This is a genomic window from Streptomyces sp. NPDC046977, from assembly GCF_040644455.1.
In the GTDB taxonomy this organism is placed as follows: Bacteria; Actinomycetota; Actinomycetes; order Streptomycetales; family Streptomycetaceae; genus Actinacidiphila.
In genome coordinates, this window is the sequence record NZ_JBEYWO010000007.1 from 57,672 (window position 1) to 173,014 (window position 115,343).

General features: G+C 68.7%; 83 protein-coding genes and 5 pseudogenes (1 of these 88 only partly in view). 51 read left to right on the top strand and 37 right to left on the bottom strand.

Translation table 11 applies throughout. The annotated features are described in order from the left end of the window. The 14 genes and pseudogenes from ABZ883_RS12910 to ABZ883_RS12975 form a co-directional block, all read left to right on the top strand. On the top strand, positions 1-825 hold the final stretch of the coding sequence (locus ABZ883_RS12910; protein WP_360905655.1) for a TraM recognition domain-containing protein. Its footprint begins 963 nt before the window's first position; only the last 825 of its 1,788 coding nucleotides appear in the window; its start codon lies off the left edge, out of view; the stop codon is at positions 823-825. 555 nt (positions 826-1,380) lie between these two features. Further along, positions 1,381-1,626, top strand: a complete 246-nt coding sequence (locus ABZ883_RS12915) for a hypothetical protein (RefSeq protein WP_360905656.1) — start codon at positions 1,381-1,383, stop codon at positions 1,624-1,626. Continuing rightward, positions 1,623-2,771 carry a DnaB-like helicase N-terminal domain-containing protein gene (locus ABZ883_RS12920; protein WP_360905657.1) on the top strand — a complete coding sequence of 383 codons (1,149 nt, stop codon included), beginning with the start codon at positions 1,623-1,625 and terminating at the stop codon, positions 2,769-2,771. Before ABZ883_RS12915 ends, ABZ883_RS12920 begins: the two co-directional genes overlap by 4 nt. A gap of 56 nt (positions 2,772-2,827) precedes the next feature. Further along, the gene (locus ABZ883_RS12925) at positions 2,828-3,406 is read left to right on the top strand and encodes a hypothetical protein (protein WP_360905658.1); all 579 of its coding nucleotides are present in this window, start codon (positions 2,828-2,830) and stop codon (positions 3,404-3,406) included. Between the two features lie 22 nt (positions 3,407-3,428). Beyond that, positions 3,429-3,587: pseudogene (locus tag ABZ883_RS12930) on the top strand (DNA methyltransferase); the annotation flags it as partial. A gap of 67 nt (positions 3,588-3,654) precedes the next feature. Next, positions 3,655-4,611, top strand: coding sequence for a DNA cytosine methyltransferase (locus ABZ883_RS12935; protein ID WP_360905659.1), 957 nt, complete (start codon positions 3,655-3,657; stop codon positions 4,609-4,611). Between the two features lie 152 nt (positions 4,612-4,763). Then, positions 4,764-5,354: a DUF4913 domain-containing protein gene (locus ABZ883_RS12940; RefSeq protein WP_360905660.1), complete on the top strand. Its 591-nt coding sequence runs from the start codon at positions 4,764-4,766 to the stop codon at positions 5,352-5,354. Then, complete coding sequence (locus ABZ883_RS12945; RefSeq protein WP_360905661.1) at positions 5,351-6,118, top strand: glycosyl hydrolase; 768 nt, start codon at positions 5,351-5,353, stop codon at positions 6,116-6,118. The genes ABZ883_RS12940 and ABZ883_RS12945 overlap by 4 nt, the downstream gene beginning before the upstream one ends. Further along, positions 6,115-6,600, top strand: coding sequence for a hypothetical protein (locus tag ABZ883_RS12950; RefSeq protein ID WP_360905662.1), 486 nt, complete (start codon positions 6,115-6,117; stop codon positions 6,598-6,600). Before ABZ883_RS12945 ends, ABZ883_RS12950 begins: the two co-directional genes overlap by 4 nt. Continuing rightward, positions 6,600-7,268 (top strand): hypothetical protein, encoded by a 669-nt coding sequence (locus tag ABZ883_RS12955; protein WP_360905663.1) that lies wholly within the window; start codon positions 6,600-6,602, stop codon positions 7,266-7,268. The genes ABZ883_RS12950 and ABZ883_RS12955 overlap by 1 nt, the downstream gene beginning before the upstream one ends. A gap of 168 nt (positions 7,269-7,436) precedes the next feature. Further along, positions 7,437-7,979: a hypothetical protein gene (locus ABZ883_RS12960; protein WP_360905664.1), complete on the top strand. Its 543-nt coding sequence runs from the start codon at positions 7,437-7,439 to the stop codon at positions 7,977-7,979. A gap of 48 nt (positions 7,980-8,027) precedes the next feature. After that, positions 8,028-8,864 carry a winged helix-turn-helix transcriptional regulator gene (locus ABZ883_RS12965; RefSeq protein WP_360905665.1) on the top strand — a complete coding sequence of 279 codons (837 nt, stop codon included), beginning with the start codon at positions 8,028-8,030 and terminating at the stop codon, positions 8,862-8,864. A gap of 174 nt (positions 8,865-9,038) precedes the next feature. After that, positions 9,039-9,929: a DUF317 domain-containing protein gene (locus ABZ883_RS12970; protein ID WP_360905854.1), complete on the top strand. Its 891-nt coding sequence runs from the start codon at positions 9,039-9,041 to the stop codon at positions 9,927-9,929. Between the two features lie 70 nt (positions 9,930-9,999). Further along, on the top strand, positions 10,000-10,488 hold the full coding sequence (locus tag ABZ883_RS12975) for a hypothetical protein (protein WP_360905666.1): 489 nt from the start codon (positions 10,000-10,002) through the stop codon (positions 10,486-10,488). Between the two features lie 4 nt (positions 10,489-10,492). Here ABZ883_RS12975 and ABZ883_RS12980 read toward each other — a convergent pair whose 3' ends face one another. Continuing rightward, positions 10,493-10,759 (bottom strand): hypothetical protein, encoded by a 267-nt coding sequence (locus ABZ883_RS12980; protein ID WP_360905667.1) that lies wholly within the window; start codon positions 10,757-10,759, stop codon positions 10,493-10,495. A 217-nt stretch (positions 10,760-10,976) separates the two neighbouring features. Between ABZ883_RS12980 and ABZ883_RS12985 the strand changes: the two genes are divergently transcribed. The 5 genes from ABZ883_RS12985 (at position 10,977) to ABZ883_RS13005 (ending at position 13,321) form a co-directional block, all read left to right on the top strand. Next, positions 10,977-11,333, top strand: a complete 357-nt coding sequence (locus tag ABZ883_RS12985; protein ID WP_360905668.1) for a DUF317 domain-containing protein — start codon at positions 10,977-10,979, stop codon at positions 11,331-11,333. Positions 11,334-11,681: 348 nt separating this feature from the next. Continuing rightward, positions 11,682-11,894, top strand: coding sequence for a hypothetical protein (locus ABZ883_RS12990; RefSeq protein ID WP_360905669.1), 213 nt, complete (start codon positions 11,682-11,684; stop codon positions 11,892-11,894). Positions 11,895-11,985: 91 nt separating this feature from the next. Then, complete coding sequence (locus tag ABZ883_RS12995) at positions 11,986-12,315, top strand: esterase (protein ID WP_360905670.1); 330 nt, start codon at positions 11,986-11,988, stop codon at positions 12,313-12,315. Between the two features lie 132 nt (positions 12,316-12,447). Continuing rightward, on the top strand, positions 12,448-12,666 hold the full coding sequence (locus ABZ883_RS13000) for a hypothetical protein (protein WP_360905671.1): 219 nt from the start codon (positions 12,448-12,450) through the stop codon (positions 12,664-12,666). Between the two features lie 244 nt (positions 12,667-12,910). Beyond that, positions 12,911-13,321 carry a hypothetical protein gene (locus ABZ883_RS13005; protein ID WP_360905672.1) on the top strand — a complete coding sequence of 137 codons (411 nt, stop codon included), beginning with the start codon at positions 12,911-12,913 and terminating at the stop codon, positions 13,319-13,321. A gap of 142 nt (positions 13,322-13,463) precedes the next feature. Here ABZ883_RS13005 and ABZ883_RS13010 read toward each other — a convergent pair whose 3' ends face one another. The 10 genes from ABZ883_RS13010 to ABZ883_RS13055 all read right to left on the bottom strand — a co-directional run bounded on the left by ABZ883_RS13010 (position 13,464) and on the right by ABZ883_RS13055 (position 22,412). Continuing rightward, the gene (locus tag ABZ883_RS13010; RefSeq protein WP_360905673.1) at positions 13,464-14,048 is read right to left on the bottom strand and encodes a DUF6082 family protein; all 585 of its coding nucleotides are present in this window, start codon (positions 14,046-14,048) and stop codon (positions 13,464-13,466) included. 359 nt (positions 14,049-14,407) lie between these two features. After that, entirely contained in the window at positions 14,408-15,649 is a 1,242-nt protein-coding gene (locus ABZ883_RS13015) for a DUF6236 family protein (protein ID WP_360905674.1), read from the bottom strand. A gap of 108 nt (positions 15,650-15,757) precedes the next feature. Beyond that, positions 15,758-16,153 (bottom strand): hypothetical protein, encoded by a 396-nt coding sequence (locus tag ABZ883_RS13020; RefSeq protein WP_360905675.1) that lies wholly within the window; start codon positions 16,151-16,153, stop codon positions 15,758-15,760. Between the two features lie 113 nt (positions 16,154-16,266). Then, positions 16,267-18,036: a mobilization protein gene (locus ABZ883_RS13025; RefSeq protein ID WP_360905676.1), complete on the bottom strand. Its 1,770-nt coding sequence runs from the start codon at positions 18,034-18,036 to the stop codon at positions 16,267-16,269. Next, complete coding sequence (mobC, locus tag ABZ883_RS13030; protein ID WP_360905677.1) at positions 18,036-18,494, bottom strand: plasmid mobilization relaxosome protein MobC; 459 nt, start codon at positions 18,492-18,494, stop codon at positions 18,036-18,038. The genes ABZ883_RS13025 and mobC overlap by 1 nt, the downstream gene beginning before the upstream one ends. Before the next feature lie 203 nt (positions 18,495-18,697). Beyond that, entirely contained in the window at positions 18,698-18,922 is a 225-nt protein-coding gene (locus tag ABZ883_RS13035; protein WP_360905678.1) for a hypothetical protein, read from the bottom strand. A 101-nt stretch (positions 18,923-19,023) separates the two neighbouring features. Then, positions 19,024-20,007 carry a DUF2637 domain-containing protein gene (locus ABZ883_RS13040; RefSeq protein WP_360905679.1) on the bottom strand — a complete coding sequence of 328 codons (984 nt, stop codon included), beginning with the start codon at positions 20,005-20,007 and terminating at the stop codon, positions 19,024-19,026. Beyond that, on the bottom strand, positions 20,004-20,570 hold the full coding sequence (locus ABZ883_RS13045) for a WhiB family transcriptional regulator (RefSeq protein ID WP_360905680.1): 567 nt from the start codon (positions 20,568-20,570) through the stop codon (positions 20,004-20,006). The genes ABZ883_RS13040 and ABZ883_RS13045 overlap by 4 nt, the downstream gene beginning before the upstream one ends. 118 nt (positions 20,571-20,688) lie before the next feature. Then, positions 20,689-21,393 carry an ATP-binding protein gene (locus ABZ883_RS13050; protein WP_360905681.1) on the bottom strand — a complete coding sequence of 235 codons (705 nt, stop codon included), beginning with the start codon at positions 21,391-21,393 and terminating at the stop codon, positions 20,689-20,691. Beyond that, positions 21,393-22,412 carry a hypothetical protein gene (locus tag ABZ883_RS13055; RefSeq protein ID WP_360905682.1) on the bottom strand — a complete coding sequence of 340 codons (1,020 nt, stop codon included), beginning with the start codon at positions 22,410-22,412 and terminating at the stop codon, positions 21,393-21,395. Before ABZ883_RS13055 ends, ABZ883_RS13050 begins: the two co-directional genes overlap by 1 nt. 1,069 nt (positions 22,413-23,481) lie before the next feature. Between ABZ883_RS13055 and ABZ883_RS13060 the strand changes: the two genes are divergently transcribed. Both ABZ883_RS13060 and ABZ883_RS13065 read left to right on the top strand, forming a co-directional pair. Beyond that, the gene (locus ABZ883_RS13060; RefSeq protein ID WP_360905683.1) at positions 23,482-24,372 is read left to right on the top strand and encodes a helix-turn-helix transcriptional regulator; all 891 of its coding nucleotides are present in this window, start codon (positions 23,482-23,484) and stop codon (positions 24,370-24,372) included. Between the two features lie 65 nt (positions 24,373-24,437). After that, entirely contained in the window at positions 24,438-24,845 is a 408-nt protein-coding gene (locus ABZ883_RS13065) for a thioesterase family protein (protein WP_360905684.1), read from the top strand. Positions 24,846-25,074: 229 nt separating this feature from the next. On the opposite strand, the gene ABZ883_RS13070 is transcribed toward ABZ883_RS13065, so the two are convergent. Then, positions 25,075-25,929: an aminoglycoside phosphotransferase family protein gene (locus ABZ883_RS13070; RefSeq protein WP_360905685.1), complete on the bottom strand. Its 855-nt coding sequence runs from the start codon at positions 25,927-25,929 to the stop codon at positions 25,075-25,077. 23 nt (positions 25,930-25,952) lie between these two features. Further along, positions 25,953-27,347: a helix-turn-helix transcriptional regulator gene (locus tag ABZ883_RS13075; RefSeq protein ID WP_360905686.1), complete on the bottom strand. Its 1,395-nt coding sequence runs from the start codon at positions 27,345-27,347 to the stop codon at positions 25,953-25,955. 212 nt (positions 27,348-27,559) lie between these two features. On the opposite strand from ABZ883_RS13075, the gene ABZ883_RS13080 reads away from it, so the two are divergent. The 20 genes from ABZ883_RS13080 (at position 27,560) to ABZ883_RS13175 (ending at position 48,774) form a co-directional block, all read left to right on the top strand. Continuing rightward, positions 27,560-27,973, top strand: a complete 414-nt coding sequence (locus ABZ883_RS13080; protein WP_360905687.1) for an ATP-binding protein — start codon at positions 27,560-27,562, stop codon at positions 27,971-27,973. Positions 27,974-28,995: 1,022 nt separating this feature from the next. Further along, the gene (locus tag ABZ883_RS13085; RefSeq protein WP_360905688.1) at positions 28,996-30,507 is read left to right on the top strand and encodes an ATP-binding protein; all 1,512 of its coding nucleotides are present in this window, start codon (positions 28,996-28,998) and stop codon (positions 30,505-30,507) included. A gap of 38 nt (positions 30,508-30,545) precedes the next feature. Next, positions 30,546-30,995: a roadblock/LC7 domain-containing protein gene (locus tag ABZ883_RS13090; protein WP_360905689.1), complete on the top strand. Its 450-nt coding sequence runs from the start codon at positions 30,546-30,548 to the stop codon at positions 30,993-30,995. Between the two features lies 1 nt (position 30,996). Further along, on the top strand, positions 30,997-31,368 hold the full coding sequence (locus ABZ883_RS13095; protein ID WP_360905690.1) for a DUF742 domain-containing protein: 372 nt from the start codon (positions 30,997-30,999) through the stop codon (positions 31,366-31,368). Between the two features lie 10 nt (positions 31,369-31,378). Next, entirely contained in the window at positions 31,379-31,957 is a 579-nt protein-coding gene (locus ABZ883_RS13100) for an ATP/GTP-binding protein (protein ID WP_360905691.1), read from the top strand. Continuing rightward, positions 31,954-32,493, top strand: coding sequence for a GAF domain-containing protein (locus tag ABZ883_RS13105; protein ID WP_360905692.1), 540 nt, complete (start codon positions 31,954-31,956; stop codon positions 32,491-32,493). Before ABZ883_RS13100 ends, ABZ883_RS13105 begins: the two co-directional genes overlap by 4 nt. A 161-nt stretch (positions 32,494-32,654) precedes the next feature. Further along, positions 32,655-33,866 (top strand): acyl-CoA dehydrogenase family protein, encoded by a 1,212-nt coding sequence (locus tag ABZ883_RS13110; protein ID WP_360905693.1) that lies wholly within the window; start codon positions 32,655-32,657, stop codon positions 33,864-33,866. Positions 33,867-34,141: 275 nt separating this feature from the next. Continuing rightward, on the top strand, positions 34,142-35,995 hold the full coding sequence (locus ABZ883_RS13115) for a hypothetical protein (RefSeq protein WP_360905694.1): 1,854 nt from the start codon (positions 34,142-34,144) through the stop codon (positions 35,993-35,995). Beyond that, positions 35,992-36,942: a thymidylate synthase gene (locus ABZ883_RS13120; protein WP_360905695.1), complete on the top strand. Its 951-nt coding sequence runs from the start codon at positions 35,992-35,994 to the stop codon at positions 36,940-36,942. The genes ABZ883_RS13115 and ABZ883_RS13120 overlap by 4 nt, the downstream gene beginning before the upstream one ends. A gap of 8 nt (positions 36,943-36,950) precedes the next feature. Next, positions 36,951-38,669 carry a carbamoyltransferase C-terminal domain-containing protein gene (locus tag ABZ883_RS13125; protein ID WP_360905696.1) on the top strand — a complete coding sequence of 573 codons (1,719 nt, stop codon included), beginning with the start codon at positions 36,951-36,953 and terminating at the stop codon, positions 38,667-38,669. Then, positions 38,666-39,718 (top strand): hypothetical protein, encoded by a 1,053-nt coding sequence (locus tag ABZ883_RS13130; protein WP_360905697.1) that lies wholly within the window; start codon positions 38,666-38,668, stop codon positions 39,716-39,718. The genes ABZ883_RS13125 and ABZ883_RS13130 overlap by 4 nt, the downstream gene beginning before the upstream one ends. A 96-nt stretch (positions 39,719-39,814) precedes the next feature. Next, on the top strand, positions 39,815-40,324 hold the full coding sequence (locus ABZ883_RS13135; RefSeq protein ID WP_360905698.1) for a topology modulation protein: 510 nt from the start codon (positions 39,815-39,817) through the stop codon (positions 40,322-40,324). A 31-nt stretch (positions 40,325-40,355) separates the two neighbouring features. After that, a complete protein-coding gene (locus ABZ883_RS13140) occupies positions 40,356-41,201 on the top strand; it encodes a class I SAM-dependent methyltransferase (protein ID WP_360905699.1) in 846 nt (281 codons plus the stop codon). Continuing rightward, positions 41,198-41,959 (top strand): phosphotransferase, encoded by a 762-nt coding sequence (locus ABZ883_RS13145; protein WP_360905700.1) that lies wholly within the window; start codon positions 41,198-41,200, stop codon positions 41,957-41,959. Before ABZ883_RS13140 ends, ABZ883_RS13145 begins: the two co-directional genes overlap by 4 nt. Beyond that, positions 41,956-42,609, top strand: a complete 654-nt coding sequence (locus ABZ883_RS13150; RefSeq protein ID WP_360905701.1) for a histidine phosphatase family protein — start codon at positions 41,956-41,958, stop codon at positions 42,607-42,609. Before ABZ883_RS13145 ends, ABZ883_RS13150 begins: the two co-directional genes overlap by 4 nt. After that, the gene (locus ABZ883_RS13155; protein ID WP_360905702.1) at positions 42,606-43,442 is read left to right on the top strand and encodes a phosphotransferase; all 837 of its coding nucleotides are present in this window, start codon (positions 42,606-42,608) and stop codon (positions 43,440-43,442) included. The genes ABZ883_RS13150 and ABZ883_RS13155 overlap by 4 nt, the downstream gene beginning before the upstream one ends. A gap of 36 nt (positions 43,443-43,478) precedes the next feature. Further along, on the top strand, positions 43,479-44,477 hold the full coding sequence (locus ABZ883_RS13160; protein WP_360905703.1) for an NAD-dependent epimerase/dehydratase family protein: 999 nt from the start codon (positions 43,479-43,481) through the stop codon (positions 44,475-44,477). Between the two features lie 33 nt (positions 44,478-44,510). After that, positions 44,511-45,632, top strand: coding sequence for an adenosylhomocysteinase (locus tag ABZ883_RS13165; RefSeq protein ID WP_360905704.1), 1,122 nt, complete (start codon positions 44,511-44,513; stop codon positions 45,630-45,632). A 6-nt stretch (positions 45,633-45,638) separates the two neighbouring features. Continuing rightward, complete coding sequence (locus tag ABZ883_RS13170; protein ID WP_360905705.1) at positions 45,639-46,124, top strand: NUDIX domain-containing protein; 486 nt, start codon at positions 45,639-45,641, stop codon at positions 46,122-46,124. Between the two features lie 148 nt (positions 46,125-46,272). Then, entirely contained in the window at positions 46,273-48,774 is a 2,502-nt protein-coding gene (locus tag ABZ883_RS13175) for an AAA family ATPase (protein ID WP_360905706.1), read from the top strand. Positions 48,775-48,876: 102 nt separating this feature from the next. Here ABZ883_RS13175 and ABZ883_RS13180 read toward each other — a convergent pair whose 3' ends face one another. The 3 genes from ABZ883_RS13180 to ABZ883_RS13190 form a co-directional block, all read right to left on the bottom strand. Further along, the gene (locus ABZ883_RS13180) at positions 48,877-49,941 is read right to left on the bottom strand and encodes a hypothetical protein (RefSeq protein WP_360905707.1); all 1,065 of its coding nucleotides are present in this window, start codon (positions 49,939-49,941) and stop codon (positions 48,877-48,879) included. Between the two features lie 1,235 nt (positions 49,942-51,176). Continuing rightward, positions 51,177-51,503 (bottom strand): helix-turn-helix transcriptional regulator, encoded by a 327-nt coding sequence (locus ABZ883_RS13185; RefSeq protein ID WP_360905708.1) that lies wholly within the window; start codon positions 51,501-51,503, stop codon positions 51,177-51,179. Continuing rightward, a complete protein-coding gene (locus ABZ883_RS13190) occupies positions 51,500-51,793 on the bottom strand; it encodes a tyrosine-type recombinase/integrase (RefSeq protein WP_360905709.1) in 294 nt (97 codons plus the stop codon). Before ABZ883_RS13190 ends, ABZ883_RS13185 begins: the two co-directional genes overlap by 4 nt. Positions 51,794-52,705: 912 nt before the next feature. On the opposite strand from ABZ883_RS13190, the gene ABZ883_RS13195 reads away from it, so the two are divergent. Together ABZ883_RS13195 and ABZ883_RS13200 are read left to right on the top strand one after the other, a co-directional pair. Next, complete coding sequence (locus tag ABZ883_RS13195; RefSeq protein WP_360905710.1) at positions 52,706-53,020, top strand: transposase; 315 nt, start codon at positions 52,706-52,708, stop codon at positions 53,018-53,020. Beyond that, on the top strand, positions 53,017-53,628 hold the full coding sequence (locus ABZ883_RS13200; RefSeq protein WP_360905711.1) for an XRE family transcriptional regulator: 612 nt from the start codon (positions 53,017-53,019) through the stop codon (positions 53,626-53,628). The genes ABZ883_RS13195 and ABZ883_RS13200 overlap by 4 nt, the downstream gene beginning before the upstream one ends. Positions 53,629-53,694: 66 nt before the next feature. Here the strand turns inward: ABZ883_RS13200 and ABZ883_RS13205 are convergent. Together ABZ883_RS13205 and ABZ883_RS13210 are read right to left on the bottom strand one after the other, a co-directional pair. Further along, positions 53,695-54,216 (bottom strand): annotated as a pseudogene (locus ABZ883_RS13205) (IS30 family transposase); the annotation flags it as partial. Continuing rightward, on the bottom strand, positions 54,173-54,451 hold the full coding sequence (locus ABZ883_RS13210; protein WP_360905712.1) for a hypothetical protein: 279 nt from the start codon (positions 54,449-54,451) through the stop codon (positions 54,173-54,175). The pseudogene ABZ883_RS13205 and the gene ABZ883_RS13210, both read right to left, overlap by 44 nt. Positions 54,452-55,315: 864 nt before the next feature. Between ABZ883_RS13210 and ABZ883_RS13215 the strand changes: the two genes are divergently transcribed. Continuing rightward, entirely contained in the window at positions 55,316-58,945 is a 3,630-nt protein-coding gene (locus ABZ883_RS13215; protein WP_360905713.1) for a S8 family serine peptidase, read from the top strand. Positions 58,946-59,456: 511 nt separating this feature from the next. Continuing rightward, entirely contained in the window at positions 59,457-63,176 is a 3,720-nt protein-coding gene (locus ABZ883_RS13220) for a S8 family serine peptidase (RefSeq protein WP_360905714.1), read from the top strand. A gap of 126 nt (positions 63,177-63,302) precedes the next feature. On the opposite strand, the pseudogene ABZ883_RS13225 reads toward ABZ883_RS13220, so the two are convergent. Continuing rightward, positions 63,303-63,647, bottom strand: a pseudogene (locus ABZ883_RS13225) (transposase); the annotation flags it as partial. 57 nt (positions 63,648-63,704) lie between these two features. On the opposite strand from ABZ883_RS13225, the pseudogene ABZ883_RS13230 reads away from it, so the two are divergent. After that, positions 63,705-65,404 (top strand): annotated as a pseudogene (locus ABZ883_RS13230) (ISAzo13 family transposase). A gap of 205 nt (positions 65,405-65,609) precedes the next feature. On the opposite strand, the pseudogene ABZ883_RS13235 reads toward ABZ883_RS13230, so the two are convergent. Next, positions 65,610-66,148 (bottom strand): annotated as a pseudogene (locus ABZ883_RS13235) (winged helix-turn-helix domain-containing protein). A 318-nt stretch (positions 66,149-66,466) separates the two neighbouring features. Here ABZ883_RS13235 and ABZ883_RS13240 point away from each other — a divergent pair. Further along, positions 66,467-67,729, top strand: coding sequence for an IS110 family transposase (locus ABZ883_RS13240; RefSeq protein WP_360905715.1), 1,263 nt, complete (start codon positions 66,467-66,469; stop codon positions 67,727-67,729). Between the two features lie 25 nt (positions 67,730-67,754). Here ABZ883_RS13240 and ABZ883_RS13245 read toward each other — a convergent pair whose 3' ends face one another. From ABZ883_RS13245 to ABZ883_RS13280, 8 genes are all read right to left on the bottom strand, one after another. After that, positions 67,755-68,024 (bottom strand): hypothetical protein, encoded by a 270-nt coding sequence (locus ABZ883_RS13245; RefSeq protein WP_360905716.1) that lies wholly within the window; start codon positions 68,022-68,024, stop codon positions 67,755-67,757. A 213-nt stretch (positions 68,025-68,237) separates the two neighbouring features. After that, positions 68,238-68,927, bottom strand: a complete 690-nt coding sequence (locus ABZ883_RS13250) for a response regulator transcription factor (protein WP_360905717.1) — start codon at positions 68,925-68,927, stop codon at positions 68,238-68,240. Next, complete coding sequence (locus ABZ883_RS13255; protein WP_360905718.1) at positions 68,924-69,610, bottom strand: histidine kinase; 687 nt, start codon at positions 69,608-69,610, stop codon at positions 68,924-68,926. Before ABZ883_RS13255 ends, ABZ883_RS13250 begins: the two co-directional genes overlap by 4 nt. 1,000 nt (positions 69,611-70,610) lie before the next feature. After that, positions 70,611-71,237, bottom strand: coding sequence for an SMI1/KNR4 family protein (locus tag ABZ883_RS13260; protein ID WP_360905719.1), 627 nt, complete (start codon positions 71,235-71,237; stop codon positions 70,611-70,613). A gap of 838 nt (positions 71,238-72,075) precedes the next feature. Next, a complete protein-coding gene (locus ABZ883_RS13265) occupies positions 72,076-72,411 on the bottom strand; it encodes a YbaB/EbfC family nucleoid-associated protein (RefSeq protein WP_360905720.1) in 336 nt (111 codons plus the stop codon). A 189-nt stretch (positions 72,412-72,600) separates the two neighbouring features. Continuing rightward, positions 72,601-73,605, bottom strand: coding sequence for a ricin-type beta-trefoil lectin domain protein (locus ABZ883_RS13270; protein WP_360905855.1), 1,005 nt, complete (start codon positions 73,603-73,605; stop codon positions 72,601-72,603). Positions 73,606-73,934: 329 nt separating this feature from the next. Next, entirely contained in the window at positions 73,935-74,063 is a 129-nt protein-coding gene (locus ABZ883_RS13275) for a hypothetical protein (RefSeq protein ID WP_360905721.1), read from the bottom strand. Positions 74,064-74,172: 109 nt separating this feature from the next. Continuing rightward, positions 74,173-74,601, bottom strand: a complete 429-nt coding sequence (locus tag ABZ883_RS13280) for a transposase (RefSeq protein WP_360905722.1) — start codon at positions 74,599-74,601, stop codon at positions 74,173-74,175. A gap of 80 nt (positions 74,602-74,681) precedes the next feature. Between ABZ883_RS13280 and ABZ883_RS13285 the strand changes: the two genes are divergently transcribed. Next, the gene (locus ABZ883_RS13285; RefSeq protein WP_360905723.1) at positions 74,682-75,017 is read left to right on the top strand and encodes a YbaB/EbfC family nucleoid-associated protein; all 336 of its coding nucleotides are present in this window, start codon (positions 74,682-74,684) and stop codon (positions 75,015-75,017) included. A gap of 211 nt (positions 75,018-75,228) precedes the next feature. On the opposite strand, the gene ABZ883_RS13290 is transcribed toward ABZ883_RS13285, so the two are convergent. The 4 genes from ABZ883_RS13290 to ABZ883_RS13305 form a co-directional block, all read right to left on the bottom strand. Then, positions 75,229-97,356, bottom strand: a complete 22,128-nt coding sequence (locus ABZ883_RS13290; protein WP_360905724.1) for a toxin glutamine deamidase domain-containing protein — start codon at positions 97,354-97,356, stop codon at positions 75,229-75,231. 116 nt (positions 97,357-97,472) lie between these two features. Next, complete coding sequence (eccCa, locus tag ABZ883_RS13295; RefSeq protein ID WP_360905725.1) at positions 97,473-101,534, bottom strand: type VII secretion protein EccCa; 4,062 nt, start codon at positions 101,532-101,534, stop codon at positions 97,473-97,475. Next, positions 101,535-101,966 (bottom strand): WXG100 family type VII secretion target, encoded by a 432-nt coding sequence (locus ABZ883_RS13300; protein ID WP_360905726.1) that lies wholly within the window; start codon positions 101,964-101,966, stop codon positions 101,535-101,537. It lies immediately after the preceding gene. A gap of 2 nt (positions 101,967-101,968) precedes the next feature. Then, positions 101,969-102,445, bottom strand: coding sequence for a WXG100 family type VII secretion target (locus tag ABZ883_RS13305; RefSeq protein ID WP_360905727.1), 477 nt, complete (start codon positions 102,443-102,445; stop codon positions 101,969-101,971). A gap of 181 nt (positions 102,446-102,626) precedes the next feature. On the opposite strand from ABZ883_RS13305, the gene ABZ883_RS13310 reads away from it, so the two are divergent. Further along, on the top strand, positions 102,627-103,268 hold the full coding sequence (locus ABZ883_RS13310) for a hypothetical protein (RefSeq protein WP_360905728.1): 642 nt from the start codon (positions 102,627-102,629) through the stop codon (positions 103,266-103,268). A 32-nt stretch (positions 103,269-103,300) separates the two neighbouring features. Here ABZ883_RS13310 and ABZ883_RS13315 read toward each other — a convergent pair whose 3' ends face one another. The 5 genes from ABZ883_RS13315 to ABZ883_RS13335 all read right to left on the bottom strand — a co-directional run bounded on the left by ABZ883_RS13315 (position 103,301) and on the right by ABZ883_RS13335 (position 110,311). Then, positions 103,301-106,009, bottom strand: coding sequence for a right-handed parallel beta-helix repeat-containing protein (locus ABZ883_RS13315; protein ID WP_360905729.1), 2,709 nt, complete (start codon positions 106,007-106,009; stop codon positions 103,301-103,303). After that, positions 106,006-108,057 carry a right-handed parallel beta-helix repeat-containing protein gene (locus ABZ883_RS13320; RefSeq protein ID WP_360905730.1) on the bottom strand — a complete coding sequence of 684 codons (2,052 nt, stop codon included), beginning with the start codon at positions 108,055-108,057 and terminating at the stop codon, positions 106,006-106,008. Before ABZ883_RS13320 ends, ABZ883_RS13315 begins: the two co-directional genes overlap by 4 nt. Before the next feature lie 28 nt (positions 108,058-108,085). Continuing rightward, entirely contained in the window at positions 108,086-109,435 is a 1,350-nt protein-coding gene (eccD, locus tag ABZ883_RS13325; protein ID WP_360905731.1) for a type VII secretion integral membrane protein EccD, read from the bottom strand. A 75-nt stretch (positions 109,436-109,510) separates the two neighbouring features. Continuing rightward, complete coding sequence (locus ABZ883_RS13330; protein ID WP_360905732.1) at positions 109,511-109,837, bottom strand: WXG100 family type VII secretion target; 327 nt, start codon at positions 109,835-109,837, stop codon at positions 109,511-109,513. Between the two features lie 84 nt (positions 109,838-109,921). Beyond that, a complete protein-coding gene (locus ABZ883_RS13335; RefSeq protein ID WP_360905733.1) occupies positions 109,922-110,311 on the bottom strand; it encodes a WXG100 family type VII secretion target in 390 nt (129 codons plus the stop codon). A 918-nt stretch (positions 110,312-111,229) separates the two neighbouring features. Here ABZ883_RS13335 and ABZ883_RS13340 point away from each other — a divergent pair. Then, positions 111,230-111,748, top strand: a complete 519-nt coding sequence (locus tag ABZ883_RS13340) for an RICIN domain-containing protein (protein ID WP_360905734.1) — start codon at positions 111,230-111,232, stop codon at positions 111,746-111,748. A gap of 473 nt (positions 111,749-112,221) precedes the next feature. Beyond that, positions 112,222-114,465 (top strand): hypothetical protein, encoded by a 2,244-nt coding sequence (locus ABZ883_RS13345; protein WP_360905735.1) that lies wholly within the window; start codon positions 112,222-112,224, stop codon positions 114,463-114,465. Positions 114,466-115,343: the final 878 nt, after the last annotated feature.

Genomic DNA, 115,343 nt, shown 5'->3' on the forward strand with positions numbered 1-115,343 from the left:
GCCCAACTCCATGGAACCGTCAGCGGGGCCACGGAAACGCGGGACGGCATCTATGAGACCGCGCGCCAGTACGCGAGCTGCCTGCTCGACCGGGACGTCGCCGCCTGGGTCACCCCCAGCGAGCATCTTGCCGAGTTCAAACCCTCCGCGTTCGCCACCTCCCGCGACACCTTGTACCTGCTCAGCAAGGACGGCGGTGGCTCCGCATCGGCGATCGTCGCAGCGGCGGCCGACGCGGTGATGCGCGCGGCCGTGGTCGTCGCCGAGCGCTCCGGCGGACGGCTCGACCCGCCCGCCCTGTGCGTCCTCGACGAAGCCGCCAACGTCTGCAAGATCTCCGATCTCCCCGACCTGTACAGCCACCTGGGCTCACGGGGCGTGATCCCGATGACGATCCTGCAGTCCTACCGACAGGGCCAGCGCTGCTGGGGTGAAGCAGGCATGGACGCCCTCTGGTCCGCCGCAACCATCAAGATCATCGGAAGCGGCATCGACGACGCCGACTTCGCCGACCGACTGAGCAGGCAAGTCGGTGACCACGACGTGCAGACCACATCGGTGTCGACCAGCGACAGCGGCAAGTCAACCTCAGTCAGCCTGCGCACCGAGCGGACCCTGCCCCCCGACGCGATCCGCGCCCTCCCCAAGGGGAATGCGCTGCTGCTCGCCACCGGCATCCGGGTGGCAATACTCGACCTGCGGCCCTGGTACAAGCAGCCCACCGCCAAGGTGATCGGTCCGGCCTCGGCCCGCGCGACGAAAGCCATCACGGAGCGGGCCATCGCCAAGTCCCCGGGGCACGAAGACTTCGGGCTGTCGGCATGAACGCCCCGACGCCCAACGTGCTCTCGCTCGGTGCCGGAGTCCAGTCGACGTGTCTGCTGCTCATGGCAGGCGCGGGCCATCTGCCCGGCCTGGACGTGGCGATCTTCGCGGACACAGGCTGGGAGCCCCGCGCCATCTACGACTGTCTCGACCGGATCGAGCGGATCGGGCGGGAGATCGCAAAGCCCGTCGGCATCCCGGTCCTGCGGGTGTCCTCCGGCAACATCCGATCCGGCGCGCTCGACCCCTCCAAGCACTTCGCGTCGATGCCCTTACACATCCTCAACTCCACTGGCAGCCAGGGGATGTCACGACGGCAGTGCAGGCGTATCTGCACCACAACCGCCAGCCTCTGGGTCAGGCACCGATCGACCGGGCCACCGCCCACGAGCGGTCCGGACGCCAGGGCGACATCTTCGACGCGCTCGCGAACGCCGAACTGGAGACCGGCGATCCGGACGGCTGCTCGCCCTGGTCCTGCCGCTCCGGCCCCCCGTCCAGGCCGACGTCGACCTCACGGCTTGCCCCTCCCTCTACCTGCTCAGGAGTCCCCTCGTGTCCTCGCGCACTCCGTCCTCCCCACCGGCGCGCTCCGAACGCCTCGCCCGGTCACCAGTCGTCCGGCACGCCGGCCAGTTGTGGCTGGCCATCGGTCCCGGCTCGATCCTCGCCACCGATCCGACGCTCACCGGCGAGTTGGATCGCTTCGCCGACGCGATGGCCGCCGCCGACCAAGCCGTCGCCGATCTCCGCTCGCAGCAGGCCGATCCGCCGGCCCCCCGCCCCAGGTGGCAGCGATGAACCCGCTGCTGAGTGCCGAGCAGGCGGTGCTCGGCTCGGTGCTGCTCGACCCCGGTCAGCTCGCGCACCTGGAGTGGCTCGCGCCGGATCACTTCTACCGGCCAGTTCACCAGGCACTGTTCGCCGCCTTGCGCAAGCTCCGGACCGAAGGCCACCCCGCCGTGGCGGCCATGGAACCGGTGCCGCTGTCCTGGGTGACCGAAGCGGTCAACGAGGCCAGTAACCACGTCCGGGGTCTGAGCGCCTCATACCCCCACATCCTGATTGCGGCCTGCCCGCGCCCCGCCCACGCCCCTGTGTACGGCCGGATGGTGCTGGAAGGAGCAATTCACCGCACCGTGACCGAGCACACGATCCGCCTCCACCAAGCGGCCCGCGCTGACGCCCTCCAAGGTGAGGTGAAAGGAGCGCTGCATCATGCGGACGTCCTGACCGGGGTACTCGGGGACCTCGCGCGCCGCTGGGGGTCCGAACCCCGCCCGGTCGCCCCGGCCACACCGCCCCCCACAACTCCCGTCGAGTCACCGCCGGAACGAGCGGATCAGGTCGCCGAGGACGAACAGTTCCTACTGGCGGTCCTGGTCGAGCGGCCGAAGGCGATGGACGAGGTCGTCGGCTGGCTGCGACCGGGCGACTTCGCCAGCCCCACCCACAGCCAGCTCTACCGCTGCCTGGGCACACTGCATCACCGCGGCGAACCCATCGACCGGATCACGGTGCTGTGGGAAGCCCAGCGGCGCGGTCTGCTCGCCGACGGCACCCTGACCAGCGAACAGCTCGCCGCCATCTCCGACGGCGTCGGCGCCGGAAGCGCCGAGTGGCTCGGCGAGCAGATCCTGCGCTCCTCCGTCGCCCGCACGGCCGCCGCTTCCGCCCGCGCCATCCGCGCCCTGTCCGAGAACGAGAGCCTGGCCCCCGGAAGGCTCATCAGCCACGCCCTGCACGCGCTCGGGCCGCTCGACGAAGTGAGCGCCCGCTGGCAGACCGCGAACGGCCACCCCGCTCCACCGACCGAGGGGCCCCCGACGGCAAGGATCCACGCCGCCCTCGCCCGCAGCACACCACCGGCCGCACGGCCCTCAGAGTGCCCCGCCCCAGCCTCCACGCCATCAACCGCACGACCGCCCTCGCGCACCCACGGCTGAACCGCCCTCACCCACCAACCCAGCCCATCCGACCGTCCCCCATTTTGGAGCGCCCCGTGGACAACACCCCGCTCACCGACGCCTTGGCCCTGCGCGCCACGGCCTCCGCCTTCGACGCCCAGCGCGGCAAACTGCCGGTGCCGGAGGATCCCCACCGTTCACCCGATGTCGTCGCCGTCGCACGCCAGATCTCCGAGCTCGGACAGCTGGTCACCGATCTGGGCAACGAGGTCCTCTTCCGCGCCGTCAACCAAGACCAAGCGCCCCATACCGCTCGTGTGATCACCAACTTCGCCTCCGCCGTAGCGCCCGCGGGCGAAGCGGCTTCCGCGCTGGGAGCGGTGGCCCACCAGCTCGCCTTCCTGAAGCAGACCGAGCATCTACGCGACCAGCCCGACGCCAGGAATGCCCGGGAGGCAGCCGTAGGGGTGATGGAAGAAGCACTCACCACCGCCGACGCAGCCCTGCACGACGTGGCCAACTCCCTACACTCCGCTTCGGCGATGGTCTCTCCCCCGTCGGCGCGGCTCCAGGCTGCCCGCAGCCGGTCCACGACACCCGCTCCGGGGACGCCGCCGCCCGGCGTCGCCACTGCGGTGGCGGCCCCCTCGGACCGAATCGCACGTAGCCGGTGACATGGATAACACCACAACGCGGATGCCGTTGATCGGCTCGCTCTGCTCGGGTTACGGCGGTCTGGACCTCGGGGTCCAGACCGCGCTCGGCGGCACCCTAGCCTGGCACGCCGAGATCAACCCCGACGCCGCGCGCATCCTGGCCCGGCACTGGCCCGGCGTGCCCAATCTGGGGGACATCACCGCCGTCGACTGGGCTGATGTGCCTCGGGTGTGCGTCCTGACGGCCGGTTTCCCCTGTCAAAGACGTGTCCGTCGCCGGTCGCCGGGCCGGACTCAACCCCCACACCCGCTCGGGGCTGTGGCTGCACGTCGCCCGTGCGGTCGAGGCCCTCCGTCCCTGCTTGGTGGTGATCGAGAATGTCCGGGGCCTCCTCACCTCGCCCGCCGGTTCCCCTGGCGACGTGGAACTCTGCCCGTGGTGTCTGGGAGACGACCCAACCCAGCCTCCTGTGCGGGCACTCGGTGCCGTACTCGGCTCCCTGGCCGACCTCCGGTACGACGCGAGGTGGCTCGTGCTTCGTGCCTCCGACGTCGGAGCCCCCCATCGTCGCGAGCGCACCTTCCTCGCCGCCTGGCCCGCCGAGCGCCCTGCTCAAGACCCCGACGAGCAACATCGGAAGGAACGGCGGCTCCCAGCACCCGTCGAAGAGGAAGAGCGGTGGCCACGGCCCGAACCTGGCCGACGAGGTGGAGTGGCTGCTGCCCACGCCGAAGGCGTCGGACGGGACCAAGGGCTCGCCGAACCAGCGTCATGGCAAGGGGGACATGACGCTGCCGAGTACGGCAGCGTCGCTGCTGCCCACCCGGAGGGCGAGCGACACCGGCACCGGCACCCCAGGCCGCCGTCCGGACAAGGGCCGGCGTCCGCCCCTGTCGGCGGTGGTCCTGCCGCTGTGGGCGCAGGCGGCCCCGCAAGCGGAGGTACCGACGGGCGATGGGGAGCGTACGCCTCCGCCATCACCCGATGGGAGAACCTCACCCGCCCCGCGCCAGCGCCCACGGATGCGGCCGGACGCCTGCGCGCCGACTTCGTGGAGTGGATGCAGGGCCTGGCTCCTGGCTGGGTGACCGCCACTCCGCGACTCGGCCGACCGGCTCAGCTCACCGCGCTCGGCAACGGCGTGGTCCCCCAACAGGCGGCCCGGGCCGTGCAGTTGTTGGCGCCGCCTTTCCCGCGCTGCCCCCGCTGCACCGCGCAGTAGCGCCCCATTAGCCGATTTCCCCGGCCGCGCCAAACCGCGGAATCTCCGCATCCTCCTGCTCATGCCGACCTGCGAGGCGAGCACCGCCGTGACCTCCAGAAGAGCGCGCCGCACTTCGCCCCCACCCTGCTCGCTCACTCCCTTGGACCGCCATGTCCGACCCCAGCAAAGCCACCCCCGAGCCGTTCCGCGTTCCCGACGGCGACCTCGACGATCTCGCCAGCACCCTCGCCAAGACCATCGCGGAGGTACGCCAGCACGGCGTCATCCTGGACCGCCTCGGCTCCGAGCCTCTCTCCACTCCCCAGCCCACCGCGGACACCTCCACCGCAGGTGCTGCCGGCGCCGAGAAGGCCGACGCCCCGGCCTCGGTGTTCATCCTCGCCCTGGGCGGCGAGGCGTACGCCGTCGAGCTGGCCGCGCTCCGCGACTGGGTGAACCACCTGTTCCTGCCCGTCTACGGACGGGAGATCAGCACCACCCGACCGTGGTGCGACCAGTGGCACGAGCACCCCGAGGCCGTTGCCCGGCTGCACGCTCTCTGGCTCGCGTGGCAGCAGCTCACCGCCGCCGAGGCCGGCCTCTCCAGTCCCTCGACGTGGCACCGCGACCACCTCGACCAGGCCCTGGTTCATCTCCGTGCCCCCGACGGCCCCTTCGCCGCGTGCACGACGAGCCCGACCCGGCCCAACCACCGCGTGCTCGCCACCCCGGCGCCCGACCTGACGGGAGCCACCCGGTGATCGCCGAACCCGACTTCCGCCTCGCCGACTTCGAGCCTGCCGACGCCGCCTCCGAACTCGCCGAGAGCAGCATCTGGGCTGGAGACCTGACCATACTGGCCGAGCACCACACCACCCCGGAGAGCACGCACAGCTACCTCGTCGCCCACGACAGGTCGAAGACCTGGGGCGTCCCCGGTGAACCACAGCTCGTTGCCATCAAGATCACGCGGGACTCGCACGGGCGCACGTTCACCTTCGAGACCGCGAACCACGCGAGTCTGGCCTTCGCCCAGAGCTGGCTGATCGAGCGTGGCTGCCCGCCCGAGCGGATCGCCCAGGGCAAGGGGGACTCCCTGAAGCCAGCCGACGATCTCACCCTCTGGATCGAGCAGCAGATCCGGGAGTCAGGATCTCGCTACAAGGTCCTCGACAGCTGGACCTCGGACTTCACCCCGTACGAAACCTGGACGTTGACCCGTGACGCCAACGCCACTCAGACACCGATTCGTCTCTTCATCGAAGCGGGAGACAACGAAGCCCACACGTACACGATGCGCGAGGGCACCTTCGCCGACGAGGCCGCCGCCTGCCGCTGGCTGGAAGACCGCGGCAGTCCGCTGCCGCAGCCGCCGGACTACCGCGGTGAGGCCGCCGCCCGGCTGACCCGCGCCGCCCTCACCCGATCATCGGGTGCCTCCGCGATCCCGAAAGCCGGCCTCGACACGGGCAACGCGACGCTGGCAGGAAAAGCCCAGCGCCCGAACCCCCGGCGCCCGATATGAGTCGCGCCCGCTTCGCATTCGCCGCCCACCCGGACGCCATCGCGGACCTGCGCCAACTACCCAACGAGATCCGCGACCTGGCGCTACTGGAACTGCAGAACCTGGTCCACGGCAGCGGCGACTGCCTGCCGCTGACCGGCCGCCTCGCGGGCTACCACAAGGTCTACGTCGACCCGGCCGTCTCCTACCGGATGGTCATCCAGTTCCGCCCGGCCCCACCCACCTCGACCCACAAACGCGAGATCTACCTCGTCGCGGCCGGTGCCCGGGAGGACTACGCGGTGTACCGCGCGGCCCAGCTCCGCACCAACCACACCGGCCCCAACCCGCCCGCAGACACCGACGCGGCGGCCGAGGCACGAGTCCAGGCGGCCCGGTCCCGGTCCCCCCACGCGATCGACCCGACCGTGTCCCTCCCGGCCACCGCACCGGCGGCAGCCAGGCCCGCCGCCCCGGCCGCCTCCCGAAAGGCCTCCATGTGATGACCGTCGACCGTGCGTCCCTCGACCGCACCGAACTGGCCGGGCTGCTCACCGACGCCGCGCGCAGCGTTTCGGAGGTCCTGACGACCGAGTACCCCACCTCCGCCGGCCGCTCCTACCTGCATCCCGTCCTCGGCGCGCTGTCCGCCGGCCCCCGGGTGGTCCGCGAACTGAACGACCGGCTCGAAGAGTTCGTCGTCGAGGAGCCGCTGCCTTCCGCCCCCTCCGGTCTGTTCACCCTGGCGTCCTACGCTTCCGCGCTCGGCTGGCTCACCGAGTCCCTCGCCGAGCTGACCGCCTCCGTGGACCAGATCTGCACGCGCGGCGGCATCCCGGCCGAGCCGCCGGACCCTGCCTTCGTCGCGCCCTCGCCCACGGACCAGGACGCCGAGTTCGACTTCGCGTTCAGCGCCCTGGAGTTGGCCGCCATCCGCACGGCCGCCGAGGCTGCCGACCTCAGCCCCGGCGACTACGTCGAGGTGCTCTCTCGATCCCTGCTCGCCGCTTCCCGGATCACCGACGCCTGCATGGAGATCTCCAGCGGCCTGCTCGAAGACGCCGCGTACGTCCTCGGCGAGGCAACCGATCACGTCCGAATCGGCGAGGGCCCCGACAGCCTGCCCACTCTGGTGCGCTCTCTGCTCGCCCGGATGGACGCTGCCGAATGAACCCCCACGACAGGGCGAAGTGACCCGGCGCGCACCTGGTCGCCGAGAAGTTCTGCGCCGAGGCCCCTGGCGCTGAGCGACGACCCTCCACCCGCGACCCGCGTTCCCCCGCCGGCCCGACCGCCAAGCCTTGCCGCTCCCGCTGAAATCCTCAGGAGAAATACCCCCATGTCCACCGTGATCTACACCCGCCACCTGGTCGAGCACCGGTACGGCCGCCCGCTGGAGGACCTCCAGTGCCACAGCGCGCAGGGCGGTTCGGGAGATCCCGTTCTGCCCATCGTGCTGCGGCGGCTCGACGGCCTGGCCTCGACGAACGCCCATGCCCGTGCCGCCCGTCGCAATCTCGACGCGGCCTGGAAGCGCTGCCGCTCCGGCGCACACGCCCTCGACGACCTCGTGCGGTACGCGGCCGAAGTCGTTGACCTCGAACGCCGGGAGCAGTCGGAAGCCGCGGCAGTCTGGGATCTGCTGGACGTCCGCCTCCTCCTGGACCAGCCCGCAGCCCTCCGGCCTTCGACCGCCCGGCGAACCCGCCCCGCACCGGGCGATGAGGACCTCATAGCCGTGGCCCGCCAGGTCGCCGCCCGGCTGCCCCGGCTCAATCGCGAAGCCCTGCGCCAAGGCCTGGGCGCCCGCGGCATCCACGTCAGCAACCGCCGCCTCGGCACGGTGCTCCAGCGTCTCCGCGCCGAGCGCGACCTTCACTGATCCGCACACCGCCGCCCGATTCCCCTTCGCCCTGACGGAGTTACCGCCATGTCCGCCCCCGCACAACCCGCAACCTCCCAGATCGGCTTCGTCGACGCCCAGCGCGTCGAGGAGGCACTGTCCCTGATAGTGCCGAAGTGGACCACCTGGTCGGCACAGACCCTGGCCCAGCAGGACGGCCAAATGCGTGTGCGTGATGTCGCCGCCCGCCTCCCCTTCGTCAGCGAGCAGTTCGTCGGCAAGCGGCTGGCCCAGATGCACGACGACGGGCTGGTGACCCGGGCCAGTGATCGCCACGGTGCCCCGTACCAGCTCAGTGGGTTCGGCGACGCACTGTCTTCGGTACACCGTGCGCTGTCCGACTGGTCCCACGCGCACCTGCCGCTCGGCAAGGTAGCCGGTGCCGAGCGCGTCGAGGACGCCGTGCGCCGGCTGCACCTTCGCCACTCGACCGCCGTGATCCAGGTCCTCGACGCGGGCGGGCCCATGCGGTTCGTCCACATCGCCGAACAGGCAGGACTGGACAACAGCTTCACCCGGCAGCGCCTGATCCGGCTTCAGATCGACGGCCTGGTCACCCGCACCGGGCCGCGCCACGGCGATCCGTACGTCCTGACCGCAGCCGGAGGGGCACTGGGCCCGGTCTACGCAGCCATCGAGCACTGGAGCAACCCCGTCGCCGCACCACGTCCCGTCCCTGTCCGGGTCGCGGCGGCCACGCACACCCACACGGGCATCCCGCCGGGGTCGGACGGCATCCGTACCTCAGCGGCCCTGCGGCGGAGCACCGCCGCGCCCAGCTCCCTGTTCAGCCACGCCCCGCAACCACAACCGCGCGTACCGGTGACCATGGCCGCTCAGTCGGCCTCCTCCCGAGGCCGGTGATCCGGGTGGCACTGAGAGCCAGCCGCTTCACGCCGTTGCCACGGCGCCCCCGTGCAGTCCAGCCGTTCGTTCCTCTGCGCACGCGGGCGCGTTCCCCTCCTACACCTCGGAGTCTCGACCGTGACCACCCAGCCCTACGACCAGCATCCCTATCAAGAGGTACTGGTCAGCCCCATGTACCTGGCCGGCTCCAACGGGACCGGGGACATTGGCTTCGCCCCTGTCAGTCACTGGCCGCACCACTACCCCGACGAGGGCCCCTGCCAGCTCCTCGTCACCTCGCCCGACCAGCGAATACGGATCGGCTGGTTCGGCGACGACGTCGAACTGTGGAAGATCACCGCCGCCGAGGACGCCGTCTCCGCACCCCGCTGGACGGCAACCTTCAACCACGTCACCCCCGCCGAGATCGTCGCCGGGCTCACCAGCGCTCTGGCCCGCGACTACGCCGAAGCCGAGGCCACCGAAGGCAACGCGCGCTTCTTGACGAGCCCGTCGTTGTACTGGGCTGGTGCCGTCCGGCCGCTGGCCAATGCCGGCTGGACCCGCGACGGCGCGGCCGAGCGCGGCACTGTCGAGATCGTCGCCCCCGACGGACAAGCGGGCGTTCTGATCGACAACCGCCTCTCTGGCTGGGATGACGAAACCGTCAGGCTGTGGGCCGGTCCTCCGGGTTGGGGCACGCGCGCGGAAGCGGTCTTCACAGCCCGCACCCCGACCCACCTCGTCGCGGCGACCGCAGCCGCCATGTCGGACTCAGCCCCGGCGATTCGTGAGCGGCACCAGATCAACCGCAGGGTGGAGCACCTGGTCACGCTGGCCCCGGTCGGCCAAGCCGCCGATCCTCAGATCTCTCGTGCTCCGACCCCACTCGACGTGCGCCGCACCGCTGTCGCCCAGGCCGTCCACCGCGCCGCACGCGCCTCGCAGACAGCAGCCGACCTCCGCGTGGTGGCCGCTCGCAGTCGCACCGCGACTTCGGCACAGAATCTGTCGGGCAACCTCGCACACGCAGCCGCGGCCAAGCCGCCGGCCAGCCCGTCGGCCCCACTGCACAGCCGCTGACGCCCGCCTCCGCCCCTCCGAGACGTCGCCTCTGGCCGAAGCAGCACCTCCGAATACCGGGAGTTCCGCCATGCCCGACGCCACCACACTCGACCAGGCCGACGCGATGATCGAGAAAGCCCGGGGCCGTCCCATCGACGCGCTGGAAACCCTCGCGGTTCGCCGCCCCGTCGAGGATCCGCTCCTGCGCTCGGCGATGCATATCCGTTCGGGTCTCGTCGTCTCGAACAACGCGGTCGCCGTCCACCAGGACCGCCTGCACGCCCTCACCCAGCCCGGTCATGTGTCGGCCTTCCACGACCTGGAGCGGATCACCAGCTCGGCGGTGGACCTGCGCGTCGCGCAGGCCGAGAGCCGCATAGCCCTGCAGGCGATCAGCCACGTGATCGAGGCCCGCGAAGCCGCCGTGGCCACGGACCGGACACCGTCGCTCAGCCTGGCCCAGGCCGCTGTCGCCCGCTCCGCGCACGCGCCGCGTGCCCCGGGCCAACCACCCGACCAGCCCGCCCCGTCGGCCGCTGTCCGCCCCACGGTGGCCACAACCGGGCCCGGAAGGTAACCGGTCAGCGGGAGTCTTCGTCGCCATGGGCCACGCCGAACCGGGAGTCCATCGCGCGGGCCAGCTCCACCAACGTCAGCTCGACACGCCGCCCGTCCTCGATCCGACGCTCCACCACGGCTTCCCCGCCACGCTGCCTCCGCGCCTGGATGCCCACGGCCCACTGCCCGTCGACCACCATGGCTATGTCGCCCACCGTCCACGGCCGCCCGGCGCCACGGATCTTGCGCTCCAGCCCGGCACCGTCCCAGTGTCTGCTCGACTCCTCCATGGCCTGCCCCTTCTGCTCCGTACGACCCCGCGCCGCAACCCGGTCACGACAACCGGTCGCGCCGATCCATTCCCCGGCCCGTCGGTCTTCTCCCCTCGGCGGCCAGTTCGCCCACGGCAGACCTCACCTTCCCGGAAAGGACTACGTACTTCGGCACGCCGCATGTCAACGTACGGACGTCGGGAAAACCCGCAGGTCAACGAAGGGACACCCACTCGTGAACGCCTCCAGCACCCTCCTGCCGGCTGTCGTCCGCCCCGCCGTGGAGGAACGCGCCTGGCTCTCCAGCGACCACTGCGCGAGCCCGGTACTCGAACTGCTCGGCGGGCTCGGCTGGGCGATCGTCGACACCCCGGAGGCCAACGTGCACTGCACCAGCCCGGACGGCCGGGTGTACGTCGGCTGGCTCCCCGAGGACTCCGCCGCCTGGAAGCGCGGCATCGTCTGGCAGGTCCGGGTCATCCCCGCCGACGCCGAGCCCTGGGTCCAGGAGTTCGGCCCCTACACCCCCTCCGAGGCCGTGGTTGGATTCCTCGCCGCGCTCATCGGCGCACTCCCCCGGACCTCTCAGTAACGACGGCCAGGCCGCCGCACTGCCGTCCGGCCCGACCTCACGAAGGAGTCATCGCGGCCCGGATGCTCGGCACTACCCGCCCCAACTCTCGCCGTACCTGCCGATACGCCCGGAAGGGCTGCACTTGCTACTCCACCCCTTCACCACCGGATCGAAGGCGAAGGTCCTGCGGCGCCGCGCGCAACGGCAAGCGGAGAAGCAACGACTCCGCACCTCCTGACCTCGTCAAGCAAGCCGCACCAGCGGAGGCCTGTTGCCATGTACACGGCGACCTGCTCCGCCTCGAAGCCTGGCGACCATCCATCAGCCGCGCCGATTCACCCTCCATCTCGCTCTCGGAGATCTCCCGTGCCCCAGTGCCTGACCGTAGGCCACCTGCTCCGTCAACTTCAGAACCTCGACCCCGACCTGCCGATCCGCCTGGCCGTCAACCCCGACTGGCCCTTCGCCCATTATCTCGGCACCGACGTCGTCGTGGGCGACGGCATGGCGTTCATCGCCGAAAACGGCCAGGAGGGCTACCTCCCGGCATCGGTCCGCAACGCCCTCGCCTGGGCCTGACCCTCCGTACGGACCTGTCCAGGAGGCCTCGATCTCACCGCGACCCCAACCTTCCACCGCCCACCCGCTGCACGCCCTCGCCGTGCGGCCCATGCCGCCGGAAGTGCGCGGCGCACAGGTCCAGCACGTCTCCGCCCTCCCGGAGGGACCGCTTGACACCTCCTGGTTCCCGGCGGGCACCCCTGAACTCCCGCTCGGTCATATCTGCCTGCACTGGGAGCCCGCCTCCCACGCGGGCTGGGACGTCACCGCCCACCTCGGCCTGGACACCACCGAGGTCCTCCTCGCCTCCTGGCCCGCCGCCCCCGACGACTGGCCGCGCCTGGTCCGCCCCACCATCCACGAGGTGACCGGCCTGTGCGCCGCCCTCGCGGTCGCCACCAGCGCCCCGGACCTCTCCAACCGCCTCGCCGGGGTATGACCGCAACCGCGCTGGAGGCCCGCCACCTGGCAGGGCTGGCAGCCGGTCGGCCGAGGGTCCCGCAGCGACGCGCCCGACCCGACGGCACCGCATCCGACTGACCGGCAGTCGGGCCACCCATAGGTTGCGGCCATGACGACCGACTCGCCGATGCCGCCCCCACTGTTCCCCTCGCCCGACAGCGCCGTACTCCGGCTGATTGTCGGCGACGCCATCGCGGCGGTCCGCAGCGGCGAAACCACGGTGGAGGAGGCGATCCTCCACGCAGCCGCCCACGGTTGGTACGAGGTCCACGTCCAGGGCGAGGACAAGTGCCCCGTCTGTGACTTCCGGGGCAAGCTACCCAGGTAGGGCAACCGCGGCTGAGCGTGGCCGGATCCGTCACTCCTGCTCTTCGTGCTCGACAACAAGAGGGGCGTTCCGTGGCGGGCCATGGGCCCTGGGAGCGTGGACGGCATAGCCCACAACCAGCGGGCACGCCCGTGTAGGCGCGCGTCCTTCCCCCAGCGCCGGTGGGCGTACGAGGATGACCAAGTGGGCGTCGGAGCCACGTGACCTGTGGCAAGCTCATCTCCTCGGGGGAGAGGAACATCTGATGACCAATTACCAATGCGGATCGTGCTCGTTTCAGAGCGACCATCTCGGCGAGACTGAACAGCACTCGCAGCAGACGGGCCACGTTTGCATCGGCAAGGACGGTGCCGGGCCGGCCGGAGGTAAGTTCGGCAAAGCCAAGGTCCTGGTCAAGGCTGGCGTCGGCGTTCTGGCCACCACCGCCATCGGGGTCCTCGCCTGGAAGTACAAGGGACTTCAGGACGAGCACGAAGGGCTTCAGGAAGAGCACGAGGAACTCCAGACGAAGCACGAGGGGCTCCTGTCCATGGCTGCCGGACTGGTCACGCAGTTGGCGGAGTCGACGGCGGAGAAGGAGAGTCTGAAGTCGGAAAACGACTACCTGAAGTCAGCCACCGGTGCCTCGAAGACGCTCAAGAGCTACGACTGCTGAGCGAGGGCTTACCGCGGGTGGTGCCACTGGGTGGACGGGTGCCCCAGTGCTCGATGCCGTTGAAAGGTCGAGAGGGTTGTGATCTCGTGGACCCCCGGTCGGGGAGGGACGGGGGCCACGAGATCACAACCCCGCACAGACCCTAGGAGGGCCTGTCTGTCCGTTCTTGGAACTCTGCGAGGGCGGATGCTGGCCCAGCCGCCACGGCGGCCTGGTAGCGCTCCTCCACCAGGTCGACGAACGTGCGGTCACGGCGATCACCCGCGCTCATGGTGCGGCGCCATCCAGGCCCTTCGCGCTCCCACTGTTCGCGCGCGATCTCGCCGCGGAAGTGGCTGTCGAGCTTCACGGCGAGCTTCAGAGCGGGTAAGTGACCGATGCGGAAGCGCTGCAGCAACTCGCCGAGAGCAAGGGACGTGATCAAGTGCTGCTGGTGCCTCTTCAAGGAGACCGGCGCGATGGGCGGTGACCACGCTTGGAGCAGATCCGGGTTGCTCAGCGCAAGCGTCGCGAGTTGGAGGTGGCTATCCCTGATGGCCTGTTCGTTGCTCGTACGGGTCTGGCGAACCTGGTAAAGGAGCGAGAGTGCCACGCCGGCAAGGGCTACGGCCGAGAACACGACAGAGACGGCCCCGTACGTCTGACTGACGTCACTGAGCTTTCCCCAGTCTGTGCCTGCCGGAGCCATCGCGGCCAGCAGGAACGGGGTGAACGCGATCAGTCCCATCACCCCGAGTCCGAGTAGGCCGTACGCCAGGCCCGTCGAAAGCCTCCGGGCGCGTTGAGTGCTGCCCCTGCCGGTCGTCACATGTCCCCCTGGATACCCGATTGGCGACGCTCGCCGACCAGGATGAAGCTGGCTCCGACCCGCGACAAGTAGGCCCGGCGAGCCAGCCAGGGAGCTGACGGTCGAGAACTCCGCTGTTTCTACGGTCTGTTGGTCCGTAGGGTGCGGGTGTTACGGAGGGGGTGAAGCGGGACCGTAGGCGCGCACGCGAACAACGAGATCAAGGAGTTGTTGATCGACCGCTCCCTGCCATGATCAAGCTCAGAAGCTGCGCAAGAGAGTCACCCGTGAAGTACGACCTAGATTCCGGTGCCCGCGACTCGGCCAAGCGCTCGCGCCACCCGCCGCACCAGTGTGGTCGGCTTCAGGTTCCGTTCCACCCTGAGCAGGTAGCTGACCGGAGAGCCAGCAAGCTGAGTGTCGCGTGCCTCCACGGTGGCCTGGCGCAGGGTCGCGGCGGCAATCGCGAGACTTCCTCCCGCGATCGGCACGTTGCCTGCCCAGCCGCTCGCCGCCGCGGCGAGGACGGGCACTTCGAACTTGTAGTTCAGTGCGCTGTAGAAGGTTTTGAGGTTGAGGCCACTCATGGCCTTGCGCAGGTCTTCAAGGGGCTGGGCGATGCTCTCGTCGAATGTCATCCGGAGGTGATGTTCGAAGGCTGCGCGGTCTTCGATGCCGCCCACCTGCTCCCGCAGGTCTGCCGCAGCCTTGTCAACTGCTTGCCTGAAGGCACGGAATTCTGCCTTGTAGTCGTTCCGCAGTTGGATGATCTTGGCCACCGGCACCGAGCGCAGGCCGTCCGGGAGGACGCACTGCACGGCCATCAGCCCGAGTCGTGTTGTCCCGTCGGAGTTCGCCGGTCGGGGCGGCTCGCCCAACATGGCAGCAGCGATCCGGTCGCTGTCCCATCCATCCGTGGCGCTGTGTGCCGCGACCTGGTCGGTGATCGGGGAGTAGAACGTACGGCGGCCCAGCTCCTCGGTGAGCACACACTTGTAGATCCAGGCCAGGCCCGGGTCCATGGCCAGCCACGTCACGCCTGCGGATATGGCGATGCGCGACCGCATGGCCGGCACGGCAAGACCGGCACCGCGTAGGGCGTCGGCAAGCCCTGGGTCCACCTCGTGCGGGTAGAGGCCGGCGAGAGGGCGTTCGTCGCGCGGAAGCGTTCGCAGGTCGTCAGGCGAGGTCGGCTCGGCGTTGATGATGCGCTGTCCCATCAACAGCGTCGGCTGGTTCCCCTCATGCGTGTGAAAGGGTCGCGTTTCGGCCGTTGCCAGAAAGCGCTGCCTCAGTTCGGTGCCGTGGTCCTCGACGGCCTTCAGGAAGGCTGGGGCGACAGCGGCTGCCGCTTCCCTGGGGTCCACGTCGGTGAGGAAGTTGTCCAGCCCGTCACGCAGGGCCTTGACCAGGTCCGGGTCGCTGACAGGAAATCCGCGCGGGACGACTCGGGCCAGGCCCGGCCAGTAGAGGGCGGCGGCCTTGATCCACTGTTCCTTACGAAAGTGCACATACGGGTAGTAAAGGCCGATTCGCTGCACTGCTGCCCCTTCACCGTGCTATGTCGGCCTCACCGGATGTGTCCGGGGCCGACAGCATGCTACGCAAGCGGTGTTCGCCGCTGGTGCAAAAAGCGGAACCGCGCTGCTCTACTCCAGGTAGGTGCCGGCGAAGGCGCCGTCGAAGCCGAGTGCGATCAGGCCCTGTTCGACGCTGGGGTAAGTCGTCCCGTCCGGGATGGCGATCAGGGCGTCGAAGTCGGCTCGGCTGAACTCGGGCTCAAGCCACTGGTTGCCGCAGCGGCAGCGGACCCAGACGTTGCGGCCGTGGTTGATGAGTAGCCAGTCGCGCCGGGCCTGGCAGGCCGGGCACAACACGGGGATGCCGCGCAGGGACAGCTCTGGCGGGTGGCTGAGGCATCGCGTCGCTCCGGGGCCGCTGGGCGGCTGTGTCTCGTGCTGGAGTTGCGGCAGCGGTTCGTTTCCGGCGGGGGCGGCGGGCAGGACGGGGGTTGTCTCTGCGTGGTGGTCGGTCGTTCTGAGCACGAGTGTCGTCTCCCCGTCGAGGGCCTTCTCTTCATCCGTAACAGCGGGTGGAATCGGCTGTCCAGGGGCTTCGCGCAGTCGGCAGGCCGGTGGCAGGCCTGCCGGACTGCTGGTCAGCGGCGCGGCGGGCGGCTGTGCGGATCCGGTGCCGCGGGCCTCGGCGGGGCCGGGGGTGCGGTCCGGACGCTGGCCGGGTTGGCGGGAGGCGTGGCGCGACTGGTGCCGGCCTGCGGGCGTCGAGTGCCTTCGCCCGGGTGGGCGGGGAGCTGGGCGAGGCGGCGCAGTCGCCAGACCAGGACGTCGTTGACGTCCTCGGCCGTGTCGAGTTCGCGCATGGCGATGGCCTTCTGCAGGAGGGCCTTGGGGTCGTGGCCTGCCTGCTCGGCTTGGTCCAGGGTGGCGACCAAGGCGTCGTTCTGCGTGCTCGTGCCGGGTCGGGTGCGGTTCTCGGGCAGGGCGGCACGGATGGTGGTCTCGTGGGCGCGACGCTGGGCGTCGGGCAAGGCTCGTCCCTGGTCGCGCAGGGCCTGCATGGGTGCGGCGGCGGCCTGGCGGTAGGCGGCGCGAAGGTGCTCGGCGGCCTGCTGGGAGGCTTCGGCCTGCTGGGCGTGGCCGCGTGCGGAGTGCCAGCGTGCGGCGGCCAGCGCCACCAGGACAAGGGTGGAGACGAGCATGGCGGTGGTGCCGCCGTCTTCTCCTCGGCGGAGCGCGCCTCCGGCCTGGATGATGCCACGGGCCGCCGAGCGGATCGCCCGGGTGTCGGCGCGTTCGGCTCGGACGTGGCTGCGGGTGGCACGTTCGAAGGAGCGGGCGGCGGCGGAGAGTTCGGCGCGCGTGGCGGCCGGGGAGGTCTGGGCGACGGCATCCAGGAGTTCACCGACTCCGACGAGTTGGGCTGCGGCTTCGTCGTCGTCGCTGTCCAGGAGGATCACGGCGCGCTCGGCGACCCCGGTCGCGGTGCGTCGCCCCCGTGCGGGAGGCGACCAGTTCGAGCGTCCGCTGTCGGCTTCCGGCAGCTGAGCCGCGTCGGGGGTTCCGTCGGCGAGGCGGCGCTGGATCTTCGGATAGGAAAGGTCGGGCGCCAGGGTCGAGCCGGCGAACCAGACCGGCTCGCGGTCACGGTTGCGGTCCCCGGGCAGCGCGACCGTGTAGCCGAGGAAGTCGCCGGATGGGGCGTGCCGGAGCTTGACTCGCAGGCCCGCATCGCGCAGGCGGTTGAAGAACTCGGCTTCGCTGGCGGCTCCGGCGACGGCCTGGCGGACGGCTTCGCGCAGCGTCTCGCGCGGTGTCTCGGGTCGGCCGACCCGCTCGGCTTTGAAGCGCTCGGCGCTGGTGGGCGTCTTGGCTCCGGTGCCGTCGCCGGGCTTGAGCCGGCGCAGACCCATCTCCTGTTCGATGCGGCGGCATTCGGCCTGGGCTTTCTTGAAGTCGTAGTTCATCCTTGGGCGGCGCAGGTCGCCTCGGACCATGGTGGCCAGGATGTGGATGTGGTCGTCCGCGTGGCGCACCGCGACCCAGCGACAGCCGTCAGGATCGCCTTCGGGGGCGAGGTTGACGGCGTGGACGAGGCGGCGGGCGACGGTGTTCCACTCGTCGTCGGTCAGGGTCCGGTCGCCGGGGTCGGTACGGACCGAGCAGTGCCAGACGTGTTGGGCCGGCGCCTTGTCGCCGGCCTGCTTGACCCGCAGGTCCAGGGCGGCGGCGAGCCGGGCCAGGGTGGTCTTGGGGTCGGGTTCGGGGCTGGTGTCGCGGCCAGGGTCGGGGGCGAAGCTGTCCCAACTGCCCACGAGGTGGGGGTCGGTGTGCTCGTCGCGCTTGCCGGGGCCGTAGAGGTAGACGAGCAGGCCGTGGGTGCGCGAGCCGCGTCGGATCTTGGGGACCATCAAAGACGCTTCTTCACCAGAGTGTCGGCCACATCGTCCACGCGAGCCAGGACGCGGTTCACGGTCGTCAGGGCGCGGTCGAGTTCGCCGGGGAGAGGCTGTCCTCCGGCGTTGTAGACGTAGGCGATCTGGTTGAGGTTGTTACCGACACGGGAGATGGCGGTGCGCAGAGCGACCAGCTCGTCGATGGCGGCGTCGAGTTGTTCGTTGGTGTGCACGGTGGTCGAACCGCGGGCGACGGCGAGGCCGGCGGCGGCGAGGAATCGGGCGACGGTGACGGCGCGCTGCTTGGCGGCGGCGTTGATCTCGGTCTTCTCGGTGTCGGACAGGCGGGTGGTCGTCTTGTGGGTGCGCTGGCTCGGGTTGCGGGTACGTCGGCGCGGCTTGCGGTCGGGGAACGCGGGTTGACTCGGGCTCTGCTGCTCGCGCGGGGCGCGTTCGTCTGCTTCTCCTCCCACGACCGGCGCCCCCGGGCGCCGGGAGTCCGGCTGGTCCCCGTGCGCCCTCGCTCGGGGACCAGCCGGACTTCCCCCGCCCCCCTGGGCGGGGGCAAGTGCGTACAACGGGCCGTAGGACCGTCGTACGCGACAACTTGCTCCGCCAGGAGCCGTCGTGGGGTCACGCTGCTGTCCGGCGGTGGTAACAACCGGTTCGTTGGCGGTCACCGGCTCGTCTCCGGGTTTTCCTCCCGTAGTTCGCGGACGAGTTCCTCGATCCAGTCCATGGCCAGGACCGGGTGGTGGAGGGTCCAGGCGCGACTCTCCCGGGTTCGTTGCACGGTCCAGGTCGTGTCGGGGCCGGATTGGGCCCGGTGCAGGTGGCCGCGCTGGTGCAGGACGGTCAGCCAGGTGTTGACCTCGGCGGGTGTGGCCGGGTGGGTACGCATGGGTTGCTCTCCGCTTCGCTTCGGAAGGATGTGGGGCGCGTGTCCGGGGGCGGGTGACCGGTCGTGGTGTCCGGCTCGGTCACCCGCCTTGTGCTGTCCTGTCAGTTCCCGCCGGAGGTGACCGGCTGTCCGTGCTGGGCGCGGAGTTGAGCCATCAGAGCGGTCAGAGTGTCGCTGGACAGCGGTATCTGCTGACCTCGGATCGCCTGAGCGACCACCTTGCGGGTCAGCTTGTCCTCGGCCCCGACCGCTGACCGGGCGATCTTCAGCAGCTCCTCGGTGTCGCGGTCACTCCGCTGGTCACTTGCTGTCCGGGTGTCCCGGTCAGTGACCTGCGGCGGAGTGACCGGCCGGTCGGTGTCCCGCGCGTGGCTGTCCTGGTGGCCGGTGACCGGCTCGGTGCCGATGGCGCGGTCAGTGACCGGCGGCGCGGTGTCCGGCTGTCCGGGCAGGTCAGCGGCCTCGTGCGGCTGTTCGCGGTCACCGGTTACCAGGCTGCTGTCCGCCGGGGCGGTGTCCCCGGTCAGTGCCCGAGGACTCGGGTCCTGCTTGTTCAGGGACGGTCGGGGCCGGTCGGCCAGGGCATTGACCGGCTGTCCGGTGCTGACCTGACCGGCCTGACCGAGGTCTTCCCGGTCGCTGCCCTTGACCGGGCCTCGGGCGATCAGGATGTAGAGGTGGACTGCTCCAGCCAGTGCGAGGGGGGCGATGGTGGACAACACGGCGACCACCGTGTCCCCGAGTCGCAGGCCGGTGCCGGCGACCGCTTCGTCGTTGAGCCGGACCGCGTGGAGGGCGTTGGCCCAGATGCTGGCGGCGGTGGCCGTGCCGAAGAGGGCCCAGACGTAGAGGCGGGCGCGCAGAGGCGCGTCGCGGAGGACCAGGAGTGCCCGGATGCCGTAGGCGATGAAGCCGTCGATCACCAGGGGGAAGAGGTAGGTCAGGAAACCGCGGACGTGGATGGCGACGGCCATCTGCTGGAGGGCGTCATACGACAGGGCGCACCCTGCGCTGCCGAGGGCGATGACCACCGCGCGGTCCCAGCCGGTGATGTGCGCCGTCCTCGGCGCGCTCACGGCGCTCATGCCGCCGTCCCGAAGTCATCGCGGGCTAGGCGCTCGCCGTCGGTCTCGGGGGGCGGGGTGGTCTTCGTGGTCTGCTCCAGGTCTCGGTTGCGCAGGGCGCGGCGGGTCTCGCGGTAGAGCTTCTGGGCGTGCTCCTCGGTGATCTTCAGGAGCCACGCCAGGCGCTGCTCGGTGAGCCCCTGGTGGACGGCGGCGTGGACGACAGCCCGGCGCTCTGCCTTGGTGAGGTGGATGTCGCGGCCCGCGATGACGGCGTTGACACGGCTGTAGTCGAGGCGCCTGGCGAGGTTCTCGTGGAGCGGTTCGCGTTCCTCCTCGGTCATTCCGCCCCGGATGCCGTGGGTGTCGCCGGCCTCCAGGGCGGCGTCGAGGCAGACGCGGCGGACGGGGCACTGGGCGCACAGCGATTTGGCCCCGGTGATCTTGTCGATCTCGTCGGGCTGGGGGAAGAAGATGTCGGGATCCACGGGGTTGTGCTCGGTACTCCGGCAGGCGGCGCGCTCCTGCCAGGTCTGGTCGCCGAGGAGGCGGTGGGGGGCAGCGTTGTTCGTCGTCGTGGTCATGCGGTGTGCTCCGTTCGCTCTCCGCGCGCGGGGGCGTCGGCGGAGGGAGGCGGTGGGTACGGGAGTGCGTCGGGCAGCGCGTCTGGGAGGCGCGGCCCGGGTGTCGGCACGCGGCGTGTCAGGTGAGGAGGTGGCGTCTGCGGTCCACCGGCTCGAACTGGACCCGGGTGGTCATCTGGGCGAGCCTGCTGGTGACGCGGTCGCCAAGGTGGGCGCGCAGGTCCTTAATGGCCAGGTTGGTGGTCACCAGGGTCGGGAGCATGTGGTTGTACCGGCGGTTGACCAGCCGGTACGTCACCTCCTCGACCCACTCACTGGCCTTGGCCGCGCCGAGGTCGTCAATGATCAGCAGTGGGCTGCGGCTTATCGCGGCCAGCTCCCGCTCGCTGTCAACGCCTTGGCGGGGCCGCAGTGACGCGTACAGGTCGGCGGCGGTGGTCGCTCGCCAGCGCACCCCGAGACCCATCCGGACGAGCAGCCGGATGGCGCCGTAGGCCTGATAGGTCTTGCCTGCGCCGACCACGCCGGCCATCAGCAGGCTGGGACCTGTCACAACCTGCCTGCGGGCGCCGGGGCTGGGGGCGACGGCCTGCTCGGCGACCTCTCGGGCCCAGGCCAGGACCTGCGGGTGGTCCGCGACGGCCTCCCTGTAGCGCGGGGGCATGCCGGCGGACAGGGCGTCCAGTGGCGAGGACCCTTCAGGCTCGTCGGCCGGGTCGGCGAGGGTGGCCTGGGTGATGTTGCGGGCTGCCATGATGCGGGCCATCCGGCCGAGGGCGCCTGCTGTGCCGAGGGGCTGGGGTTCGCGGGTGCGGGCGCCCATCACAGCTCCTCGGCGTAGGCGGCGGCAGCGTCGACCGGGTTGGTCCACGCCCGGTGAGCGGGCACGTTAGGGCCGGATCCCGGCCGCGCCAAACCGGCGGATCGGGAGTTCATCGCCTCGTTGACCATGCTTGTCAGCACGCTCGGGTGCTTGGGGTTGGCGGCGAACCTCGACAGCCCGGCCCGGATGTCCTGCGGGTCGATGCCCTCGGCCAGGAGTTTCTTCGTGATCCGTCCCAGGTGTCCGATCACGTCGCTGGGCGGGCGCTTGTCGCAGGCCCTGATGTACTCGCCGAGAAGATGGTCGGCCGAGACGTGGGCTGCGGGCGCTTCGCGCCCCGTAGGGAAGGAAGATCCAGGATCCAAGATCCTAGATCCAGTACCCGAGGCTTCTGCGAGGCCTCGGGGAGGGCTCGCGTAGCTGCCGACGAAGCCCGTCTGGCCTGCGACGTCGTCCCGTGTGGGGCCAGGGGCGGCGTCGGGATCGGCGGGGGTGGGCTGCTGCGCGTGCGATGCCCCGCCTCGCGGAGCGGCTGGTCCGGGGGAGGGTGGCGCGGGCCGGTCGAGGGGTCCAGGAGGATTCGTCGAGGCGTCGGCGAGCCCTCGCGCAGAGGTGGGCGACGCGTCGGTTGCCTCGGCACAGACGCCCTTGCAGGAACCGCACCGGTTCGCCGCGTGGTGCTGCGGACAGGACGGCAGCCTCGACTGGCTCGGCTTGTCGATCTTCTGGTGCTGGTGCCAGGTGACGACATGGAGGTAACGCCGTCCGTCGCAGCCCGTGTACCGGCAGATGAGGCCTGCGTTGGCGAGCTGCTGGAGGTCGTCCTCTACGTGGACGCTGGTGTGCTCGGCGCGCAGGGGCCACAGGAGCCCCGCGATGATGGCGGCGTTGTCACGGTGGCGGCCGTGGTCGTCGGCCTGGGTGAGGAGGCCGAAGAAGGTGCGCTCGGCCTCGACGGTCACCTCTCCGAGGGACTCCGAGGTGAAGGCCTCCGGCTTGATGGTTCGTATCCGGGCCATGTCAGCGGTCCCGACCGGCCGTGAGGATGACGGTGGTGGTCCGGCTCCAGACGCGGGGGGCGGACCGAACCCGAGACATCCTTGGGGTCACTGCGCCGGCTGTCGTCCTGTTCAGGTCGATCGTCGCCCCGGCCTTGTTCCTCGCGGTGGGGCGCGGATGCTGCCACGTCCGCCTGGGGCCGTTGTGGCTGACGCCGGTCGTGGTCGCTGCGCGGTTTGTATCGGCTCGCTGTGCTGCGGGGCGCTGCCGGCGGTTCGTATTCGGGCAGGACACGGTTTCGCTCGGTATGGCGAGCATGCAATACTCCGTTGCTCGTAGGAGCGCGGTGCGGCGTTCTCGTGTGTAGAAGCACGCCGCCCGCGAGATGTGAAGGGCACCCCCTCGGAGTGCCGTCCCGGCGCCCAGGAGCTGGTAACTCCCGGGCGCCGTTGGCATTTACGGCGTCGCCTGAGACAACTGGGCCTCCTTCCAGCGTGTTATCACCATCCCGGCCGTTGACCACCGCGCCAGGTCCCCCGCGAGGGACGACGAACATATGCGTCGGCCCGAGCAAGATCCAGTCCCGTGTCAAAGGTGACGACAGCGCCGCCGACCCGGTCACGTCGAGGTCCTTGCAGGGACACCCAACCGGCATGATTTTTTTAACCAACCGATCAGACAAGCGTCAAGACAAACGCTATGCGCGTAGATTCCGCTGCACCAGAAGTCCCCGGGCAGCCTCATCCAGCACCAACACATAGTTTCGGATGTCAATATGACGGATATTCAGCATCGAGACGGGTGGGTTAATCATGATCAAGTTGGGAAGGCAAAGGTGATTCGCGAAAACCGGCAATCTTTTGCCGATCCCGGAAACCGGCAAAAGATTGCCGGTTTCAATGCCGAGATTAGACCCACTTCGCCCCTTTGACCGTTATAAAGGAACACCACTCCGCAGGGCCGGGGCTTGCACATCGTCGAGAATTGATAAAAATGAATCCAGGGGGCGGCGACGCATGATCGCCTCCTATTACATGCGCCTATGCCGGTCGCCGCCACGACGAAGCGCAAGGGTGGGAAAGGATCTCAGTGGCCACGACGGCTAACGGCGTCGCGGGCGTCGGGGAGGAGTTCTCCTCAGGGCAGCTCGCCGGTCGCTACATGGGCTTCGGCCATCTACTGCGCCTGTGGCGCAAGAATGCCCGAGTCACGCAACCCGTGGCGGCCAGGGCGCTCGGCATGAGCGAGCGCACCTATCGGAAAGTCGAGCAGGGGGCAACGTTCCTCCGACTCACCCGCGAACAATGCGCCGCCCTGGCATCTGTCCTCGATCTCGACCGGGACGAGCGCCACGCGCTGCTGCTCTACAACCTCGGCACCTCGGTCGAGTACACCGAGGAGCCCCAATTGAGGAAAGCGCTGCAACTCCTGATCGACCGCCAGATGCCCAGCCCGTCCTACCTGACGGATCGCAACTGGAACATCGTGAGCTTCAACCGCGCCATGGCCGAGTGGTGGCCATGGGTGATGAAACCAGGAGCGAACCTCCTGCGCTGGGCACTCACCGAACCCGCGGCCCGCGACCAGTTCGAAGACTGGGACATGCACGCCGCAGCGTATGTGAAGATCATGAAATTCGCCCAAGCCACCAGAGACCTCCCGGACGCGGAGCTGGAGCAACTGATCGCGGAAGCGAAAAAGGACCCCTTCATCGAGCGCCTCTGGGAAGCCGGTGCCGATCTGGAGGAAAGCAGAGACGGCCATGTCTTCCGCATGCGGGTACCGGCTTTGGAGTGGGAGACCGTCGAAGTCGTCAGCCATGTCCTGCACCCGGCATCCGCGCCCGATTTCCGGTTCACGGTGCTCACCTGGGTCGAAAGCGCCCAAGCGGACGACAAGACCAACAGCCTTGGCGGGCAGCGCAACTCATGGGCGCAGGAAAACCAGCTCATGAGGACCGAGCTCGAGACACCGGTGTGAGCCTCCCCCGCCGCACGTCGACGACATCGCGAGACCAGCCTCGCCCTTCAGACAGAGAGAACCCTGTGGAGCAGTACACCTACCGCCTGCCGCTGCGCTGGGCGGACGCGGACGCATACGGACACGTCAACAACGTGCTGTTCCTTCGCTACGCGGAGGAAGCGCGGACCAGAATGTTCCAGGAGATCCTGCCGGCCGACGAGGCGAGCCGCCGCCAGTGCGCGTTCGTGGTCCGCCGATCCACGGTCGACTACCACGCTCCCTTGCTGTACCGGGAGGACCCTGTGCACGTACAAGTCCGGGTGATCCGCGGCCGCGGGGCGGTGCTCGAACTCGGTTGCGAGATCCGCGACGCCGACCAACTGTACGTCGAGGTCACGACCACCATGGCCGCCTACAACCTCGACACCGGCAGCCTCCGGCGCCTCTCCGAGATCGAGAGGCAATTCATCGCCCGCTACACCGAGTCCTGAGCACCAGGCTTCCGCAGTTGCGCGGCACATGCGCCCGTGGGGAACGGCTGCGTACTGAGGGACCGGTGATTCCCGGCCGGGTGGGTGTTCCCACGCGGCCGGGTCGGTCCTGCTCAGGCTGAATTTTGCAGTGTGATCCCCGGCGCAGGCATGATGCCGGAGTCACACAGCCGCCTTATCCGGTCGTTCATAAAGCCGGTCAGGTTCACCCCGCGACGGCCCTGTTGCTCTACATGATCCCCGTCCAGCGCCAAGGTCCCGGGACTCTGCCGCGCAGGCAGTCCACTCGGTACTGGGCCTCCCGGCGCCATGCCGGGTTGGTTGCGGCGTGCTGTGCGGCGTAGGCCGTCATGCGCATTTTCCGGACTTCGGCCATGGTCTCATAACCGGACCATGTGGTGACGTCGGTGCCGTACGAGCTGCAGAACTCCGTGTACTCGCCTCGCGTGACGCTACCGGTCGTGGTCAGCTTCACTGCTGTGGAGACAAGGTCCCACTCCGGCGGGCCGACCGTGCAGCGTTCCAGGTCCAGCAGAAAGACATCTCCGCGCTTGGTCCGCGCGACGTTACCTACCCACGCGTCGCCGTGGACGACACACTCCGCCAGCCCCGCCGGGAGTTGCGTCCAATCCTGTTGCAGGGCTGAAAGGTGATCACGCAGCCACGCGCGGTCGTCGGCCCCGAGCGTGCTCGCTGCCTCAATCCGCTCCGTGACTCGGACGAACGGCTGGAGTCGACCCAGGGAGAAGTCGGGAATCGACAGGCTGTGCAACTCCTTGAGGAGGTGCACCACATCCCTGACGGTCCCAGGCTCGTGCGGCGGCAACTCTTCCCAGAAGGTGACGGGTTGTTCCTGCACGAGGACCGGCTGTTCAACGGCCAGCAGGGGTCGCACCGCCGGAACGTCGTTGTCGGCCAGCCACTGGGCAACACGGACTTCGCGAACTGCGGCGGCCGACTGACCAGGTCTCGCAATTCGCGCGATCACTGCGCCCGGGAGGCGCCAGATCTCGTTCTCCGCGATGCGTATCGGCTCGGCGCCTGCGGTGGAGAGCCCTACGGCTGCGCACGCCTGGTCGAGCACGGACGAGGTTGTCCCAGGGGCCGTCATGCCTTGACCGTAGCGTTGACGCGCTGTTGGAGTTCGGCCACTACCGGCTCCCCGGGGTGGCGACCGGCCATGAGTCCCAACTCCCGCACGTCGTCAGCCGCCCGGCGAGAGTGCAGATGGCCTGCGTCATCCAGAGCCGCATGACCGATCGTTGCGGCTTCCGCGGGATCACCGGTCGTCATCAGCAGAGACGCCAATTTCGTCCCTGAGATGGCTCGACTCCGTACGTATTCGTCACCGTGTCCGGCAACCGCTGTACGCAGCCTCTCCTGAGCCCGCGCGGGATCGTGTCCCAACAAGGCCAGGTCGTAGAGCGCGTGGCCCGTGTCGCCGTGGTGCTGTGCGGCGTCGTAATAGGCCATCCACGGCGGGTCCTCGTGAGCCCGGGCATGGCCGAACGCGTCATCGGCCGCACCCACGGCGGACAGGGTCTGCTGCACCTCCCCCATCTTGGCGAAGGCACGGGCCCTGGCGGTGTGCAGCATGGCCTGTTCCGTAGCTGTGAGGCGATCGGCCCGCGCGAGGCCGAGCTCGGCGAACGTCAGGCCCCGGTCCGGATTACCCAGCCAGATCTGCTGCCGCGCCAGCCACGAGTAGATCTTGGCCCGCAGGTGCCACGCATCGGCTTCTTCTGCGCAGACGGCGGCGAACCTGAAGGCCCGCTGCCCGTCGTTGTGGGCGTACGCGTCGAAGGCGGCAGCACCGACGACCATGCCAAGGCGCGCGACAGCGGCGAAAAGGTCCGCTCTCAGGTCTTCACGGCAGTCGGCCTGGAGCAGTGCGCCCGCCCACTGGAGCTGAGCTGACGCCGCCTCACGGACCATTCCGTCGCCGCCGTAGTGGTTGTCCCATTTCGAGATCACCGTCGCCGCAGTGTGGATCTGCTCGATGTCACCGGGGCGGATCACGGCTGGCGGCGGCACCGGCTCACTTCGCGTGACCAATGTGGAGAGACCTGAGGTGGACAGGGCGGCTATGCCGGAGACAGCGAGAAAGGATCGGCGGTCCACAGGATCAGTTCCGTTCGGAGCAAGTGATGCGTGCCCTGTCAGGATGCGCTCTCCGTCGCCTTCGTGGAGTCGCGCGGAAGGGCTCGGTGACCGATTGTCGGCATCGGCACGCTGTCTGTCGGCGTCAGCGCATACCAGCTTCAGTATCCGGGACAGGGTGCCCTGAGTCCCCAGAACGGCGTCCAGAGCGTGCACCAGCTCCTCGTCGCAGGAACGCTTGGCCGTCTCGATGGCAAGGATGAGGTCGCCGCTGACGTGCACGGACTCACCCAGCTCACGGGCTGACATGCCGCGGACGTTCATGCGCCAGTGGCGCAGCTCCGTGCCCAGCAGTGCCCGCGACGAGCGGGCGGGGTCGAGCTCTTTCGGCGGTTGTGGCATCCCGTTCTCCCGATGCTGATGCCGACAGATGGCCGGGACTCCGGCTGTCGGCATCCGACGTCTACGCGATCGCTCCGGCGTGGTCCTCAATGGTTACCGAACTTGTTCTGCCCAGTACACGCCGCAACTGGAACCCGCACAGCGGGTTCTCAGGCGAAGGACGATCGATGCCTCCATCGCGCACTCTGTGCCGTGACCGAAGGAACACGACGGTGCCCGACGCTACCGACAGCTTCCCCCGCCGGCTGACGATGCGACTCGACGTGGAACCGGAGAAGCTGACGCAGATCCGCCAAGTCGTCAAGGCTCACCTTGACATGTGGCGGCTCACGGAGATCGCGGACCTCGTGACCCTCGCAGTGACCGAGCTTCTGACCAATGTGCACAAGCACACCCCCGGCAAGGCGGCCACGTTGCTGGTCCAACGCGTTCCGGGCGGGGCCTGCGTCGTCGTGAGCGACCCCGATCCCACCATCCCGAAGGTCAAGGAGCCGGACTGGATCGGTGAGAGCGGTCGGGGGCTGCACCTCTTGACGACCCTGGCTGACGACTGGGGCATCGCGCCCACCAACACCGGCAAGGACGTGTGGATCCGTGTGGCCGCCATCGCCGATACCCCCGAGTAGGTGAGCCCGCAGAGGACTGCGAAGTTCAGAGCGCGCGGTCGGCGTGCCCGGTTCCCGCGCAGCCACGTCCCTTGAACTCCCGGGCCCGCTCGTGCCGAGCCGCACAACGCAACACCATCTGCAGGCAGTTCCAGCACCGACCTGCGGATTCCCCCAAAACCGCTGCCCGCCCTACCGGGCAGCCAGGGCGCACCGCCGACGGCATCCGACATGTCCCGGTCCCGTTCCCCCTGACGGATCCGGTGCGTGGCACCACCCCCGGGCCGGCGCCGTGCACCCCACAGCCATGACGGCGCCGGCCCGAAACCCTATGCCCCACACCTCCAGCAAAATCCCGTACCAGTTCAGTTCAGGAGACGCCCGCCGTGTCCGGCAAGAACATCTCTCGGATCGCTGTGTTCGTGCTCGCCTTCGTCATGGTCTTCCTGGCCACATGGCTTCCGCACCGCTGACGGAGCTCCCCCGCCCACCCCGGACGGTGCTGTCCGTCCCAACCGGAGTATCCATGCCCCCCTCTTTCAGCACGACCCAGCCCTGGCACTTCACGCTGTCGGAGTCACCGCGTCCGGCAGGGCTGCCCACCAACCACGACATCGTCAGCACCAGTGTGGGCGTGGGTCTGCCCGCCGTGGAGGCACTACGCGAGCAGCACGACGCTGTCGGCCCGATCCTGTGCTGCCCACTGCACCAAGTCCTGCTCATCCCCGTGGCGGCGGGCACGGCGCACGTCTGGCATGCCCCGCATTCACGGTGCCGTCCTGGGGGGCGGTGGGACTGCGCCGAGCTTGCCGACCACGGCCCTGGACCGTGCCGCAGCCGATTTTGGATCTTCGATCACTCGCAAGCATCGATCACCAAAGCGGGCGACCTCTTCGACACCCTGAGCCTGACGCGGTCCCGCCTGCGTCGACCCGTCTCCTCCGCATGTCCTGGACACCGTGTTCGCGAGGTGGCCCATGTCTGACCACGTCTCAGGCACTACTGCGGTTCCCGACCGACGTCGCAGGGCACGCGGTGCGGACTTGGCTCGCGATCTGCGCGGCGCTCCTGCGGTGGGGACCGGCGTGCTGGCGAGCGTGGTGCTCGGCGGTGGCTGGCTGGTGGACCACTTCAGCGTCGCGCCGACGCAGGGCGCGGCAGTCGCTTCGGGCTCCGCAGTCGCGTTGGTCCTTGTCTGGGCAGGGCTGCGCGGCTCCGATGCACGCAGGAAAGCCACCGCGCTGGTCGGCAGGGTCAGCGATGAGCGGGATCGTCTACGTCGGGCGCTGGGGGACGTCTCCGCCGCAGTCGCGGTAGGCAGGGAGCAGATCGCCTGGGCGGCAGAGCAGGCCGCTCAGGGCCGGTTCCCGAGCCATACGGCTCCGCAGATGCCTCAGGCCACAGGCGACGTGCCCACGGACGCGGTCGCCGGCCTGCGGTTCGCCCTTGAGGAGGGATGGCACGTGGTCATGCTTGCTGCCAAGCAGCAGCACCGGGCCCTCACGCCAGAGGCCGAGCTGGCCGATCTCTCGCGATCGATCGCGCCGCGGCTACAGGCACTGGTCAACCGAGGTATCACGGTGATCGAACAGGTGGAGCGCAGTGTGGAGGATCCCGATCTCCTGCACAAGCTGTTCCAGGTTGATCACCTGCTCGCCCAGATGCGTCGAGCCGGGGAAAGCCTGGCGGTCCTGGGCGGCAGCATGCCGCCACGCGCCGCGGCCCCCGTGCTGGTAGCCACCGTGCTGCGCCAGGCGGTGGGCGAGATCGAGCACTACCCCAGGGTCCGCATCGCCCAGCCTCAACAGCAAAGCCAGCCGGTCGCGTTGCCCGGTTACGTGAGCCCAGGTGTCGTGCACCTGTTGGCAGAGATCATGGACAACGCGGCCCGCTACTCCACCGACAATGTGGAGGTCCACACCAGGAATGTGGCCGACGGGCTAGTCATCGAGGTCCTGGACCGCGGGCCCGGCATGTCGGACCTCAGACGCGACGCGCTCAATGACCTGCTGGCGGCCCCGGAATCGGCGGACCGGCGCACCCGGGTGCGGGACGGACAGATCGGACTGCTGGTCGCTGCCCTGCTGGCCAGGCGCCACAACATCGGGATCCATCTGCGACCGAACGTCGTCGGCGGCACCCACGCGATCGTCGTTCTCCCTGGCAGCCTGCTCCTCCAGCATGAGGCACGGCTCACCGATGCCGCCGAAGGCACCGCGGAACTCCGCAGGCCGGGCGACGCGGGCCACTCCCATCAGCCACTGCCTCCTCCCACACGGAACGAAGCAGGCACGACTGCCGGCGGACTTCCCTTACGAGTCCGCGGCGCGGCCTCGGCACCTGCCGGACAGAGTCCCTCTGAACCCTCCGGTCCGGAATCGCATGCCGGCGGCAGACCTCGGCTGATACGCCGTAGCTCCGCGCCGCACCTGCGTGTGCCGCCCAGCCCATCCCCGTCTGCGTCCGAACAGACACAAGGGACAGCCGCAGGTCCTACGGCCGACTTCATGGCCCGGTTCGCCTCCCGCCAGGACCCCGGGCCCACAAATAGTTGATCTTCCCCTTCTCCCCACGACACCGCAGGAGATTTTCCATGGAGACCAACCGCTTGATCGACGAGGATCGCACCGCACTCGGCGGGCTGCTGACTGACCTGAAGGGCAGGGTGACCGGCGCCGAGCACGTGTTGCTGGCCACCGGCGACGGCCTGAAGATCGCATGGAGCGAACAGGACACCGCGGAGGCCGAGAAGCTGGCCGCAGTGATGACAGGACTGCTCTCCCTGGCGCGTGGCGCTTTCATCACTTCCTCGGGGGGAGTGCGACAGGTCGTCGTGGAACATGACTCCGGAGCTCTGTTCGTCATGAGCGCCGAGGGCAGCGCGGCCAACCCCCGCCTCGTCGGGACGCTCCTGGGGGTACTGACCACGGAGCGCGCCGATCCGGGCGAGGTCGGCTACGAGATGAAGAAGTTGATCAAGGCGCTGGAAGAGCACCTGACGGTGCACACCCGGCAGACGCAGCCGTCCGGACGGGGTCAGTGACGTGCCAGCTGTCCCCCGTGACGCCTGGGCCGGCAGCCGTTTGGGAGACGTCCGCCCCTACGCCGTCACCGGGGGTCGTACCCGACCGCAGTACGACCTCAGTCTGACCTCCCTGCTCAGCACGCGTCCCGCAGGCACCACCGCAGTGCTCAGCCCGGAGTGCGAGGCGGTGCTGCTGCTGTGCAGCGGCCACCCGCGTTCGGTCGCCGAGCTCTCGGCCCGCACAGCCCATCCCGTGCAAGTGACCAAGATCCTCGTCAGCGATCTCCTCGACATCCATGCCCTGGCGTTGAACCCATCGGCACCCCGCGACGCTGACACCGACGTGAAGCTTCTGGAGGACGTCCTTGCTGGACTCAGAGCCCTTGCGTGACCGTCCCTCGGTGGCGGACCTGAAGATCGTGATCGCCGGCGGCTTCGGCGTCGGCAAGACGACCCTCGTCGGGGCGATCAGTGAGATCTCGCCACTGACCACCGAAGAGGTCCTCACCACCGCCAGCAAGGACACCGACAGCCTGGAAGGCATCGGCGACAAGACCACCACCACGGTGGCCATGGACTTCGGCCGGATCACCTTCGACCAGCCCCGCCCCATGGTCCTGTTCCTGTTCGGCACGCCGGGCCAAGAACGCTTCTGGTTCATCTGGGACGACCTGTGCCTCGGCGCCGTCGGCGCCGTCGTCCTGGTCGACACCCGCCACCTGGAGAAGTCCTTCGCCGCCGTCACCTACTTCGAAGAGCGTGGCATTCCCTTCGTCGTCGCCGTCAACAGGTTCTCCGACGGCTACCACTACACCGACGAGGAGGTCCGCAGTGCCCTGGAGCTTTCCCCGTCCGTGCCCTACCTGACCTGCGACGCACGCGACCGCTACTCCGCCCTGACCGTGATCGTCGCCCTGGTCGAGCACAGCCTCGCCAACGCGGCGTCCCGTTCCCTCACCAGCCACGGAGCCCACACATGACCGCCGACCTCCCCCGCAACGCGCCACCGGGCATCGAGCAGCGCCGTGCCGAGATACAGCAGGAACTCGGTCTCACCGGAGCCGCCGACCCCGAGCTTGACGCATACGCCGCACGCCTCGCCCAGAACGAGGGCGTTCCCTACGCCATGGTCAACATCTTCACCCCCGGCGAGCAGCAGTTCGTCGGCCTGCACGCCCCGGATGGCCCCGACGCACCACCAGTCGGTCGCACCATGCCCCTCAACCACGGGTTCTGCCGCGTCGTGGTCGAAAGGGGTCTTCCCCTGGTCCTGCCCGACGTCTTCGCCGCCCCCCGGTTCGCGGGCGACCCAGTGGTCGACCTGCTCGGCATTCGCACCTACACCGGCGCGCCCCTGATCCACGACGGCGTCGTCCTCGGCACCGTGTGCGCGGTCGGCCCCGAGGAAAAACCTCAAGCCACCGGCAGGTCATCCCTTGCCCTCATCAAGGAGATCCGCGACGAGGTCATGGCTCACATCCTCCAGCGGGCCGGCCGACAGCCCCCATCCCCTTGAGCCCCGCACTTTTCCGCTCAAGCAGCGTCGCACGCTGCGCCGCCGGGGCATCCGAATCCGCCCCTCCCAGGAGGCCCCGGCCCACGTAGCCGCCTACCCAACCGGCTCCCGCGTGCTGACCACTCGACCCATGCCACCCAGCAGTGAGGGGATCCCACACGATGTCCGACTGGTACCTGACGCCGGCACACCAGCAACTGCGCAAGGAAGTACGCGCCTTCGCCGAGACGCACGTCGCACCCCGCGTACCGGCCATGGAGAAAGCGGGAACCGTCGAGAGCGACCTCGCCCACACCATCGCCACGCAGGGGTGGATCGGTGCCACGATCGACCTCGCTCACGGAGGCATGGGAGCCGGCCATCTCGCCAAGACCCTCATCATCGAGGAACTCTCCCGCGTCAGCGCCGCGATGGGCGCCATGGTCCAGGCATCCCAGCTGGGTGTCGCCAAGGTCATCCACTACGGCACCAAACAGCAGAAGCGATATTGGCTGCCACGGTTCGCCGACGGCTCCTGCCTGCCCACCATCGCGGTGACCGAGCCCGTCTCCGGCAGCCACGTCCTGGGCATGGAGACCACCGCCGTCCGCGACGGAGACACCTACATCCTCAACGGACGCAAGGCGTACGTCGGGAATTCCCACATCGGCCACGTCCACGGCGCCGTCGCCCGCACCGCACCCGGATCACGCGGCCTGACCGCATTCCTCGTCGAAGCCGACCGACCCGGCCTCACCCTCCTGCCCCACGCCGAAACGCTGGGCCTGCGCGGATTCAGCTTCGGTGAACTCCTCTTCGACCAGTGCCGCATCCCAGCGGGCAACCGCCTCGGCGACGAAGGCGACGGCAGGGACATCGCCTACTCCTCCAGCGTCCTGTACGGCCGCCCGAACCTCACCGCCGTCGCTCTCGGCATCCACCAGGCCATCCTCGAAGAAGTCACCCGATTCGCCACCGAACGCCACCGCTACGGCAAACCCCTCCACCACCTGGCCAACATCAAAATCAAGATCGGGCAGATCACCTCACGCCTCATGACCGCCCGCCTCGCGGCCTACCATGCCGCCCACCTCCTCGACACCGGCGACCCCTGCGACCTCGAACTGATGAACGCCAAGCTCGTCAACGCGGAGTCCGCGATCGACTCCGCACGCGCCGCCATGGAGATCGAAGCCGCCACCGCCCTGACCACCGACCACCCTCTGCAGCGCTATCTGCGGGACGCCTTCCACATCTACCCCCCGGCCGGCACCTCCGACATACAACTGCTCCGCCTCGCCGAAGCCGCCCTCGGCCTGGGCAAGGGCCAGTGGTCACAACGCCTGCCCCTACGGATGGGCGCCCCGCAGTACACCGCGGCCGCGCTGACGTAGCCGAGGCCGAAGAGTGTGCGCCTGATCACCTCAAGCTCCCAGTGTCTCGGAGCGAGGGGCGCGCGACGCCATGTGTGGACCAGCCGGACGGGCGGATCTCTGGGGATGCGCCTGCTCAACCTGCCGTTCTGTTCCCGCTGAAGAACCCTTCCCCCGAGTCAACGGATGCCAATCGTGCTCACCAACCCGCGCCCAAGATCGCCGCTTCCGCAGAAGTTGCTGCAGTTCCACTGCTCTACCGAGTCGTCCGAGCCATTCATCGAGTGGAGCCTGGTGTGAGTATCCGTCCGGCCGGCGGCCTGGGCTTGGTCCGTTACGACTGTGGGGGCCAGCCGCGATGGGAGTTTGTCGGCAGCGACGCCCTGCACCGCGCGCAGGCCGACTACATCAAGACGGCGGACCTAGAGGCCATACCCGTCGACCGGCATCAGCTGCGCGATCTCGTCGAGAACGTCATGGGCTCTTTGGAGCGCTACAGCTCTTCGCTCGCCTCCACACCGGAGGGTGCCAGCTGGTTGTATGTGATGCACGTTCCGGTTCGGCGCTTGGTGACCGAGATCCTGCGCAAGCTACTGGCCTTGAGTGCCTGGGAGCCATTCGCGTCGACTCCTGGGCCTATGACCCCTGCCCCGCACGAAGGGCTCGTCGGTCTTCGTTCGAGCAGCTCAAGAGAGTACCTGGCCTACACCGTCTCCTGGTCCGGCGTTGCCTATCTGCTCGGCGCAGCGACCCCGAACAACCCCTTCCGCTCCGCCCCGTTACGCAATCTCTCCCAGGCAAGCACGGCGAACACGGAGCCGAGCCCGCTCCCCTTGGTCCTGCGGGAGAGAGACGTCGTAGCGCTGTCATGGTCCTCCCGTCACGCGGCCACCTTGATGCCAGTGCTCGTCGAGCTGGAGAGCGAGGGGCAGACGAGCGTCCTGCTCGACCTCGCCACCGACCCGGCAGAACGGTGCCCGACACCGGCGGCCACGGGCATCGACGTGGGCACGTCGCCGAGCGACCTTTTCTCTCTTTCCGGCACCGCCGAGAACCTCCATCTGCCCGGAGACCACCACTCCGTCCGCATCACGTGCCACTCCGTTCAACTCGCCAGGCTTGTAGGGCTTTTGTCCGTGCTCCTGGAATCGAGCGGCGGGTGCACGCAGCCCTCATGGCGGGCAATCGTCCAGGCGGAAACGTGGCTGGACGGTGTCCTCGCCGCGACTCGGCCACATACCGTCCTGCTGAGCAATGACACCAGCCCCCTGGGGGCGCTGGCCGTGTACACGGCCGAACGTCACGGCGCGAACACCGTCCACGTCCAGCACGGGGCGTGGAAGGCGGAGTCGGTGGCGTGGCCGGCCCTGCACAGCCGCCACATCGTCGTCATGGGAGAACGGGACCGATCCCTGGCAACGGCATGGGCGCGCCATCCCGCTGCCGAGGTGCACGTGCTGGGACAGCCCCGGTTCGACACACTCGCTGGCCTCGGCCGGCAGGCACAGCACCAGTACCTGGAGAAGTTGCTGACTGCGAACAACCGCCGGGCTCCCGCCCGGGTCGTGGTGTGGGCCTGCCAGCCGTTCGGACTCGATCGCTTGAAGGCGCAGGCGCAGCTTCTCCTGGACGGCCTGCGTGCAGCGGACGGCAACTGGGGGCTCATCATCGCCCCGCACCCGGCGCAGAGCACCGATGTCTTCACCCCCCTATTGCGGCGGGACCGGGGGCTGTCGGTGGCCGTGGCCGATCCATACGTCGGCGCGCGGGGCTGCCTCGCCGGTGCCGACGCCCTCGCAAGCGCCTACTCGACGTGCGGGATCGAGGCTGCTCTGCTCGGCATCCCGGTCCTCGAAATCGGCTCGCCGGGCGACCGCACGCTGGACCTGGCCAGCCACGGTCTCGCAACGCGCTGTCACAACACCCGTGACATCGCCGCGGCGCTCTCCGCTCTGCGCGATCCGGGCATGCCTGCCCCGAAGACGGCCGCGGATGCGGTGTGCCGATGGCGCGGCGACAGCGCGGCTCAGGTCGCTCGCCTCATCACCCACCACGCCGAATTCCCCGTCACGTCCCTCGACCCCGTCCACCACGATGCCCCCCGCGCGACCTCTGCGTCGCCCCAGGGTGAAGGAGTTCCTACTCGATGACACACCTCACCGCCGACAGCGTGGCCGAGCTGTTCACCGGCGCCGTCACGCTGGCCAAGTCCGGCGAGAAGGTCAGCCCCCGGGGCATGGCCACCCGGGAAGTCCGCGACGTCCACCTGCTGCTCACCCAGCCGCGCACTCGCCTGCTCTTCGCACCGCCGACCAGGATCGTGAATCCCGCCTTCGCGGTCGCCGAGACTGTCTGGCACCTGTCAGGCTCCGACGCCCCGTGGATCTTCGACTACAACGAGCGGCTGCGAAAGTACGCAGACGACGGGGTCCTGCTCGGCGCGTACGGGCCCAGAATGCGGAACTGGGCCGGCAAAGTGGATCAGCTGGCCCGTGTCGTGGAGATCCTCAAGGAGGACCCCGACTCCCGGCGGTCCTTGATCCAGCTCTACGACCCGGCCCAGGACGCCGCGGGACACAAGGACGTGCCCTGCACCCTCGGCTTCCGCTTCCACCTGCGCGCAGGCCGCCTGCACATGGCGACCACGATGCGGGGTCAGGACGTATGGATCGGCATGCCGTACGACGTGTTCTTCTACACCGTCCTGCACGAGCTGGTCGCTGGGTGGCTCGACGCGGAGCTGGGCGAGTTCCACCTGCACGTGGGATCGCTGCACATCTACGACGACCACGTCGAGCAGGCCGAGCAACTGGCCTCGCTCCAAGCGAGCCCCGCCATGCCCGACCTGAGAACGCCGTGGAGGGGGTTCGACGACCTGCTCTACCAGGTCGTGGCCCGCGGCGTGACCGGCCACCCCGGCTGGGACACGATGGCCGAGACGCTGCGCAGCTACCGGCTGTGGAAGGACGGGGATCGCGAGGAGGCGTGGCGGGCGGCCGACGGGATCGACGGTCCTCTCCGTCCGGCCCTCACTGCCTGGTACGGCGAGCTGGAGCGGCGCTCGCGCAAGCCCGTCGCCACGGCCGGGGCGAGGTGACGGCTGCCATGAAGCGCACAACTTCGGTCGTCCTCGGCCTGTGCTCGTACACCCACGACTCCTCGGCAGCCCTCCTGGTGGGCGGGGAATTGGTCGGCTTCGTCGAGGAGGAACGCCTCTCCGAACAGAAGCACACCAGGGCGTACCCGGCACGCGCGGTCGAGTGGCTGCTCAACCAGGCGAAGCTCACCGCCGCCGACGTGGAGGCAGTTGCTTACAACTTCCAGCCCGTCCGCTACCTTGCCGAGTCGCCCGCCGCCCTACGCCTGGCACTCTCCCCGGCGACCCGCGACCGGGCCTTGGCCCGAGTCCACGGGTTCGCCAAGGTGGCCGTCCGCACCCAGCGGCGCACACGTCTCATCGGCCAGCAGTTCCCCGCCGCCCGTGTCGCTCCGGTCCTGCATCACCGCGCCCACCAGCTGACGGCCTTCGCTGCCTCGGGATGGGAGGAAGCTGCCGTGCTCGTGGTCGACAGCCTCGGCGAGCGGCAGACCACCACCATCGCCCGCGGCCACGACTCGGACCACCCCCGCGCCCACACTCTGGAGGCGATCAACGACCCTGCCTCCCTGGGGTACGTATACGGCGCCGTCACCGAGCACCTGGGCTGGCGCCGGGGCGACGAGGAGGGCACCGTGATGGCGCTGGCCGCCCTCGGCGACCCCACCCGCTTCCGTCCCCTGTTTGCCCAGGCCGTCCGGACGACGGCAACGGGCTTCCGCATCAACCCCGCCTACTTCCCCGCCCGCACGCTTACGTCGGGATACCCCAGGACATCCCGCCGCTTCATTACCGAGACCTGTCCCAAACGCCACCCGCGCGAACCGCTCACTGACCTCCACCGGGACCTGGCGGCCGCCCTCCAGGAACGGACCGAGCAAGTCATGGTGCACCTGGCCCGCCGCGCGCGCTTGCTCACCGGTTCCCGGCTCTTGTGCGTGGGCGGCGGAGTCGCCACGAACTGCGTGAGCATCGGCCGGATCATCGAGGCGGGCATCTTCGACGAGGTCTTCGTGCCGCCCGCGCCCGGTGACGCCGGCACCGCGATCGGCGCTGCCCTCGCCGTGCACGTCGACGGCCGCAGCCCACGGCCGGTGGCCGGCGTCGCCCGCGCCTGCTACCTCGGGCCGTCGTACGAGGACCAGCCGCTCGACCTGACGCCCTGGCCCGGACTTCGCCAGAAGACCCTGGGCATCGAGACCGCGGAGTTCCTCGCCGACCAGCTGGCACACGGCACCATCGTCGGCCTCTTCCAGGGAGCCGTCGAAGCCGGGCCGCGCGCCCTGGGCAACCGCTCGATTCTGGCCTCGCCGCTGGAGCCCGGTGTCGTCGAGCGCCTGAACGCCACCGTGAAGTTCCGCGAGCCCTTCCGGCCCTTCGCCCCCATGGTCCTGGCCGAGTGTGCCGCGGAATTCTTCACCCTCGGCCAGCAGGCGCCCTACATGTCCATGGCCTCCGGCGTGACGAACAAGACGCGCGAGCGCGTGCCGGCCATCGTGCATGCCAACGGCACCTCCCGCCTGCAAACCGTCGCCAGGGAGCAGAACCCTTTCATGCACGCGGTCTTGACCGCCTTCGGCCGCCGGACGGGTGTGCCCGTGCTGATCAACACGTCTCTCAACGTCAAGGGCAAGCCGATCTGCGGGACGCCGGAGATGGCTCTGGAGTGCCTGTCCGACTCCGGGCTCGACGCCCTGCTCCTCGAAGGGCGGTGGATCACCAAGTGAAGATCGGATACAGCTTCTGGGGCTTCCTCGGCAATGGGGTCACCGACACTCCGGACGGTGGCCGCAGCCACCGCCGCCCTTTCATCGACGCCCTCCTCGGCCGCGGTCACGACATCGTCTTCCTGCAGGCCGACCGCGACCGCCTCGAAGCCGGCGACAACCTCGGCAACGCTTACACCTTCGACAGCGGCTACCCGGGCATCGACGCCCTGTTCCTGGAATGGCGCTGGGCGATCACCGGCCGCAACACCACCGTGTGCGGGACCGAGGGACATACCTGCGACCTGCACCGCCAAGCCCAGCTCATCAACCACTACACCGTGCGACACCAGACACCCACCGTGATCTGGGACAAAGACCGCACTCTGCGTGCCGAGAGCGTGTGGCGCCGCACGGCACACACCGCCGTGTGCGAGGCCGCCCTCGCCTCGAGCCAGGGCGCGTGGTCGTTGCTCTTCCCCGTCGCTGAGGACCTCCTCGACCACGCGGACCCTGTCGCCCTCGCCGCGCAGCCGCGGGACCTCGCGCTCGGCTACGTGGGCAACCAGTACGACCGCGACGAGCCTTTCGACCGCTACTTCGCCCCGGCCGCCGCCCGCGTCGAACACCTGGTTGCCGGAAAGTGGACGAAGACCGATCGCTGGCCGCACGTCCACTTCCTCGGCCGGATCCCGTTCGAGGCCGCCGCCGGCGTCTACGGCCGGTCCCTGGCCACGATTCTCATGCTGCCCGATCGGTACGCCGGCGTCGGCCAGATGACGCAGCGCATCTTCGAGGCCGTTCTCGCCGGCTGTGTGCCTCTGGCCCCGGCGGACATCGGCTTCGTCGACCGGTTCGTGCCGGAGGAGCTGATCGTGCACTCCGGCCGCGACGTGATCGAACGGCTCTCCTACCTTCGCCAGGTTGCCGGCACCCAGCAGCACGCCGAACTGATCGCCGCGTGCGTGGACCGCCTGCGCCTCTTCGGCCTGAGCAAGCAGGTCGACACCTTGGAATCCGTACTCCAGGGGCTCGTCGGGACCACCGCGACCGAACGGGGAGCTGCCTGATGCAGACTGCTTCACAGGACATGGCTACTGGATCATCCGAACGTGCCCTGGCGGATGGTCCCGCCGGACACCCGAACCTCTCTACGCTGGAGCACCATGAAGAAGGTCGCCATCGTCGGCTGCGGAGGCAGCGGCAAATCCCACGTGGCCCGCGAACTGGGCAGGATCCTCGACGCGCGGGTGACGCACCTGGATGCCGCGTTCTACGACGACGAGTGGAACGCGCTGCCCATGGACAAGTTCACCGAGCTGCAGCGCGAGCTGGTCGCGCAACCGCGGTGGGTGATCGACGGCAACTACAACTCGACGCTGCAGGTCCGACTCGAAGCCTGCGACACGGTGGTCCTGATGGACGTGTCGACCGTGGCGGCCCTGTACGGGATCTTCTCCCGGCAGATCCGGCACGGGGCGGGGCACAAGGGCAACGGCGTGCACAACCGTATCCACTGGGGTGTGATCAAGTACGTCGCCACGTACCGCCGCAAGATGCGGCCCCGCGTGATGGCGAAGATCGAGGAGTTCGCCGCCGGCGCCGATGTGGTGTTGCTGGCCAACCGGCGGCAGACGCGCCGCTGGCTGCGGAAGATCGCCGCCACGCAGTCCTGAACGGCCCGCGCCCCCGGACGGGGGGTGCGGTATGAACGAGCCCAACCCCTTCCTGGACCCCGCCCGGCAGCGGGAGCTGTACGGGCATGCCTCCCGGCTGGCCGGGCGGACCAATGCCCTGATGCGGGCCAAGACCGTGGGCCGCCCCGTGCCCGAGACGATCGTGAGCCTGGTACGGGCCCACCACGCGCGGCCGGATCGCCTCCGCCTGGTGCTGGACATCGGCTGCGGTCGCGGCACGAGCAGCCTGGTCATCGCCGAGCAGCTCCGGCCGCAGCGCGTCATCGGCCTGGATGCCGCTCCCTCTCTGCTCGCCCAGGCCCGCGGGCGCGCGAAGGAGTTGCCCGACGGCACGGTGGACTTCGTCGAGGGGGACTTCCACGATCTCCCCCTGCCCGCCGGGTCGTGTGAGGTCGCCGTCGCTGCGTTCTGCCTCTATCACTCGCCGCGGCCCCAGGACGTCATCGCGCAGGTCGCCAGAGCCCTCGCTCCCGGGGGCCTTGCCGTGCTCGTCACGAAGGGGCTCGACAGCTACCGCGAGATGGACCAGCTCGTCGCTTCCGCTGGCCTCGACGTGCGTGCCGACAAGCACGAGAGCCTCTACACCACGGCGCACAGCGGCAACCTCGCCGACTTGGCCGCCTCCTCACTCGACGTGATCGCTGTCCTGGACGAGGAGCACGTCTTCACCTTCGAGGGCCATGACCACCTGGCGCAGTACCTGGCCACGAACCCGAAGTACGACCTCGCGCCCGGCCTGTATGGCAACCCCGGGGCTCTGGCGGCGACCTTGCACGAGTTCCTTCCGGACCGGCCGCTGACCACGCGGTCCCTCATCACCTTCGTCGTCGCTCGACCGAAGGAGGGGCAGGCATGACCCTCCCGCAGTTCACCAAGTTCTACGAGACACCGGAGCACGCTGCGGCAGCCGTGCGTCACTACAGGTGGATCGGCCGGCATGCGAAGCCGCTGCGGCAGCCGGCCCTCATTGTCGTCGGGCTGCTTAGCTTGACGTTCGAGCGGGTCGAGGGCCACTCCGTAGGTCCCGAGGACCTACCGCGCATGGCGGAACTGCTGGGGCACGCTCACGGTGCCGCCTGGCGCAGCGACCTGCAATCGGCGTCGCTGGGCACTCCGCACCACTTCGAGGACGGCACAACCTTCGATGGCTACCTCGGCCCCAGGAAGATCGCGCTCCGACGGCGCCACGAGCAGGGCTATCTGCCGGGCAAGGCGTCCCTGGACGCGATGCTCGGCCTGCTGGAAGAGACTGCTCAGGGGCCTACCGCCTTCTACAAGGACAGCAACCCCCGGAACTTCATCATCACCGGGGCTGGGGATGTCGTCACCGTCGACACCGACGACCTGTCCCTCGCCCCGATGGGATACGACCTCGCGAAGCTGATCGCGACGCTCCACCTGACGTACGGACCGCTCACGGACCAGGCCATCAACGCCGCCCTGTTCACGTACAACGCGGCGGCCGAATGCTACGGCGCCCGGCTCGGCGCCACGGACCGCGGACGCCTCGACGACTTCCTCACCCTGCACGCCGTCCTGACCGCCCCGTACCTCGGACGCAACGGCTACCTCTACAGATGGCCGCTCCGTCCCCGCCGCGGAGGAATGTCGTGATCACCACCGAACTCGTCTTCGTACGGCACGGTCAGGCCCAGTGCAACGCCGATGGTCTCGTCGGGGGCCCGCGTACCTGCACCGGACTGACCAACCTGGGTTACGCCCAGGTCGAGCAGGCGGCACGCCGCCTGGCCACCGAGCACCACAACCAGGCCTTCGACCTCGTCTACACCGGCCCGCGCATCCGCCTGATCCAGACCGGCGAGATCATCAGCCAGGCCCTGCAGATCCCCATGACCACCGACGACCGCCTCGACGGCCCCGTGCACGGCGACGCCGACGGCAAGCCATGGACCGCGGTGAAGACCGCCGCAGGTGGCGGCCCTCACGCTCACCCTGACAAGCAGTGGGCCGCCGGCTCCGACACCTGGAACGGCTACCTGGAGCGCGCCTGCCGGTTCCTGCGTGAACTGATCGAGCAGCACCAGGGACAACGCGTCGTCTTCGCCGCTCATGGCGAGACCGTGATCACGGCCCACACCCTGCTCCTGGGCATCCCGATCGGCTCCCCCGCAGGCTTCACGGTCAACCACGCCTCCATCACGCGCTGGCAGCGGCATCGGAACCGGCTGAACCAGACGCGCTGGATACTCGACCGACACAACGACACGGAACACCTCCGCCTCGCACCGGCGGCGTCGTCGTGACCACGGTGACAGGCGACCCGCGGATCCGGCTGGCACGCGCTCTCCTCGGAGCAGTCGAGATCGTGCCAGACCCGCTGCTCCCTCCCCGAGTGGTGCGAGTGGTGGACATCGGCGGGCGGCACTTCGTCGCCAAGCAGCACGACAAGCACGCCCGGTACGTGAGCGAGCTTCACGCCTACCGGACATGGGGCAGCCTTCTGTACGGCCACGCCCCAGAGCTGGTCGGCCGCCACGACGCCACCCGCACCCTGCTCCTGACCGCGCTCGCGGGCGACCGGGCGGAGACCGCGGCGCCGGGCTCCCCCGAGGAGGAGCTGGTCCACCATGAGGCCGGCCGCGTCCTCGGCAAGCTCCACCGTGACACCTCCATGCCGCAAAGCGGAGCCATCGGCGCCGTGCTGGCACAGCGCCTCCAGATCTGGATCGAGCGAGCTGTTCACGACGACCTGATCGACACGACCGAGCAGAACCTGTTGAGCCGTCACGCGGCCGTTCTGAACAGCAGCCTCACGGAGAGCGCGGTCTGCCACCTCGACTACCAGCCGCGCAATTGGCTGATCGGCGACGCCTTCGGTATCTGCGACTTCGAGCACATGCGACGCGACGCCCGCATCCGCGACTTCGCCCGGCTCCAGTTCCGGCGCTGGCAAACAGCGCCCCACCTGCGGACGGCCTTCCTCCACGGGTACGGGCGACCGCTGAACGACACCGAACTGCGCCTCCTGGAGTCATTCGGTGCCATCGAGGCGGCCACCGCTTTGGTCAAGGGCCACAAAGAGAACGACCTCACCCTGAGCGCGCAGGGCCGAACCGTCCTGTCCCAACTTTCCTGATCCTCAACTTCGACCCCACCCCCTTGGAGACTTCCCGTGCCGCAGCACGAGCAGCACCCGACCACCGCCGCCCCTCGTAGGGTCCTGGTGACAGGCTCCGCCGGCTTCATCGGTTCCCACCTCGCACACGTCCTCGTCCAGGCCGGCACCACCGTCGTCGGCGTCGACCGCCGTGACCCGGCCACGGACGCCACCGCCGCCGCCAACCTCAGCCCGTTGTCCGGCCAGCCCGGATACGTACACATCACCGCTGACCTCATCAATTGCGCGATCGAACCACTTCTCCTCGACGCCGACGCGGTCTTCCACATCGCCGGAGTTCCCGGAGTACGGCCCTCCTGGGGGCCCCAGTTCGGCGACTACCTCGCGTCCAACGTTCTGACCACCCACCGGGTACTGGAAGCCAGCACCCGGATCGGCGTCCCCCGTCTGGTCGTCGCTTCCTCCTCCAGCGTCTACGGTCAGACAGCCAACGGCGCGAGCGTCGAGGCAGACCGTCCGCAGCCGACTTCGCCGTACGCGGTGACCAAGCTCGCCGAGGAACAGCTCTGCCTCGCCTACGCCACGCGCCCCAACAGCCCCAGCATCGTCGCCCTGCGGTACTTCACCGTCTACGGCCCGCGGCAGCGTGCCGACATGTTCACCCACCGCGCGCTCCAGGCTGCCATGACCGGACAGCCGCTGCGCCTGTACGGAGATGGCCGTCAACGACGCGACTTCACCTACATCGACGACGTGGTCGCTGCCACGATCGCCGCGGCGACGGTACCGACGGCGCAGGGCGTGATCAACGTGGGCGGCGGATCGAACGCGTCGCTCCTGGAAGTGATCAACATCGTCACCAGCCTCGTCGGACGCGACATCCAGATTCAGCAGGACCGCGCGCGCAGCGGTGACGTCCTCCTCACGAGGGCCGACCCCAGCCGTGCTCACGAGGTCCTCGGCTGGCGGCCCCGGGTCGACCTTCACAACGGGCTGCATGCCCATATGCACGCTCTGGCCGCCCAGGCCCCGAACTACAGCCGAGCCGCGTGACTCCGCGCCCCGCAACCGGAGAGGAGAGTCAATATGGAAAGTGCCGAGCGAGCACGGCTGGACGCCTTCTTCCGGCAGATCACCGCTCAGTTCTCCGCCCGCGAAGCGGTCACCACGCTGGTCATCACTCACCTGCTCCCGGAGCGACCTGCGTTTCTGCGCGCCATGGCAATGGTGTCCACCGTCGGCGCCGTGCTGCCAAAACCCCGGTCGATCCACCAGCCGACACTCGACGAGGTCCGTCGCACCTTCCCCGTCCACGACCTGACCCGGGAACGGTTCACCGACGACACTCAGGCCCTGGACTACCTGGAAGAAACGGCCGGCGGTCAGGACGTCGTCCTGGTCGACATCGGCGGCTACTTCGCAGCGAGCCTTGACATCCTCGTGGGTAAGTTCTCCGGCCGCATCCTCGGCGTCGTCGAGGACACGGAGAACGGACACCAGCGGTACGCGGCGCTCGACTCCTTGCCCTGCCCAGTCGTCTCCGTGGCCCGCTCCCCGCTCAAGGACTGCGAAGACCATCTTGTAGGCCGGTCGATCGTGTTCTCCACGGACGCCCTCGTCCGCAGCCGCGGGGACATTCTCACCAGTCGCCATGCCTGCGTCATCGGCTTCGGCAAGATCGGCCGTGCCATCGCTCAGACCCTGCGCGCCCAGGACCTGCGGGTCACCGTGTACGACAGCGATCCGATCAAACGGGTCCAGGCCCTCTCCCTCGGCTTCCACACCAGTGCGTCCACCACCGAGGCGATACGCAATGCCGAACTCGTCCTGTGCGCCACGGGCAACCTCTCCCTGCGCCAAGACGACTTCGCCGCCCTGCGCAACGGCGCATACCTCGGATCGGTGACCTCCTCCGAGGACGAACTCGAACTCGGGAGTCTCCACGATCTCTACCAGCGCACTCCCATCAGCGCCCAACTGACGCGATACGAGATCACCGGCCACTACTTCTACGTGCTCGCCGACGGCGGCGCCGTCAACTTCGTGCACGGCGCTGCCGTCGGCGCGTACATCCACCTCGTCCAAGCCGAGATAATCGCCGCCACCGCCGCGCTCAGCCAGGCCCGCTTCCAGCCCGGCCTGCACGAGATGCCGCCGGCCGATCGCGTCTCCATCGCCACAACCTGGCTGCACAACTTCGAAAGGTGACCTCCAGTGTCCCCCTCCGTCAGCCACATCCACTCCGTCACCGAGGCGTATCTCGCACGCCATCCGGACGAACGCGCCTCCCTCTCGATGTTGTTCGCCGCACTCGCCACCTCGGACCCCACCAACCGCAGGACATTCCCGACCCACGTGACCTGCAGCGCTATCGTCATCGACAACGACCAGCGCGTACTGCACATCATGCACAAGGCTTCCGGAAAGCTGCTCGCACCCGGCGGACACAACGAAGCTGACGACCAAGACCTTCGCAGCGCCGCTCTGCGTGAGCTGCACGAGGAGACAGGCATTCCGCCCAACGCCGTGGTGCCCCTACCCGGCTACGAGGGCATCCCCGACTGGCGAAGAGTCAGTGTTCCAACCTTGCAGTATTCGGGGGCGAGGTGCTCCGCCAGCTCATGCACAGGACGTAGACGATGCCCCGCAACGCAGCCCGGTCATCCGTCGGCAACCGCCCGGGAAACCGACGTCGTCTGAGCCGGCAAGGAGGCACCAGCGGAACCACCGCCTCCCACAGGTCGTCAGCCACAAGGTCAGCGGACACCCAACAGTCCTGCTGTTTGGGCACGACTCACGGGCTTCGGTGTCAGAATGCGCAGATCAACACGTCACCCTAGGGGGGCCGATGAAACTGGACCGTGTCTACGTCCGGTTCTTCCGTTCGTTCAACTTCGACTACGAGCGCAAGGCCCACCGGGAGGCGAGCGCGTTGGAGTGGGAACGAACCAGCCTCGGCTGGTACCCGTTCGTACGATTGGACGTCGATCCTTACGTCACTGCAGTGGTCGGCGCCAATGAGTCGGGGAAGAGCCACCTGCTTGATGCAGTGAGCATGCTGTTGACCGAAGAGCCCGTTGACCGTCGTGATTTCTGCCGCTACTCGGATTTGTACTCGGTGGAGCACGGGGAACGCCGCGTCTCAGATTTTGCCGGACGTTTCTCGGTAGAGACGGACGAAGACGTCGAGTTGATGGAGTCTCTGGGATACTCCGGAGACGATGCGCGCGAGTTGCACTACGTCCGTTCGGGCAGCGGAGCCTCCTTCGTCTTCACGGCGCGTAATACCGCCCGCCGTGATCTTACGACAGAAGAGGAAAAGGATCTTCGCGCTACGTTTCCGGACGTATTTCTGCTGGAGACGGAGGTCGCTTTGCCGGCGAGCATGCCGATCAGTCGGCTGGCCGGACAGACCATCGATGGTCACCCGGACCGCGCGGGTCGCCGTCGGCTTCTGGACTCCCTTCCCAAGTCCGACGTCGCTGACAACGAAGTGCCCGCCCTATGGTCCAGGATCTCCGGCTTCCTCACGCCGCCAGCAGTCGATCCCATCGTCGCCCAGGCTCGCGAGAAGGAGTTTGAGCTCGGACGCAGCCTCCTGATCGATGTCGCACGAATCGATCCCGCTGCGTTCCGTGACCTCGACGCCGCGCTAACTGCCGAGCGCGAAGGAGAAGTCAACGCAATCATTCAGCGGATGAACGACGCCATCGCCAAACATCTCAACTTCCCGAAGTGGTGGGCACAGGACCGCGACTTTCGACTTCTTCTGTCGCCGCGAGAGCGGGAAGTCGCCTTCACGATTCGGGACCGCACCGAGACCGAGTACTCCTTCGCCGAACGCAGCCGGGGCCTGCGGTACTTCCTCTCCTACTATGTTCAGCTTCGCGCCAACCAGCGCCCGAGCGGACGCGAACAAATCCTGCTGCTTGACGAACCAGACGCATACCTGTCCGGCGTCGGCCAGCAGGACCTCCTGCGCATCTTGGAAGAGTTCGCGAAGCCGGAAGACTCCTCACCCGGTGGACAGGTCATCTATGTGACGCACTCGCCCTATCTCATCAACCGCAATGCCGCGCACCGAATCCGTGTACTGGACAAGGGCAGCCACGACGAAGGCACACGCGTTGTCACCGACGCCAGTCGGAACCATTACGAGCCGCTGCGCTCCTCGCTGGGCCCCTTTGTTGCCGAAACAGCGTTCATCGGCGGCGCCAATCTGTTCGTGGAAGGGCTCGCCGACCAGGTCCTGCTTGCCGGGGTCTCCTCGCATCTGCGCGGCTGCGGCGCGGCTCCCAGCCAGACGCTCAACCTCAATGAGGTCACGATCGTGCCCGCCGGATCAGCAGGCGCCATTCCCTATTTGGTCTTCCTGGCCCGGGGACGGGACGAAATTAAACCACCGTGTGTGGTCTTGCTGGACAGCGACAAGTCCGGCAACGACGCGGCGTCGCGACTTCGCAAGAGCCCAGTCGGCCGGCGGTCCTTCATCAATGCCAATTTCATCCTTTCCGTCGGCTCATGGGCGAAAGACGCCAGCCTGGCTCTCGAACCTAGTGTGGTCGTCGAGGAGCCGGAAGACCTCATTGCGCCCGCGGTCGCCGCGGCAGCTGCCCGCCGCTACGCCGAGCACGTGATCGGCCTCGAATACGAGAACACAGCTAAGCTCACCCCGGGCACCATCAAGACGGCCATGGATGAGAAGCCGCACCTCTGGGACGCAACAGTCAAGGCTTTTTCCCTAGTCTTTCCCGGAGAGCACATCGAGAAGGTTGGCTTCGCGCGTGAAGTCGTGTCGGTGCTGGATGCCACGACCACAGATGAGGGAGAAAGCGTGCTCGTGGAGGCTGCCGAGGCCACTAGAGAGAACTTCAGGCAACTGCTGGGACATCTTGCCGACCTGCTGCACGACGCCAGGACCGTTGAGGACGACGCTCAGCAGCGAGACCGCGTCACCCGGCTCGTTCGGGGTTTCCTGCGCGATCACGCAGATGGTGTCATCCGAGATCGTGCCCGCATTCTCTTCCGTGAGATCGAGAAGGCACTGGAAGACACAGACGAAGGTGACGCTCGCCGGACGCGGCTCGCTGACATGCGGCGCCGGTACGACCTCGGCAGTGAGCCGTTGCAGCCCGTGCCGAACTACGACAACTTCAAAGAAGAGCTCGACGCCTTGCGATATCAGGAACGGCTTGCACACCAGGACCGGCCACGGGAACCGGCGTCACCCACCGAACTGCCAGCCACCGAGCCGGCCATGGCGGCAAGTACACCAACGACAGAACCGCAGTTGACCTCAACGGAAGCACCTACGACGGCATCTGCAACGAACGGATCGACCGCAGGGTGACCGGAGCACAACAGTGAGAGACCATCTGCTGTGAGACGCAGGCAGCTGCGATGCCGGTAGACGTATTTCTCCGGGGCTTCGCCCAGGTGTCTGATGCCTGCACTATTCCTGGAGCGCGAGGTAGTCCGTCCAGTTCTGTTGGGCGAATTTAGCCCACTGGAAGGCGGTGGAGGCCGACAGGCCGAAGAGGTCGCTGACCACGATCGGCGGCAGCTCGGTGATGGCGGTGATCATTGCCGTGTTGCGTGCCGCGCGGGTGGGGAGATCGTGGTTCCGCAGCCGTTTGATGAGGTGGCTGGCGCTCAGGGGGCGACCTGCGTGTCGACCAGGGAGAAGGTAGTCGGGCCCGGAAGACGCGCGGGGCTTGAGCATCGAGCTGGCCTGCGGGCTGGCTATGTGGGCCTTGATGAGCCGGGCCAGCGTCGGAGGCAGCAGTACGGGGTGGCGATCGATGGTGAGGAAGGCGCCGGCGTCGTTCAGTTGGAACTGGGAGGTGGTGATCTCTTTGATGCGCGAGATGGGGAGTGCGTAGAGGCGGATCAGGGCTCCCACGATGCGGACTTCTCGGGGCAGAGCCTCGTCTGTGAGGCATCTCCGCAGCTGTTGCTCGTGCTCGTCGTCCGTCTGAAAGTTCGCAGGGAATCCCTTGCGGGCGAGCTGTGTATCGAGCGATCGAGTCAGCTTTCGCTTCGTGAGCCATCGGACGAAGGAGTGGACGGCTTGCCGTCGGGTGGGGTTCTGCGTGAGCCACAGATCCAGGTCCTCTTGGTGCAGGTCCGGGAGGGTGAGCTGCTGCTGGTCGAGCCAGTTCAGCAGGAGGATGGCGGCTCGGATGTTGCCGCGGTCGGCGGTGGCAGCGCCGGGGGTGTAGCGTCCGCGCACCGCTCGGCGGCGTGCGTCCTTGATGACGTGCCATTCCGCGAAGGGGCTGATGATCCGGGACTGGTGTGGGGGCAGGGCTTCGAGGGTGGCTCTCGCCCAGAGCTCGAGCCGGGCGAAGGTCTCGTGGCGTTCGGGGAGGGCTCCGGTCGTGACGAGGTGATGCCGGACGTTGCGGGTGACCGTGCTCTGAGGCAATCGGTCGAGCAGCCCATGGCTGATCTCGGTGTGCTCCGTAGTGAGTTCGTCAAGGAGTCCAGCCGCGGCGCTGGTCCGCAGCCAGTTCATGACCGACCAGGGCTTCTCCGCTTGGGTGAACGCGTCGGCAAGGGGCTGGAACGGTGGGGCGATCGTGCCATCGGGTCCTGCGAGAAGGTGGGTGACTCGGTCGGTGATGGCACAACGGGTGCATCGGCCGTCGGCGTAGATGTCTCCAGGGTAGTCACATTGTCTGCAGGTCGTGTGCAGGTCAGGGCGTCCGCTGCAGGGGCCGCAGAGGTCCCCGCCCTCCGAGGTGCGTCCTGCGGCTATGCGGGTCTCGCCGCATTCGACGCAGGTTCGAGGGTTGCGTCGGCGGTGGTGGTAGCAGGTGCTGCACAGCACGCCGACCGGGTAGGTCGCGGTCACAGGCTTGGACTTGCCGCAATCAGCGCAAGTTCGAGGCGTCCGTGGCTGGCAACTGTGACAGAGGAAGTTGCCGCCTCTGCGAACAGCGCCTCGGCGTTCATGGCCGCACGCCTCACAAACCGCGATGCGGTGGCGCGAGCACGGCTCGCAGATGTCGGGGCTCGTGTCCGTGGCACGGATCTTGATGGTGGTCTTCTGCCCGCAGATGCCGCATGGGCGCGTCGGCCGTTCGTAGCAACGGGGACAGATCGGGCCGGCGTCTGTGATGGTGCTGGCCCGGGCGACGGTTCCGCAGTGGACGCAGGCGCGTTTGGGTCGAGGGCTGCAGGAGGAACAGAGGTCCGTGCCGTTCGGGCGCCGGCTGGTGGGGCGAAGTCGCTGACAGCGGTCGCACTGACGGTGGTTGGCAGGATCCTTCTGAAAGCAGGAGCGGCAGACCGGGCCGTCTGCCGTACGGCTGTGGATGCGAGTTTGACGTTCGCATCGGGTGCACTGCTGAAGGCGGTCACGTTCGACGCACCAGTTGCAGAGGCGACCGACAGGCGAGTTGCGAGGCAACGGGTCGTCGATGCGTCCGCAGCGTGCGCAGGCGAGCCTGGTGACGGCGTAGCCTGCCGCAGCCAGTTCCAGCAAGAGCCTGGGAAGAGCTGCCGGGCTGTGGGAAATCGGTGCTGTGAACGCGTCAGGATGTTCGGCCAGGTGGGCGGCCAGAGCTCGGGCGGGCCGAGGTTCCCAGGCGTTTGCTGCCTCCAGGATGCGCTGAGCGTCGGTGGAGGTGAGTTGTGATCCGGCAACGGCCCGGACGTGGCGTATCAAGTCAGCTCTGCGGCTTCCCAGTTCGGCCTGGTGGCGCCGCACTCGCGATCTGGCCCGACTGGGCCGACTCGCTGGGTCGCTCACGTGCCGGGGCGACGGACGACCGTCCGGCGCGGTTGTGTGGGCGGGGCGATGTCGGAGTCACCGCCAGCGGTCTTGCGGACCTGAACGTTGACGATTTCGGGCTTGATGAGGTCATTGGGTGTGCAGTCGAGAATGTCGCAGAGAGCTACCAGGGTGTCCATGCTCATGCGCTGCGGGGCCTGGGTAACGAGGCGGTAGACCTGTTCGCGCGAGAGCTGGATTCCGCGCTCGGCGAGCAGGGGAACCAGGTCGGTGGTCTGGAACATGCCGCGCTCGGCCATCAGCTGACGCAGCTGCCAGTGGTATCCCATCTTCTTGATCACGCGGTCACGTCCCAGACGTCGCCCAGTCGGTTCTTCAATGCCGCCTCCAGCAGGTTGTTGCGGTACTCGTTCGACACTCCCATATAGATCGCCGTCGTGGATGCGTGAGAGTGCCCGACCTGCTCCTGGACGAATCGTGCCGGATATCCGAACTCGGTGAGATGGGTGATGTAGCTGTGGCGAAGGCAGTGCAGGTCCAGATCGGGATCCAGCCCGGCCGCCTCGCGTGCGGCGGTGAAGGCGGAGTTGATCGAGCGAGGCGACAGGGTCCCGCGCGCTCGGTGACCCACAGCGCCGGGTGGCGTCCCGGGGCCAGGAGCGGGCGTATCTCGGCCTGCCAGTGCTTCAGGACCTCGACCACCCAGTCCATCTCCGGGACGGTCAGGACCATCCGCCGCTTCGGAGGAGCACCCTTCGACGACTTGCCGAAGCGCACCATCATCGAACCGAAGTTCCCGAAGTCCGGCGCTTGCCTGTTGCGTCGCAGGTCAACGAGGTCCAGACGCGACGCTTCGGTTCGTCGGATGCCGAAGGCGTAGATGGTCTTGATGACGGCCGCGTCCCTCATCGCTGTCAAAGCGGCCTTGCGTCCCTGTCCGCGGATCTTGGAAGGAAGGGAGTCAACGGCGTCGAACAGGGCCTGGACCTCGTCGTAGGTGAGCGGCCGGCGCCGAGGGTCTCCCTCGTACTCGACCGTGTGCATCACCGAGTTGCCTTCGTGAAAGACCTCTTGAGGCAACTCGCCGAACCGCTCTTCGCAGACCCTAAGCCAGTCGTAGCGACTGTCCCTCAGGTACTCGACGAAGAGGCTGATGATGACTTCGTAACCGCGGGCGGTCGACATCTGGATTGGCGTCTGGCCACTTCGCAAGTCTGCGATGAACGCCTCGCCCTCCGCCGGCGTCCACTGCCACGGGTAGAGCCCGGTGAACTCCTCGAACCGCTCGATCAGCCGTCGCCGCGGGTCGATCGTCGAGCTCTTCAGGAAGCGAGCCGACTGCTGCCTCGCCCACCCATCGAGCATGGCCTTGAACACCGCGGCCGCCGGGTCCAGATGGACCACGTTCCGGGCGAGGACAAGGGAGGCCGAACCCGGCGCTGTCGCACTCACGTGACTGTTGTATCAGGTGCAACATTGTTGAATCAATACGCGACGCCCCAGGCCAAGGTCACGCCGACTCAACCACCCCCGTTCCATCGACGTGCTGGAGCAGCCAGAATGGCGTCTTCATCACCGGACGGAATGTTGCATCCAATGCAATTCATCCCGTTTCTCCGGAGACGTGAAACGACATCGCCTCTCACGAACAGGGGACCGGCAGTTGAACTCCGCCCTGCACGTCATGGCCATCACCCAGATCCGCCACCCCACCGCCGGACAGGCCTACTACCAGCGCAAACGCGCCGAAGGAAAAGGCCACAAAGAAGCCCTCCGCTGCCTCAAGCGCCGGCTGGCCGATGTCGTCTACCGCACGATGATCCGCGACCGGGATACCTCTCTGATCGCCCCTGCTTGACACAGAGAGGTGCCGTTCGATGGACAGACCCGGCCCTGGAGAACGTCACCGGGCTCCCGGTCGAGTCGCTCGGCTTCGTCATGCCTGTCCCCGTGGCGCGGGTCTCCGACGACGGACACGGCGGGCACGACATCGAGGCCTCGCCGATCGGCATCGCCTCCTCCGCCGGCGTCCTGGCCGCCCAGCCCACCCCGCACGGCAACTACACCGGCGTGTGGCTGTCGCAGTACGAGTACTTCTCCAGCGGCAGGAGCGGCTCGTTCACGGGCCTGCACTACGTGGTCCTGCTCCAGCACGGCAACCGCGTCACCGCGCGGTCCCTGCCCGGCTCGTCGGACTCGCCGCTCACCATGGACCTGGAGCTCGACGGGCACGTCGTCACCGGTACGTGGACGGAGCAGACCGCGACCGATGGCTACTACCGCGGGGCCCGGTATCACGGCGCGATCCAGCTCCTGGTGGAGCCGACCGGACGGCGCATGTCGGGGAAGTGGGTCGGGTTCGGCAAGGCGTTCGGCGTGAACACCGGCCCGTGGGAGCTGGTCTTCCAGGACGCGTCGACGAACCGCGCCACCCTCGACCAGTACAACCGGCGCCCCGACGCCTGAGCCTGGACGCACGAAAGCGCCCCGCCGTCCCGGCGGATTCTTGGGGTCTTCGCAACACCTGATGGCCTATGTGGTCGTCAGTAGCAGGCGCTCGGCTGGGGTTCTCCAGCCGAGCGTTTTGCGTGGTCGGCCGTTGAGTTGCTGAGCGACGTGTTCGAGGTCTGCGGCGCTGTGCACGGACAGGTCTGTGCCCTTGGGGAAGTACTGCCGCAGCAGCCCGTTGGTGTTCTCGTTCGATCCGCGCTGCCAGGGGGAGTGCGGATCGCAGAAGTAGACGGGGACTCCCGTGGCCAGGGTGAACTGCTTGTGCGCGGCCATCTCGCAGCCCTGGTCCCAGGTCAGTGAGCCGCGCAGATGCCCGGGCAGGGCCTGGATCAAGGGCACTAGGACGTCGCGGACCTCCTCGGCGGTGTGGCCGCCGGGCAGGTGTCCGGGCATGACGTAGCGGGTGGAGCGCTCGATCAGGGTCACGATCGCGCTCTCGCTGCGGGAGCCGACGATCAGGTCGCCCTCCCAGTGGCCTGGCACCGCCCGGTCCTCGGCCTCAGCCGGGCGCTCGGAGATCATCACCATCTCGTCGACGAACCGCCCCACCCTGCATGGCGCTTTCCGTATCGGCCTCCGAAGCCGTGACCGAAGCGCCTTGGACGCCCTGCGTGGTGCGCCCGGCATCGGAGGACACCTGCGGTGTCTGTTCAAGGTTCCACTGCTGCTCGAAATGCGCGTTCAGCGCGGCCAGTTGCGCCCGCGTATCGGGCAGTCGCCTCAACTCTTGCGCGACGCCTGCTTCCACCTCGAAACAAATCCTGGACATGCGAGACATGCCTACAAACATGCGCCAGATGCCGTTCCCCAACCTGGATTTCTTGCGCTGATCACATCTGTGTGCGACACCACAGTCAAGACTTCAAGCGGCCGAGGTTCATATACTTTGGGCGGTAGACAAAGTGACCACGCCTGGCCTTTCGCGTCGTGTGCCCAGATTCAGAGCATCAGGAACAGGTGGTGGCGCAGTAGGGAGATGCGCTCCCCCTGCATTCGGCCACCGTCGTGCTCACGACCCCAAAGCCATGGGCCCGTCATGGGTTCGGTATGTAAATTTCTCGAGTCGATCCGGTTGCATTTCAATCCCCCGCCGACAGCAAGCGGTCGGCCATAGCCCCAGCCGTCGAGGCCCTCGCGGGGATGTACCGGAGGGCTGCGGCTCGGATTACAAGGCGACTACAACCTGCACAATCACGACGAAAAGGCACCATGCCTCTGGTGCCATTTTCTGAATAATCCGACATAGTGGTCGACCTGTCCGCGCAAGCCCCTAATGGAGACACCGCGTCTCCGGCTGGGTCATGTCCCGGAAGCAACGTCGGCTTCGTGTCAACTTGGTGTGTATTTGGTCAACTCGAGCCCAGTACATTACTCCGCGCAAGGCTGATTTCTTCAGCTGTTCATCGACTCCGGAGTTACTGTGAGGCTCTCCCCTCCCCGAAGACATGCGATGTATCTGGGCGTTGCCCTTCTCGTCGCTCTCATACCGCCTGTCACGGCCCAGAGTGCCGCTGCTCTCACGGAGTCGCCCGCGCCATCGACGGCCGCGAGTGACAGCACGGCCCACGCACCTGCCACGGTCACACTGATCACGGGCGACAAGGTGACGGTGACTCCGGGAGCCGCCGGGACAGCTCCCGAGGTGAGCGTCAAGCGCGCACCGGGTGCGACGGGCTCGGTTCGCGTCTCCACCGAGGGCGCGAGCACCTATGTGTACCCGGACGAGGCCACGGCCTACATCGCGGCCGGCCGGCTCGACAAGGAACTCTTCAACGTCACCCAGCTCATAGCCCAGGGCTACGACGACAAGCACACCAGCGAACTCCCGCTGATCCTCACCCACACCAAGGATTCAGCCACCCTCGCGGACGGTGCAGCGAAGAGCAGGACCACCCAGGAGCACGACGCGGCGCTTCCGGGCACCGAGACCACACTGAGCCTTCCCACCGTCCACGGCGAAGCGGTCCGCACCCACCGGTCGAAGGCTGCCGCCTTCTGGTCGGCGCTCACCGGTCCGGCCCGGCACCGGGCCGAGCAGTCGACGGACCGGGAGAGCGGCACGCGGGACACCGCGGTGGCGCCCCCCTTCACCGCCGGCGTCGACCAGGTCTGGCTGGACGGCAAGGCAAAGGCGACCCTCGCCGAGTCCACGGCGCAGATCGGTGCCCCCGCGGTCTGGGCCAGTGGAGGCACCGGCGCCGGGGTCCGCGTGGCCGTCCTCGACACGGGCATCGACGCCGAGCATCCCGACTTCGCGAAGCGCATCGTGGCGTCCCGCAGTTTCATTCCGGGCGAGAGCACCGCTGACGTGCAAGGGCACGGCACCCACACCGCTTCCACCGTCGCCGGGACCGGCGCCGCGTCCGGCGGCACGGAACGGGGAGTCGCCCCCGAGGCCGATCTGCTGGTCGGCAAGGTCCTCAACAACCAGGGGTACGGGCAGGACTCCTGGATCATCGCCGGCATGGAGTGGGCGGCACGGACCGAGCACGCCAAGGTGATCAGCATGAGCCTCGGCGACTCGGCCCGGCACGGCCAGACCGATCCGGTCAGCCGGGCACTGAACACGTTGAGCGCCGAGACCGGAGCACTCTTCGTCGTAGCCGCGGGCAACGGAGGGCCCGGCCCCTACACCCTGGGCGCGCCGGGGACCGCGGACGCCGCGCTCACCGTCGGTGCGGTGGACTCGTCCGACACGATCGCCTCGTTCTCCAGCACCGGGCCGCGTCTGCTCGACGACGCTCTCAAGCCCGATATCACCGCGCCCGGCGTCGGCGTGCTGGCAGCGCGCTCGCACTACCTCAAGGACGGGAGCGAGGACTACTACAGGTTCCTCGACGGCACCTCCATGGCGACGCCGCACGTCGCCGGGGCGGCCGCTCTGCTGGCGCAGAAGCATCCCAAGTGGACCGCGCAGGACATCAAGAACACCTTGATGAGCACCAGCAAGAGGACTCCCGACTACACCCCCTACCAGGCCGGCTCCGGCCGGGTGGTGCTGCCCGCCGCCTACGACGCCGAGGCCTTCGCCACCGGCTCGGTGGACGCGGGGCTGGTCCCCTGGTCGCCCAAGGCGGACCGCCGGCCGATCTCGCGCACGATCACCTACACCAACGTCACGGGCAGCCCCCTCACGCTGAATCTCTCCGTCGACGCGGGCAGCTCTCCCGCCAAGGCCTTCGCGCTGGGCGCCGGCCACGTCACCGTGCCGGCGCACGGGACCGCGCAGACCGAGCTGGTGGTGGACCCGAAGGGGCTCGCCGCCGGTCAGTACTCCGCGCAGGTCGTGGCGAGCGGCCGCGGTCCGGCGGGCCGCGTCACCCTGCACACGGCTGCGGGCGTCTCCGTCGAACCCGAGAAGCGCAACCTCACCATCAAGCTGAAGGACCGGTCCGGCCGGCCCATGAGCGGTGCGGTTCTCATCACGGGTGACAATGGTGTCGACACCAGTGTGTACGTCCCCGAGGACGGGACGTTCACCAGCCGCTGGATCCCCGGCACATACACGCTCCGCAGCTATGCGGACGTGGAGGGCCTGCACGGACCCCACTCGCTGGGGGAGGCCGTGCTGGTCGAGCCGGAGGTCGATCTGACGTCCGACCGCACGGTGGTGCTCGACGCCTCGAAGGCCCGGCAGGTGAAGGTGGCGACACCCAAGCCGACCGCCGTCGTCCAGACCAGGATCGACGTCTGGCGCTCCTTCTCCTCGACCGAGCCCGACCCGGACGCCGAGGACATGTTCGACGCGGTGTTCCCCCCGCTCGCCTACGACAGCCTGTGGGCCCTGCCGACCAAGACCAAGGTGAAGAAGGGCAGTTTCGCCTTCGGCACCAGGTTCCGCGCGCAGCAGGCGCCGCTGACGTTGTCGTACGGAGGACAGGACCTCGACGACGCGCTGCTGCAACCCGGCACCAAGGCGCTGCCTGACGGTACCTCTCACCTGGACGCCGTCTTCGCCGGCGACGGTGAGCGGGCCGACTACGCCGGTCTGTCGGCGCGCGGCAAGGCCGTGGTCGTGCGCCTCGGCGACGCGGTCTCCACGGACCAGGCAGCGGCGGCCGCACAGGCCGGTGCCGCGATGCTCGTGGTCGTCAACAAGGAATCCGGCCGCCTGGGCGACCTGTGGTACGGCAAGCCGGACTTCAGCACGACCGGGCCGGTCCCGGTCGCGTCGGTGACCCTGGACGAGGGCGAGGAGCTGATCAAGGAGATCTCCAAGCCCGGCAAGAAGCAGGTGAAACTGGCGGTGGAGGTCCACGCCACGCCCGAGTACCTGTACGACCTGGCCGACTACCACATCGGCGCGGTGCCCGAGGATCCCTCCGCCGACACCGATCCCCGCGACCTCGCCCGGATCGACCTCGACTTCACGCCGCCTCCCGGTCAGGCCGCCACCGAGCGGCGGAACGACTATCCTCCGTACTCGTGGCCGGGCGAGACCGCGCTCCAGTGGGGCGCCGTGCACCTTCCGTTCCCGCTGACTCCGGTCGTCGCGGGGAAGCGCACCGACTGGGTCTCCACCAACGGAGTCCGGTGGCAGCAGTTCGGCAACGCGGGAGCGGAGTCGACGCGCGCCGACACCGTGACCTACCGGCCGGGCAGCGAGCAGCAGGACCGCTGGTTCGGTCCCATCAACCGGCCACGCCTGCTCAGCAACGAAGGCCTGCACCGCCTCCCGATGGGGGCGCTGGCCATCGACCTCGGCGGGGGCAGCGATGCGGGATCCGCGCACAGCGGAGGGTCCACACACATGACCTCGCTCTACCAGGGCGAGAGCAAGCTCTCCGAGAGCCCCTTCCCCAGCTTCGGCGCCAGCGACCTGGCGCCGGAGAGGCTTCCGTACCGGCTGGTCGTCGACACCACCGGCGACCCGGCAGCCGGCCCCTACTCCTCCACCACCCACACCGAGTGGAGCTTCACCTCCGGCGCCGTCACCGCATCGCAGTCGATCCCCCTGGTCCAGCTGGACTACGAGACGGACCTCGACCTTCAGGGTCGGGCGAAGCACAGAACGGACATCGCCATCACGCCCACCGTGGTCGGCGGATCCACCGCGAAGGACACGGTCTCCTCGCTCCTGCTCGACGTCTCCTACGACGACGGAAAGACCTGGCACGCACAGAAACTGAAGGAGAAGAAGGGAACCTGGCAGGCGTCCCTGACCGCGCCGTCCGCAGCGCAGTACGTCTCGCTACGGGTCACCGCCGCCGGGCAGCACAGTGGCGACGGCATCACTCAGACCATCAACCGGGCCTTCGGCCTCAACCCGTGAGGAAGGAGGGATGAGGCCGAACTGAGGTCCGGCCAGCCGGCCGAACCCGGGGGAGGGGCCGCACGGCCCCTCCCCCTCCCTCCCCGACACCGGGAGGACGGCAATGTTGGACCGACGGTGGCTGACACAGGCATGTGACGGGTGCTCGCCCGGCCTCTCGTGTTGCCCTGGCCGGGGCCGGCAGCCACTTCTTCCGGTGCTCGCCTTCAGGGCGGGTCACAGCCCTCACCCGCGCGGCGGTGGTCCTGCCGCTATCGAGCGTGCGGGCGATCCACTGGGCCGACAACAGTGCCCCGGTAACGGCTTAGCTTGATGTTTGACCTCGCTGGGCCACCTGACCTGCTGATCTTGGTTCCTTCCTGAGACAGCAGGACGGCCGCTCTTCACGCTTCGAAGACGAGAGCCTTGGCGCAGTGACAGCCATCCCCACCTTCTACACATTTCATACCTTCCTACTGTTTCGCTTGCAGAGGTTCTCTTGAGTAAGTCACGCCCCGTCAGACAAGGGTTGATGGCGCTCGGCGTCGCCCTGACGACGCTGACGGCCCTGATACCGGTTTCCGCCAGTGCCGCCGCCCCGCCAAACCCTCCGACGCCCGTCGGCGCACCCGCGGGTACTTCCGCTCCCCGCACTGTCACCCTCATCACAGGTGACAAGGTCACCCTCACCACCGCGGCGAACGGCACCGCGCCCAGTGAGGTCAAGGGCCCGCACGGCGAGGCCGTTGATTTCCAGATCAACAAGGCCGGAAAAGACACTTACGTCTACCCGGACTCCGCCCTGCCGTACGTCTCCGCCGGGCTCCTCGACAAGGGCCTGTTCAACGTCACGCAGCTCCTCGCGGACGGCTACGACGACGCGCACACCGACCGTGTTCCCCTGATCGTCAGCTATGACGACAGCGCCGCCCGCTCCCAAACGCTTCCCGTCGGGGCCGCGAAGACTCGCACCTTCAGCAGCATCGGCGGCGCCGCGCTGACCGAGAGTCACGACCGCGCCGCCGACTTCTGGTCCGAACTCACCGGAGGGGCCGGCGCCGCCCGCGCCACCGGCGGCGACCAGCCCTCCTTCTCCCACGGCATCACCAAGATCTGGCTGGACGGGAAGGTCGAGGCATCCCTGGCCGACACCACAGCGCAGATCGGCGCCCCGGAGGTGTGGGCGTCCGGCGACACCGGCAAGGGAGTCGATGTCGCGGTGCTGGACACCGGCGTGGACGCCGGGCACCCGGACCTGGCGGACCGCATCACGGCCTCGGCCAGCTTCGTGCCGGACGAGAGCGCCCTCGAAGACGTCATCGGCCACGGTACGCACGTCGCCTCCACCATTGCCGGAACCGGCGAAGCCTCGGGTGGAAAGGAGCGGGGCGTCGCCCCCGGCGCCGCGCTGCACATCGGCAAGGTCTTCGGCGTGCGGTGCGATTTCTGGGACTGCAGTGCCGTGGGCCAGGAATCGTGGATCCTGGCGGCCATGGAATGGGCTGCCCGGGACCAGCACGCCAAGATCATCAACATGAGCCTCGGCAGCGGCCCGTCCAGCGGCGACGATCCGATGAGTCAGGCCGTCAACGAGCTGAGCGCCGAGACCGGCGCGCTCTTCGTCATCTCGGCGGGCAACAGCGGCGCCCCGAACTCCGTATCCGCGCCGGGCAGCGCGGACGCCGCACTCACCGTGGGCGCCGTGGACACCGCCGACCGGCTCGCCGACTTCTCCAGCCAGGGCCCGCGCTCAGGCGACTACGGGCTGAAGCCGGAGATCACCGCACCGGGAGTGGACGTGCTCGCGGCACGTTCGCAGGCGGTCGAAGGTGAGGGCTACTACCAGACGATGAGCGGCACCTCGATGGCCGCTCCGCACGTCGCGGGAGCCGCCGCGCTGCTGGCCGCGGCCCACTCGGACTGGACCGGTCAGCAGCTCAAGGACGCCCTCATCAGCTCCACCAAGTCCACCCCGCAGTACACGCCCTACGAGGCCGGCGCGGGCCGGCTGGACGTCGCGGCCGCCGTGCGGTCCACGGTGTTCGCGACCGGCAGCGTCTATTCCGGCTACGCCCCGTGGCCGTACAAAGCCGGTGAGAAGGTCGACAAGACGGTGACCTACACCAACACCGCCGGCACCGCGGTCACGCTCAATCTGGCGGTCAACACCCCCGACGCCCCCAAGGGTCTGTTCGCCCTGTCCGCAACCCGGGTCACGGTGCCCGCTCACGGCACCAGCAAGGTCACGCTCACCGCCGACCTGGACCGTGCCCCGGTGGACAGCCATTTCAGCGGAATGATCAACGCCACCGGCGCCGACGGAAAGGTCGTCGCCCACACTCTCATCGGCGTCGCCAAGGAGGCCGAGCGCTACAACCTCTCGGTCGTCGCCAAGGACCGCGGCAGCAAGCCGCTCTCCGGGGAACTCACCGTGGCGGGAGCGAATTTCCTCGATGAGTCCGTGATCGACGCGTCCGGCACGACCACCTTCCGGATACCGGTCGGTACCTACGCCGTGTGGCTCAAGGCCGATGTGCAGGGCACGCACGGCCCGCACTCCCTGGGCATGGCCGTACTGAGTGCTCCTGAGATCGTCCTGGACCGCAACCGCACGGTCACCCTGGACGCCTCCGCCGCCCAACAGGTCAGGGCCGTCGTCCCGAAGGAGACCGCCGACTCGGAGATCCGTATGGACATCTACCGGGCCTTCGGCGCCGACCAGTTCACGGCCGGAACCCTGCAACCCACCACGCCTGAGTACGACAGCATGTGGGCGCTGCCCACCGGCAAGAAGGTCACCAAGGGCGACTTCACCCTCGGCGCGCGCTGGCGCAAGGAGGAGCCCGTGCTGAAGGTGTCCGCCGGCGAGCAGAGCTTCGACGACCTGCGGGTGCAGCGCGGCGAAAGGCTGCTTCCCGAGGGACGGACGACCCTCGACGCGGTCTTCGCCGGACAGGGTGATCCGGCCGACTACGCCGGGCTGCGGGTCAAGGGCAAGATCGCCGTGGTGCGGCACAACGACACGGTCTCGGTGGAGAGTCAGGCGATCGCCGCCGCGGAGGCCGGCGCCCGGCTGCTGCTGGTCGTCAACGACGGAACAGGCCGACTGGCGCCCTGGACCAGCGCCGTGACGTACTTCAGCGCCCTGCCGCCGGTCTCGGTGGCAACCCTCACCCGGGACGAGGGAGAGGAGCTCATCACCCGGATTCAGCGCGGCAAGACCTCGCTGCACCTGGACTTCAGCCGCGTCACGGATTACCTGTACGACTTGGTCCGTCACTACGACGGCGCGATTCCCTCCGACCTGACCTACCGGCCGGAGAAGGACGACCTGGCCCGCGTCAACGTCTCCTTCCGCAACTACCAGCCGGACAGGGCGGCCGACTACCGCCGGGACGTCTGGCACGGAATCGCGATCGACTCCTCCTTCTTCCACGAGGCTCCGGCGCAGGGTGAGCGCACCGACTGGGTCTCCGCCGACCAGGACATCCAGTGGCGTGAGTACGCCCAGATCCCCGGCGAAGTCCAGGAGTGGGCCCCGGCGACGCGTTACAAGGCGGGTACCACCAGCGACGTTCACTGGTTCGGTCCGATCCAGCGTCCCCGCCTCGACAACCAGACGGGGACGGAGGTGAGGACCGACGACAGCTTCTACATCGACGTCCCGGGCTGGGGTGACTCCGGTGGCAACCACGTGGGCGCCACTTCGGAAAATCCCATGGCCGACAACACGGTGACGCTGTATCAGGGAAGCACCTTGCTGTACCAGAATTATGGCGAGTCTGTGGAGGCCTTCGAGCTCAGCCCCGACCGCCTTCCCTACCAGCTCGTCTCGGAGAATGCCCGGGGCTTCTGGGAGAACCCCTACTCCACCAGCACACGGACCGAGTGGGGTTTCACCTCGGGGGCCGGTGAGCCCGGCAAAACCACGACCCTGCCGCTGATCCAGCTCGACTACAAGGTCGACATCGACACCGCGGGCAAGGCTCGCCGGGACGCCAAGCTGGTGGTCACCGCCTCCCATCTCCCCGGAGGACCGAGCTCCAGGACGATCGACACCGTCACGGCCGACCTCTCCTACGACGACGGCGCCACGTGGCACAAGGCGACCCTCACCCACCGCGGTGACGGCTGGGAGACCGAGCTCCACGCTCCCGCCCGCAGCACGTACGCCACCCTGCGTGCCTCCGCGCGCGACCGCCAGGGCAACACCGTTTCCCAAAGCATCATCCGGGCCTTCGGGCTGAAGTAACCACCCTCGACCCCGTCGCCCGGCGGGCCGCGCACCGCGGCCCGCCGGGCGACGGGCCCATACCGTCCCGTGCAACCACCTCTTGGCTCTTCTTGGCTCCTTTCGGCTCCTCGTGGCTACTAAGGATTAATGCGTGATGTCGTCGGGGCTTGTGGCGAGGCCGGTGCCGTGGAGGCAGCCGGTGATGATGGTGGGCCGGTACTGGATCTGGCGCAGGCCCCGGCGGACTGCGGTGACCAGGTGCGTGTAGTCGGCGAAGGCGATGTTGGCCAGGCTGGTGCGTCGCAGGCTGGACCAGATCCCTTCCACGGGGTTGAGGTCCGGTGCATAGGCGGGCAACTGGAAGACGGTGAGCCAGTCCCGGGCCGTGGTCCAGGCGCGCATCGCGCGACTGAGGTGCAGGCCGACGTTGTCCCAGACCAGCACGATCGGTCCGCCGAGCTTGCTGTGGGCGGAGGTGAGCAGGTCGCGTAAGGGCTCGCAGAGAATCAAAGTGTTGCTTCCGGGCCTGTGGCTCGTTGATGTGGTATGGGCATCTCTGATGAGGTTCGCGGTCAACTCACTTTGAAGTTCGCAGGGTTGTTCCCACATCTGGACGAGCGGCAGCGGCGGCTGTTGATGGGTGCCGAGGCCCGGGTCCTGGGACATGGAGGGATCCGGGCCGTCGCGCGAGCGGCTGGAGTGAGTGAGACCACGGTCCGCGGAGGCGTGAACGAGCTGGAATCCGGGGCGGAGCCCTTGGGGCGGGTCCGCAGGCCCGGCGGCGGACGGAAGAAAGCGGCCGAGGTGGATCCGGGGTTGAGGACGGCCCTGCTCTCCCTGGTCGAGCCAGACGAGCGTGGAGACCCGATGTCGCCGTTGCGCTGGACCACGAAGTCCACCCGGAACCTGGCGGCCGAGCTCACCCGCCAGGGGCACAGGGTCGGAGCGGACACCGTGGGAGACCTGCTGCGCGAGGAGGGGTTCAGCCTCCAGGCCAGCGCCAAGACCATTGAGGGCGCACAACACCCTGACCGTGACGCCCAGTTCCGCTATGTCAACGATCAGGCCAAGCAGCACATGGACGGCGGCGACCCGGTGATCAGCGTGGACACGAAGAAGAAGGAGCTGGTCGGCGACTACAAGACCAACGGGCGCCAGTGGCGCCCGGAGGGAGATCCGGTGCAGGTCAAGACGCACGACTTCCTGGACCGTCAGCGATCCCGTACGGGATCTACGACGTCGCCGCGAACACCGGCTGGGTGAACGTCGGCACCGACCATGACACCGCGGCGTTCGCGGTCGCCTCGATCCGCCGCTGGTGGCAGGCCCGTGGCCGGCTCGACTACCCGCACGCCAGCCGACTGCTGATCACCGCGGACGCCGGCGGGTCCAACGGCCACCGCACCCGCGCCTGGAAGACCGAACTGGCCGTATTCGCGGCGGAGACCGGCCTGGAGATCACCGTGTGCCACATGCCGCCGGGCACATCGAAGTGGAACAAAGTGGAGCACCGGCTCTTCTCCCACATCAGCATGAACTGGCGCGGCAGGTCACTGATCAGCCACGACGTGATCGTGAACAGCATCGTCGCGACCACCACCGGCACCGGGTTGCGCGTCGAGGCCGAACTCGACACCGGCACCTACGACACCGGAATTAAGGTCACCGACGCCGAGATCGACGCCCTGCCCATGCACCGCCACCGGTTCCACGGCGACTGGAACTACACACTGCGTTCCGGGCACCCGCAGCCAGTCCCCGGCAAAGGTCCCGAGGCCAACGCGCCGACAGCCACGATGCGACGGACGGCGCAGCGCATCACCCCCGGCCAGCTGCGTGACCCAGAGCTGACGGGCATGACAGGAACCCAACTGAATTCCCTGGTCAATGAGCTGACGCCCGCCCTGCAAGCGGAGCACGAGCTGGGCCGGTATCGTCAACGCGGCGGCGAGCGCCGCCGGGCACCCGGAGCAGGAGCCAAGCCGAAGCTCTCCCCGGCTGACCGGATCCTGGCCACTGTGCTCTACCAGCGCAAAGTCGGCACCCAGGACCTCATCGGCCGACTCTTCGCCGTCGACAGGAGCACCATCACTGGTGCGGTCAACGAGGTCCGACCCCTCCTCGAGCGCCACGGCCACCACATCGCCGCTTCGACAGCCCGCTTCCGCACCCCTGCCGACGTGATGAACTACCTCACGCCGCGAGCCACCGACCCCACCCACGCAGACATCAAATCGGCGTGTTGATTCTCTGCGAGCCCTAAGTCCTTCCAGGAGAAGCCTTTGCGGCCGTCGGCCCGCCGGTCACCGGTGCACCGGAAGACCAACCGCGGCCGCTCGCCGGGCTTGTAGCAGCACAGAGCGGCAACCGACAGGTGACGTCTGCTGCCGCCGTTGACCCGAATCACCGGGGTGACGCCTGTGCGGGACCAGGTGCGGGCGGTGTGCGGCGTCATCGAGAACCCGGCCTCGTCGGCGAAGACGGTCCAGGCCCCGAGCGCCGCCGCAGTGGTTCCACGGCCGGCCAGGTCTCCTTCACCCACGTCGCGACCGCCTCGTCGTCGCGCTGCACGGCCCTGCGAGCCGGGACCTGGGGCGACCAGCCGTGCCGGTGCAGCAACAGACACACCCCGGGCACGGTGTAGCTCTTGTGGAACATCCGCCCGATCAGCGTCCTGATCCGCGCGAGCGTCCAGCGCTCGTCAGACCAGCCGTGCGCCACCGCCCCCAACGCCAAAGCCGCCTCCAGCTTCACGAACAACTCGTCACTGAGCTTGGGCAAGGACGCCGACCCCTTGGAGACCAGGCCCGCTTCACCCCGCTCCGCCCACTCACGCCGCCAGCGCTGCACCGAACGCACATGAACCCGCAGCACCTTCGCCACCTCGGCGTTGCCGCAACCACCGCGAACAACTCGCCCGCATCCAGACGGATCTGCTCGCGAAACGCCCTCCGCTCGGCAGTCAGCCCACCACCCTGCACGTACCTCATGACCGTGGTGTACCGCGACGATCACGACCTGTCAGCACCCCACGACATCACGCATTACAAGTCAGGAACCCAGAGTCACTGACGTGATCACCTCGTGGCTGGGAAAATGGGCCCGGGTGTCCCGGCCAGGCCGGTGCTACTGCGATGCCGGTGAGCTCGTAAGTCAGGATGGTTTTGGGGGTCGCTGAGGGAACCACGGGTTTGTGCCAGGGTCGCCGACCGGCGCCCGGAGCACGCGTGTCAGTCTCCGCTTCGTCCCGTTGACCCCTCCGGGCCACTCGTTGCGTTCATGCGTCACTGCGTGGGAGGGAGCCGGTTATGGCCCGGCTGGACGTGAAGGACGAGGTCATCCATCTGCGGTCGGCAGGGGTGGACCTGGGCAAGCGGTTCCTGCTCGGCTGCGTGCGCACCCCCAGCACCACGCACGCGGGCCGGTGGAGCCTGGAGACCGAGCGGTTCGGCACTACCCAGGCCGAGATCCGCCGCTTGCTGGCCTGGCTGGTCGAACGCCGGGTCGAGGTCGTGGTGATGGAAGCGACCTCGGACTACTGGCGCAGCGTCTACTACCTGCTGCAGCCACACCTGAACCTGATGCTGGTCAACCCCTCCCACCTGAAGGGCATCCGGGGCCGCAAGACCGATCCAAGCGACGCGGCGTTCTTGGCCCGCGCGGGGGCCTCGGGCATGGTGATGGGCTCCTTCGTTCCGCCCCGCGCCGTCCGGGAACTGCGGGATCTGACCCGTCGTCGGACCGAGGTCGTCCGGGCCGCGGGCGCGGAGGCCCAGCGGTTGGAGAAGGAGCTGGAGGACACCGGCTTCAAGCTGACCTCGGTCCTGTCGAACGTTGTGGGCGTCTCGGGCCGGGCGATCCTCGAAGCGCTGGTCGCTGGCGAGCGCGACCCGGAGCGGCTGGCTGACCTTACCGTCCGCCAGGCCCGCGCCAAGATCCCACAACTGGTCGAGGCCCTGGACGGGGACTTCACGCCCCACCACGCGTTCATGGTCCGCCACTACCTCGACCAGATCGACCACCTCAACGCGACGGTCGCGATGTTCGATGCGCGGATCGCCGAACTGCTGGCCGCTCAAGAGCGCGCCCTCGACCTGCTGGACACCATCCCCGGCATCAGCCGCCTCGCGGCCGAGATCGTCATCGCCGAGACCGGCGGGGACATGGCCCAGTTCGCCACCGCCCACCACCTCGCCTCCTGGATCGGGGTCTGCCCCGGGCAGAGCGAGTCCGCCGGCGTGAACCGCTCCGGGCGCACCCGGCACGGCAACACCAGCCTCAAGCGACTGCTCGGGGTCGCCGCCATGGCAGCAATCCGCAACAAGGACTCCTACCTGGCCGTCTTCTACCGCCGCATCGCCTCCCGCCGCGGCGCAAAACGCGCCCTGGTCGCCGTCATGCACAAGCTCGCCACCGCGATCTGGCACGTGCTCGACGACCAGGTCGCCTACCGCGAACTGGGCGCCGACTACTTCGCCAAGCGCAACCCCGAACGCGCCATGCGCCGCATGATCAAGGAAGCCAACAGCCTCGGCCTGACCCTCCGCTTTGAACCCATCGAAGCCGTCTGACCTCACACACTCCGAACTTTTCGTGTCAGTAGGCTGACACATCGCGCCCACCGCAAACCAGCATGACGCCATCGCCGCCGCCGAACTCGCCATCAATTAGGCCGAACTGCTGGGCGGCAGGCCGCTGGAGGAGATTGCTCCGCGCGACACCGACGGCGCGGTCCAGCCGCTCGTCACCATCGTCACCGACAACGGCGGTTCGTTCCCCTCGTTCCGGTTCGAGGCGTTCATCGCCACCAGGCCCGAGCTGCGGCACGTCCGCACCCGGGTCTGCACGCCGGGGCAGAAGGATCACGCGAGCGCGGCTTCGGCTCTCTGAAATACGAGAAGCTGTTCCTGGAGGAGATACCCGACGCCCTCGACCTGGTCCGCCACGCCGAGGACTACCGGCTTGAATACAACACGGTCCGCCTGCACGAGGCACTCGCCTGGAACCGGCCCCACGACGTCCACACCGGCCAGGCCGACCCACGCGCCCCCACGTTTCCTGAACCCGAAAACCTGCCAATTACTTGACGCGGGACACTCCTGTGGGCAATTCAGGCGCCACTTTGTCCCAGCGGGCGTCGTGCGCCAGGATCGCCGCCTGAACGCGGTTGTTCAAACCGAGCTTCGCAAGCGCTCGGCTGACGTGCGCTTTCACTGTCGCCTGGGCCATACTCAGCTCTTTGCCGATTTCAGCGTTCGACAGCCCCCGCGCCACGGCCCGAATCACTTCGCATTCTCGATCGGTCAGCACGTTCAACCGGGCACGAGCCTGATCAGCTACGGACGGACCACGCTGGGCAAATGAAGTGATCAGACGGCGCGTGACCGTCGGCGACAGCATCGCGTTCCCCGCAGCCACAATGCGTACGGCTTCGGCCAGGTCGTGGGGAGGTGTGTCTTTCAGCAAAAAGCCCACAGCGCCTGATCGCAGTGCAGCATGAACGTACTCGTCCCGGTGGAACGTGGTCAGCATGATCACTCGAGGACGATCCGGGATCTCAGCCAGCGCCGCAGCTCCGGCGAGCCCATCCATTCCGGGCATCCTCACGTCCAGCAGGACCACATCAGGCCGGCACTGCCGCGCCGCATGCACCGCCTCGGCTCCATCACGGGCCTCGGCAACGACGGAGATGTCTCCAGCCGCTTCCAAGATCATCCGTAGCCCGGAACGCACCAGCGCCTCGTCGTCGACCACCAGCACGCGGATCACTCCGGCACCCCCTGCCCAGTGGAGCACGGCGGAACGTTGGGGATCCGCGCCGTCACAGTGAAACCGCCGTTCAGACTGGGCCGCGCGTCGATGCTTCCGCCTACAAGCACAACGCGTTCGGTGAGACCGACGAGCCCCAGGCCACTCGTAGGTGGAAGCTCCACCGGTTTCGAGGGAGCAGAATTCTCCACGGTTATCACCAATTGGTGACGCTCGTGCCGCAGAGTGACCGTGGTCGGTGCAGCCCCGGCGTGCTTGGCCACATTGGTAAGAGATTCCTGCACAACCCGGTACGCAGTGCGCTGCGCAGAAAGCGACACGGGCCGAGGTTCGCCTTCGTCCATACGGGACACCGGCAGCCCTGCAGCACAGCTGGCTTCCAGAAGCTGGTCCAAGTCGTCCAGCGTCGGCTGCGGGGCCAAATCGGGTCCCAACACCCGTACACCGTCGGGATCACGCAGCATTCCCAGTACCTCACGCAATTCTTGCATCGCTTCCCGCCCAGTGATGCGGATCAACAAGGCCTCCTCTGCCGTCCGCGGGTCAGCAGCATTGACCTCAAGTGCTCCGGCATGCAACACCATCAATGCGACCCGGTGCGCAACGACATCGTGCAGTTCGCGGGCGATACGACGGCGCTCCTCAGCCCGGGCCCATTCGGCCCGATCACGCTGCTCGCTCACCGGCGGCTCACCCCGCGTCTTCGGCAGCATCCTCATCCGGCGCTGTGCATGCATCCACAACACGCCCACCGCCGCGGCTGCGCCCCAGCCGGCTGAGGCGGCTAGCCAGCACAAGCCTCGGGACGACTCGACGGAACTCACCCCTGCCGCTCCTGCACACCGTGCACCGCGTACTCCTCACCGATCGAACCGCCCGCGTCAAGCCTGGCCCGTACGCGACGCCGTTTCACCCTCCGTAGCCCCTTCTTTTGGTGCACAGGTACCTTAAATCGATACCACGCTATGACCCTTGACGATTCCGACAGTCCTGCCGTGAACGAACCACCTTCGACCAGAGCAACGCCTCAGCCGCGTCGTGGCGATCTTCCACCTTTAAATGGCGCTGATAGGCCACATGCACGATCTGCGTGTCTCCTGAAATCAACATTCCCCGACCGTGGAGCCGGCTTCCGGGCCTACCGTGCAGTCCAGGAAGCCCGCATCTCACACTCCGCTACCAAGGTGCACTCGTACACGGTTTCCACCCGACCTGCTTCATAATGCGAGAAGACACCAGGAAAGCTACAGACAGTCCAATTCGAGACTCCTGATCCATCCAATTCGGTCGGCACAGAGTTAAGAGACCAATGGGTCGCACAGGAGCCGATTCCGATCTGATCAGCCCTTGGCCCGACGAGCCCGGCTGCGCAGTGGATCCATCGCTCGCACCGCCGTCTTCTCTCGGCTCACTGACCGGAATAAGGTGCTTCTGCCATCTGCCACTCGGGGGGATTCACGCCTTCCAGGACATGGCGAATGCCCCTGACCCCGTGTGACTGCTGAAAACAAATATTTCGAACGCCTGGCGCAGGAGCGGAAGCCTCAGGAATTTCCACACGAACACTCGGAGCTTCGAAGTGTGGAACCGCGGCCTCGGCTTGCCGAGGCCGCGGTGTCGCCACACGTGGCAGTGAGCGCGTCCACCCTCACCAGAGGTGTACCTGAGCCATCCAGCTGCTCATCAGGCATCCCGAGAAACGGGAGTCGGGGCAAGTTCCCAGTACTCTGCTTCATCCGGAGGGAGCCAGATCAATTTCGACTCCGAAGTGAGGTAGGGACCCAAATCTCCCACGGTTCCGCCAACCTCCAGGGTTTCAGCGACTTCATGAAGGTAGGTCCCCAAGGAGGACCAACCCCAGCCCTCGCCAAACCGCCCGCAGTCGTCGCGCACGGCCCAGCCGATCCTGCCCCGATCCGGACCGACCCGCATGTCGATGACCTGGACGTCACCGTCCGTCTCGGACCAGGGGATCCACTTGCAATGCCACCACGGTTCGCCGTCGCTCCCGCCCGGTTCCTCGTCCTCTCCTGAAAGCCTCATGCGCATCTGCCAGACGTCCACAGCCTCGGCCGATCCGAGAGGAGCTCCGGCGGGCAGGACACCGGAGTATTTCTCCGCTCCGTTGTGGCAGGCCAACGACTCCAGGAGTTCAGCAGGAAATCGCAGACCCAGCTGTGCCTGCGCTGACTCAATCTCGTCCGCGGAGGCTCCTGGAGCCAACTCGGCAAACGACGCGGGTGCGTGGCGCCGAAGCCATGCGTCGATCCTGGCCCATGACGACCGCACAGAGGCGTCTGAGAATGACATGCCGATCCTTCCTACCAGACGCGCTAGACGCCGTTAATGCACGACACTTCGACTAGCATGAAGTTTCCAACCGGTGTCCGAATGACAATAAGGATCCGTGCAAGTATCAGACCGCATGAGTTCCGATTTCTTCTCGATCCGTGGTGAGATCGGCTGAACCATCAGCTCACCCTTGACTGGAAGTAGGCGTTCCGCCCTCCTGGGTGAATTCCTCATTCTTGCCGAGTGCGGCCCTTGCACGCGACCTCGCCAGCCAATACGACGACTGCTGTTGCGATCGGTATCCGCCATATCCCACGTCCGTCGGCGGACACTGCCGCAACAGACGTTTCGGAACTTTCTCCGTCGCTCCGAGCGAGCCACGAAAGGCCCAGCAGCCACAGGGCGGAGGCGGTTGTCCCGGCTCCGCCGGAAGCGGGAGCCGGGACAACCGGTGTGCTCCAGTCTCTCCACTCTTCGAGCGCATAAAGGCGACCATATCCGCTCTCGGTGGCTCACTGCGCAGCCATGGGGACACCTGTGAAGGCAACCGCGCAATGCACCTGAATCACATCCACTTACATATCACGTCAGACGCAAGTTCGCCACTCACAAAAAGCACGCGCCCCCGCGTTGCCCGGAAAGGGACGAATTCCAGATACCCTGCCTTCAAATGCGCGATCAGCAGGGCTAAGGTACCTTAGGGATAATTCAGGCGCACAGGGCTCTCTGCCGAGTACTGGAGAAGCCAGGGACAGTGGCGATCCGCGCCTGCTCGGAACATCCTGCCGCGCATCGTGGTTGCGCGTGTCGACGACGGCTTCTCAGCTGCAGTCATCCCGGGTCGGATCCGAGTCGCTCAACGCGGGAGACTTCGTAGTTCCGTATTGAGCCCTTCGAACATAGGAAGCAGCCGCTGCTCATTCTGAGCAACCAGCGTTTGCTGTGCATGGCGAACGGCGGAGACGATCAGATCAGCCAGCCCCTGCGTGTTGCCGGGGTCGGCAACTGCCGACGAGATAGACAAGCCCTCGAGGTCGCCCCGGCCGTTGAGCGTCGCCCGGACGGCGCCGCCCCCTGACACGCCCTGAAAGGTTGCCGTCTGCAAGTCCTCCTGGGCCCGCGCCACCTTCTCTTGAAGTTCCCTGGCAGTAGCCAGGAGCCTTTGTACGTCGAAGCTGCTGCCACGATCCATGTGTGTGCTCCACTTGCGTTGACTGGACATCGTCCCGGGGGGGGGAGAGATACCTCGACGGTCGAACGGATGAAGATGCCGAGCAGAGCAAGTCCGCTGATCCGCGTGACACGGGCGTCGGCTCCGCCTTGGGACGAGTACCAGCTCACAAAAGGGAATCACGGCGGACACCATGAGACCGGACGTGGATCAGTATTTGCTCCACTTCTGGTTGTCAGTGCCGGCACAGCTCCACAGTTGGAGCCTCGTCCCGTTTACAGTGTGCCCGTCAGTGACATCGACACACTTGCCGATCTCGCTGTTCACCAAGTCATGCGAGCCGTTGAGCCAGAACTGCTGCGCCCAACCACCGTTGCACTTTGCAAGCTGGATAGCGGCACCATTCTGCTGAGAAGCCCACGCGATTTCCATACAGAGGCCGAACATTCGCGCAGTTCCGTCGGAACGAAAGTCGACCTTCTGCCACGAACCTCCCGCGCAGTCTCGGATCTCAAGAGATGTGCCGACCTTGGCCGGTGAGGTCCGGGCACCGGCTGCGGTCACGCAGCGGCCGCTGGCGTGACTGTAAACGGCGACACCCGGGTACGTGGTGCCCTGCGCCTGCTGTGTGGCCCTGGCCGAGGCCCCGCCACCGACTCCGCGCGAACTTCCGGAACCGGCCCCCGCACGAGTAGTGGCACCGGATTGCGGTCGCGGGGATGAAGAGTTCAGTGCAGAGGAACCCTGGCTCGGGGTGGCACTGCGGGTACCCTCAGCCACAGTGTTGCTGTCACTCCCTCGGGGAGACTGCCCGCCAGCGCCGACCGGACGTCTCGGCGACCCCGATGGAGCCGGCGTCGACGGAGTGCCGGACGGCGAACCGTTCGACGGCGACACGCTGGGCCGCAAGGCAACCGTCTCCGCATTTACGGTGTCCTTCTTGTCGGGGCCGGTTCCGAACGACGCGACCGCAAAGACGATCAGAACCACACATGCCGTGAAGGCGACGGCACCTGCTATCCAAGTCCACGGGCGCACGCCCGGAACGCCCCCTTCGCGAAGCTGTGTGGTGCGTCGCGTGAAGGCGTCCGCAAAGCGCGAAGATGCTCCGTCGAGCAGGGCCGGCTCCTGCGGCTTGGGCTGGGGCGCCACGTGGTCTCCTGTGAGTTCGAAACGACGGAGCAAACATGGAACCGCGCAACTGCGCGCTCTCATGGCCAGTCCTGCGGCCACCACTCGGATTGTGGTTGCTATCCGTCCGCTTCCAGGCTAGAGAGCCCTCAAAGCACTGGGCAGCCGTCTTTCGTCGACGTGACCCGATACTTAAGTAGCAGGAGTTGTCCGGCCTCAGCTTGCGATCGCGATACGGGGACGCCAAACACTTCGGTGCTGACCGTCATTCGCCTTCAAACACATCGGCGCTGGGGCATCGACTGGCGTGACTTTTCATGGCCTGCGCGCCATGGCAAGATCGGGATCTCTGTTCGACTCCGGTCCGACGACAGGGCTGATTCAAAGTCGTGATGATCATGTGGCGTCGCTGGTCAGGGCAGGCCGATCAGGTTCAGCGGGCGGGTGAAGGGCGTGTAGGAGACCTCGCGCAGGCTGGAGGCGATGCCGCGATGCCCGGCGGTGCGCAGGGTGCTGATCGCGAAGTTGCGCAGCGTGGCCATGTTCTCCGGCCCGTGCCGGTTCGGATCTTCGAGGCGTCTTCGCTGAAGGTGGTGTCTCTGACGTGGTGCACAGCCTCGATACCCCACTGCGAGTGGGCGAGTTGGCCGATTACCTGCGGCGAAGCCGCGCGTGACGGAAGGTTGGTGATGGTGTAGACGGTCTGCGGGTGATCTTGCCGGTCTTGAGGTCGGTGCGGTGCCGGTGGATCTTCGCCGCCTGTGCCACGTGCGGGAAGTCCAGGCCGAGGTCGGTGACGGTGAGGGTGCGCACCGAGTGGGTCTCGCGCCGCCCGTGTCCGCTCTCGCGCTCGTAGCGCCGCGCGGTCACCTGTTTCCATGGCAAGGAGCGCAGCGCATCGTGCAGCGTCGGCTGGTTCCGCTTGAGCACGAGCACGTAGTGCGCCTTCTTCTCGTCCACCAGCCACCTGGCGTGGTCGCGGTGGGTATGCAGAGCGTCGGCGGTCACCACGACGCCGGCCAGGTCGAACGGCGCCAGCAGGCGGGTGAAACCGGTGACCTCGGTGGTCTTGTCCGGCACCCGAAGTTGACTGCCGCATAAGCTCGAAGGACGGCGGTGCCCCACAGCACGACGGCCCCCACACGATCGGAACGGAAGACATGGACCTCGACGACGGCCACGCCATACAGAAGCTGCTGGACAACACCCGCCGGATCCAGCAGCACCTCACCCGCGCACAGGAGGAGTTCCGCGCGCTGACCGTCCAGGGCACAGCCGGCGGCGGCGCGGTGAAGGCGACCGTCGACAGCAAGGGCATGCTGCGGGACCTGGCGATCTCCTCGGTCGTGGCCGACCCGGGCAATGCCCAGGGCCTGGCCGACATGATCGTCTCCGCCGTACGGGACGCGCAGCACGCCCTGGCCGCCCGGCAGGAGGAGCAGTTCGTCCCCATGCTGGAGTCGCTCCGCACGGGGCTGGGGGACTTGTCCCGCTGACGTCCTGCTGAGCCCCGAGAGCCGGGGCCGCGGCTGGTTACCACCGGTCCCGCGGCCCCGGCGCTTTCATGTGCGGGGCCTCCCCCACGCGGCGTGCCGCAGCTCCCCGCCCACGGCAGGCTCACGGAAACGCGGCCTGAATGCCGACGCCGGGGCCGCGGCCGGTTACCACCGGTCCCGCGGCCCCGGCGCTTTCACGCGGGGGCGTCGGTCACACGACGTGACGCAGATCACCGCCCACGACCAGCTCGCAGAAGCGCGACGTCTGGTCGCCGGCGTCGAGCAACCGCGCGTCGGGCTTGATCAGCCGTGCGCCCGGGTCGAGGTCGATCGAGACCACCGTGGCGTGCGCGGACTGCGGGGGCTGCGTCGCCTGCGCCGTGCTCTGCTCCAGCCAGCGCACCGTGCCGAGCACGTTCACCGCCCACAGCTGCTCGCCGGGCACCACGCCCATCACCAGCGAGCGGGCACCCGGACCGGCCTCCAGCAGGGTCGCCTCCAACCGCGCCACCTCTTCGGCCACCGGCCCCTGCCACTCGCGCTTGGCGAGCGCGATGCGTTCGCGGTAGCCGAGCGGACCGGTCGGCGACACCTCCGTGGTGCCGGCCGGCGCCTCCTTGGGTTCTGCCTGCCCGCGGTACGCGGCCGCCCGGGTCTCGGCCTGCTCGACCAACTGCTGCACGACCTGGCGCCGGAACTCGTCCTTCGTGGTGGTCACGTAGGAACGGGCCTGCTTGACGATGCCGTCGAGCGCCGTGGCACGTTGCGCGTGATCGTGCTCGTCGATCGCCTGGTAGTCGTGCAGCATCCGGTCGAAGGCCACCACCCGCGAGAACGACCGGCTGCCGGAGGCCGCGGGATCGGTGGTGTGCGCGCGGAAGCGCTCCGGGTCCAGGAGGTCGACCGCCTTGGCCTGCTGGTCGGCGTCGACGGCGTGGCTCACGGCAGGGGCCTCGACCTGCTCGGCGGGCTTGTGCGCGTCGGCCTGCTTGTCCGCGCCGGCCGTGTGGACCGCCGCGGCCTCATGCGGCACGGTGACCGCCGGTGCCGCCGCGTTCTTGAAGAGGACGGGCTTCACGGGGACGCCGAGATGCTCGCTCATGCGCCGCGCGGTGTTGGCAAGCCACTGCTGCGCCTCCCCCGCGTCGACACTCGGCCGGATCTTGTTGCTCATGTACCGGCCGGACTTGTCCGTCAGCTCCCACGCCCCCGAGGCGCGATCGTACGAGAGCTCTCCGCTGACCCGCGCGGGCCGGACGGCGGTGGTGCCGTCCTCACGGAAGCCGGCCGCGACCGTGGGATGCCCCTGGTTGTCGATGCCCGCCTTGAGCTGCTCCAGGGTCAGCTCCGGATCCGCCTGCCGCATGTGCGACCAGAGCTCGTCGAGCTCCTCCGGCGTCATCACCGACAGGACCTGGTCGCTGCCGATACTGATCCGCCCGTCCTCGTCGACGGCGTAGTGCCACACGCCGTCCGTGCGCTCCAGCAGCGCCGGCTTGAAGTCCTCCAGCCGGTACCACAGCGGGTTGAGGCGGACCTGGTCGAGCGCCACGTGGTCGCGCTCACGGTCCTTGACCTTCTTCGGGCCCGCCAGGGGACCGTAGTCGCGGTCCAGTTTCCTGGTGCCGGTGCCCGCGACATGCGCGCCGTGGGCGATGGTGGGCTGTTCCGCGTCCCTGGCCCGGATCGCCATGCCGAGGGCGGAACTGAGGGCCTCGGCCGCGTTGCGCACCCACCGGGAAACGGTGGCCGCCTCCACACCGGGGCGGACGGCAGGGCCCACATAACGACTGGACGCGTCGATCGTCCACTGACCCGTGATCGGATCACGGAACAGCTCACCACCGACACGAGCAGAACCGATCACGGTGGTGCCGGACTCGTCGAACCCCGCGGCGACGGTCGGCACGCCCTGATCGTTGAGGTACCCCTTCAGCTGCTCCATCGTGAGATCGGGGTGAGCGGTCCTCATCGCGTCGAAGAGCTCCTTGCGCTCTTCCTCGCCCGCAATCGACCAGACATCCTCACTACCGATGAAGAACTGCCCGTCCTCATCGATCGCGTACGCCCAGACACCGCCGCGCTCCAACAACGCCGGCTTGAAGTCCTCCACCCGGTACCACAGAGGATTCAGACGGACCTGAGGCGGAACGGCGTCGTCCTTCTCGCCGCGCTTCACCGTCTTCGGCTGAACCGCCGGACCATACAACTCATCCAGCGACCCGCCCTCCCCGGGCGCCGAGGTCTCGGCGGCACGGGCCACACCGTCACCGGCGCCCCCAACGATCCGCGAACCCTCCGACCGCAGCAATCCGTCGTCCGCCTCCCGCGAGACCGACCGGACGCCCAACAAATCCACCTGCTCGGCCGCTTTGACCGCGGTGACGGGGTCGGTTTGGGTTACCGCCTCGGCCGGCTCGTGAACCTCCGACCCAGCGGTCCACACACCGGCGTCGGCGCGCTCCCCGGTCAGCGGCAGCACGACGGCGCGGCCCGCCCCGTCCGCGGGCACGACGCGCATCCGCGACTCGTCCGCCGCCAGTTCGTACGCCACCGCGTCCCGCGGCAGGATCGCCCGCAGTTCCTCCCAGTTCGCGACACGACCGATCCAGCCGTTGTCGCCCCGCAGCACGTACCCCTGCTCGTGCAGGAAATCGTCCCCGAACCGCGTCCAACGCCCCCGCAGAGCCCTGCCGTCCGGCAGCAGCACCGTCCCGGCGGAACCGACCTCGTAACCATACGACCGCGACGAGTGCAGGAACGGCCGGCTGAACGCGTGGAACACCTCCGCGCCCTTGCCGCTCTCCGGCATGGCGAACAGGTGCTCCAGCTCCCGCTCCGGCAAGCCGTGGCGCTCGGCCATGATCGTGATCTCGCGGCCCGTCTCCCAGCCCTCGGCCTGCGGGTCCAGTCCGTGGTCGCGCGAGCCGCCGTCGAGGCCGAGCCGCATGACGCGTTCGTGCTTCGCCACCTCCTTCTGCCGTGCAAGGCCCTTGTGTACGTGGTCTACCAACCGGATCACGTCCCGGATCGCAGGTTCCGTGAGCCCTCCGCCCACCAGCGACCGCGCCGGACCCACGTCGCGCCCGATCACCGAGGCGTGCACTGTCAGGTAGAGGGCGGCATCGCGCAGCTCTTCCAGAGCTTCCTCCATGTCTGTCGGCACCCAGCCACTCGACGACAGGGCGTCGACAGCCCTGTAGACGCGCATCGCCAGACCCGCGAAGTCCGCGGCTTGGGCCTCCGTGTACGTGAGGAGGTGCTCGACCGTCACATCGCGCAGCCCCGCCGCCTGGTCGTGCAGCGAATACGGCACCCCGAAGTTCTGGGCGATATCCAGCGTCTCATGCAGCGTGTGGTAGGCCAGCTCCTCCCGGTGGTCGTAGTGCAGCCGCCAGAAAGCGAAGATCCCCCAGGCAACCGCGGCGATCTCGTGCTGTGACGCCCCGGCCCATTGCGCCAGCTTGAACATGCGCATCGCGGTGAACGACTGCCCCGCCCACACGGGGATACGCAGCTCGCGCGCGAGAATCGTCGACGCCGCGTTCTCGTCCCGCGTCGACGGGTGGGTCGTGCCGTCATCGAGGCGGTTCTGAGCGCGATCGGCCGTGGAGGAGGTGCGGCGGCCGTGCTCGTCGACGCGGGTGGTGCTTTGTTCCTCCTCTCGACGATCGTCGGGCAACCGCCGGGTGCCGTACGTCACCGGGTAGTGGCGGGACTCCTTGAAGTACTCCATGAGGTCGTGCAGAACCATCATCTTGTCGCGTATGCCGAACCCGGCGGGATCACGCAGGACTCCCGCCATGCCACCCCGCTCCCACACGGTCGTCGCCAGGTGCCGGAGGTCCTCGGGTAGATTCTTCGCCCGGAAGTGCCGGAGGTAGGTGCCCAGTTCCCTGCCATCGACGTGCGACACGCCCGATTCCATCTCACCGAGCATCCTCTCCCCGTTCGGGAGGGCCCGCACATGTGCGTGGATGCGGACGATCAGGATGTCCAGGAGCTGCTCGACATGCCCCTCGGACTCCACCCGCAGGGCGAGTTCCTTCTCCTGGTGTCGGCTCGGCTTCGCCGCGATCCAGCCCAGCAGGCCCCGTGCGAGGTCCGTGTAGGTGTCGACCTTGATTTGCTGCCGCTTCGCACCGAACTGGGGGTGCTTGCCCACCTCGGCGTCCAGCACGGCGTGGTACCCCCGGTGCCCGGTCGGCTCCACGATCAGTCTCGCCAGCCGCTTTTGAATGCGGTCGCGATCATGCGCATAGGCGCGCCGCTCCGCCGCGCTCAGCGCCAAGCTGTGATGCTCCTGCTGCAGGCTCCTCTCGATGGCCGAGATCTGGTCAGCGAGGAACTTCTTCTGCTGTCGCAGCATGCGGTCGGGCAGCTTCGCGATCTCATCCTGGAGATCGCTCTCCGATTCGCCATCCCACTGGGGCCCGGCGAGCTGCGGGGAGCGCCATCCCAGCACCCCCCAGATTCTGCCGACGACCGACGAACTACTCGCGGCATCCGCCTGACGGGTCTTCCACTCGAGCTGGCTCCGCAGCAGCCGCAACTCGTGCTCGTACTCCTCCTCCAGCTCCTTCGTCGCTTTCCGGAACTGCTCGGTCAGGTTAACGCCCGCCACCGTCAGCGCTCCCCCGATCATCTTTCCCGGATGTGTCCCGAGCTGCTCGGAGAACTCCGCCGCGACCGCCCGGGCCGCCGCCTCTCCGCCCCCCACGAGCTGGGCCGCCACGGCGATCCGCGCCACAGCGTGGGCGTCACGCATCACCCGCACGTGCCGCTCCGAGCCGAACGCCACAGCCGGGGCTCCCAGGAGTTCCTCGGCCCGGACCATGGCGACACGGAACGCCGGCGCCGGAAGATCGCGCATCTCGTCCGGGAGCAGCGCGTCGTCCCTGCCCGAGAGGTCGCCCAGCCCCAGTTCCACCATCCGCCGCTCGGCGGCGTCAAATCGCGACTCCGCGGCGGCCAGACGCTGCTGGTGCGCATCGACCGACTGCGCGTCCGCCGAGGAACCCGCACCCGCGATCCGCTCCTGGACCGCCCACCGGCTCGAGAACGCGGCGGTCAGCTCCCCGACGGCCTCGGCGAACTGTGTCATGGCTTCAACAGACTCGGTGTGCGAGGTGTCGGCGACAGAGACGAGCTCGGGCTGGGGCTCGGTGCCGGTCGGGTTCGGCCGGACCACCGGCCGCGCCAGCTCGCGGCTGAAGCGGTCGAACCACTGCCGCTCCACCGGCTCGACCGGTGTCTGGCGCGCGATCTGGGCCTTCAATGTCTCGCCCGCCGTCACCGAATCTTGCGCCGCTGTCGGCTGCAGGCCGCCCGCGTACAGCCCCCGGCGGCCGGCGTTCTCGCCGAGCTCCCTGGCCTTGGCCTTGGCCATGGCCTTGGCCGCGTCCACGCCGTCCTCGCGAACGGCCCGCGCGATCTGACCCAGAGCCTTCATCCGCCGCTCCCGCGACGCCTGCGCCACCACGTCATGGCCGATGATCGGCGTCGGCGGATCGACCCGCTGCTGGATATCGAGGGCCGTCTTGACCTCGTCAAGGGTCAGACCGTGCAACGCCGGCTCATTCGCGATCGCTTCGCTCACGGCCTCGTCGTACGTGCCAACGTGCGCCTCCGTCTGCGGGACGGCACCGCTGTCCGGCAGCTCCGCGAGTTGCGAGCGGTCTACCCCCTTGCCCTTCCAGGTCTCGGCGGCGCGTGGGACGGCGGCGAGGTATGCGTCGCCGCGCCGGTAGACGGTCACCTGCGGAAGGGGGTCGGAGGTGTCGGCGGACGCACCGGAGTACGACTGGTGGGAGCCGTCCTCCTGGACCACGGTCAGGTCCACCTCCAGCGTCTGCGCGGTCAGCCGGGCGGCCACGTCGGCCGTCTCCGCGTCCCAGCCGCGCGCCGTCCGCAGGTTGGTCCTGACCAGGTTGCGGGTCACGTTCTTCGGCAGCTGTCCGCCGCTCGCCGCCGAGTGCCGGACCCGCCTGCGCAGTTCGGGTTCGTACGGGAAGGCTCGGTCCACTGCGGCGTCCAGTTCCCAGCTGTAGAAGACCGCCTGAGGGTCGAGACGGGCCCCTTCCGGCAGATGCCGGCTGCGGGCGACCCTCCCCGCCAGGGTTGCGGAGTCCCCGGAGCGGCCGCCCCTGGCCTTAAGGACAGCGGCGTAGAAGCCGTTTCCGTCATCCTGCGGCTGGTGCAGGTCGAAGATCCGGCTGCTTCCGTCGGGTTCCGTGACGGTGAGGGTGCGGTGGTCTGCCGCCGCGTCGAACTGCCGCTGCTGGTCGGTTGCGCCTTGGCGCAGCCAGGGCGCACTGGTGTGCGCCTGTCTCACGTCGGCGTCCTGCCGCGCGGCCTTCGGCGCCGGGGTCGCGGGAGCCTTCTGCTTCGTCTTGGGCTTCGTCTCCGGCTTGTCCCTCACCTCGGGGGCCGGCGGTGCGGAGAGGACCGCCTTGGCCGGCTCGGGGATGTCCTTGATCTGGTCGCGGCCCTGCGGGGAGGCCTGCAGCTGGTACCAGCTGGTGAGCCGGTCGGCGAGCCCGCGCACTCGGGCGTACTCCTCCGAGAGGGCCTCAGCGTAGCCGAGATGGGCATCCAGGTCGGCCTTGACCTCGTCGAGCCGCTGCTGCGCGGCGTCCCGCGCGTCCTGGGCGGCGGCGACCTGCCGCGCCCGGTCCAGCATTGTCCGCGCCTGTTCGATCTGCTCGGACAGCACCTGGGCCCAGCCGTCGTGGGCGGGTTCGGCCCAGTCGTCTTGCCTTTCGAGCGCGTGGAGCGCCTCGAGGGCGTCCTCCACCGTCGGCACGGGCTGCGGGTCACCGTGAGTGAGGGTGTTCAGCACCTCCTCGGCGGCGGCCAGTTCGGCCTCCCGCTTGGCGGCGTCGCCGCGGCGCAGGTCCCAGTACGCCTTGTCGGCGGCAGTCCACTTCTTGTCCGCCTTGCTGACCGAGTCCCAGGACTCGGCCACCTTGGTCGGGAAGTTGACGCCGTCGACCAGGCCGAGCTGCCGGGCGACGTCCTCGCGCACCCAGGCCAGCACCGTGGCGTCGGTCTCCATTGCCTGCGGCTCCCGTTGCGGGTTGCCGAAGGCGCTGCGGACCGCCTTGACCGGGGTGCTGTCCTTCACGTGGTGGTGGACCTGCGCGATCGACAGCCACTTCGCGGGGATAGCAAACAGGAACGCCCGGCCCTTGTCCGGCTTGACGTTCACCGAGGCAAGCCGCTCACCCGCCGGGCCGATGGTCACGGAGTCGACCTCCTGCGAGCCCGAACCGCTGCCTATCTGGCTGGTGCCGACCGCCGGGGAGGAGGTGGTCGGCCCGGCGGTCAGGATGTGTTCGGCCGCACCGACACGGGAGGAGGACGAACCGATGCCGTGCACGTCCCGCTTGGGCGTCTCAAACTTCATTCCGTCCGCGACGGCCATCAGCCGGGCGCCGGTGAAGTCAGGCTTGGAGTAAATTGCGAGACTGCCGTCCGCACCGCCGAAGAAGCCGCGGTCGGCCAGCCCCGCCACCTGGTAGCCCTCCGGCGTCAGAGTCCGATGGAAGAAGGCCGTCAGCGCCCCGTTGGACGTGCCGTCCTCCAGGCTCTGGGCCGCCCCCGTGCCGGCACGGGTCAACGGCGTGTCCTTCGCCTGTGCCAGGAGGTCCGCGCCGAGCGGGCCCTGATCGGGCACCGACAGCGACGCGTCGTACGCGGCGCCCAGGGCCAGCGTGTTGGCGGTGTGCAGACCGTCCAGGCCCACGATGGCCCGGACGGCAAAGCCCATCTCGGGCATCTCGAACGGCTTGACCTCGGCACCGGCACCGCGGTGCCGGACGTCGTGCCAACCGCCCGCACCGAGCGACTGCGGCAAGGGGACCTGGCGCGGCGGACGGTCCTGCGTCGGCAGCCGCGGTTCGAGCGAATCGACCTGCCGGGTCCCCTCATCAGCGTCGGGCCGCATCAGGCTGAGCGGGAGGTGCTCGATCAGTTGGCCCGCCCTCTCCTGCACCGAGATCGTGTGCCGCCGCCGCCCGGTCCACATCCGCAGCCATCGGCCGGCCGTGTCCTTCAGCCTGCCCGCGCCGCTGTGCGCGACGGCCGGGTTGGCCGGCTCGGCGTCGGTGATCTCCATCTCGAGCCGCAGCTCGTACTCCGTGGTGTACTCCGCGTGCGCCTGCGTGGTCGAGATGGACGAGAACTCGACGGTGCCGTCGTTCCGCGTCTGGACGCTCCCCTGCACCGACGAACCCGCCTGCGAATACGTCGGGCCCGCGGACGTGACCACGGGGTCGGCTGTGTGCGCGCTTTCGGAGCTCGCGACACCGATCAGCTTGCCGGAGGCCCGGCCGTGGGCCAGCTGCACGGATTCCACAGCCTGGCGGTGCTCCTGCAGATCCACACTGTGGCCCAGGCCGCCGAAGCCGTCCCCGGAGCCCTTCACGGGTACCAAAGTGGCCCGCAGGCGCACTTGCCGGTGACCGATCCACGTCTGGGCCCACTCCGCACCCCAGCGGCCGATGCGCGCTGGCACCGAGGAACCCGTGCCCGCCATCTCCTTGTTGATGGCCCGCACCACACGGCTCGACACCAGTCGGCGCAGTTGCTCCCGGTCCTGCGCGGATAGCCCCAGCGGTTTCAGTCGGTCCTCGAACCCGCGCAGCGCAGCGGCTGTGTGGAGCGAGTTGACCGGCCAGCTGCCGAAGGGGTGGTCCCGCAGCCACGGGAAAGGCGACCAGGTTCGCTTGGTGTACAGCGGCACGTCCCCGAAGCCGTCCTTCAGCACCCCGAGCCGGTAGGCGCTCTTCTCAGGAAGGTGGCCCAGCCAACCGTTGGGGACCACCAGCCTGCGTCCCGACGCTCCGACCAGGGAGGCGGGAAGGTGGCTCCTACCGTGTGCCCATGCGCCGATCCGGTCGGAGGCAGCCGCGATCTCATGATTCACCGGAGCGGTGACCAGGACCTGGCGTCCGGTGTCCTGGCGGCTGATCTCTGCGATCGCCGCCCGCTGAACCGTCGCCGACCTGGAAACGTCCGACCGATACGGACTGAGCGCCACGGTGTAGCTGCCGGTGACGCCGTCCCCCACGTGATGGACCCGCCAGAGCCCCAGTTGACCGCCGAAGAACAGCGTGCTGATCTTCGCGTTGCTGCCGCCGACCTGCGTGACACCGCCGATGGTGGTGTCGGTCTCCAGCTTCTCCGCCGCGGTCAGGGCGGTCATACCGCCCGAGACGCTGGTCCGGTGAACCAGCCACGTCGACCGGTTCAGATACGGCGCCGGGGCCCACAGCTCCGGAGCCCGCCACCCCGCCTCAGCGGTGCTCTGGTCGAAGTTCGCTCGCAGATGGCTGCTCTCGGTTATGCGCACCGCCGCGTCATGCACGGGGGCGCCCTTCCGCGTCACCAGCCACGAACCGCCCGACGCCTCCCTGAGCACCTCCTCGACGGCGCCGGTGAGCTGCTTGGCACCCGTCACGGAGATCGTCAGATGGGGGTGGGCCAACAAGGCGGCGTCTGACGCCTGCCACGTCGGGAGCTGTCCGGTTCCCAGAGCCAGGTTTCGAGCGTCCTCGGGGGACAGTGTCTCCGCCTTCGGGGGGGACAGTGTCTCCGTCTTCGGCTGGTCGTCGGAGCGAGCCGGGGCGGGCACGGGCGTGTGCTCGACCGGGATGCTCAGCAGCACCCGGCCCAGACCCGGTGCCTCCGGCGTACCGCCGGACTCCGGGTGCCGGATCAGGGTATGTTCCCGCTCGCCGAACACGAACGGCTGCGTCCCCAGTGCGTTCAGGAGCAGCAGGCCACGCAGCCACCTGCGGGGCCGCCAGTAGCCGCCGCGCTGGGCGTCGAGGCTGATCCGGTAGCTGTACAGATGGGAGTCGCTGGTACCGATGGACATGGCCTCGTGCGCGGCGCCCATGCCGTAACCGCTTTCGGACACCTTGCCCAGGCCGACCCGCGCGCCCACCGACGCGGTACCCGCCTGCACCGTCCGACCGGTGTGGTCGGTGGCCGTGTCGCGCACTGACACCAGACCCTCAAGACCGCCCTGCAGCGAGCGGGACCCACTCTGCTGGCCAGCCAGGCTCTCGGTGCCCGGGGCGCTGAACCGAAGCCGCAGGTCCTCCTGCTTTCCCTCGTACCGCCGCCCGGTCAGCTTCGCGTCCACCCATACGTAGCGATGGCCCCGCGACAGCCTGGCCGACTCGACCAGGTCGATGCGCAGACCGGTGGTCATCATCGTCTCAAGGTTCGACGCCATACTGTGGTGCGACAGCTGGTTGAGGACCTCCAACGTATTATGCTGCACGGTCTGGAAGTGGTCGGCGTCACGCCACCGGGGATTGCGCGGGTTGAGTTCGCGCAGGGGCGCCACCAGGTCCGGATATGCCTTGCCGACCTCCTTCAGTACCGCGTCGGCAAAATATTCCGGGAAGGTCACCTTCCTGCCGTCGATCTCACGGCTGATCTTCCCGTTCGCGAAGGTGAACTCCTCCACCCGGCTCATTCCCAGCGTCGACGGATCGGCCTCCGTCAGGTACGCCGGAGTCTTGGGTGCCTCCCCGGTCGGCCTGACCTGGCCAATCCCGGCCAACCGATGGGCTTCGGTGTGGGGCAGACGCTCGACCGCCCATGTCTGGAACGTCCGGGAACTCGGCGGCTCGCTCCACTGCTGCGGCGAGTTCTTCCGCAGCTTCCCGCGCTGCTCCTCCTTGTCGCGTGCGGCATCAGGCAGCGCCGCCTTCGTGTCGGGCGGCGCGGTCACCATGACCGTCTTCTGCACCAGGTACAGACCTGTGGTGGCACCTTTGACCTGCGCGGCGGCCTTGACGGCCGCCGAGCCGCCCGAGCCGGCTCTCCGGCTCCGCGACGCGCCGTAGCGGGCAGTGAGTCCGGCCAGCAGCCGCAGGTCGAAGGCGCCGTTCTCCAGCCCAAACAACTGGAACCCGGGACCCACCGACACGCCGACCTCGGCGCCGTAGGACTTCGCGATACGCCGGTCGGTGCGCGCCGTACCCTGCGCGATGTCCCGCAGCTCCGCCGCCGTCGTCTCGCTGATCAGCACCGCGTCGCCGGACTCCACCCTCACCGAGAACACGCCCAGCGGGTCGCTGCCGTTTCTGCCGCCGAACAGCGGGGGGGTGTACACGGGACCCGAGTTCAGCACACGGGACATCGCGTGGAAGCCGTCGGTGGAGAAGAAGCGCTCGATCTGTGCAGCGGCCATGCTGTCCGGCCTCACCCCGGCCTGCTGCATCACCCATTGGTTGATGTGGCGCACCGGGCCGAAGGCCTCGGTGCTCACCGTACGGAAGTGGGACTCGGCACCGAGCTTCATCCGGGGCGGCAGCGATTCGCCGTCGGTGCCACCGGTCAAGGAGTCGGCGATCCGCACCATGAGACCGTCACGTACGGCGAAGCCGAACTCCACCGCCCGTCGGGCCCTGGCCGCCCCTTGCGGCACCGGCCGTCCGCTCAGTTCGATGGGGAAGCCGTGGCTGTCCTTGACCACGAAATCGAACCGGACGTCGTCGAGATGGACATGCGAGTTGTCCGTGGTGCGGGTCTCGGTCTGGTTCACCACCTGCCGCTGCTGGTTGTACTGAGCCTGCTTACCAAAGTTGAGCTGCAGGTGCAACCGTCCCCACGCGGACAGCAACTGCTTGACGGGTCCTAGGGGCGCCGTCGGGGCGAACCCGACGGAGGTTCCGTTGACGTCCATCCGACCGCTGGTGGTGGTAGACCGCTGCATGGTGTCGACCTTGGCCGGGTTCGCGTATCCGAAAGTGAACCGCTCCCAGTTCCCGTACGGACGTGCGGTTACCTCCAGGATCCGGGTCTTCCCGTCCCCCGCCTCGTAGACGAATGTCGCGCCGTCGCCGAAGAACCCCTGCGGGTTGTTCTGCAGACTGTGCCTCACCCTGTCCAGCAGACCGAAGCCGTCATGCGCCCCGCTCCCCTTGACGGGAGCCGGGCGGCTGCCGGCCGATTGGTCCAGCCGCTCGCCGAGTGCCCGTACGACAAGGTCGATGCCGCGAAGCGTGTGGTCGCCCTGGCCGAGGGCGAACGAACGGCCCACGACGTCCTGCGGCAGATCGGGAAGCAGGGAACCGACGCCGCCGGTCATGTAGGGGGGCAGCTCGGTGCCGTCGCTGAACCGCACCGGGCCGGTGGAGAGCGGCGCGGGCGGCAGTTGCAGGTCGAGTCGCGGCGGCCGCCGCTCGTCCAGGTCCACACCGATCGAAGCGAGGCGTGGGAGCCGGGGGGCCATCCGCTCGGGCTCCCGGACCGGGCCGGGGGCCTTCTCCTCGGGAATAATGGCCAGTCGGGCGGACCCGAGCGTGCGCTCCGGCGCGCCGCCCATGGCGGTGCCGTTCTCGCTGTACAGGGGATGTCCGGGAATGCCTTCCGTGGTAGGCAGGAAGGAGACCGCGCCGTCGGGCGCGTGCACGGGGAAGCCCGCCTGTCCGTCTAGGAACACCACACCGTTGTGATCACGCGTCACATTCACTACGTGGTCAATGCCGCCGGCGGCGTCCTCGATCACCGCCATGCCCCGAGACCCGACCGGTGCCGCGGACATCGCGGCCACGACCGCCTGCGGCCCGGACACCGGATCCGGATCACGATCCAGGTAGTTCTCCAGGTAGTTCCGCAGCCCCGACGTCTCCCCCATGTTCTGCCGGACAGCACCAGGGTCCGAAGGCGGAGCCTGATGAACACCACCGTCGCGCAGCGTCATGTCGACCGCGATCGCGGTCAGAACACAGTTCGTCTCGAAGCCGCCACCCTGCTCCCGATACGGATTGACCTCCTCCAGCCACCCATACGCCGAACGCAACTCCTCATGCGGACGGACAAGCGCCGAAGCACCCGCACCCGCGGCCCCCAGACGGCGCTGCCCCGACGCCGAGGAGGACGCCGCGGCGTCGCGCGACGTGCCGACGCGCGCGTCGCGGGTCCGCCCCGGGCCACGCTGCGGGCCCCTCTGCGCACTCCGCTGCGGGATCGCCTCCTGCCGGTCGGTCCTGCCGCCCCGGGTGGTCGCCGCGCCGCCCGCCTCGGCGGCTTGACTCGGGGCGGACCTGCTGCTTTGCATGCGCCCGGGGGCACTGCTGTGACCGTTGCGTGGGACACGCGACTCCTGCGCGACGGCGGACACCCCGGATGCGGCAGCTGTGGGCTGCGGACGCAGGACCGGCTTCGGCCTCGCACCCGTCAGGTAGTCGGTGATCTTGTCCAGGTCCTCGGCGGCGAACCCCTTGGTGAACTTGGTCCTCACCTCCGGCGGCTTCACATGGTTCTTCTGTGCGCCGTACACCCAGTCCGGGTGCAGCGCGTCGTGCAGGTTGTTGACGCCCTGTGCCTTGGTGAGCGCCATCTTCTCGACCAGGAACTTGCCCGAGCGGGTGGGTGGCGCCGTCACCGTGAGTCGCTCGTAACCGGTCGCCAGCGACAGGCCCACGCCTCCCTTGCCGTTCTTGGGCGGCGCGCTGAGCAGCGAATCGTTCTTGGCGTGCCACTTGGCCATCCGGGCACCGCCCACGCTGTCCGGTTCCTCCATGTACCGGACGGTGTGACCGGCGAGCGCCATCGCCTCCAGGTTGCCGCTGCGGAAGCCGAGGTGCCGCAGGCTGCCGCTGTTCATCCGCAGGTGCTCGTACAGCTTCATCTGGCCGATGCGGGTGTTGCCGCCCCACGACGTCAGCGCCGCCTTGCCCGCGGCGTCGGTGTCCCAGAAGTGCGTCAGGTTGTGGACCTCGAGGCCCTTGCCCCTGAACTCCTCGACGATCTCCGCGTATTTGCCCTTGTGCGCGGGGTTGGCATACGCGTCACCGGCGATGACGACCAGCGGTCCTTTCCCGCTCGTCTCACCCTTCACCGGCGCCAGCCGCCCGAGGATGTCCCGGACCCCCTGGTACGAGGTGTCGTGCTCGACGTGCACGTCCCCCTTCTTGCCGCTGAACCGCGACCACAGGACGATCGTGTCCCGATCCTTCGACGGCTCGATGCCCCGCTGCGCGAGCCAGTCGCCGAGGTTCGCCCTCTGCTCCGCGGAGAAGCCCTCCTCGTCCAGCTTCCAGCCCGCACGCACCAGATGCCTGACGCGCAGCGAGAAGTTGTCCGCCACCCATGTCGTCCCCTCACTCACGGGGGACACCCGCTGCCTTTCGGCAGCGGAGGGCACGCGTCCGTAGACCTGCTCAAGGGCCCGGTTCACGGCCTTGTCCGGTTTCTCACCCTGTGCCAACTCGACCAGGTGCACACGCGAGGAGTCGATCCCGCTGTCCCGGTAGAAGGCCGCGATGCCCGGTCCCTTGTCCTGCGCCTCGCGGCCGGGAATCTTTGTGTAGACGACGACATGCAGATCCGGGTCGGCCATCAGCGCCGCCGCGATGCCGAACTGGTCGCCCGTGGCGTAGCCCGGCTGCTTCACGACCCGCGTCCGGGGCTGCTGGCGCTTTTGCAGCGCTGCGCCCAGATCGCCGCCCAGACGCTTTTGCCCTACGGCCCGCGCGAGGTCATGCCCCATGGACGGGGTGTCCAGGGCCTCCGCGAATCGCGGCCGACCCAGCGCGGCGGCCAGCTTCATGCTCAGCTCGGTCTTCTCCGGCCCACTCAGTCGTAGCTGGCCCGCGAGGTCCCGCCCGGCATCCGGCCGGCCCAGCGCCGCGGCCAGTTCCAGGTCCAGCTCCGGGTGCTCCAGCACGAACGCAGCGCGTTGTGCGTCCGTGAGCCCCCGATCCCCGACCTTGACGCCTTCGTGCACCTTGTTCAGCAGCTCCGGACGGTTGAGCCGCTCGCGCAGCACGTCCGTCAGGTCGCCTTCCGGCACGGCATCGCGGACGCCGTGCGCCGGCGACTGAAGCGCCGTCGTCTGACCCTGTGCGGTGCCTGGTGCACGGTCCTGCGCGAGAGCACGGCCGGTGCTCGCCCCCTCGATGAACTCCGGGCGCCGGCTCTCCGTCGTGAGCGCCGTGCCACGGTCCGCGCCCCTGTCCAGCGGGACCGCACGCGCCGTGGTGTTCCGCGGCTCCACATGCATGCTGGGGGCGCCACCGATGGTGGCATTGCGGGCCCGTCCCGCGAGGTGCCGGGCGATCGCCTCCTGCCGGAACACGGAGTTGCCGCGGGTGAACGTCGCACCACGGGAGGACTGCAGTTCCCGGTGCGCCTGGTGCACCTTCCAGGGCGACACCTTCGTCCCGCCCATCCCCGTCAAGTGGCTGTTCACCGACCGGACGAAGAAGTCGTCCACCTCGGTGGTCTGCGGCCCGCCGTACAGCGCGTCGGCGATCTGCCGGGCCCGGGCGGGCAGCGGCTGCGCCAGAGCGGCGGTGTCCAGCTCGTCGTAGGCGCGCTGCGTCCGCAGGTCGAAGAACCCGTCCTCCCGGCTCCCCTGCGGCAGCAGGTCCTGGACCCGCTGTCCGAGTTCGTGCTGCTCGGCTCCCGGCATCCGGTGCCAGGCGCTGCCGTCCATCAGAGCGTCGGTCTCGTGCCGCAGCCCCGAGATCCAGTCCTCCATCCGGGGTTTGACCAGACCGTCCAGCAGGCCCTTGACCTGCTCGTGGAACAGGGCGACCTGCTTGCGGTCCTTCACACCGTGGGTCAGTGCCTGATAGTGCGCGTCCGCCACGATCCGCACGGTCTCGCGCTGCTGCCCGAACCGGTCCGCCAGAGCGCGCAGGCCGACCATGTCCTCCGCCCGGCCGAGCTGGTCGATCTCCTTGCTGATCTCGGCGCGCACCTGGTTCATGACCTCGTGAACGGCCCGTTCCACGGGGCCCTTGGGCTTGGCATCCACGATTCTCCTGAAGGCGATGTTCACCGTGGATTGGTCGGAGCCCAGCTCCGTCCGGGCCTTCGACTGGTACAACCCGCCCAGAGTGCTCGGGTGCTGCGGGGCGGACTCCGTGCGCAGCAGCTCGATCCAGTCCTTGCCCGGGTGGTTGACGAACAGGTCCACCATCCGGACGGCGTGCCCGCGGCGCACCTTCACGGCCTGCTTGCCGGCATCCGTCCGGACCGACATCGCGTCCGCCCCGGCCTCCGCGATGAGTTTGTCCAGGCGACCCCTCATCGCCGCGCGTTCGCCCTTGAACGTGTCCGCCAGTGCGCGTAGTTCGTTGAGGTCCCGGGCCTGGCCGAGCCGGGCGATCTCACTGTTGATGTGCTGCTTTATGCGGCTGTGCACCTCGCGCAGGCGCTCGAGGTCCGGCCCGGCCGGCGTCACGCCCTCGATGTTCCGCATCGCCTGCGGCAGGTCCCAGTCGTGGAGCTCACTGTGGACCAGGCTCTGGTACGCCGTGGCCGTGTGCTGGAGCTCGTTGCCCGAGAGCGTGTCCACCCGGCGGCCGTGGACGTTCGCCAGGGTGACGACGCCCCCGTCCTTCGAGCCCGTGTGGTTCTCCTGGCTGAGGAACTCCCATCCGTTGCTGCCGTGCCACATCAGGTTCGCGACCTCGAAGAGCCTGCCCTGCGGTATGGCACCGGCGTACTCGCCCGCGCCGTACCAGTCCGTCGGCCGCTGCTCCCGCCGGAACTGCACCGGGAAAGGCATCTTCGAGTCAGGCGACTGGTAGTGCCATACCGTCATCCGGTCCGCGTCCGCGTGCGGCGTCACCGCGTAGGCGCATCCGTTCATCGTCGGTGTCACCACGAGACGAGGATCGGACAGCCCGGGCTCCCGCAGCACCTCCGTGTGCCCGACGGTGTTCGTGTAGTCCTGCGCACCACGCGTCAGGTACGGCACGAACGCGGCGTTGACATAGTCGCCGTCCGGCCGCACGGCGGGCAGGGACGTCCCCTCCTGGAACCCGAAGCGCTCCGCGCCGTAGCGCTGCACGTACCACTCGACCGCCGGCGCGATCGCGAAAACGGGCTTCCCGCTCGTGTCCACACCCCGCTCGACCAGGACGAACCGGTGCTCGGACAGATGCCCCTCGCGTCCCGGGAGCACGTCCAACGCGTCGAAGAAATGCTGCCGGTCCGCCGCGCCGAGGCCACCCGCATGGATCTCCAGGCCGTGGGCCATGTCCATCGACAGGACGTTCCCCTGCAGGAACGTCCTGGGGTCCACACTCAGCAGCACCTCGGGAGCGGAGTGGTCCGTCACCGGGGAGGCGTGCGTGGTGTGAGCCTGGTCGCCCGACTGCGTGGCCGACGCGGCCGCCGTCTCGTCGTTGACACCACCGCGCATGCCAGGGCGGTGGCCGTGCCCGGACAGCCGCTCGGCCAGATCCCGCGCGGCGTCCAGGCCGTGCTCGTGCAGCTCCTGTCCGATCCGGCCCAGGTCGCGCATCCGTCCTCGCTGCGGCATCCCCGGGATCGCGGGGTCGGTGCGGTCCTGGATGCGGATGGCGTCCCGCACCTCGTCGTCGGTCAGACCGTTCAGCAGCGGCTCCTCGGCGCGCGCCTCGTGCACGGCCTGGCCGAAGTCGTGCTGATCGTGATCCAGCTCCACCGAGGCGGCGGCCGGACCGCGGTCCATATCCTTGCCCTTGTCCACCGTGTTCGAGGGCAGCGAGTCCGACTCGTGCAGACTCACCTCTTCGTCACCGAAGCGGCCGGTCCGGGGCAGGGCGGTGACCCCGTCCAGATCTCCGGCGGTGTGGACGACGCCGCCCCCGGCCGAGTCGTGCACCGTCTCGGGCGGCACCGGCATCGTCTCGTCGCCGTCGACCCGGGGCAGGACGGTGTCGGGCGTGCTCCTGTCGAAGGGGGCCCGGACGGAGCCCTGCGACACGTCGGCCGCCGCGTCGTGGAGACCGGGCAGCCGGCCCAGCATGTGTGCGACGACGACCTCTGCCTGCTTGACAGGCGTGAGCTGCCGGAACTCGGTCCCGAACTGCTCCGACAGCTGCCGGTGGACCTCCTGGATCCGACGGCTGTCGGGGTACACGCCCGTGTACCGCATCAGCAGGTCGGTTGCGGCCCTCACCGTCTGGCCCATCGAGCGCACCAGGGACTGGCTCACCAGCGCGGCCTGCATCTTCACCGACAGGTCCGCGAGACCCGGTCGGGCCTGCAGCAGCTCCTGGTGGACATCGTCGATCTGCGTGCGGGTGAAGGTGTGCTCGTAGCTACTGCGCAGCCACCTGTGGACCTCGCCCGCTAGGTCCAGGGCCGGGGAGTCGTCCTGCCCGGACGACTGCGCCCTTCCGCGCCCCTGCTCCCCGGGGCGGTGCGACGTGGCAGACACCGAGGTGGGGACCGTCGCGTCGGTGTGGGACAGGGCTCCGAGGGAACCGGCGGTGTCCCGCTCCGGGGTGACCTGCACCTGCACCTGGTCCTGGCGCTGCGGGGTGTGGTCCGTCTGCGTCCGCGTCTGGGAGCCGGCCGGCCCCTGGTGGTTCTGGGACGTCGGGACGGCCGGCGTCTCCTGCAGGCCGCCGGTGTGCTCGCGCAGCGGCACCGGGACGTCGACGTCGTCCCCGGGGGCGGGAGTGTGCCCCTCGGGGGCGGAGGCGTGGCCCTCGGGGGCCGGGCGCCCGGGGACGCTCTGCCCGCGCGCAGGCACGTCGGCTCGCCAGTCGCGGAAGGCGGGGTAGGACAGGCTGCTGAGGTCGGAGTAGTAGTCGCCGTCCCGCAGATCGCCGAGCCGGGACTGGAAGGCGTCCTCGTGGCGCGACTCGTGCGACAGCCAGGCGTGGGTCTTGTGCCCCTCGGGGGCGAACAACTGGTCGTACTTGACAACGCGCTCCGTGCGGAAGTCGTTGCCCAGCCTGCTGACCGTGTCCTCATGCAACTGGAAGGACTCAGTGCTGCCCGGGTGGCCCAAGATCTCGTGGAACGCGTGCGCGGACTCGCCGACCACGGCCTGCAGGTCGCCCTCGTGGCGGATCCGGTCAGGCAGCGTCGAGCGCAGGTCGTCGCGTACGTCGGTCCACTGCGGAGCGGAGTCACCGGTCTTCGGGGTGTCGCCCCAGCGGTCGGTGAAGTGCCGGCCGGCCGTGCTGCGCACGGAGTCGAGGTACTCGCCGATGACGCGCTGCCGCCCGTCCTCGCCGAAGTGGGCGAGGAACTCCTCATCCAGGTCCGCGAAGCGGTCCTGCACGTGCAGCGACTCCTCCGCCAGCCGGCCCCGGATGAAGTGCTCCCTCGCGATGCGGCCCGGGAGTTCGTCGATTGCTCGGGTGGTCGTCAGGTCCCACAGCGCACGGGGGCCGTCCCCGTCCCCGTACCGGAAGACGAGGTCGTACTGGGCGCGCAGGTCGCGCTGGAAGTCCAGCCGCACCTGCTGCACGAAGTCGTCCGGCAGCGCCTCGGCGCCCCGGGAGCTCCACTTGATGAGGTCGTCGAACTTCTCCCCGGTCCCCACCCGGATGTCGCGCTCCCGGGTCGCGATCGACCCGATGTCGTCGAACACGCCGTCCAGGAGCCGGTCGATCTGCCATCCCGTGTGCGCGGGCAGTTGGCCGCTGGTGTCGCCGTCGCGGACGAACCCGTCGAGGATCCGGTTCAGCTCCTCGTGCTTGCCTATGTAGTACTGCTCAAGCACGTTGAAGTCGTGCGTCTTGTCACGGAAGTGGTCGACGGAGGCGCCGTCGCCAAAGGTGTGCTCGACGAAGGTGAAGTCCTCGGGACGGGACCCGTCGGCTCCGTCCTTGAGCTTAGCGACGGGACCCTGAACGCCGTCGTCCGGGTACCCGTACGCCTTGGAGTCGTCCTTGACGTACGTCTGCAGATCGCGGTCCAAGACGTACTTCGAGGAAAGACCGTCGAACTGCGGCAGGTCGCCGCCCTCCCCGTACCGGTTGGCCTTGTAGGCGTCCAACTGCTCCTTGAAGCGGGCGGTGAACCTCTCGTTCTCGTCGGCCCGGACGAGGTACTTGTACGCGTTGTTCCTGGCGCGGTCGACGATGCGCGTGGAGGCGTCGGAGGAGACGTGGCCCGTCCGGTCGACCTCCGCGCGGAACTCTCGGGTGATGTCGTTGCGCCACCGCCACTTGGCGTTCTGCGCCTCGCGCCCGTCCCGGGCCAGGTGGGAACCGCCGAACAGGTCGTTCTCGGCGAACGTGTCATGGGCCTTGCCCCAGGCCGAGTCGAGGTCCTGCCGGTGGTACTCCAGGCGTGCCTCCGCCTCGACGACCGGCAGGTTCCTCGCGTCCTGCTCCTGCTTGAAGGCGTTCCACTCCGCGACCTTGCCCCTGCCCTCGGGGGCAGGGGTGTGCGCGGACTGCCGGCCGGGGGCGCCGCTGTCGGTGCTCGCGGCGTCGTCGCGGGCCAGGACGGTGTCGGCGTCATGACCGGGGCGGTCGCCGGGGCCGTGGGCGGTCTCGACGGCGCGGCCGCCGTCGTGGGCGCCGTCGTGGGCGCCGACGCCGGCATTGGTCCCGGATCCGACGTCGTGCTGCCTGGTCGCCGGCGTCTCGGACGCCGACGAGGCGAGGGAGTCCCCGGACCGCCCGGCGCCCGCGGTGTCCTCGGCGTCCGCCGAGGTCTGCGAGCGCGTGACCGTGTCGTCCGCCTCCGCCTTCCCGCCGTGGGGCTCGGCGGGGCGACGGCTGTCGCCGCCCCCGACACTGCGCGAGGGCTGCGGCGCGTCGTGCGTGCTGCGGGTGACACCGCTCGTCTCCGGTCCTCCCGGACGCGCCCCGCTCGGGGGTACGTCCGCGCCACGACCCGCGCCCGCCGACGGCTGCGCCTCCGGACGCGGCACCGCACCTTCCGGCGCGTTCGCGCCACGACCCGGAGCCCCCGTACCACGAACGCCCTCGGTAGCCGAACCGGCGCCATGCCCGGCCGACGGGGTCGTACCACCACCCGCGATCACCGACGGCTGCGCCTCCGGACGCGGCACCGCACCTTCCGGCGCGTTCGCGCCACGACCCGGAGCCCCGGTACCCCGGCCGCCCTCGGTAGCCGAACCGGCGCCATGACCGGCCGACGGGGTTCCACGGCCCACACCGGCTCCCGCGCCGGCGACGGCGTCGACGGCGTGTACGGACTCAGGCCCGGCGGCGTGCGAGGTAGCGGTGTCCGGCCGTACCGTCTCTCCCCCGTCGTCCGCGTGCGAAGTCGTCGTGGCCGGCGCGTCGTCCCTCGCACCGCCGGCGCGGGTCGGCACGCCGTTGCTCGGCAGGACGTTCTCCCGTACGCCTCCACTGTGCGGGACCGCCGTGCTCGGCGGGATCTCGTTCCGCACCTCGACGTCGCCGCCACCACCCCTGCCACCGGTGGCGTTCTGGTGCGCGGCCGGCGGGGTGGTGGTTTCTCCGGGCACGCCGCGGGTGCTGCGGGGCGGCCCGTCGAGGAACGCGTTCGGCGTCCCGGTCGTGGGGGTGGTGTCATTGCGGACGAGGTTCGACAGCTGTCCGCCGCCTCGCGTGGTGACGGGGCCGGCGGACGTGTTCACATCGGAGCCGGGGGCCGGGGTCGGGGGCCGCGTGGTGCCGGGCCTCTCCCCGCCGGGTCCTCCGGTCGTCGGCCGGACGTTGCCCGGCAGCGGCGTGGCATTGCCGGGGAGCCCGGCGTTCGGGCGGGGCGTGCCGGTCACCGGGTTCGTGACGCCGGCGTTCGTCGGCGGCGCGTGGTTGGTCTGGAAGACCGAGTTCGACGGGAACGCGGTGAGGTCTCCCACCGACGGCAGCCCGGTGCGCGGCACCACGGACGAGTTCGGGATCGAGGAGTTCACCGGGGTGGGTGTCGGCGTGGTCGTCGGGGTGGATAGGTGCGGGATCGCACCGCCGTTCGCGAGGTTGTGGGGGGCCTTCAGGATGTCGATGCCTCCCATCCCCCAGCCCATCCACACGCTCAGGCCGATGTTGATGCCTTCGCCGGCCCAGTCCATCTCGAAGGGCGCGTGTGCGGCCTTGGATCCCATGAAGTTGGCGAGCACGTCGGTGCCGAGCGTAGTGACCGCGTTGAGGGCCGTGTCGGCGGTGAAGGCGGCCGCGCGCCCGATCGCTGCGGCCGCGGAGGCGATCCTGGAGATGCCGAGCATGACGCTCTCGACCAGCTCGCCGACCAACTGGGTGAGCCGGCCCAGGAGTCCTCCGATACCGAACGAGGCGATGCCGAGGACCAGGCCGAAGATCGTGCTGAGGGCCTCGATCAGGTGCGCCCGGTTGATCTCCTTGATCGCCTTCTGCAGCTCGTCGGCATACTCGATGATCGCCTTCCCGATCTCCTGCGCCACCTCGCCCGCGTCCCAGATGGCGTGCCGGATGTTGTGGCGAGCCACTCCGCTCCAGACCACCTGCGCCGCGCGGCCAGCCTTGCCGGTCCAGCCGCCACCCATGGACTGGACGCTGCCGTCCATCGTCGTCAGGTACTCGTGCAGCTTCAGACCGGTGTTGATCCACTGATTGCCGAGATCGCGGATCTGGGAATCGTCGAAACTCGTAGGCATGGGGTGTGTGTCCTCACAAGCGGGCGGCCCCACGGGGCCGCCCGCTGGTCATTCGCTTCGGGTGGTGTCGGCTGATACGGATCGAGCGGACAGGGTGGGAAGATCGGTGTGCGCGGTTAGTCGTCGGCCGTGTCGTGGACCGTCTGGACGAGGGAGGAGCCGCTGCTGCGGGAGACGACGATGCCGCGGCCCGGCGGGAGGCGCCGCGCCCGCTGGTCCTGGAGCACCGCGCCCTCACGGGGATCGCCGGACAGGATCAGACCGCCGGAGCCGAGTTCGCGGATGCGGCCGGCCACCGGATCCGCGAGGGAGCGGCCCAGTCCTCCGTTCCTGCGGGCGAGCACCACGTGGAAGCCGATCTCGGCGGCCTGGGTGACGTAGTCGCCCACGGCCGCCAGCGGTCCGCGCCCGTTCCCACCGCCGGAGGCCACGAGGTCGTAGTCGTCCACGACCAGGTACAGCTCCGGCCCGGACCACCAGTCGCGCTGCTTCAGCTCGCGCGGGGTGATGCCCGGAGGCGGCATCCGCTCCTTGAGCTTCTCCACGACCTGTTCCACGTAGACGGCGGCGGTGTCCGGGTCCCCGGCCGCCGCGCCGACGTAGTCGTCGGGCACCGCGCCCAGCAGTCCGCGCCGGTAGTCGACGACGATGAAGCGCACGTCCCAGGCCGACCGGCGCTTGGCCGTCGCGCGCATCCACGAGCGCAGGAATGCCGTCTTGCCCGATCCGGAGTCGCCGTACACCAGGAAGTGCGGTCCGTCGGTCTCCAGATCGAGGAGCGCCGGCTGCAGGTCGGACTCCCTGAGCCCGATCGGCACGGCGCCGGCGGGCAGTTGCTCGGTCCCGCCGGGCAGGGCGCTGCAGGCCTCGTCCAGCTCCTGCGGCGTGATCAGTTCGGAGAGCACGCGCAGCTGCGGGGCGACGGCGCCCTTCCAGCCGGCGACCAGCTCGTCGATTACGGTCTCCTGCGCCTTGCTGAGGTTGTCCGTGGACGACGTGCCGTCCAGGCGCGGCAGCGCCGCCTGGAAGAAGCTGCCTGGCGCCACGAGGCCGCGGCCGGCCACGAAGGCCCGCAGCTGCTTGGCCAGGGGCCGGTTGATCTCCGACTCGGCGGGTTCGGCGAGGCGCAGCTCCAGGCGGCCGGTGATGGTGTCGCGCAGGTTGGCCCGCAATTCCGCCCAGCGGTTGGCGGCGAGGACGAGATGCACGCCGACGTTGAGGCCGCGTACCGCGATGTCGGGTACGACTTCCTCGGCCTCCTCCATGGCCGACCGCAGGCCGGCCCAGTTGTCGACGACGAGGACGACGTCGGCGGCGTTGACCCCGGCCGGCAGGGCCCCTTCGTCGCGCAGCCGGCGGAAGTCCGCCGCGGAGTCGATCCGCAGCTCCTGAAACAGCCGCTCCCGGTCGTTCACCAGCTGGCGGACCACCGAGAGCGCTCGCCGGGTGCGCGCCTCGTCGTGCCGGGTCGTGATGCCCGAGACGTGCGGGGCCCGCTCCAGGCCCATGAGGCTGCCGCCGCCGAAGTCGATGCCGAGGAAATGCAGTTCGTCAGGGGTGTGGGTGAGCATCGCGCTCACCATGAGGGAGCGCAGAAGGGTGCTCTTGCCGGACTGCGGCGCGCCCACCAGGATCAGGTGGCCCTGCTGCCCGGACAGGTCCAGCAGCATGGCGCGCTGCTCCTGACGGGCGGGCAGGTCCACCACGCCGACCGGGAAGGAGAGGCCTCCGCCCTGCGGCCACATCCGGGAGTGGAACCCGCGCTCGTCGTCGGCGCCCACGGGGCCCAGCATCGAGTCGAGTTCGACCGCCGTGGGCAGTGGCGGCAGCCACACCTGGTGCACGGGGTTGCCGTGCGCCCTCACCTGCTCCACGGCCACCTGCATCTCGGTGCGCCGGCCCGGCAGGGGCCGCGGAAGGTTCGCCGAGGGCTCGGCCTCGTCGACCTCCTCCGCCTGGGCGTCCTCGGCGGTGCGCAGGTCGAACGGCAGCGGGGCCGGGGGCGGCCCGGGCTCCGGCTCGTGGTCGTCCGTCTCGTTGTACGCGCCGGAGATGTGGGCGACGCGGAACCGCTCGTAGACGGACTCGTCGACCTTCAGGTAGGCGGAGCCGGGGATCGAGGGCAGCCGGTAGGCGTCCGGCGTCCCGATCACAGCCCGGCTCTCCTGGGCGCTGAAGGTGCGCAGGCAGACGCGGTACGACAGATGGGACTCCAGGCCGCGCAGGCGGCCCTCGTCCAGCCGCTGGGTGGCCAGCAGCAGGTGCATGCCCAGGCTTCGGCCGACCCGGCCGATCTGGACGAACAGCTCGATGAAGTCCGGCCGCTGGGCGAGGAGCTCACCGAACTCGTCGACAACGATCATCAGGAACGGCATCGGCTCCAGGGGCCTGCCGTCCACGTCGGTGCCGCCGCTGGCCTGCAGGATCTGGTACTCGCGGACCGAGTCCACGTTTCCTGCCCTGCGCAGCATCTGCTGCCGGCGCTGCTGTTCGCCCTGCAGCGCGGTGCGGACCCGGTCCACCAGCGCCAGGTCGTCGGCGAGGTTGGTGATCAGGCCCGCCACGTGCGGCAGTTCCGTGACGCCGGCGAAGGTGGCGCCGCCCTTGAAGTCGACCAGCACGAAGCTCAGGTGCTCCGGGGCGTGGGTCATGGTCAGACCCGTCACGAGGGTGCGCAGCAGCTCGCTCTTGCCGGAACCGGTCGCGCCGACGACCAGTCCGTGCGGGCCGATGCCGCCCAGCGCGGACTCCTTGAGGTCCAGCACCAGCGGGGCGCCGTCGCCCGTGAAGCCGATCGGCAGCCGCAGCAGCGCCTCGTCGTCGGGCGCCCGCCACAGTGCGGTGGGGGCGAACGAGCCGAGGTCCGTCACGCCCAGCATCTCGGGCAGGGCGACGGTGCGGGCGAGGACCTGCTCCTGCTCGCCGGACAGCCTCAGCGGCGCCAGCGCCCGGGCCGTCTGCTCGCCGAGCCGCGGCGGACACTCGTCCGCGACGGCGTCCTGCGCTGCCTGGACCAATGCCGGGTAGCGCGTCTCCAGGCTGAGGCCGCCGGCGGCGTCCACCCGGGCGCGGGCGTCGACCCGGCTGGGCTCCTCGCTCTCCTTCGCAACCACGCAGACGACGTGGATGCCGCTCTCCGGGCCGGCCTCGGCCAGCAGGTCCGCCACCAGGGGCGACCGTGCCCAGTCCGCTCCCGGCCGGAAGCCGTCGAGCACCACCACGAGATGGCGGGACGCCCTGGCTTCACGCCTCATGCCCAGGGAGCCGGCCCGCTCCGTGCGTTCCTCCCGCACCCGGTCGACGTGGGACTGGAGCAGGTCGGCGAGGCCGTCCATGCTCGCCGCCACCATGGGCACGGAGTCCCCCCGGCCGGGTTGCCGCGCATGCGGCAGCCACTTCGCCCACGACCACGAGCGGCTCTCGCTCGCGGCGAGGGCGGCTATCTGGACGTCGTCGGGAGCGTGCAGGACGGCGAGCTGCATGAGCAGCGCCCCGGCCAGCTCCTCGGTGCGCTCCTCGGACCCGAGCAGGGTCAGGACGCCGGTGTTCGCCAGGTCGACCCAGGCCGGCTGGAGGCCGACGGTCTCGAAGTCGCGGGCGAGTTTCTCGGCACGGCGGTGCGCCTCGGTGTCGTGCTCCGTCGTCGGGTCGCTGTGCTTGCTCAGGGCGATGCGCAGCGCCGGAGTACCCCGGCCGATCCCCAGCCGAAGCTTCATGAAGTCCGCGTCGGCGGGCCTGCGCTCCCATACCCGGCGCGGGCCCGTGGTGGCGATCGCCCACAGCCGCTGGGGGCTCGGGTGGACGAAGGCGCTGACCGCGCGCTGCGCCGCCGCCGACTCCCGCGCCTGCCGCCGGATGTCGCCGAGGTACTCGAAGTACCGGCCGCGCTGGCGGAACTGCGTGCGCCGGCCGGCGTTCTTGGTCTGCATCCTGACCATCACCATGACGCCGACGGAGACCACGACGAAGCCGATGCCGAGGATGATCATCCACGGTCTGCCGAAGGTGACCATGTAGGCGGCCATGCTGACGCTGCTCAGCAGCGGCAGCAGCATGTACAACCAGGTCTGCGCCTGGTTCTGCGGGGCCTTCTGCGGTGCGGCGGCCAGCGAGACCTGCTGCTCCGGGACCGAGGGCGGGAAGGTCCGGGCCGGGCGGTGGAAATCTGTCCTGGTCATTTAGTTCGGGAAGTCCTGAGTGATGGGGAAGTCCGGTCCGGTGTGGTCCGTCGGGCCGGCATTGCCGTCGCCGGACGGAACCGCGAGCTCATTGGAGAAGTCGATGAACGCCTTTTCCAGCTCGACTTCGAGATGACTGAATCCGATGGCCGTCCCCAGGATTCCTCCGGCTAGTGCGGGAAGAACACCGATCGGCCCGTCTTCCTCTCCGAACATCTGCTTCATCACCCGGACCCAGCGCTCGGAGAATGCGTGCGCCTCGTCGGCGCTGGGCGCCACCCATCCCAGCTTGAGGGCGGCGGCGGTATCGTTGATCCGCTTGATCGACTCGCCGATCTCCGTGGCGAGCGCCACCAGATCCTTACCCTCCGCTCCGAGTGCCTGCGGGTCGATCTTTATCGAGCTGACGTCGTAATCCGCACTGTCCGGCATGGTCAGCCTCCCACATTCTGGGTGTTGGAGCGCTCGGCGGCCGCGTAGTTGTCGTAGGCGGTCTGCATACGGCGAGCCATGTCCCGCAGCAATTCCTCCAGTTCGCGCGAAGTCCGGGAGAACCAGCCCGACATCGTCTCGAACGACGACGCCGACGGGCTCTGCCAGGAAGCGTGCGCCGCCTCGAAATGCCTCTCGACCTGGCCGAGCAGGCCCGAGATGTGCTCGCTCTCCCCCCGCACGACACCGATCGCCCGCCCGAGCTCACCCAGCGCGACCCGGAACTCGCCAAGGGGCATCCCGCCGCCCTGGCCACCCGGATCGTTGTGGCCGCCGCCCGAAGCTTTCTCTTTCCCATCAGCTGTCTTTACCTCGACCTGGACTTCGGCCGGTTGCTGTACCACGCGAGTCAACGGCTCCGCTTCGAGAGCCCCCCTCCGAACGGCCTCGGTGAAATCTTCCCCTGACGCTGTCGCCATAAGTCAACCCTCCTTTTACGTTGCCCGCCGACCGCATGCCGCGGATCTCCGTCGGGCTCCTCGGAATTCCGGCTCCGGACCTCATCGCCGGACCCCGGTATGACAAACTGGTCCGGGTCGGCGTATGCCGATCGGAGTACCGGCCCCGCCTTGTCGGCGGACGCACCAACGGGAGAAGAGAATGCCCAATCCCCAGCAGAATCACGACGGCGACACCGGAGGCGACGGCGGGGGCGGCGTCGAAGACCCGGATGCCGGAAAGGACTTCAGCGATATCGTCCCCACCATGTCGGTCGGCTGGGACACCCCACCCAGCTTCAACCTCGACCCGAGCGGCCAGGCGGGCGGCCAGTCGTCGAGCGACGTGGCGGACAGCGGCCCGATCGCCTTCGACGCGGCCACGGTACGGGCGACCGAGAACACCCTGCTCACACAGGGCCGCAACGCCGTCTTCAACTACGAGGCGCTGCGCCAGAAGGTCGACGGCGCGGTACAGGGGACCTTCTGGGGCCCTGCCCGGCCGGATGCGCCCATCTCCTCGGGCCAGTACCAGGGTCCGAGTGGCTTTTCGCCCACCCCCACCAGCAGCTGGAGCCCTTCGTCGCAGGAGACCGACGACAACGACCAGCGCACGCTCGCCGAGATCGGCGAGGAGTTCGCCCGGCACATCAACCCGGCGATGCAGAAGGCGCTGGCGATGCAGAGCAACGCCCTCGAGCTGCTCGGCAACTACATCGCCATGATCAACAGCGCGGGCCAGTCCTACGCCAAGATCGACCGGGCCGCACGCTTCCCGGAGCCGCCGGGCTCCGTCACCAGCTGAGCAGGGGGCCGCGTGCCCGCGGTGCCGGGCCATCAGCGCACCACCGCGGGCACGTCGGCCGGCAGCAGCAGCGTCAGGTCCTCGTCCCCGGCATCGGCCAGGTCGGCCATCCGCAGGGCGTGCTGCTCGGTCATCTGCTGGAACGCCTGGCGGGCGGTACGCCCGTTGCCGAAGCGCTCCGTTCGCTCGATCGCGTCGAAGTGGGCCAGCAGCGCCGCCGACGTCTCCTCGCCGAGCCGGTAGTCGTGCTGGGACGCCTGGTGCTCCACGATCCGCACCAGATCCTCCGATGAGTAGTCGTCGAAGCGCAGTGTGCGGGTGAAGCGCGAGGCCAGGCCGGGGTTGGAGTCGATGAAGCGCTCCATGTCCTCCGGATAGCCAGCCGCGATCACCACCACGTCGTCGCGGTGGTCCTCCATCAGCTTCACCAGCGTGGAGACGGCCTCCTGCCCGAAGTCGTTGTTCTGCCCGGCCGGTACCAGGGCGTACGCCTCGTCGATGAAGAGCACACCACCCAGTGCCTGCCGGAAGACCGCCGTGGTCTTCGGCCCCGTGTGGCCCACGTACTCGCCGACCAGAGCGCTGCGGTCGGCCTCCACCAGGTGCCCCTTGGCCAGCAGCCCGAGCGCCGCGAGCAGCCGGCCGTACAGCCGCGCCACCGTCGTCTTGCCCGTGCCCGGGTTGCCCGCGAAGATCAGGTGCCGGCTCAGCGGCGGCGGCTGCAGTCCCGCTTCCTGACGCCGTTTGACCATCTGCATCAGCTTGGTCATGGAGGCCACTTCGCGCTTGACGCTCTCCAGGCCCACCAACTGATCGAGTTCGGCCAACAGCTCCGGCAGCCGCTCCTCGCCGGCGCCCTCCTGGACACTCACCTCGGCGCTCTGAGCGCCGCCCGTGCCGCGCGGGGACCGTGTCAGGCCCGCGGCGCCCACCACGGCGGCCGCTTCGCCCTCGTCCGTCGTCGGCATGGTGGCGGACTTGACGTTGCTGCTCCGGCACTGCTCGAAACGGGCCTCGGCGTCGTCGGCCTGCGACAGGTCCTCGTCCGTGTCGTGCACCAGCATGCGGCGCAGCACGGGGGAGGCCTTCGCCCCCACGTACACCGCGGGATAGCCGGTGGCCGAGACCGCGCAGTCCTCCAGCAGCCCCTCGGCGCCGTCGCCCGCGTACACGCCGTTCTTGGCGGCGCCCGCGATGGTCACCGACCGCACCCTCGGCCGGGCCCCGGCCCAGATCACCAGTCCGCTGCCCTGCGCGTCGGCGATCGTCAGCTCCTCGATCCAGGGCTCACTGCGCTCGTCGAGGAAGACCCCGGCCGACCCCGAGCCGTCGACCCGGCCGCCGAGCACCACCGCGCCGGCGCCCGCGGCGATCTCCATGCCCGTCTTCGAGGGCCGGAGCACCTCGCAGCCCTCCAGCAGCGGGCGGTGCCGGGTGTCCAGCCGGATGCCGGTCTCCGCCTCGCCGACCACGCAGCGGCGCAGCACCGCGTCGGCGTCCATGATGTCGATGCCGGTCATCCGCGCCCGCTCGACCCGGACGTCCTCGGCGGTGAGGTCCGCCGCGCCCTCCACCCGTATCCCGTGCTGCGCGCTGTCCCGCACCGTGCACGAGTGCAGCTGCCCGCGAGCGCTGCCGCCGAAGTGCACGGCCGTGTACGCCGTGGTGGAGATCTCACACTCGGAGAGCCGGACGGTGCACCGGTCGGTGGCGTGCACGCCGTTGGCCCCGGTTCGGGCCACCGTGCCGCCGCGTACCCGCAGCTCGGCGTCCTCCACGGCGGCGAGTCCCGTCCCCGGCACGTCGACCACGCGCGTCTGCTCCAGCTCCACCCGGCCCGCACCCGCGGCGATCACTCCCGCGCCGCCGGTCTCCCGGATGTGGCAGTCCTGCAGGCGCAGTTCGGCCGTGCCGGAGGCCAGCACGCCCTCCGTGCCGGTGCGGAAGACCTCGCACTTCTCCAGCCGGATCCGCAGCTCCTCACGGCCGGCGGCGGTGTTCCCGCCGGCCACGGATTCCGGGGCGGGGGACGCGGCGCCGCGGACATCGGCGACCCGCACGCCCTGTGCCTTCGTGTCGTGCAGGCGGCAGCCGCGCAGGACGGGGCGCGCCGGGGTCTGCACCAGCAATGCGGCATCGCCGACGTGCCGGATCGTGCAGTCCTCGAAGACGCCCTGGGACTCCCCCGCCAGCACCAGGCCGCACCCGGTGACGCGCTCGACGGTGGTACGCCGCACTTCCGCCCTGGCGGCGTCGCTCAGCGTCAGTCCGTGCCCCGCCGTCGACCGGATCACGCAGTCCTCGAGGACCGCGGCGGCCGTGCCGGTGACATGGACACCGGACCGGTCGGAGTCCTCGACGGAGCACGAGCGGAGTTCTGCCGAGGCGTCATGGACGATCTCGACGCGGCCACCGGACACCGCGCAGTTCTCGAGCACCGGCCGGCCGCCGCCGACGAGCACCGCGACGCCGCGGTCGGCCGCTGCCTCGAACGCGATGTCACGCAGCACGGGCGCGCCCCCGCTGACGCTGACCGCGGGCCCGTGCACGGCGGCGATGCGCACCGTGCCCGGGCCCTTCTCTGCGACGACGGTGACGTCGTGGTCCAGGATCAGCGACTCGCGGTAGACACCCGGTTGGACGTGGATCACCGCGTTGTCCCCGGCCGCCCGGACGGCGGCCGTGACGGTGCGATAGGTGCCCCAGCCCCGGTCCGCCACCCGCAGGACGTTGCGCTTCACCGGCGCCGCACTCGGTTCGTCTGCCCTGTTACGGCGTCTGCGCCGAGTTCAGCAGCGACGCGTAGACGTCGAAGACGCCCACCGCGACCGGCACCGAGACCACCAGGAGGAACCCGGCGAGCGGGTCGATCCAAGAGGGGCGCTCCTCGTCGCCGTCCGCGCGGAACGCCCGGCTCATGCCGATCGCCAGCGCGAGCACGGCCGCCCCGAGCACCGGCTGCGGGGCCCCCCACGGGGAGAGTCGACTCTCCCTCTGCGGCCGCCGGCATCGTGGTGACCTTCACGTTTCTGCTGGCGCACTGCTCGAACCGAGCTGCCGCGTCGTCGGCCTGCGACAGGTCCTCGTCCGTGTCGCGCACCAGGCAACGACGGGGCAGGGGTGCTGCCTTGGATCCCACGTACACCGCCGGATAACCGGTGGCTGAAACCGTGCAGTCCTCCAGCAGACCTTCGGCACCATCGCCCGCGTACACGCCGTTCTTCGCCGCACCGGCAACGGTCACGGACCTCACTCGCGGGCGGGCCCCCGACCAGATCACCAGACCGATTCCCCTCGCGTCGGCAATGGTCAGATCATCTATCCATGCCTCACTGCGCTCATCAAGGAAGACGCCGGCGGAGCCGGTGGATTCCACCCTGCCTCCGCGCACGACGACTCCCGTGTCGGCGGCGACCTCGATACCCGTACCCCCGCACTGCGTCACCTCGCAGCCGTCCAACAGCGGACGGTGGCTGGTCTGCAGCCGGACGCCGGTTTCGGCTTCGGTGATGACGCAACGGCGCAGCACCGCGTCCGCCCCCCTGATTTCCACGCCGGTCATCCCCGCCCGCTCGATGCGAACGTCCTCGGCCAGGACGCTCGCCGCCGCCTCCGCCCAGATGGCGTGCTGAGCACTGTCCCGTACAGTGCAGGCGTGAAGTTCCGCCTGTGCGCGGCCGCCGAAGTGCAGAGCCGTGTATCCCGTGGTGGAGATCTCGCAGTCGGCAAGGCGGATTGTGCAGTTGTCAGTGCCGTGCACGCCGTTGGCACCGGTCCGTGCGACAGTGCCGCCCCGAATGTGTACCTGTGCCGTGTCAACAGCAGCAAGACCTGTCCCGGGCAGATCCACCACACGGGTGCCGGCGAGTTCGACCCGGCTCGTCCCTGCCGCAATCACGCCCGCGCCGCCGGTCTCCCTGATATGGCAGTCCTGCAACGAGAGCTCTGCCGCTCCGGCGACCAGTACTCCTTCCCCGGCAGTGCGGAAGATCTCGCACTTCTCCAGCTTGGTCCGCAGCCCGTCACGCCCGGCGAAGGTGGCCGCGTCATCGGTCCCCGCCCCTGCAGCGGATGCCGTGACGACGGATGAGTCGACCACCCTGACGCCTTGCGCCTTGGCGTCGTGCAGTCGACAGCCGCGCAGGACGGGGCGCGCTGGGGTGGCCACGACAAGTGCCGCGTCACCGGTCTGCCGGACCGTGCAGTCCTCGAAGGTGGCCACCGACTCGCCGGTCATCGCCACACCGAAGCCGGTGACCCGCTCTATGGTGACGCGCAGCACCTTCGCAACCGCGGCGTCGCTCAGCGTCAGACCATGCCCGGACACCGACCTGACCGCACAGTCCTCAAGGACTACATTCGCTGTTCCGGTGGCGGGAAGCCCTGCCTCAGAGGAATCCTCGATCACGCAGGATCGCAGTTCGGCGACGGCGTTGCGGACCACTTCGACCCTGCCGCCGATCACGTGGCAGTGATCGAGCACCGCTCGACCCTCGCCGACGAAGACAGCAGGCTCACGGTCCGACGTGCCTTCGACGGCCACGTCCCGCAACCTGGGTACGCCAGCAGTCACGGTTACCGCGGTACCGTGGACGGCCACGATGCGCACGCTGCCGGGCCCCTTCTCGGCAACGATGGCGACATCCCGGTCCAGGACCAGGGATTCCCGGTAGACGCCTGGCTGAACGTGGACCGCTGCGCCGTCTTCGGCAGCCCGCACAGCGGCCGTGATGGAGCGGTGGGTACCCCAGCCCCGGTCTGCTGCTACCCGCAGGACATTGCGTTTCACCGCCGCCGCACTCCGATCCGAGGGCTGGTCACGGTGTCTGTCCGGGGTTCAGCAGCGACGCGTACACACCGAATACACCAATTGCGAGCGGCATCGTCGCCAGCAGGAACAGCCCGCCCAGCGGATCGATCCATGAGGGGCGTTCCTTGCCCTCGTCAGCTCGGAAGGCCCGGCTCAGGCCGATGGCCAGCGCCGCGACGGCCGATACGAGCAACGCCACGGACCCGGTCCAGTCCGGCGCGCCGAAGTTCCCCGGTGCACGAACCAGGATCGCCGCCAGGCCGATCGCTCCTGCGGCCACCATCGGCACGACCGCTGCCGCCATGGTCAGTCGACCTGCCCGCAAGAGGAGGGCGAGACCGAGGCAGCCGGCCAGGGCCACGGCGAACACCTGGTCCGACGTGCCGAGGATGAGAAGGCAGACGGCGGCCATGCACGAGGCCAGTACGTTCAACCCGACGAGCAGCCGCTGACCGCGCCGTATCAGGTGCAGCATGTCGGCTTCGTCGCCGTAGACCTCCGTCCCCCTGGTGTCCGAACCGGCCAGCACTGCGGTATGCCCGGCAAGTTTGGGAGTGGCCGCCAGTACAGCCATCATGACGATGCCGACGACCGCCGACGACTCCAGAAGGGTGGCACGCCCGAGCGTCAGGCAGACCGTGAGCAGGAGGACGAGGACGGTGATGGCCACCGCCATGAGGGTCGTCGCATGGCGGACGGCCAGGAGTGCAGCCAATGATCCGAATACGGAGCCCAAGCTCAGCGCGAGCAGCACGGACGCGGTACTCGTGGCGGCCAGGGGCAAGGAGGCTGCCGCCGCGGCCACCAGTGGTATGGCGGCGTGTGCCGTGATCAACCGCAGGCCCAGAGGGAGAGACCACCCCTGGCGGGTGGCGTGCCATGCCAGCAGTGTCAGCAACGAGGCGCTGGCGATCATCCCAGCGCCGGTGACCGGTATCCCGTGGCTGGTCCAAGCCAAGGTCGCAAAGCCCACGATGAGGCTCAGGATGCCGAGAACCAGCGTCGTGAAGGCCCGTGGCCGCCAGCCCCACATGGCGGCCTCCCCGTCCGCTTGCTCGACCGATTCCTCCAGGTCCGTGACAACGGGTTCGTCGAACTCCCCAGCCGCGGCGTCCATCAGATAGAGCGTCGTGCCGTCGAGGACACCGCACTCCCTCAGAGACGCCTCCGGCGGAAAGGGCGGCGTACCGGGGAAGGCAAGCGACCACGCCTGGGGGAAGGTGTCATCGAACTCCACTTGCCCCAAGAGCCCGAGCAGGGTGGGAGTGTATTCGGCGATAGCCGCGTCCGCGGGCACGGCCAGGTCCACTCGCCGCCGTGTTCCCACCACGGTGACGTAGCAGCGTTCGTTCTCCACTGGGTGCTTCCTTGTCACACGTGGGCTGGGTCCGTACAACGGGCTGCAGCCGCAGGGGCGCGCTGCCTGCCCGGGTCAGTGGGTGGCAGTCCACGTCTTGATGTTGGCTTCCTCCGCCCCGACGTAGTTGCCCCAGTTCACGTCCATCGCACGGGCGATCTCTCCGAGCACCCCGCCCTCCTGCTCGCTGCCGAAGAGGCCGACGGCCGCTGTGTCCCACTCGTGCATACGCTCCTGGTAGTCCGTCGCAGACTGGGCGTTCCATGTGTCGATCAGCGACTGGATTCGGCTCTTGAGCGAGTTCAGCTCACCCATGATGTGCGCCGCCTGACCGTTGAGGTAGGTGCCGGCCCCCTCAAGGTCGCGTGGGACGCGAATGGGCGTGCCTTCAATATCGGGCATCTCAGTTCCTCCGACGAAGAGAATGCTTACTGCTCCTGGACCGTGTTCACCTGTCAGGCGCACGGTCCCCCGGCATCGTTGCTGTCAGCCCAGCCGGGCCGGCGGGAGTTGCACGTTGTGGATATTGGAGATGTTGGACTGCTCGGACTGAATGTAGTTGTCGGCAGATCCGTCCAAACCGGTGGCGATAGCGAGGAGGGCCTGCTGCAGGTGCGCGGCGTGGGTGTCCCATTCCTGCATGAGTTGCTGGAACGTATTCGAGGCGATACCACCCCAAACACCTTCCAGTCCGACCACGTACGACTTCAGATTGTCGAGTTTGCCCTGAACGACTTCCTGAGTTGTCCGGATATCGGTGGCCTTGCTCTTGAGTTCGGCGGGCGTCGTGTTGTAAAATACGCCGTCAGAGCCACGAAATCCGCCGCTCACGAAATCTGTTTCTGCCATATCGAGCGCCCTTCTGAACTGGTCCACCCGGGCTCGGACTCGGCGTGCCGGGTCTCAACAATGTGAAGAAGCACGGGTGCCCCGTAGTGAGCCGGCGCGACCTCCGACCGCCTTGCCGTGGGATCCGCCGGAACGGCCGTTCTTGACATACGCCGCCCACGTGAATGCTAGGAAGCCGCACACACTTCCAGAAGCCGACTTTCGTCGTTGCCGCTAGATACTTAAGTAGCAGTCCTCGATCTACTTGCGTCTACAGCAGGGGCAACAGCATGCAGCGCAGAGGGGCCGTCCCAAGTTTTCCCCGGACGTTCCCCCAGCAGACCAAAGCAGGAAGGTCGTGCGCGGTATGTAATCTACCGACGGAAAGTCCAGGGATTCTCACGACGCGGCCGGCGACAGGCGACGTACACGCTGGACAGGGCGCAAAGCCCACGGAATGGAGATGGGATGAATTTTTGCGATTCTTGTCAGCGCCACCTCAACGGAACGCTGACCTGCCCTGACTGCGGCAGGTCCGCTCAGGCGGACACCATCGTCATCGCCAGGACGCCGGGGAGCTCGGCGGTCGCCTCACCCGAAACCGACTCCCGCTCGGACATCGCGGTCGTGTCGGATGTTCCCACCCACATGAACCTGCTGACCGACCCACCCGCCCTCGCGGCCTCTGCCGGGGACACACTGCTGACCGAACGGCCGGGGAGGCGCGGCACCAGTGACGAAGCCCAGCAAGCCGTACAGACCCGCAGGCGCAGACCGCTGGCCCTCAGGGCGGTAGTGGCAGCGGTAGCAGCCCCTGTCATCATTGCGTCCGCCGTGTACGCCGCCAGCCCCCTTGACACAGAGAAAGCACCGCAGTTCGACGCCTTCGCCCCGTTCCCCTCCACGGCCGGACCTGGTGCCAGCATGCAGAGCCTCACAACTGCTACCGCCAGGCGACCGGGAGGCATGGAGGCATCGCAATCGCCCACGAATCCGCGGACGCCGTCGTCCGACCTGCTCCAGGCGCCCGCTTCACCAGCACCCCCCTCGTCCGCTTCACCTTCGGCAAGCGTGCTTCCCGTCGAATCGTCGGCGGTTCCCTCGACCTCACCGTCGGCCCCAACGCCCCCTGCCGGCGCACTCGTGGGACCGGGCTCACGCTGCCTCAGCGGTGGCGGAGCCGCTCCTCAGGCAGGCGGCACGGCCTTGGTCTTCGTTGAGTGCACCGGCAGCGCGGATCAGACCTGGGCAACGGCACACGGTTCCCTGCAAGTACTGGACAAGTGCCTGGATGTCGAGGGCGGCGCGACAACCGCTGGTTCCCGGATCCAACTTTTCGGCTGCAACAGAACAAGTGCACAGCTCTGGCAGTTCACTTCGAGGGGCGAATTGGTGAATCTGCCCTCGGGCAGATGTCTCGACGCCGCTGGTTTCCTCCTGAAGGACTGCGATCACAGCGCCGGCCAGCGATGGATCTTGTATTGAGTCAACCCAGCCTCGACCGGGCCCTGCGACGAGGTCCTCGGGGGCCGCAGCATGCCCTTCAGAACCGGTCAGGGAAACGGCTGGTCTGAACGACAGCGTTTGAACCCCTATGCGGCCTTCAAAGGCGAGCCAGCCGCATCCTTGAGGAACATCAGGGGCTTCGCCGGCGAAAGTCCCCCCGCAGGCAACCCGTCGGGCGCAGCGGCCTTGGCCGCCGATAGCCCAAATGGCAAAGCGGCCTGGAGCCACACCATGAACACACAAGACGACCACAGGGCAGGTGTACGCATGACTGAGACAACTACGCCCGGTCTCTCGCCTGGGCGCTGCGCCGGTGACTTGCTGCGCGATTCCAACGCACCTGTGCCGGATGCCGGATGAACCGCCACAGCCGACGCGCCAGCGGGCGCAGCAGCACAGGCGAGCCGCCGAGCCGTGTGCGAGGACTGCCCCGGAGCGCCTCCACATCCCGTGTGCTGGTCGAGGACCATGGCGGGCTGCTGGTCCTGCGCCTGCCTACGGATGAAACGCTCGACCCGGCTGACATCGCCGACCTGTCGCGCAGTCTCGGCGGCCAGGACAACGCGGCGTGCATCATCGTCGGCGCCGAAGGCGAGGCTGCTCACGAACTGTGGCCACGACTCAGCGAGGTCCTGGACTCGCTCCGCGAGGCAGGCATGCGAACCGTGCGGCTGGTGATGGCCGGGGCCGGCACCGACCGCCCCGGTCGCCCTGCCTTGGCCCGGCGGATCGCCGAAAAGTGGCGGTTGGTGGTCGAAGCTCCTGACGGCCAGGCGCTGGTTGTGCCAGGCGGCTCGGTGTTCGTGCCTTCCAGGAAGGAGGGGTGGTGGCGATTCGCCCCGGGGGAAGCACCGACAGCGCTCGGCCCGCGCCTGCCCAGACCCCGCTGGCAGTCCTCGCTGCGGGAGTCCTCCGAGAGTGCGGTGAGGGGCTGCACAGTCGAACATATCCCTGCCGGCCTGCTGATCCGACCGGCAGACAGCAACCGGATCAGCGCGGACGATCTGTTTCACGGTGTGCCAGTCGACCCCAAGCGGCCTGCTCTGGTCGTCGGTGTGCCATTTGGTGAGGACGTCTCGGCCGCGGATGTCGTCGGTCTGCTTCGGACCCTCCCTGGACTGGCTGAGAGCGGTCTGCGGCTCATACCGGGCGGACGTTCCGATCTTCTACCGCTTGCCCAGACGGTCGCCCAGGCATTGCGTGCTGACGTCGAAGTGACTACGGGTCTGCCACTGATCGCCTCCGATGGCCCCATGGGCCAGCCGACCCTGCGGTCAGTGCTCTTCACCAACGATGCTGCGCCCTCGTGGCTGCCGTTCGTCCCTGCCGTGCTGTGCTCGCCTGCGCTCGACGGGCAGGTCGGAGGCCCCCCACAGCCTCGAGTCCTCCGCTGGTTCACGCCGATTCCGGGAGCCGGCGGGTCCCCCGCAACAGGTCCGGGTTCCACCCATGGCGTTGTCCACCTGTCCGACGAGTGGCAGCTTGTGGTCACCCGCGCCGGGATGTGGGTCTGCTCGCGCTTCGGACCCCCGGTGTCGCACACCTGGCGCCCGGTGAGTCCCGAAGGCCCGGTGGTGGAGGTCGGGCGTCCGGGTGACCGCCTCTCCCCCACGCTGTGGCCCGTGCTGTCCCGGCTGCTCACAGCCCTCACCACCGACCTTCGCTCCCGCACGACCCTCCACGTACACGCCGCAGTACCCGATGGCGGCCGTGCCCTGCGCGCGCTCGCAGCCGAACACGGCCTGCGTGTGATTCGTTTCTCCCAGCCGAAACCAGCGGGCCAGCGCTCTCCCACCTCCACCGACAACCGCCCGGGCGAGCGTTCGGGCACGCCGTCCACCAGACCTCAGGGGTCCGCCGCGCCGTACCACGAACAGCCTCCGGCGGTCGGTGGCATGTCTGCTGCACCCCCACCCATGCTTGGCTCCCAGCCCTCCGTCCCCAACCATGCGGAGGCGCCCACGTCGCCCGCGCCACTGGCACTGCCCAAGCCCCGCAGTACAGAACTTGCACGCAACTCGTTCCGGGCGCTGGCAGCGGACATCTGGGAGCAGCACGCAGGAGGTGTACGAAGGTTCCTCAGCCGGATACCCGACCTGGACGAACGGGAGTACGAGCCGGCACACGTCGACCTGGTGGCAGTCCGGATGTACCTGTCTGAGGCCGGCGGCCCCTTGGACCACGCGGCACTGACAGCATCCCTGCGAGCGGGAGACGCTCGGCTTATCCCTTATGCAGCTTGCCTGACGTCCGGGCTGGGCCGCCTGCCCGCATACCGGGGAGCGGTGCTCCGCGGTTCTGGAGATGCAGACGTCAGCGGCGCGCTGCAACCCGGCGTCCTGCTCCGTGACCCTGCACCAGTCAGTGCCGTGCCCGCTTTCGGTGGCACGCCGGGCCCGGCCTATGCAATCTGGTCGATCACAGGTCGCCGTGTGCGCTCCCTGTTCGATGACTACGACGAGATCGTGTTCGCACCGGGCACGGCTTTTCGGGTGCTGAAAATCCGCCAGGAGGGCGGGTTCCCTCTAGTGCTGCTGCGGCAACTACCCCACGGCACAGCGGCGCCCAGCGCTGGCGCACTGGAGGACGCCGACATGACGGCGTTGACCCAGCTGGAGCAGGCACTGGCAGGACGGACAGCACATGCCCCGAGTGCTCTGCCGATGCGCTGCATCGGGCCCATCGTGCAGCACTGAGACAAGGAAAGGTTGAGAGGAGATCCGATGTCCCCCCAGAACAACCCGCCTACGGTCTCTCCGATCAGTATCCGGAGGCCCACTGCGCTCCCTGTGGTCGCCGACGATCCTGGCGCGGACCTGGAGCCAAGCAACATTGTGCACGTGTCTCCCGACGAACCTCGGGGGCGGTCAGACGGCGCTGCGGGCGTCGGAGGTCAGGCCGGGCCCAGGCCGATGCGTGAACGGCAGCAACGAACCAACGAGGCGCCCGCGTTCGGCAGGGCCGTGGCGACGTCGGCTGTTCCAGACAATCCGGAACCCACTCCTGACCGCCGTACTGACGGACCGGAACCCGTGCAACGGAACTTCCCGGACCCCGCACCCGGGCCCCGTGAAGCTGTGCTCCACAGTCCCGAACCCGTCGAACCTGCTACGCGAGGGCTGGCGGCATCGGCTGCGGAACCAGATCCCTCTGTGGCTGCGCACGGGAATGAACGCAGCTCAGCGATCCAGGGAGCTGGCAGCAACGCCACCTCAGCGGCTGCGGAGCCGCCGAGGGAAGGATCGGAATTCACCGGTCCGAATCCGGCCCACGGGATCTCAGCAGACGAGACGGCACTGCGCACTGCATCACGGCGCAGGACGACTGTGAGCGGCTATTCCGACATCGGAACGAGACCGCCTACCGGCAGCGGGGGCACTCGCGTGAACAGCGAAGGACCCCGGGGGATCAGCATCGCCATTGTCGGGACTGCAATGTCGCTTCTGCTGGCCGCGGGCTACGTGGCACTGTCAAGCTGCGCCCGGGAAAGTCCCGAAAGCAACGAGGTCCCTGCCGTACAACCTACCAGCGCCTCGGCCACCGACACTTCTGGTGCACCGACGAGTCTGCACCC

Excerpts from the sequence above, each read along its gene's own strand:
- eccCa (WP_360905725.1), bottom strand. The coding sequence starts at position 101,534 with ATGACCAGGACAGATTTCCACCGCCCGGCCCGGACCTTCCCGCCCTCG.
- ABZ883_RS13165 (WP_360905704.1), top strand. The coding sequence starts at position 44,511 with ATGGAAAGTGCCGAGCGAGCACGGCTGGACGCCTTCTTCCGGCAGATC.
- ABZ883_RS13265 (WP_360905720.1), bottom strand. The coding sequence starts at position 72,411 with ATGGATCGTGGCAGCAGCTTCGACGTACAAAGGCTCCTGGCTACTGCC.
- ABZ883_RS13305 (WP_360905727.1), bottom strand. The coding sequence starts at position 102,445 with ATGGCGACAGCGTCAGGGGAAGATTTCACCGAGGCCGTTCGGAGGGGG.
- ABZ883_RS13055 (WP_360905682.1), bottom strand. The coding sequence starts at position 22,412 with ATGGCCCGGATACGAACCATCAAGCCGGAGGCCTTCACCTCGGAGTCC.
- ABZ883_RS12940 (WP_360905660.1), top strand. The coding sequence starts at position 4,764 with ATGTCCGACCCCAGCAAAGCCACCCCCGAGCCGTTCCGCGTTCCCGAC.
- ABZ883_RS13090 (WP_360905689.1), top strand. The coding sequence starts at position 30,546 with ATGGAGACCAACCGCTTGATCGACGAGGATCGCACCGCACTCGGCGGG.
- ABZ883_RS13125 (WP_360905696.1), top strand. The coding sequence starts at position 36,951 with ATGAAGCGCACAACTTCGGTCGTCCTCGGCCTGTGCTCGTACACCCAC.
- ABZ883_RS12955 (WP_360905663.1), top strand. The coding sequence starts at position 6,600 with ATGACCGTCGACCGTGCGTCCCTCGACCGCACCGAACTGGCCGGGCTG.
- ABZ883_RS12980 (WP_360905667.1), bottom strand. The coding sequence starts at position 10,759 with ATGGAGGAGTCGAGCAGACACTGGGACGGTGCCGGGCTGGAGCGCAAG.
- ABZ883_RS13175 (WP_360905706.1), top strand. The coding sequence starts at position 46,273 with ATGAAACTGGACCGTGTCTACGTCCGGTTCTTCCGTTCGTTCAACTTC.
- ABZ883_RS12960 (WP_360905664.1), top strand. The coding sequence starts at position 7,437 with ATGTCCACCGTGATCTACACCCGCCACCTGGTCGAGCACCGGTACGGC.
- ABZ883_RS13270 (WP_360905855.1), bottom strand. The coding sequence starts at position 73,605 with ATGAGAGCGCGCAGTTGCGCGGTTCCATGTTTGCTCCGTCGTTTCGAA.
- ABZ883_RS13005 (WP_360905672.1), top strand. The coding sequence starts at position 12,911 with ATGACCAATTACCAATGCGGATCGTGCTCGTTTCAGAGCGACCATCTC.
- ABZ883_RS13260 (WP_360905719.1), bottom strand. The coding sequence starts at position 71,237 with ATGTCATTCTCAGACGCCTCTGTGCGGTCGTCATGGGCCAGGATCGAC.
- ABZ883_RS12965 (WP_360905665.1), top strand. The coding sequence starts at position 8,028 with ATGTCCGCCCCCGCACAACCCGCAACCTCCCAGATCGGCTTCGTCGAC.
- ABZ883_RS13145 (WP_360905700.1), top strand. The coding sequence starts at position 41,198 with ATGACCCTCCCGCAGTTCACCAAGTTCTACGAGACACCGGAGCACGCT.
- ABZ883_RS13300 (WP_360905726.1), bottom strand. The coding sequence starts at position 101,966 with ATGCCGGACAGTGCGGATTACGACGTCAGCTCGATAAAGATCGACCCG.
- ABZ883_RS13025 (WP_360905676.1), bottom strand. The coding sequence starts at position 18,036 with ATGGTCCCCAAGATCCGACGCGGCTCGCGCACCCACGGCCTGCTCGTC.
- ABZ883_RS13210 (WP_360905712.1), bottom strand. The coding sequence starts at position 54,451 with ATGTCTCGCATGTCCAGGATTTGTTTCGAGGTGGAAGCAGGCGTCGCG.
- ABZ883_RS12920 (WP_360905657.1), top strand. The coding sequence starts at position 1,623 with ATGAACCCGCTGCTGAGTGCCGAGCAGGCGGTGCTCGGCTCGGTGCTG.
- ABZ883_RS13180 (WP_360905707.1), bottom strand. The coding sequence starts at position 49,941 with ATGAACTGGCTGCGGACCAGCGCCGCGGCTGGACTCCTTGACGAACTC.
- ABZ883_RS13050 (WP_360905681.1), bottom strand. The coding sequence starts at position 21,393 with ATGGGCGCCCGCACCCGCGAACCCCAGCCCCTCGGCACAGCAGGCGCC.
- ABZ883_RS13140 (WP_360905699.1), top strand. The coding sequence starts at position 40,356 with ATGAACGAGCCCAACCCCTTCCTGGACCCCGCCCGGCAGCGGGAGCTG.
- ABZ883_RS13105 (WP_360905692.1), top strand. The coding sequence starts at position 31,954 with ATGACCGCCGACCTCCCCCGCAACGCGCCACCGGGCATCGAGCAGCGC.
- ABZ883_RS13240 (WP_360905715.1), top strand. The coding sequence starts at position 66,467 with ATGGCCCGGCTGGACGTGAAGGACGAGGTCATCCATCTGCGGTCGGCA.
- ABZ883_RS13330 (WP_360905732.1), bottom strand. The coding sequence starts at position 109,837 with ATGCCCGATATTGAAGGCACGCCCATTCGCGTCCCACGCGACCTTGAG.
- ABZ883_RS13075 (WP_360905686.1), bottom strand. The coding sequence starts at position 27,347 with ATGCCACAACCGCCGAAAGAGCTCGACCCCGCCCGCTCGTCGCGGGCA.
- ABZ883_RS13220 (WP_360905714.1), top strand. The coding sequence starts at position 59,457 with ATGGCGCTCGGCGTCGCCCTGACGACGCTGACGGCCCTGATACCGGTT.
- ABZ883_RS13045 (WP_360905680.1), bottom strand. The coding sequence starts at position 20,570 with ATGACCACGACGACGAACAACGCTGCCCCCCACCGCCTCCTCGGCGAC.
- ABZ883_RS13120 (WP_360905695.1), top strand. The coding sequence starts at position 35,992 with ATGACACACCTCACCGCCGACAGCGTGGCCGAGCTGTTCACCGGCGCC.
- ABZ883_RS12970 (WP_360905854.1), top strand. The coding sequence starts at position 9,039 with ATGTACCTGGCCGGCTCCAACGGGACCGGGGACATTGGCTTCGCCCCT.
- ABZ883_RS13275 (WP_360905721.1), bottom strand. The coding sequence starts at position 74,063 with ATGGCCACGCTGCGCAACTTCGCGATCAGCACCCTGCGCACCGCCGGG.
- ABZ883_RS13000 (WP_360905671.1), top strand. The coding sequence starts at position 12,448 with ATGACGACCGACTCGCCGATGCCGCCCCCACTGTTCCCCTCGCCCGAC.
- ABZ883_RS13285 (WP_360905723.1), top strand. The coding sequence starts at position 74,682 with ATGGACCTCGACGACGGCCACGCCATACAGAAGCTGCTGGACAACACC.
- ABZ883_RS13290 (WP_360905724.1), bottom strand. The coding sequence starts at position 97,356 with ATGCCTACGAGTTTCGACGATTCCCAGATCCGCGATCTCGGCAATCAG.
- ABZ883_RS12950 (WP_360905662.1), top strand. The coding sequence starts at position 6,115 with ATGAGTCGCGCCCGCTTCGCATTCGCCGCCCACCCGGACGCCATCGCG.
- ABZ883_RS13035 (WP_360905678.1), bottom strand. The coding sequence starts at position 18,922 with ATGCGTACCCACCCGGCCACACCCGCCGAGGTCAACACCTGGCTGACC.
- ABZ883_RS13310 (WP_360905728.1), top strand. The coding sequence starts at position 102,627 with ATGCCCAATCCCCAGCAGAATCACGACGGCGACACCGGAGGCGACGGC.
- ABZ883_RS12995 (WP_360905670.1), top strand. The coding sequence starts at position 11,986 with ATGCCGCCGGAAGTGCGCGGCGCACAGGTCCAGCACGTCTCCGCCCTC.
- ABZ883_RS13110 (WP_360905693.1), top strand. The coding sequence starts at position 32,655 with ATGTCCGACTGGTACCTGACGCCGGCACACCAGCAACTGCGCAAGGAA.
- ABZ883_RS13340 (WP_360905734.1), top strand. The coding sequence starts at position 111,230 with ATGGAGGCATCGCAATCGCCCACGAATCCGCGGACGCCGTCGTCCGAC.
- ABZ883_RS13040 (WP_360905679.1), bottom strand. The coding sequence starts at position 20,007 with ATGAGCGCCGTGAGCGCGCCGAGGACGGCGCACATCACCGGCTGGGAC.
- ABZ883_RS12975 (WP_360905666.1), top strand. The coding sequence starts at position 10,000 with ATGCCCGACGCCACCACACTCGACCAGGCCGACGCGATGATCGAGAAA.
- ABZ883_RS13010 (WP_360905673.1), bottom strand. The coding sequence starts at position 14,048 with ATGGGACTGATCGCGTTCACCCCGTTCCTGCTGGCCGCGATGGCTCCG.
- ABZ883_RS13135 (WP_360905698.1), top strand. The coding sequence starts at position 39,815 with ATGAAGAAGGTCGCCATCGTCGGCTGCGGAGGCAGCGGCAAATCCCAC.